Genomic DNA, 115,343 nt, shown 5'->3' with positions numbered 1-115,343 from the left:
AATAAGTAGAAATCGTATATAAGAGCTGAAGTGCAAATCGTGTCTTTTTAAACGTATAAAATTCTTTAATACGTTGATTAATAAAACGTTCAAATATTGGGTTTTCCTCTAAACAAATTGTCACAAAACAATCTGGCATAACAATCATACCTATTGGAATCGTGTCATAAATCGAATTTCCTTCTTCATCATGTCTAACTGTTGGAATATCCACGATTATTAAAGTATTACTGTCTTCCTTTTCAATACGAGAACGTTCTTCATCATCTAAAGGGTCTTTAATGAAATCTAAGTCTACATTTAAAGTTTGTACTAGATATTGAATTTCTTCTTCCGTTGGATGAAGTACATTAATCCAGCAACCCTTTTGCATTTCCTCAATCTCTTGTAGTTTTCCGTTTCGGTCTGTTAAATAAATATTTAACATACTATCACCCCGATTCTTTTTACATGTAGGAATCTACCTCTCTTACATAACAGTTTTTGAACCGCCATTCTCAGCATATGAAACATACGTTTAAATTTCAATAGAAAAATTATTTTGAAAACGTTTTTACAAGAAAAATATTTTAAACAAAGAAAAAGACAGAGCGCTCTCTGCCTTAAAAAGCTTATGTTGCCTTTATAACATATTTAGAAAGCATCCACAAGTTAAAACCAACTGAAATCGTGTAACCAGCGTATGTTGAAATAATAAAACTTACATAATCGAAATACGGAAGCAATACAATATTTAAAACTATCTTTACAATAATGCCAATCACTAACCCTAGCACCGTTTTCTGTTGCTGATTGATTCCTTGCAGCATCGCAGCTGTTACTGTAAAAAGCGAAAATAGTATACAGGCAGGAGCGTAATACTGTAAAATAATACTCCCCATCTCTGGATCATTTCCGGCACCGAATAAAAGAGTATATACTGGTTTTGCTAACATCATCATTCCAATCGCCGCTGGTACCGTAATACCTACCACTAATAGATTCGTCCTCGTAAAATGTTTGTACAGTAACTTCACATTTCCTGCTGTATAAGCTTTTGTCATCTCAGGTACGAGTGACATACTAAAAGCAGTCGCAACGGAAACTGGGATAAGTACAACCATCTGAACAAGTCCAATTATTGCATTAATCTTCTCTGCTTCTCCTTGCATATATCCCATTTGTATAAGCAATTTATTAATTGTAAATGTGTCAATCGTCTGATACAACGGAATTGCTAAACCAACCACAACAAATGGTATTGAATATGTAAAGAGCTCCTTATAGAGTGAGAAAAAAGATTTCGTTGTTTGTGGTATACTTGCCATTTCTTTTTTCTTTAAGTGCTTTCTCCTCCTTATGTAATACGCACTTAAAACAGTTAGTCCACCTATCGCTCCCATAAAAGCACCGAATGTTGAAATACCAACAGCTAGTGAGATAGAAGCTTTTAAAATATATATAACGACAAAGCTTCCTATCAAGATGGTTAATACCCGAAAAAATTGCTCTACAACTACACTTAGAGCAGAAGGCCCCATCGATTGGAACCCTTGAAAAAAGCCCCTTAATAAACTCATGACTGGTACAAGTATTAACGCAAAACTTACAATTTGAATATTAGTAGTGACCGCCGCTATACTATTCCCCGTTTGATCATTTCCATCGATTACAAGTTTAGCCAAATGCGGAGCTAGCATATACAACGTAAAACTCGAAATAATTCCCATTATAAACATAAAAACAATTCCACTTTTCAGCACTCTCTTAACCGTATGATAATCATTTAGTTGATCATATTTTGATACCATCTTTGAAACTGCAAGTGGTAGTCCCATCGTCGCAATGCTGAGCATAATTGTATATGGACGATAAGCATACGTGTATAAAACGTATCCACTCGTACCGACCATAGCTGTAAATGGTATAACATATATAAACCCTAACATTTTAGATATCATCGTTGCCATTGTTAAAAATATCGTTCCACGTATAAACGGTGACCCTTTCATCACATTCCCCCGCTACACTTTATTATTACACATTATGGACAACTCTTTTTTTTTAGAACCGAAACAAGTAAAAAAAGCCAATGAAAAATCATTGACTTTAACGCGCTGCTTTTTTCTTTTTGAAATACTTTAAACCGAAGTATAGAGCAATAAAGAGAATCGCTCCTATAATTATGTAATGTGTGTAATCAGATGCATATTCTTTAATATGTCGCCAATTTCCACCAAGCTTTTCACCTAAATATATAAATAGTATTGACCACGGAATAATCGCAACTACTGTATACAGTGTGAATAGTTTTAATGGCATCTTAGCTAATCCTGCTGGAATAGAAATTGCATGACGTACGACTGGGATAAAACGTGCCGAAAAGATTACGCCTGCTCCGTAACGCTTAAACCAATTTTCTGCTATGTCTAAATGGTGTTTATTAATAAGCAGATATTTCCCATATTTCTCTACAACTGGACGTCCTCCGTAGTATCCAAGCCAGTATAAAAAGATTTGGGCTAAAGTACCACCGATTGTTCCAGCAATAACTGCACCGACAAAGCTAATTTTACCATCTGCGACTAAAAAGCCAGCATACGAAAGTACAATTTCACTCGGGATAATTTCAATCATTAAAGCTAGCGCTACTCCAAAGTAACCTAAACTTGCAAAAAATTGCAATAACTGATCTATTATGCTTGCTAACATCTTATTTTCTATCTCCTTTTTTCTTCACATACCATCTCATTATTACATAAAGGTTGCATTCTGCCAATATCTTCATGCCGACAATATCACAGGCATACGCATTATTAATCTATTACTATTTCTTTCTGAGGTTCTTTTATGTAGGCAAACATTTGTTTAATTTGCTCTTCTGTATTTCTAGCAATCGATAAATTAGGCAATTCATTTTCACCAAAAAACTCCACATCATCTGTTTCAATACTAGTTTTCTTTTCACCACCAATAATTTTACAGCCAATAAAAATTTTATATACATGCGTTGCTGAAGGCGATGGTTGATGTTTTTCTTTATCAAATATAGCTAGTAACTTAAAATGATCTACCTCATAACCTGTCTCTTCGAAAACCTCTTTTGCTGCTACTTCTGTCGGCGTATAACCGATATCAGCCCATCCACCTGGCAATGCCCATTTCCCATCACTTTTTTCTTTCACAAATAATAACTTTTCATTTTGAAAAACGACTGCTCTTATATCGACTTTAGGTGTTTGATAGCCTGTCTCATTTGCAAATAACTTCTCTACAACTTCCCAATCTGTCTTTGTATAATGTGACATCATCGAAATGGAAATATCCCGTAATTGTTGGAAACGTTCTATATCATACACATCCTTAGAATACGTTAAACCCGCTTGAGCTATAGATTGTATTTGTTTTACCCAATCAATCCATTTTACCGTCATGTTTCCACATCTCCATCCTTTATTAAGTATATATTACGCCAATTCTACCAATACTTCTTTATTATACAAAAAAAGAGATTGATAATGTTCCAATCTCTTTCAAAATTAATCCAATTCATGTAAATGATCTTGTATATACTTTCTTCTTTTATTTATATATTCCTCAATCATATCAGCTTCTTGATCAAATATTTCTAATTTTTCTTTCATATATGGATCTTGTAGTAAATAAGGACGAATCGACTCACACAAACTTTCTACTTTCGGCATCATAAATGAAACGGTAAATTGTTCTTCTAATATTTCTTCCAAAATACCTCGGTATTGCTTTCTAAATACAGGTATATCTAACAATCTTGCACTTAACGTGTTATAACCTTGAATACGAATATATTCATGATTAAGTGGTCTCCCTTGTACATCTCGCCCCCAAGTCGCATCATAATCCCACGGTATTACTTCAAATAAATTTGTTTCATCATTATGATATAGTGCATAGTTATGAACGAAACCATCAAAGTTTTGTGTAAAAATAACGCCAGCTAACCATCGTAAATATTTATCAACATGCAAAAACTTCCCAATTTCTTTTTCATAAGATTCCCTCGACAAAGCGTTCGCTTGAAATACAAATTCACTCAGCTGTTCTTCACTATTTTCATTCGAGTATTTAAATTCATAACCCGCAAAGAGCTCGGTCTTAACATCTTTATCTCTCTCACTTATTAAAGAAAAATTCGCATCATCATCTATCGCATAATAAATAGAACCACTCGGTAATCCTCTATTTTTCAAAAAGTTTTCGTCAACTGATTCTAACTGTAAATATACACCTTGAATTTGACCATTAATTTTTATAAACACATGTTGTGATTTCGGTGAAAGTACACCAATATCATGAAAAAAGTCTAAAGATAATTTATTTCGTATGAGAGACGGATCCATAAACTCAGAATTTAAATGAATCTCTTTCGCACCTTGAAATTTTTTAGGCTTATAAAACATAACATGATAAGATTTTTTCTCAAATTCACGAATATGAGCACCACGGTATACGATATCAATATCATACTTCTTTTTTCCATAAGTTAATTTTGCTGGCACTGGACTGTCTGACCAAATGTCTTTTTTCAATTCCACTAAGTACATTGGATGAATAAAAAAATCATATGAAGGTAACATGTTTTCTCATCCCTTCTCAGTTCTCTTCATTCAATGTATGCAACTCGCCTTGTCCATACATCCGCTATCATCTATTTATATAAAATTACACTCTTGTCCTGTTCAGAAAGACGTCATATCTCATATCATGTTAAGGAAAAAGAATACCTTTTCACCTGAATACATGATAAGGAGGATTTCTATGAAACGTGATATTAGAAAAGCGGTTGAAGAAATCAAAAGTGCTGGGATGGAGGATTTCTTACACCAAGATCCAAGTACTTTTGAATGCGATGATGATTGTACTACAAAAATAGAATGTAGCGACGATTGTAAATGTCCAAGAACAAGATGTACTCGCGTGAAACATTGTACTTTCGTTACAAAATGTACGCATGTTAAAAAATGGACATTTGTTACGAAATGTACGCGTGTACGCGTTCAAAAATGGACGTTCGTTACGAAAGTAACACGTAGAAAAGAATGCGTTTTAGTTACAAAACGTACTCGTAGAAAACATTGTACTTTCGTTACAAAATGTGTACGCTTTGAAAAGAAATTTTACTGGACGAAACGATGTTACTGTAAAAAATGCGAATTCTTCCCGAATGGACACGGTGGCTCTTGCGACGATTCGTGTGATGATGGAAAGAAATGGAACGATTGCAAAGGTGGCGGACATAAATTCCCATCTTGCAAAAACAAGAAATTCGATCACTTCTGGTATAAAAAACGCAATTGCTAGTTTTTCATACAAAAAAGGCCGTTTTCACGGCCTTTTTTGTATGCTTACTGAAAATGACTTATATCTGCAAATTGCTTCACTTCACCTTTATCTTCTTCAAATTCTATAATACTCAAACTAGCACTATGCATAAATGGATCATCCCACACATTTTCTATTTCAATACCTGCAAAATGTCCTACAAGTAGCTTTGCCGCTGCCGCATGAGAAACAATTAATATACTTTCTCCTTTATGCTTTTCTAAAAGAATCTGCATCCCCTCAATTACCCTTTTATGAACAGCCTCAAAATTTTCTCCTGATGTTGACTGAAAAAGATGTGGTTCATACCAAAATAACTGTATGTCGTCTGGGTATTGCCTTTCTATATCATCAATGGTCTGTCCTTCCCATATACCCATGCTAATTTCATAGAAATGCTCATCCGCGATTATTGGTATATCACGTTCTCCCTTTATTAACTCTGCAGTATGAAGGGTTCTTTCACTCGGACTACTATAGATCGCATGAATAGATAAATCTTTCATTCGCTCTCCTAATTGCTTAGCTTGCAGTATACCATTTTCAGTTAAAGCAGAATTTTTCCGTCCTTGCATTCGCTTCGCTACATTCCATTCCGTTTCACCATGCCTTGTTACATATACCGTTGTCTTCACTTCAATTCCCCCTTACCATGTTGGCCGCAATTCCCACGGTTCTACTCGTCCTACAATCCATTCATTACATTTACTTTCAATTCCTTTTATTACCCCATCCGATATTTCTTCATGAGTAAGCCATCTTGCGTATGTATCTTCTAATATAAAACCTAAAATTATTCTATGATAGCTACGCGTACCGCCTATTTTTTGTGAGGCTATTCTCGACGCTTTATTGCCTAAAATATGAAAAACTTCGTATGTTTCAGACGACAAGTCTAATTCTCTACAAATAAGTGATAACGCATCTTTTGCACTTGAGTGTATCCATGCGACAACTAATGTTATTGGGCCATTCCGCTCAATTGTGCTTTTAATAGCTACCTTTACATCGTCATCATTATGATAATCTAACGGAAGGCATGTGATATTTTCTGGTATAGCACTCTCTCGTTTAACATTTTCTAATTTCACTTCATCTCTTCCAATAATAGAAACATGAAACTCTTGCTCACAAAGCCACATAGACACCCTCTTTAGCATTCCTGTTCCACCAATTACTAGCGCATGCAACTTCTTTTCCTCCTTAGTAAAATGTCATATGAGGTTTATCTTCCCTATAATAATTAAGTCTGTCTTGCAATGTCCCTGAATGAAATTCAAACTTATGTCCGTCTGGGTCAACAAAATAGATAGATTCACAATCCCTTACATCACGTTCTCTTCCTTTTAAAATATGAACATCATTTTCTTCTAATCGCTGCAGTAGACTTTCAAAGTCTTTCTGTTCAACAGAAAACGCAATATGTGTATAAGATTGATAAATCTCATTTCTCGGAATATGTATTTCTTCATTAAGTGCTACCCATACTCCACATATATTAAAATATGCAAGTTTTCTTCCTCTAACTAATAATTCTCCTTCCAATACTTTTTCGTAAAATTCAATAGAATCTTCTAGATTAGATACTGAAAAACAAAGATGATTGATTCCGTTTAACAACTATAATTCCTCCTATACAAATAAAAGATGAGCGAAAATTCACTCATCTTTTATTATACTATTTTTTTGTAATATATGCCCACTTATAACTGAAGTCCCCACCAAACGTATGATTCGCAATACCTTTTACGTACGGTTTCTCTAAATATGCTGTACTTTGTTGATACGTAGGAGAAATGGCAGCATCTTGACCAATTAAGATTTTTTCCGCTTCTGCAAGTGCATTCCAGCGTGCTTTATCATCTTTTAATAGTTCTCCTTTTGACTTCGCTACTAACTCATCATACTTCGGATTAGAATAATCCATTTCATTAAATGAGCTTCCAGTAACAAACATATCAATATAAGTCATTGGATCTGGATAGTCTGGACTCCATGCAGATAAAGAGAATTCATATTCAAATTTCTTTTCTAAATCTAACTTCTGTTTATATGGCTGTTGTTTTAAATTCACTTTAATACCAGGTAAATTTTTCTCTAACTCTTCTTTAATAAAGTCTCCTACTTTTTTACGACTACCGTTATCATCATTTAGTAATTCGACTGTAATTGTATCTTGGCCAAGTTCTTTCTTTGCTTCTTCCCATAACTTTTTCGCTTTTGCTGCATTATCTTTACTGTCACGGAAATTTTTATTTACAGTACGGAAATCTTTCCCATCTGGTCCTGTCGTAAATTTTTCAGGTACTAAGAAATATGCTGGCAATGATCCGTCATTTAAAATAACATTTGCAATTCCTTTTTTATCATATGCTAGGTCAATTGCTTCACGAACTTTTTGATTTTTAAACGTTGCATTTTTTTGGTTAAATCGTAAGAAATACATACGTGGATCTAACTTCGTTTTAAATTCATCTGGCTTATTCTTTTTATATTTATCAACAAATTCAGAAGTTAAAATAACACGGTCCGCTTGATCACTATCATATAAATTTACTCCTGTGCTCGTTTCCTTCACAATATTCACATTAATTTCTTCTAACTTCACAGTATCTTTATCCCAATAATTAGGGTTTTTCTTTAACTGATAACTTCGTTCATGTTTCCATTCACTCATCGTAAACGGTCCATTATATAATAATTTATCTGCTTCTAATCCGTATTTATCTCCTTGTTCTTTCACATATTTTTCATTTAAAGGGAAGAATGTTGGGAATGAAGTAAGCTCAAGGAAATATGGTGCTGGTTGTTCTAATTCTACTACTAACGTTTTATCATCCTTCGCTTTCACTCCTAATTGATCTAACGGTAACTCTCCTTTATTTACTTTCTGTGCATTTTTCACATCAAATAAAATAAATGCATACTCAGCTGCCGTTGCTTTATCTAATGTACGTTGCCATGCATATACAAAATCTTGTGCTCGAACTGGATCACCATTTGACCATTTCGCATCACGTAATTCAAATGTATATGTCTTTTTATCTTCACTAATTTTCACGTCTTTTGCCATACCTGGAGTTGGTTTATTATCCTTATCCAAGCGATATAATCCTTCCATTGCATTTACAAAGGCACGGAATGATACAGAGTCTGTTGATTTTGACGTATCCATTGAAGGAATTTCTGCTGTTTCTAGTAAGTTTAATACTTGCTTATCTGCTACCCCCTTACCTGCTTCTTTCTTCGTTGTAGATGCCTTCTCCCCATTTCCGCAACCTGCAACTAATACGCTAGTCGATAATGCAACTGCAGCAATCGTTGTTGCCTTTCTCTTCATTGTTCCTTCCCCCAATCTATATGTATAAAGTGAAACTTTAATCAGTGGGGGGTTCTTCATCCCCCACTGATTATTAGTTGAACCAATCGGGCTTTAATGGGCAGTTACCCCCCACCTAACTTCTTTGCTTTCACTGAATTTTGAGGTGGGGGTCTTACTGCCCATTAAAGCGGGATAAATGAAAGCCAGTATAATACATATTATTATACAAAAGATTCAGATTATTTCAAATATTATTTTCGTATATACAAAAAAAGAAGCGGATAGAGAGCTCTACTATCCACTTCTTTTTCTATTTCTTTTACTTGTAATCCATCCTCTATGTCAAATGGATTTTGAACTTTAAATATTTCGTCCATTATCTTTAAAAATTCTTCCTCATTTTTAGATTCGCCATTAATCATAAGTGAGTATGGTTCGATCTCACCCAATTTATAATCAACAACAAATTGGATCGTAACCTTTTTCTTCGACATATCCGGACTATCCCCTTGGAACTCTACCAATTCTAATCCTTCAGTGCCACGATAATATGCCCAACCCGGATTTCTAAAATAATTTTCAAACGATTCACCAATTGAAAAGAATGGATATTCATATAGCGAGCTTGTACGAACTTTTTGAATAATATCTCGATCAGTCGGGAAAAAGAAATGGCTGATAAAAATACTAGCAACCGCTAAAATCGTAACAATTGTTGCTCCCATTTTACTCGTTCCACCACTATCACGAATGAGGTACTTTTCAACCGATTCATCTTGAATTTCTCGTGCTTTTATTCGATATATACGCCTTTCTGCAAATTGATAATATAATCCATTCGCAAAAATCGCCATTCCAAATAAAATAAAAACGAGTAATAGAAACGTAAGAGGCACCATATTAATGATCGGCAATGCTACGTTGAAGCCCATATAATAAGAAAACGCATCACACGCTAATAATAACAATACAAATAAAGCTGCAGGTAAATAATACTTACGATATCCGAGCCAACCTACATTGAAAATAGCTGCCCAACCATTCCAGCTCCACCTAGCAATCCGCTTTTCCTCAAGCTCCCATTTCCTTTTGTAATACGGATATTGTCTCCCTACATATACTTCTAATTCCTTGTCTATTAGCGAACTTCCTTCACTCTGTTCAGTATGCAAAGTCCGCTGGCAACTTTCACAATTTAACTGATTTCCCTCGCAAAGTTGCCCACAATTTATACATTTCAAAACAATCCCTCTTCCCATCTATACGTCATTTCAAAATACCTTCGTGTTTTAATAACCACTCTTTCCTCCATAAACCGCCCGCATACCCAACAAGTTTCCCGCTCTTTCCTATTACACGATGACACGGAACGATTATTGAAATCGGATTGCGACTATTTGCTCCTCCTATGGCTCGTACAGCTTTCGTATTTCCGACTTTCTCTGCAATATCTAAATATGAAGCACTTACGCCATAAGGAATCGTATAGAGCGCATCCCATACTTTTTTTTGAAATGCTGTTCCCTCAGCAGACAACGGGACTGTGAACTCTTTTCTATTCCCCTTAAAATATTCATCTAGCTCATTTATACATTGATCTATCATTTCATTTATATGTTCTTCTTGTCTCTCATCAACAAATATAACAGACGTAATTCCTTTATCGTTCGCTGTAATTTCTAGCAAGCCTAATTCACTTTCATAATAAGCTTGGTACATATGTCATCCTCCAATTCAATTCATATTCATTATTGTAACACGAATAGACAAAATTTTTCGTATAAGCGTTTTATTCGAGAAACAAAAATGAGAATGATACAATGTAAGAAAATTCAATCTAGGAGGCTATTGGATGAATTACAAACTTTTTTCACCTTATACAATTAAGGATGTTACATTAAAAAACCGGATTGTTATGTCACCTATGTGCATGTATTCATCGGAAAACGGGGATGGCCAAGTAACGAATTTCCATCTCATTCATTATGGAACAAGAGCTGCCGGTCAAGTTGGTTTAGTTATGATTGAAGCAACAGCCGTGTTACCTGAAGGTCGAATTTCAAATAAAGACTTAGGCATTTGGGATGACAGTTTAATTGAAGGCTTACATAAAACGACAACTTTTATACACGATAATGGTGCAAAAGCTGCCATCCAACTCGCTCACGCTGGAAGAAAAGCAGAATTAGAAACAGATGCGTTAGCTCCTTCAGCCATTCCATTTAATGAAACAATGAAAATGCCAATAGAGATGAGCAAACACCAAATTAAAGATACTGTATTAGCTTTTCAGCAAGCTGCAGTACGATCCAAACAAGCTGGATTTGACGTTATTGAAATACACGGTGCTCACGGTTATCTTATTAATGAATTTCTTTCTCCACTTACCAATAAGCGGACTGATGAATATGGTGGTTCACCTGAAAACCGCTATCGTTTCTTACGCGAAATCATTGACTCCATAAATGAAGTTTGGAACGGACCGTTATTTGTCCGTATTTCAGCAAATGATTATCATCCTGACGGGTTAACAGTTCAAGATTATGTTCAGTATACGAAATGGATGAAAGAACAAGGAGTAGATTTAATCGATTGTAGCTCTGGGGCTGTTGTACCTGCACGCATCGATGTTTATCCTGGGTATCAAGTACAATATGCTAAACATATTAAAGAACATGCTAACATTGCAACTGGTGCAGTGGGATTGATTACGACTGGGGCACAAGCAGAGCAAATTTTAAATAATAACGAAGCAGATTTAATTTTTATCGGACGTGAGTTACTTCGCAATCCTTACTTCCCACGAATAGCCGCCAATGAACTTGGCTTTGAGTTAGAAGAACCCTATCAATACGAGCGAGCGCCTGGGAAAATCAGTACAAATAAATAAAACCGAGAAGCTTTTCTTCTCGGTTTTATTTATTCTATCGTTGTAATTTCATTCGAATTATAAATGTGGATACCTGATTCTTCTCGCAATGCAGTTATATACATCCCTTTTGCCACATCTTTAGCTGAAATTGGTTTATACTTTTTGAAGGCTCCTTTAAATATAAAAGGAATCATACGAGATAATTTTTCCGCCATTCGTTCACCAAAGCGAAATTCTTGTCGATTTCCTACTAATAAAGATGGCCTAAAAATGTGAATACCACCGATTACTAACTTTTGCAATTCCTCTTCCATTCTTCCTTTCACTTGTGAATAAAAGAAAAACGATTTAGGATTCGCTCCCATTGAGGACACAACAAGGAAATTTTGCACCCCTTGTTTTTCAGCTAAACAAGCCGCTCGTAACGTATATTCATAATCTACCTTTTTGAAATTAGCTTTCGTTTTTGCTTTTTTGATTGTTGTTCCTAGACAACTAAATACGTCATCTACAGCAAAGAACTCTTTATATTCCTCTAATGCCAAATAATCTACTTGCTTTTGCTGTAACTTTTCATGTTGCCATTGCATTGGTTCTCTTACAAAAATAGTAACCGAATCGTAGTAATCTGATTCAAGTAATAGACGCGTTATCTCTTGCCCAACTAAACCACTTGCACCAAGTACTAACGCTGTTCGTTTATTCATATATGCATATACCTCTTATTTTACTTTTCTCTCCTTTAGTAACATACAACTTTTAGGAGCTTCCTTCTCTCATTTTACCACAAGTAAAGCACTATGCGTACGCATAGTGCTTTACTCACTCTTTTTTCTCATCTTTCTCTCGTAATTTTGTTACGGTTGATGCATCTCCTAAATTACTTATTAATCTTCTTAAAAAAATCAAGACTACGGCTAATGGTAGTACTACCGCTAATATCAATAAAATAGCTTCCATTAAGTAACCCAAATACTCATCCCCCCTCTACACCCTCCTTTCATATATATGAACACTACGTTGTCACATATGCATGTATTCGCAAAAATAACACATCTATATTTGACAACTTTATAACAAAATCAAATCGGAATGATTATTATTTATTGCAACTTTATAAAAGATGTATTATACTAAGTTCGCAAACTAAAACGTAATTATTCCGTTTTGTATTAAAATGATATTTTTCTTCTATAATTGGGGAAAATATATCCGTAAAAAAAGAAAAGAGGAGAACTTCATGCCTAAAAGATTGACTATACTTTCATTCTTACTTATTTTCACTTTAATTTTTACTGGCTGCTCAAATACAAAAGAAGGTAATGCCAAGAAAGACGGAAAGCTAACTGTTTATACAACTATTTTTCCTCTTGCAGATTTTGCAAAAAAAATTGGTGGTGACTATGTAACTGTTGAAGCAATTTACCCACCTGGTGCAGATTCTCATACATTTGAACCAAGTCAGAAACAAACAGTACAAGTTGCAAAAGCCGATTTATTCGTTTATAACGGCGCTGAATTAGAACCATTTGCTGAAAAAATGGAAAAAACATTACAAAAAGAAAACGTTAAAATTGTAAATGCATCAAAAGGTATTGAACTGCGTACTTCTACTGAAGAAGAGCATCATGATCACGGAGACGGCCATAAAGAGGATGAACATCATCACGATAAAGACCCACACATTTGGTTAGACCCTACTCTAGCAATGAAACAAGCAGAAAAAATTAAAAATGCACTTGTAGCATTACAACCTGACCATAAACAAGAGTTCGAAAAAAACTTTGCAGCACTTCAAACAAAATTTACTGATTTAGATGATCAATTTAAATCAGCAGTTGCGAATGCAAAAACGAAAGATATTTTAGTTTCTCATGCGGCTTATGGATACTGGGAACAACGCTATGGCCTGAAACAAATTGCTATCGCCGGTATTTCAGCTTCTGATGAACCATCTCAAAAACAACTTGCTGACATTACAAAAACAGTAAAAGAACATAATCTAAAATATATTTTATTTGAAACATTTTCTACTCCAAAAGTAGCATCCGTTATTCAAAAAGAAACAGGTACAAAGATTTTACGCTTAAATCACTTAGCTACTATTTCTGAAGACGATGCGAAAAATAATAAAGATTACTTCACTTTAATGGAAGAAAACGTAAACACATTGAAAGAAGCTACTAACTAACCAACTTTTGATAAGAAGCTGAATACGACATTCAGCTTCTTTTTTATGTGTTTCTGCTTGACTTGACCAAAATAACAAGTAAAATTATCCATATTAGCTTTCAAGCTATATCAATTTAGAAGGTGAGTTGGAATTATGACTCTTCACATTTGTGAAGTAACAGAAAAAAATTGGCGTTCGGTAGCTGCTTTAAACGTCGCAAAAGACCAGCAGCAATTTATTGAAAGCAATGCGTTTTCTTTAGCAGAATCATTATATGAGGGAAACGGAACGTCAGTAGGTTTATATGATGGAGAAACACTTGTAGGATATGCAATGTATGGATGGTATTGTGAAAAACGTAAAAGCGTATGGTTAGATCGCTTTATGATTGACCAACAATATCAAGGAAAAGGATACGCAAAACGTTTCCTTCGCTTGCTCATTCAATTCTTACAAAATAAATTTGAATGTAAAACAATTTATTTAAGTTTACATCCAGATAACAAACTTGCAATGGGATTATATGAATCATTTGGATTCCGTTTAAATGGCGATATTGATGATGAAGGCCCTGTTGTAGGTGTTGTAATGGAGTTACTTTTAGATGAACATACAAGCCTGTGAAAACAGGCTTTTTTATTATCCTTCATTTTTTGCAATCTAGCATTTTTCTACAAAGTGCTTAGTTAATCCAAAAATAAGCCTGCAATATGCGCAGACTTATTTCACACACTCCTCAAAATGTGCTTGGAACCATTCTTTATTAATATCTTTTCCGATGAAAACAACTTCACTTACTCGATCTTCGCCCTCTTGCCACTCTCTATCATACGAAGCAGCAAATAACGTATGTACGCCTTGGAAAACGATACGTTTATCCACTCCATCAATCGATAAAATTCCTTTGTAGCGATATAAATATTCTCCTAGTTCTTGAACGACAGCTGACATCCACTCATTTAGTTTTTGTAAATCTAACGGACGCTCTTCGCGTAGTACAAACGATTTTACACCTTCTAAATGATTATGCTCTGTATGAGGATAAATTTGTAACGTATCTTTCGTTTTAAACGTTTGAATTTGTAGTAACGATGGAATATCCACATCACAATTAGTCGACTGAATTAACTTTGCAGTCGGGTTTATTCCTTGAAGTTCATGTAAGAGATTTTCTTTTTCACTCTCTTCAATTAAATCTAACTTATTCACTAATACAACATCAGCAAATGCAATTTGTTCTTTTGCTTCTAGCCCTTTTTCAAAATGTTTATGTATATGATAACTGTCTACTACTGTTACAACACCGTTAATTTGGTATGCAGATTGAATAACAGGATCTAAAAAGAATGTTTGAATAATAGGACCTGGATTTGCAAGACCAGTCGTTTCAATTACTAATCCATCAAAGTCCATTTTCCCTTCTGCTTTTACGTCCAGTAATTGTTTTAACGCAACGAGTAAATCCTCACGTACAGTACAGCACAAACAGCCGTTTGTCATTTCCATAATTTCTTCTTCAACATTCATAATCAACTGATTATCAATACCAATTTGCCCGATTTCATTTACGATCACCGCTAATTTCTGACCGTGATTCTCTGATAAAATACGATTTAATAATGTCGTTTTCCCTGATCCAAGAAAACCAGTTAATATTGTTACTGGAATCATGCCTTACATCTCCTTATAGCTATATGTTTCTACATTATAGCACATAGAAAAAATCGTTTTTATAGCAAAACATATTTATTGTTTGTACGCCCCTCAAACTATATAATAATATGTAGTAAGAAAGCCTTTTCAAAATAATAATCATTCATCAAGGGGGTACTTATAATGGAACGAGTTCAAATGGCCGAAACGCTAGAATTTTCTCGTATTATTCAAGGGTTTTGGCGTTTAGCAGAATGGAATATGACGAAACAAGAGTTACTTTCTTTCATTGAAGATTGTATGGATATGGGAATTACTACTTTTGATCACGCTGATATTTATGGCGGTTATACGTGTGAAGGACTGTTCGGAGAGGCATTACAACTAAAGCCTTCCTTACGCGAAAACATGCAAATCATCACAAAATCTGGAATCGCTCCCCTATCACCGAAATTTCCAGAGCGTTATGTTGCTCACTACAACACTAGTGCAGAACATATTATTCAAAGCGCAGAAGCTTCACTTAAAAATTTACATACAGATTATATTGACGTATTACTTATCCATCGTCCTGATCCTTTCATGGATCCAAATGAGGTGGCAGAAGCGTTCTCTCGCTTAAGACAAGAAGGAAAAGTTCGTCATTTTGGTGTATCTAACTTTTTACCTTCCCAATTCAATATGTTAAGTTCATACTTAGATTTCCCGCTTATTACGAACCAAATTGAAGTATCAGCTCTGCAACTTGAGCATTTTGAAAAAGGAACAATTGATTTATGTCAGGAAAAACGAATCAATCCAATGATTTGGTCACCTCTTGCTGGCGGAGAAATCTTTACTGGTCAATCAGAACGTGCTGTACGTGTACGTGAAACTGTGCAAAAAGTCGCTACTGAGCTAGGTGTTTCTAGTATCGATACGGTTATGTATGCTTGGTTACTTGCACATCCAGCTAAAATGTTGCCAATCATCGGCTCAGGTAAATTAGATCGTGTTAAAACAGCCGCTCTTGCTACAAAAGTTAACTTAGACCGTCAACAATGGTTTACAATTTTCGAAAGCTCTAACGGACATCCTGTACCATAATGCACAAAAAGAAGAGCCGTTTCTCTACAGCTCTTCTTTTTCATATGTATTTCTAGTCATCGCAAATACACACATATCCCTTAATCCATTTCCATCTACTGCAACACTAGCACTTTCTAACGTACCTTCTAATTTAAAGCCCAATTTTTCAGGGATCGCTCTACTCTTCTTATTTAAAGCATCACAACGAATTTCTACGCGGTTTGCTTTCAGTTCAGAAAAAGCATAATCTTTTATTCCCTTTGCAGCCTCGACCATATAACCCTTTCCACTAAACCTCGAATCAATCCAATACCCGATTTCAAATTGTGGTATATCCCAATTAATGCGATGCAATCCGCTAGATGCGATAAACTCGCCTGTTTCTTTCGAAAATACTAGTAACCTTAAATCCTCACGCTGTAAAAATTGAATATGTGACTTTCTAATGCTCACTTCTACTTCTTCCTCTGTTTGCTCTTTTTGTGCAAAAACCATCCATGGTTTTAATTCTTTCATAGAAGCTTGAATGGCATCGTATACAGCTTTACCATCACCCGGTTTCGGCATTCGAATCAATAGCCTTTCAGTATAAAATTCAGAAGGAAAATCGAATAATAACGGATTCACTTTCAACACTCCCTATAATTCTTTTATATATAATAATATCCATCTCAAACTATACAGTAAAGAAATTTCTGAATTTTATACATTTAATTCATTTACATCTACCGCAACACGAACGCCAGATTCAATTGCCCCTTGTATCCATCCGTGATATAACGTTGTATGGTCTCCAGCAAAGAATATTCTTCCCTCTGGTTTGACAATCGCTGGTTGCAACTCTGATTCTTGACCTGCCTGAAATAGAGCAAACCCTCCAAGTGCATATGGATCCAACGTCCAACTTTTTGATATACCAGATAAGAATTCATCATATACTTGACCACCTAATATCGTTGCTAAGTTTTGTAATGTGTAATAAATACGATCTCCCTTTGATAATCCATCCCATAACAACGCATCATATGACCACGTATAGCTTCCTAGCATCATTGCTGGTCCCTTTCCTCCAATTCCATAGCTTGGATAATAGGCGTAACGAATTGGCAAATCCGTTATAATTCTGCCACCTAATTGTCCTTGTTCTTCCCAAAATCGACTTTTAAATTGAATTCCTATTTTTGTCGCAGGCATATAATGCAATTCACGAATTGCTTTCCATTTCTCATGCGATATAGAATCAAATGGATCTACTTCTACAAACCGCATTGTTGAAAATGGAATGGTCACAATAACTAAGTCCCCTGTAATACTACTATATTCAAACGTTTCTTCGTTTCGATAGAAAGCTGTCACACCATTATCATGCTGATGTAGCTTCATTAATTTTTGATTATATATAATATCTTCCTCTAATTGTGGTAAAAAAGATTTTGGCAATCTATCATTCCCGCCTATTATTTCACAAAATCCGCTCTCCTCTTGCATAATGTATAAAAAACGTAATGTCTCAACGAATGACCTTTCTAAAAACCCTTCTAAATCCAACAAAACGCCAATCATCTCAATTGTTACTGGTGAAAAGTAAGTATTATATTGATAAGGGTGATATTTTAAAAATTGTCCTGTAGAGTATCTCCCAAAATCCTTTACTACAACATCCCAATTTTTCTCTGGGTTCTTTTTAATAAAATTTATAATAGGCTGTACCGCTAACAATAATAGCTCCTCAGACGTTTTCCCCACTTCATTCATTTCTACAGGATACTTTAATATACTTGGATCTTTTTCATATTGTTTTAATGTCGTTTTTCGGCCGTTTACGTAAATAATATCAGTCTCATTCCTATTAATAAAAGGGCTTACCTGTAGCCCAAATTTTCTTATATATGCCATCGTTAATGTATGCGAATACGGAATTCTCATTGCCCCTACATCCAAATATAAACCGGTATCTTCCATTCTAACTGTCTCTATGCGGCCACCTACCCGGTTGTTTGCCTCAAAAATCTTCACTTCATGTCCCGCAGCTTTTAATAAAGATGCCGAAACTAATCCAGCCATGCCAGCCCCTACTACAATAATTTGTTTCGGGCTCGTCGTCTCCTTTAATCCTTTATCTATAATTTTTAACGTTTCATCCATCTCCGTGTTATACATTATATCTTTCTGCACAATTCCACCCCTTACTTCATCAAATGGGCATTAGTCGTTTAGTGCATTTTATTCATAAATTTCTATAAACATAACAACAGAGCAAGTTAAATATTCACTAAAAATACATAAGAGATAGCTCTCACATCTCTTTACGCTTCGTATAATATAGCAACAGCAAATAAGGAGTGGTTGAATATGAAACCAACTTACGACTACAATGCTACAAAGAAGTATTTAGAAGAAAAGAAACAACAGCTATGCAACAAACTTAGTAATATGCATCTATCTAAAAAAGAACGTGAACAACTAAAACTTGAGATTGATAACTACGAATATATTCTAAATGTAGTCGAAATGAATCATTATGAACGAGGATTTTCACGTTAAAAGTGGATATGTAATTTATCCACTTTTTATTTTGAGCATTTCATTACGCATTTTTCGTAAGTAAATATATAATAGGATGTACATTAAGATTGAGAGGTATATTCTATGATCAAATTAAGTGTATTAGACCAATCCCCTATTTCAGATGGTAGTACGGCAGCCCAAGCTTTTTCACATACAGTTACGCTTGCGCAAGAAGTTGAAAAACTCGGATATACACGCTTTTGGGTATCAGAACATCACAATTCTGTAAGCCTTGCTGGCTCAAGTCCAGAAATACTTATTTCTCATATTGCAGCGAAAACGGAGCGGATGAGAGTCGGTTCGGGTGGTGTCATGTTGCCACACTATAGTCCGTATAAAGTTGCTGAGAATTTCCGTGTTTTAGAAGCGCTTTATCCAAATCGTATTGACCTTGGTGTCGGCAGAGCACCTGGCGGTATGCCAATTGCAACTCGCGCGCTTCAAGAAGGAAAAATGGTCTCACTTGATCAATATCCAGAGCAAATTGCAGATGTTGCAATGTACTTACATGATCAAGTACCAGAAAACCATCATTATGCAAATTTAAAGGCTACTCCTGTAATTCCCACATCTCCTGACATGTGGTTGCTTGGCTCTAGCGGAGAGAGTGCAAAGATTGCCGCACAACAAGGTGCTTCTTTTGCATTCGCACAGTTCATAAACGGATACGGTGGACCCGAGGTAATGGAGGCCTATCAAAAACAATTCCAACCTTCCTATTTAGGAGATAAACCAAAATCAATCGTCGCTATTTTTGTTATTTGCGGTGAAACAACTGAAGAGGCGGAAAAAATTGCTTCTAGTTTAGATTTATCAATCTTATTACTAGAACAAGGAAAGCGTACAACTGGTACACCTTCTATTGAAACTGCACAAAATTATTCATACAGCGCCTATGATTTATTCCGTATAAAAGAAAATCGTCAACGTATGATCGTCGGTGATCCCTCTTCTGTGAAAGAACAAATCGTAAACTTAAGCAAAGCGTACAATACTGATGAATTTATGATTGTCACAATTACTCATCGATTTGAAGATAAATTAAATTCTTATCGCTTACTAGCGAATGCTTTTCATTTATAAGGATAAAAGGGAGATACATCCATTATGATGCATCTCCCTTTCTTACTACTTATTACTTTTGTCTTCTATATATTTAATAGCTTCTTTTAATAGTTCATCAAAATCCTCAGGATAATCATGTTTTAAATTAGGTACAACTTTAAACTCATGTTCTATATTCTTATCTTTTAATACTTGTACAAATTGCTGCGTACATTCGAAACAATCTTCATCTTGATCCCCGCACACTACATATCCCTTTATATTTTTATCTTGTAGCACTTCCAACAACTCATTCCATTCATCAATCTCTGGAAGCCACGGCGCCATAAAAATAAAACCATCTACATCTATATCTTTATGTAAAATTGTATACAAAGCTACTCTGGCACCAGCAGAAAAACCACCAATTATTACACTTTCTCCCCTATGATTTTCTATAAACTTAACGTAATGCTCTTTTAATTCTTCTTTCCCTCTCTGTATATCATCCCAAACAAACCCATCTGAAAACTGAATTTGCGAAGACTGTGGTAAAGCTAACGTATAATCTTGATCCAAAACAGATTTCCAATATGGTTCTACTATTGCTATATTTTCTTGATCACCATGCATTGCAATAAATAGTTTTTCTTTTTTCTTACTGTCTATATATTTCACATCTGCTCGTTCTGTTTTCTTTGCTAACTCTTCTCTTTCTTTACATAATTGAACCATTTGATGAAACTCTTCAAATTTATGTAGTGGTTTTAAATCGTCGTCCGAAATTAAATACTCATTTCCATACCAAAAACCCTTTTCTATAATAGCTTCCTTCATTACATGCATCGCTTCTTCTTCAAGTCCTGCTGCACTCGCTAATGCATATTTAAAATTATATATTTGAGCCTCATTCCCTACTATACCTTTCGCATGCTCCATTATATAAGTGTATGCTTCCAAACTTCCTTTACTTGCATAGCAATGTAACGTTTCATTTAATAATTGAATGTAAGTCATGCTATTTTTCATACACCCATTCCCCCATATTCTTTTATAATATGTATTTCTCAAACCTTTTTACTATTTTGTAATCACTATATATAACTCACGCTAATGGTACTTAATCATTACTCCTCTTCGTCCAATAAGTTTAGTATAAAGTTGAATAAACTGAAAAATCAATATTTTTATAAACAAAAAAAGACAACAATATATTTATTGTTGTTCTCAATACATCTACCCACTCTTTTGTTTTTTTCTATCTGGTTTACTTGAAACTAAATAATGTTTTTCTGAAATATATAAGTCTCTTTTTAATATACGATCTAAGTAAGGTCCTAGTTTCATTCCGCATATGAGGCGATCTTCACTACCTTCTACAATTGGAAACATTTCTTTTTCTGTTACATACTGATCTACTGCCTTTTGTACGATATCAATTTCTTTCACTAAGTTTAAGTTTTCTTCTGTATGTTCAAATACCTCAAGCGTTTCCTTCGTAATAAGAAAATGGTTTGTTGGAAATGCAGGTAAATACGGCTTTAACAAATCATAATTCACTGTATAATCATCATTTACTAATACTGTATAAACGATATTAGCATTCTTTTCTAAAAACTTGGCCATCGCTTGTTCCAATTCATCTTTCGTAATTTCACGCTCTTCTTTTCCAGTTTTGAAAAAGCGAAACATCGCATCGCCTCCTTTTTACTATATTATAGCATAAAAGAAAACTGAAAAATCACAAAAAAGTCATTGAAAGAATTTTTCAATGACTTTTTTCTTTATATTCTTATATTTATCCCACTTTAATGGGCAGTAAGCCCCCCACTGATTAAAGTTTCACTTTATTTTAAGAACGCACTTAGCATCCATACATGTTGTTCTAATGTTGTATGAATTGCTAACAACATGTCCGCTGATGTTTCATCGCCAGCTTCACCAGCAACTTCCATGCCTTCTTTTAATTCTTGAATCAATGCAGAGTAATCATTCACTAATGTTTGCACCATTTCTTCTGCAGATTCCTTGCTTGTCCCTTCATTCACACTAGATGTTGCCAAATATTCTTTCATTGTCGCTAACGGCTTACCTTCCAATGCTAAAATACGTTCTGCTAATTCATCAATATACGTTCCAGCTTCATTGTAAAACTCTTCAAATTTCTCATGTAATGTAAAGAAGTGTGGTCCTGTCACATACCAATGATAATTATGTAGTTTCACATATAACACATTCCAGTTTGCTACCTGCTTGTTTAATACTTCAACAACATTTGTTTTCGTACTCATACAATCCACTCCTCTTATCATTTCATAATGTTTGTCTTTTAAGAACCTAGTTACATATTACCATACTTTTCCTATCCTTTCGAACGATTGGCTCATATGTAACAAAGTTTTAACACCTTTAATACTTCCCTAATATCTTTTCATTCATGTATGTTTTCTAACAGTTCATACGTCTAATTGTCCAAGCTCATACATATGCATAATAGTAAATCAAGCTCATCGTAGTAGAAAGAGGGATAACATGGACAATCAACAATGGCAAGTAGCAAAGAAAGTGGCTGCTACTTATATTGGAACAGTCGTTGGAGCTGGATTTGCTACTGGACGAGAAATTGTTGAATTTTTTACAGTGAACGGATTTTATGGAACTATTGGTATATGTGTAAGTGGATTTTTTTTTATTTGGCTTGGCACAAAGATGATGTTACTCTCCTCACAAATCGGTGCATTTTCAGCGCAAGAATTTAACAAATACTTATTTGGGGATGTATTTGGAAATGTTGTAAATACACTATTATTACTCGTATTATTTGGTGTAACGAGCGTTATGTTATCAGGCGCTGGAGCGGTATTTGAAGAGCAACTTCGTTTACCAAGACAACTCGGTATTTTCATTACAGTAATCGCCTGTCTCATTATAGGTAGTCGCGGGTTACAAGGGGTTTTTGAAGTTAATACACTTGTCGTACCTATTATGATGATTTTCATTATCGGACTTGCTATTACAACGTTTTTTCACGGTACAACTCCTATTAGCAATACTATTCCTGCAGAAAGCTGGAATATGAAGTGGATAACTAGTCCTATTACATATGTCGCCTTAAATCTTTCTCTCGCCCAAAGCGTCCTCGTCCCGTTAGCCAGTGAAGTAAAAGATCGAAAGGCCATTTTATGGGGCGGTATTTTAGGTGGGGCAGGACTTTCTTTAATATTATTATGTAGCCATTTAGCTATCTTATCAGTCGACCAATTTTATCAATATAACATTCCAATGGCTGAAGTCATAAGAAAATTCAATGCCACTTTTCACTTTTTCTTTGTTCTTATCATTTTCGGTGAAGTATTCACAACTTTAGTTGGCAATATGTTCGGAATGACAAAACAAATGCAATCCATCACTGGCTGGAAAAATAACAATATTATTTTCTTCATTTTACTAATAAGTTATTGCTTTAGTTACGTTGGTTACAGTGAATTACTCCACATTCTATATCCTATAATCGGGTGGGTCAGCATCATTTTACTTCCAATTATTGCTTTTAAACAACTTCAAAAAACATAAAAGAAGCATCCATGTTATTGGATGCTTCTTTTATATGTTCATTCACAATCATCACATACTTCCCAGTACGGCCCCATTTCGAGTGCTAAATACGGCTTTAATTGCAACCGAATCATCCGACTAGGCATACGTTCTAAAACGAATTGAATCCCTTCTTCTTCTTCGTCTAATTCAACTTTTGAAATCGCAATTCTTTGCATCGTCGAAATAGGCATTCCATCTTTATATAAAGTGATTTTCACCTCATCATATTCATTAAAATACAATTCAACACTCATTTGATTTTTCAACATTTCATTAACAATTTCATATTTATCATTTCGTTCCTGGATTATATATTTCCAGCCGCCTCTACCTTCTTCTTTCGGAGCTGCTTGAAACAATGTCATCAAATCCTCGTATAGCATAAGATAACCCCTCTCTTACTAAAAAACAATGAGTATTTTATATACCCTTTATCTCTATCACTATCCATATGTATTGTACCATATATCGCCGTTTTTACCGTATTCATTTGCTTCATAACTGCATATAAAACACCTGATTCTCTGTATTACTTTGTGGATTGTATCTTAATTCATTTCTTAATACCCTTCTAAAGCTTTCAAATCATATCAAACTTAAGGAAATGCTTTCTTTGTCCATCCTCCACTTATTATTTCCTTGCAACAACAAAAAAGAAGAGTGACTTATAACACTCTCCTTAAAAGAATTTCCCCGTAGCTGCTAATGCTAATACTAGTATTAAAATTGTAAATAATAAGGATACAATGAAACTAAAAATAGGTAATGCTTTCTTTTCATTCTTCTTAAAGAGTAACTTTAAACTAAGAAAGATGTTTACTGGTACAAATATAAAATAAAAGTATTTAACAATTTGCACCGAACTATTTGAAAGTGTTTTTAAAATAAACACTTCAATGAGAAAAACCATGAAAAACGAAATACTTAACCAAAATGAGACATAACTAAGCCAAGAATGTCTTTTGGTACCCCAGTACACTCCCATATTTATCTCCTTTATTTGTATTCTATATGATTCTTATTATACACAAAGTTAACAAATACCTCTATTTTTCGACAAATATTATATAAAATATACCTTTAAATATTATAAAAATACTCTCCATCCCCATTTACTTTTATATAATAAAAACAGGCAACTCCCAAATAGCATATTACTATTTGGGAGTTGCCTGTCCTCTGCTAAACTTTAAATCTTTCAATTAACCCTTGTAACTCTTCAGCCATTTGAGATAATGTACCCGCCGCAGAACTAATTTCCTCAATGGACGCTAATTGTTCTTCTGCTGATGCTGCAACGTTTTGAGTACTCGTCGCATTATTCTGCGCTGTCATTGCAATTTGTCCTACCGAAATAGACACTTCATTTGCACCTTTTGACATCCCGTTAGCCGTTTCAACCATCGTTTTAATTTGATCGGCAATTTCATTTGTAGATTGTAAAATCTCAGTAAAGTTTTGCTTCGTTTCATTTGCAATAACAAGTCCAGATTGAACTTCTTCATTTACATGACCCATAGACTTTACTGTCTTACTCATGTCATCTTGTATTTCACATATTAATTTACTTATTTCACTAGAAGATACGCTAGACTTCTCCGCCAATTTACGTACTTCATCTGCAACAATTGCAAATCCTCTTCCGTGCTCTCCCGCTCTTGCAGCTTCAATTGCTGCATTCAAAGCTAGAAGATTTGTTTGATCTGCAATATTTTGAATTACTTCTAATATGTCACCAATTTGCTTTGATTTATTATTTAGTAACTGAATAACCTCATCTGATTGTGAAACAGATTCTGCAATTGACTGCATTTGATTTACTGTTTTTCCGACTAGTTTCCCACCATTTTCTGCTTTTTCACGAGTATGAGCCGAAGCCGTACTAATTGATGATGAACTATTTGCTACATGCTGAATGCCTTCTGTTACATCAAATAGTAACATTGCCCCATTTTCTACACTTGTCGTTTGCGTTGTTGCCCCGCTTGATATTTCGTCCATTGCCATCGTAATTTGCTCAGTCGCTTCACTCGCCTGTCTTACACTTGCTGTTAGCTCTTCTGATGCTGCTGCAACATGTCCAGCCGAAGTATTAATTCTTCCGATTAATGTTCGCAATGCATCTGTCATCTCATTAAATCCTTTTGCAAGTTGACCGATTTCATCATTAGAATGAATATCAATTGTTTGCGTTAAATCTCCCTCACTTATTTCTTTAGAAGTGACAACTAATCTTTTTAAGGGCTTTGTTATAGAAAGTGTCACAAAATAAATAAGTGCCCCACCTATAACTAATGAAATGAACATAACAATTAACATATTATAAAATACAGGCTGCGCAGCTTCAATTACTTCATTTGAGTACATAGTCCCGCCAATCTTCCAACCTGTTTTTACATTTGTAGCAAATACCATTTGTTTTTCACTACCGTCATACGTATAAGAAAAAGCCCCATGATTATCTTCATAAATTTTCTTTGCCCAAGAATCGGCTGCTTTTTCTCCTGATTTTTCTTGAGGGTGTGCAATTATTTTTTGTTTCCCATCTAAGATGAAAGCATATCCCTTTTTACCAATATTAATTAACTTCGTTGTTTTTAATAAATTATCTAAACTTAAATCTACCGCTACAACACCGTTTTTATCTTCTGCTTGTTTTGCAATCGTTACGACAATATGTCCATTTCCTTTTGCCTTATACGGCTCAGTAATTACAATACCACCTTGTTTTGCTACTGCATCTTTATACCAAGAACGTTCTGTTGGATCGTAGTCTGCTGCCATTTGTATATTTGGTTCTTGTACAAATTTTTTATCGTTTCCAGCAACATATACTTGTTCAACATCTTTATTCAAATTGATATATTGTGATAATATTTTTCTTAATTCCTCTTGATTATCCCCTTGATACATATTCCCTTGAATCACCCGTGCAAAATTATTTACATCATTAAATTTCGCCTCAATCATTTGATTGATTAAATTATCTAATATTTTTATATTGTCGTGAGCACTGCTCGTAATTTGTGATTCAAAATTCTTTTTAGCTGTTTGATAAGACATGCCTCCTATAATAGAGACAGCCGCAATTAAAATAACAAAAAATGAAATTAATAGTTTTTTTGCTACTTTCATATCACGAAACCAATTTAATAGTCTACCCATTACAAACCTCCTGCTTTTCAATTTTAAAAGTTAAATCTAACGAATTATAAATATTTCCCATTCCCTAATTATTATTTTCATAACCTATTATGATGAATACTTTGTAAAGTTTAAACAATTAATTTCCCTTTGTCCATATATATGAATAATATTATTATAAAATTTACAAATGCAAAAAGCCAAAGGGAACCACCCTTTGACTTTTCACATTTTTTTATGCTGTTTAGAAATCTTTTTCCACTTATCACGCTCTGCCCTTGCAAGAATAGCATCTTGTTTTCTAATGAAATACGCTAGTTCTCTTTGTAATTTTTTATAGCTTTGCAAACGATTTATCGTCATAATCCCGTTATCAATTGCACTATGCACTGCGCACCCTGGCTCATTTTCATGCTTACAGTCCCTAAAACGGCACGTTTTTGCTAGTTCTTCAATATCAGAAAATGTTGTTTGAATTGCATCGCTTCCTTCCCAAAGCTGTAGCTCCCTCATACCAGGAGTATCAATAACTAAACTACCACTCGGTAATCGGAACAATTCACGATGAGTTGTCGTATGCCTCCCTTTACTATCTTCCTCACGAATATCACCCGTTTTTGCTACTTCAATTCCTATAAGTGCATTTAACAAAGTGGATTTTCCAACCCCAGATGATCCGACTAGAGCAATTGTTTTTCCTGAAGAAACAAATTGCTGCAACGATTCAATACCAGTATGTTCTAAACTATCAACAACGAAGATCGGAACACCAATTGCCACAGCTTCTGTTTCAACGATTTTCTGTTCCACGTCCTCACATAAGCTACTCTTTGTTAAAACAATAACAGGCATTGCACCACTTTCATACGCTAATAGTAAATAGCGCTCTATTCTTCTTACGTTAAAATCATGGTTAAGTGCATTCACTAAAAATAGATAATCTACATTTGCTGCTATTACCTGCTCTTCCGTTCGAGTACCGGCCTCTTGTCTAGAAAAAGAGCTTCTTCTCGGAAAAATACGATGAATAATTGCTTTCTTTTCATTCTCTATTTTCTTTATATATACCCAATCACCAACCGCTGGATAATCACCCTTCGTTACTGCTTCATGCCGAAACTTACCAGACAGCTCTGCCATATATTCACCATCATTACAAATAATTCGATATATATGCTTATGCTCGAGTAAAATACGCCCTACTTCAAAGTTCTCTACAGCTTGTTCCTCAAAAAAAGAATCCCAGCCGAACGATTCTAAAATATTTTGGTTCAAATTGATATCCTCCCTAGTGTAAGCTAAGCGGAAGGATCGCGCGCTAACTTATACAGTCTCGCCCTTTCCATCCACCTTTGTATTTGGTTTATTATTCATATAAGTTATGTTCGCCATAATACATCACCCCGTTCTCATTTTAATTACTCTCATTATATGGAATATCCATACAAAAAGCTACCTTATTTAACTTAATTTTCGAATAATTTATTTTTTATCATTCTAATTTGCCCACGGTGACTCATCTCATCTTCTAGCACGTGAAACCACAAATAGTACTGGTTATGCGCTACACCGTTAAGCCACTTTCTTTCTGACATGAGCCATTCATCACCTTGTTCACCCAAATACTTCAGTGATTCTTCTCGAACACTTTGTAGAAGTTGGACATAATATTTTATTTCATGACCACGAATCGTTTTCCCCGATTCTCCTAAATAGAGTGCGTCTTTCCATATTTCTAATTCTTCCTTTGTAAAGTCACGCTCTTGAAATGAAATAAGCTGATGTGCTTTTTCAATAGCTGCTATATGCTTTAGTAACGCTCCAATGGAATTCCCTCCACTCGGTATCATTAAATCTAATTGCTCAACCGATAGATTTTTTATTTCCAGGAATGTTACAACCCTTGTATGCTCCAGCATGCTGACTAATTCCCCTATATTTTTTGTATAACCATCCACACTTCTTATTCGGTAATCTATATTCATATCACGCACCCCTTTTTACATTCATATTAAGGAATAACTGCTTCATATAATAGACTCATATATATCAGATTTTTCCGATACAATTAAATTGAATATAGAAAAAAACCAAACAAACTTTCTCAATATGCTTCTATGAAATATTAAAAGGAATCAATATAAAATAATCGAATCTTATTCACTAAAAGGAGTGGATTCGATGGAAATGTATCAATGGCTAACTGCTGTTCTCGTTGGTGGCATTACCGGTTTCGTTTCCCATCTAATCAATAACCAAGGTAAGTTATTGCTTCCACGCCGTTTGAAAACTTTTTTTCACTTTGGGTTTTTGACTGATATTTTCACTGGTAGTCTAGCTGCACTTCTTGGACTCGTTTTATTCGATGTCACCTTAATAAAAGAAATTATTAAAGTATCCATTGTGACTGCTATTTCCGGTCAGACTTTCTTACTACACCAAGCGCTCGGTGGTGAGCAGGCTAAAAATAAACAAATTGGGAAAGCTGATGAGAAGATTCAAGAAATTGACAAATTATTACGACGTTAGTCTGTACTTTCTTTAAAAATTATTGCTATAATAAACAATAAATATTTTCTATTGCGTCGTTTGTCAGAAGAAAGGGTGTTTCGTATGACAAAAAAGAAAATAGAAGATTTCTTAACAAACACTGAAAAAGAGGAACTGCTAGAAAACTATAAATGTTTACGAGAAGCCCGCACAAAAAGCGAAGCTAACTATTTTGGTGAAGCAGTAAACCATCTATTAAATAAAGCAAAACAACGAATTATTAAAGATGCAGGCATACATGATGAAAATGCAGCAACTGTTCAATCAAAAAGAAAAGCACTGTTTTAGTTCATTAGCTAAAACAGTGCTTTTATTATGTTATTTTTCACATTACTTTCACATCTATTTCACAATTATAAGTAGTCCTATATGTTATACTCAGTATATCCTTTTCCAAGGAACTATATGCCGATATATTAATCCCTATCTCTATAGGGATTTTTATTTTTGGGCTCTTTTTTTATTTGTAAAGACTTTATGACGCAATTCCTGTTTCACTATTTTCAGTAAGCTTTTCACTTTTTCTAAACAGAAATAAAGCTATAATATATAATAACGCAGTAAAACTACCTACAAATATAAAATTGTGAGATGCTGCAAATAACATTCCTGCCATTGCCGCTCCAATCATTTGACCAATATACATAGAAGCATTCGCTAGAGCGGCTCCTGTTCCTCTTGCTATACTAGACATGTTTTGTAAATGCCTCATCATTAATACAAACAAAATTCCTGTCATAAAAAATAAAACAAAAAATAATAACTCCACAAATATAATGTTATTTACATGAGGAAGTAATACATATAGCACTGCTGTAAATATAATTCCACCATAGAAAGAAAGGTTATAACCAATTTTATTTACGATTCTAGGACCAAAAATATTACCAGTTAAATTTCCTAATCCTAATACGAGCATAGCTGTTCCTATTTCATGAATTCGCAAGCCAAATTGAATAGACAGCCACACACCGAAAAATGAAAATGCAGCAAAATTACCAGTTTGAAAAACAAAATATGCAAAATAAGAAAGTGAAATTTTTGAATCTGTAAGTAATTGTTTATAGCGCTCTAAGATGTTTGTTTTACTTTCACCTATATGAACCGGTTGTATTTCTGGTAATGCTACATAAATAAGAATGACAAGTAATCCTGATAATATACCGATGACGAAGAATGGTGTTGTATAGTGTATCATTGCCAAATACGATCCAACTGGCAACCCTAAAATTTGAGAGATTGATAACCCTGCTGTTGCAATTCCAAACGCCTTTACAATTTGTTCCTTCTCTATAAGAAGCGGAATAGATGCCCACACTTGTGGAGATACAAAAGCTGCACTCACACCTGCTAAAAATCTAAATGTTAACATCCATAGAAAACTCGGTGCCATCCCACATAAAAACGTACTTAACGCAAAAAAACTCATTCCTATTACCATCACTTTTTTTCTATTTAATCCATCTGATATAGGACCAGCGATAAGTGCAAATACAGCGTATCCTAAAGCATATGAACTTACCATCCACCCTGACAACTCAGTTGAAATATGATACACCTGTTGTAAAGTTGGTAAAAGTGGTGAAATTAAGAAAGTATCTGTACCGATCATAAACATGATTGTAAAGAATACAGCTAGTACTCTTTTCATTTAAATCTTCTCCTTTTATATAAAGTGAAACTTTAATCAGCCCTCACCAATCGGGCTTTTATGGGCAGTTGATCCCCCCACCTACCTTCTTTACTTTCGCTGAATTTTGAGATGGGGGTCTTACTGCCCATTAAAGCGGGATAAAAAGAGGAAACTATCCCCCTTTCAATTAATCTTCTAAAATAGATTCAATCTCTTTCATGACTTTTTCATTCAATGAAACTTCCACCGCTCTTACACTTTCTCTTATTTGCTCCGCTCGTTTCCCACCAGGAATAACAGTATCAATTCCTTTTTGGTTTAATAACCACGCTAAAGCTAAATGCGATAATTCGAGATCCTTTTCTTTAGCTAAGTCTTTTAATTTTTCAACTTTCTTAAAGTTACTCTTATATGTATTCTCTTCAAATAGATTTACACTTTGACGCCAATCTCCTTTATTCAATTTGAAATCTTCTGTATATTTACCACCTAGTATCCCAAAAGCAAGAGGCCCGTAAGGAATAAATGAAATACCTGATTCTATACAATATGGCAAAAGTTCTTCCCTAGCAGTACGATCTAACATATTATACGGTGATTGTACAACATCTATGTGTCCGTGCTGATTCGCTTCTTTTAATTGCTCTACGTTTACGTTAGATATTCCAATTGAACGAATTTTCCCTTCTTCTTTTAGGCGAGTAAGTTCTCCAATTGAATCTATGTAACTTGTTTCTGGGTTTGTAAAATGTAAATAATATAAATCAATATAATCAGTTTGTAATCTTCTTAAGCTATTGTCTACAGCATTTCTTAAATAGCTCGGTTCATTATTCATATAAACCTCTCCATTTAATAACGGTTGTATTCCACCTTTGGTAGCAAGTACAACTTCATGGCGTTTTCCTTTCAATACTTCTCCCACCAATTCCTCTGATCTACCGAAACCGTATGAATCTGCCGAATCAAAAAATGTAATCCCTTGCCCGATAGCTTCTTCTATTAATCGTTTTCCTTCTTCCTCATTCACATCAGCATATAAATTATGTCCCCCTACAGCGTTTGTTCCTAACCCCAATTTTGAAATATGTAGTCCTGCCTTTTGCAATTTTGTATACTTCATTTTTTCTCCCCCTATATTTCTATTGTTCGAATATATTCGAACAATAGAAATATACCACTTTATATGTTATAGTGCAAATATATTAACTTATACAAGCAGGTGAAAAAATGCGTACTCTCTATCATCCAAATCGAGAAGAAATTCAATTCTCTTCTGTTCTATATGCACTTAGCGATCAAATTCGTTTACAAATTGTAACTATGCTACTAGAAAAAAACGAACAATCTTGTGGCGCGTTAAACATTCCAATCGCGAAATCAACTTTATCACACCATTTCAAAGTTTTACGTGAATCCGGTGTTATGTATACACGCCTTGAAGGAACTCAACGTTTCATTTCAATTCGTGAAGATGACTTAAATGCTAGATTCCCCGGTTTATTAGATGTCGTATTACATGCGACAGAGCCATACTAAAAAACATCTCATAAAAATATGAGATGTTTTTTAGTAATTGTTATTCTTTCAATAAATCTAATAAACCATTCCCTTCAGATGTACGTTCATATCCTAAAGGTACAGTTCTTTTAATAAGTTGTGCATATATTTCTGGTTCTGATAACTTTCTACCATATTCCCTTTCACACTGCTTTATGAGCAATGCCAGTGCTCCAGCGACATGCGGTGTCGCCATAGAAGTACCACTTAATACCGCATATTTCCCTTCAGGATACGTAGATAATATTTCATCGCCTGGCGCCACTAAATCAATTTCTTGATTTGAATTACTAAAACATGCGATTTTCCGATCTAAATTGACAGCGCCGACTTCAATTACTTCTGAGTATGCACCTGGGAAATCTAGTTCCTCCGTGTTATCATTACAATCTCCATTATTCCCAGCAGCACATACGACGAGAACATCTTGCTTTACCGCATTTTGAATTGCTTCATGTAATTCCGGAACGTCTTGCGGGCCACCAAGTGACATGGAAATGACTCTAACTCTTTCTTTATTAGGCCCTCTCCAATTTACAGCATAATGAATCGCCTCAATAATTTGCTCATAACTTCCAGAACCATCCCCTGCTAAAACCTTTAACACTAGCATTTTAGCAAGTGGTGCCACTCCTAAAACACCGATTCCATTTTCAGTCGCTGCAATTGTCCCCGCTACATGAGTACCGTGTCCGTTATTATCAAGATAAATATTTGGATCTCCTTCGTAATCTTTCGTGAAATTTCTTCCGCCGATAATACGATCCTTTAAATCTATATGATTCGTATCACACCCTGTATCTAATACGGCAACGACAATATCTTTTCCTTTCGCACTCTTCTCCCATACTTGCGGAGCATGAATGAGTTGTACACCTGGCGGAATTTCATTTACTTGTTCAACCACCTTATCTACTGTAAAAGGAATCAATTGTATACCTTTTTGTTTATTCGCTGTACTACTATTCATCGTAATCCCTCCTGAAAATATATTATTTTCATTTCAGACCACTTTTGAAAACACTTACATGTAACATTCGTTTTATGTGTTTCGTTTTCCTTCCTTAAAAATGTTTCTCAATAAGGCTTACGAATTTTATACTACTCTTTTATCCCGCTTTAATGGGCAGCCCGATTGGTAAGGGCTGATTAAAGTTTCACTTTATTTATCTCGTAATTTTTAGAAACGAAAAATTACGAGATAAATAAAAGGACCAATTGAATGGTCCTTTTATAGTTTTTAAAGAATGATATGGAATTTTAAAAATAATTTGAATTAAGACTAAACCTCACTCTTGTTTAAAAACTTTTCTATTTCTTTTATTAAATATTTCGCTCCATCTATACTAACAGTAATGTTTCCATTTGCTAATGATATGTTTTGATTTGAAACATCACCTGTTATTTGACAAGCATTGTAAGGTTGATATTTTTGTAAAATGACTTTGTCTTCTTCTACGAAAATTTCAAGCGGTGATTTAATTTGTATTCCCAATACATCACGTAATTCTTTAGGAATTACAATTCGTCCTAATTCGTCTACTTTTCGAATAACTCCTGTTGCTTTCATATTACTTCCTCCCTTACTTTTTATTAATTTTTTCACCTCGCTTTTTCCATTTTATCATTTTTTGGTAATACCTGCCTCTTTTTAGAAAATTTTGTACTCAAGTTAAAAAAACACATTTAACGAATACGTAATCTCTCTTTCAATTGTTTTAAATAACGAGATCGAATCAGTAAAAAATATACAACTTGAATTCCTATGAAAATACTTAATACAATCGCATTTTCTTTAAATAGTGAGTACTCAAACATCTGTCCGAGTGCAGTTAACGCTACTGCCCCATGTAATGTTGCAACACCTATTGGAACGAAGAATAAAAGTCCCAATCGAATTGTAACTACTTTCGATAATTCTCCACTTGTTAAGCCTACTTTTCGAATCATTTCAAACAAACGAGTATCATCCTCCAAGTCAGAAAACAAACGGAAATAAAGGAAGCTTCCTGCACATACGAAAAATACAATACCAATAAAGAAACCTACAAATAGAATTGGTCCTGCAATTTGTAAACTTTGGTTTTGTTCGTACTCTTCTGCACTAAACGTTGTATGTTCTTCATAAGGCTTCATCTGATGCGTTAGTTCTTTACCAACCTCAACTTCATCTTTCGTTCCTTCTGTTTTGTACACATAATCTTTTTCCTCTTTAAATCCATCTTGTAATGCATCATATTGATTTTTAGAGATTACATAAACGTTACCTCTTAATATTTTACTTAATGAAGAAGTATTAACTTTTTTCACATATAAAGGTTCACTCAAATGTGGTAAAGTAATTTCTTTTCTTTCCTTCATCGGTGGTCCTGGTATATCGACTGACAAAAATAAAACTTCTTTTGGGGATACCGCATGAAAGGGTTCTCCTGTTAACTTCGCATATTCCTTATAGTCTGATTCCTTTATAAAGGTGGCGCTTTTTAACGACTGCTCTTCCGTTTTCTTCGTTGAAATATTAGTTTTTGAAGCTGCTATACTATGTTTCTTTAATCCTTCGTCAATCATTTTCAAATGCTGTGATTCATTACTATTTCCTTGCTTAGAATGATAGTGAAACGCAATTGGTCTCTCCATAATCGCCTTTGTCATTGATGTAAAGCCAACTAATGTACCTATTGCTGAAAATGCTACAGTTGAAATTATGGTTACAATAAAGAACATTCTTGCGTTATCTCTCATACGGTAAGCTAAATCTGACAACGTAATAATATTTGTCTGTGTCCAATAGAAACGTTTACTTTTTTTACATAGTCTAATAATAAAGACACTCAACTGCTTATACAGCAAATACGTACCAATAATGACTACCGTTGTAACAGGAATCATCATGATAAATACCATTGCACCGTGTGACATAAGCGCTCCTGCATATCCCGCACTAAGCAATATGACTGCTAATATAGAAGAAAAAATGGATGCTCTCGGTTCCGGCTTCGCTTCTGCTGATCCTCTAAACAATTTCATAATTTTATTCTTCCGGATCATTCCTGCACTAAACAATGAAATAATCATAAATAATACGAAAAACATAATACTCGTTACAACAATGGCTTTCATTGGAATGTAATAAGGTAAGGAAATATCTAACTTTAATATCATGGGAGCTACAAACATTAATACTCCAGAAAATAACATTCCTGCTAGAATTCCAAAAATAATTGCCCCTATCCCAATCATAATATTTTCAAAAAAGATCAGACGCTTTAATTGATATTTCGTCATACCTAACATCATTAAAATTCCTAATTCACGCTTTCTCGTTTTTAAAAACATTCCCATCGAATATAAAATAAAGAAAAATGTAAATAAGTAAATAATGGACTGCGCAAACGACATACTTACGAACACGTATTGTCCCAATTCTCCAGCACTTAACGCCGGATGAAACGCAAAAAATGAATAAACAAAAAAAGCCATAATAGCAAATGCACTACTTAAAAAATATGCTGAGTATGTTCGTCTATTTCGCGTTACATTTCGGTATGCGAGTTCTCTAATGTTCATATTCCTTCTCCGCCCTTCTACTAGCTATGTTCTTATATTAGTAAAATGCGGAAATAGCTTCCATCGATTCAAATGACAAAAACCTTACATTATTGAAAGGTTTCAAAAAAATTGCTTAAACGATGCAGTTTCATTATAATGACTACATTCATATTCATACACACATCCTATTGTATATTCGTTAATTTTGCGAAATAATAAAGGATAGAAGTATGTACCAATATACATATAAACTTATTTACCGCTTTAATATGAATAGGAGGAAAACATAATGACATTGCAAGAACAGATTATGAAAGCATTACACGTTCAACCTGTAATTGATCCGAAAGCAGAAATCCGTAAACGTGTTGATTTCTTAAAAGATTATGTAAAAAAAACAGGTGCGAAAGGATTTGTACTTGGAATTAGTGGCGGACAAGACTCTACATTAGCGGGACGTTTAGCCCAGCTTGCAGTTGAAGAAATTCGTAATGAAGGTGGTAACGCAACGTTTATCGCCGTGCGCCTTCCCTATAAAGTGCAAAAAGACGAAGATGATGCGCAATTAGCATTACAATTTATTCAAGCTGATCAATCTGTTGCATTTGATATCGCTTCAACAGTTGATGCTTTCTCAAATCAATACGAAAACTTATTAGGTGAATCATTAACAGATTTCAATAAAGGTAACGTGAAAGCACGTATCCGCATGGTTACACAATATGCAATCGGTGGACAAAACAGCCTTCTTGTTATCGGAACAGATCACGCTGCAGAAGCTGTAACGGGATTCTTTACAAAATTCGGAGATGGTGGTGCAGATTTATTACCATTAACAGGATTAACGAAGCGCCAAGGACGTGCTTTACTACAAGAATTAGGTGCAGACGAGCGACTTTATTTAAAAATGCCAACAGCTGATTTATTGGATGAAAAACCTGGTCAAGCTGATGAAACAGAGTTAGGTATTACATACGATCAACTTGATGACTATTTAGAAGGTAAAGCAGTTCCAACTGACGTTGCAGAAAAAATTGAAAAACGTTACACAGTGAGCGAACATAAGAGACAAGTTCCAGCATCTATGTTTGATGATTGGTGGAAGTAAGTAAAACATAAAAAAGAAGCTAATCTCATTTAGCTTCTTTTTTATATGTTAACGATATACCCCTACTCTTTTCTCCAATACATCCTGCAAGCAATCTTCATGTTGTTTACAAAATAAAGGCGGCATTTTATCTAACGGGAAAAACTGCAAATCCAATGTTTCATCACCGTCTGTTCTTTTCTCTCCTCCAACAATTGAGCATGAAAAGACTATCACAATTGACTGTGCCTTGTCTCCATTTGGATATGATTGAAAATATTTTGTATACACTCCAATAAGCTCATTTATTTCTACATCATACCCGGTTTCTTCTTTTATTTCTCGAATTGCAGTTTCTGTAGCCGATTCTCCAATTTCCATTGCCCCGCCAGGAAAGCCCCAGGCATTAAAGTCTCCTCTTTTTTGCAGTAATACTTCTCCTTCTTTATTAAATACACAACCACCGGCAAAGTTTAAGAAAACATAATCATGTCCTACTTTTTCACGTAATTCTTTTATATAATTGGCCATTCTCTTTCCCCTTTTCATACTTCTTTTATCACTATTTCTTATCTTTTTCAAGCAATTCAATAATTCGATCTAGCTTCTGGTTCATATTAATCGCGTGGTGTTTCTTTGCAGCACTGCTTTGTAATACTCTTCTAATAAACAAAGTAAATGATATGAAAAACAAAACGATAAGTCCGATTACTAAACAAGTATATATCAATGTAAATATATTACTTTCGAAGAAGTTCATTCAGCATTCACATCCTCTCCTCGTTATTTTATCACATAATTCCCAATATTTTAAAGTGATAAACAAATGTAAAAAGAGCACCTTTTTACAGATGCTCTTTTTCATTACTTAATACGTAAATGTAATTGTCGCTAATGAATAATCTGCCATCGCACTATAAGGTGCTACTTGATAAGATACACGCTTTGCACCTTTTGGCCAATTTATTTCATTTAACACTTTCTTTATATCTTGCATTGTTCCATCCATAGACTGCTTATATCGTACTTCTACCTTTTCTGGCTTAGAAGCAAATTGTTGCTGTAATTTCTTCTTAAACTCACTATAATTCTCTGCTCCGTATTGTGTAGACATATATTTTAAATTTGTTTCTTTTAACATTTGTTCATAAGCCGCAGTCTTTGAACTACCCGCTTTTATTTTGTTTGTTAATTCATTAAAATAACTTGTAGATGCTGCAGGATATTTACTACGATCCCAGTCGTGATCTTTACTTAATTGCTCATCAGACATATTAAAATATGAATATGTTACGCGCCCAGCTTTATCCGGTACCGGATCATCGAATGTAGTATCAAGGTGGTACCATTTGTTTTCAATGTTCACTAAATTCCATGCGTGAGCTTGTCCATTTCCTGTACCTGTTACAATATGGTTTTGGATACCCGCTTCTTTTAGTAATTCATATGTTAATAACGTATATCCTTGGCAAACGGCAGAACGATTCGCTAACGCTTCATATGCTGTATATGCTCCATAAGACGTATCATACGATACATGTTTTACAACGTAATCATGAATAGCTTTTACTTTCTCATGCTCATCCATTCCTGGTTTTACAATCGAGCCTATAATCGCTTTCGCCTGGGATTTTACATATTGTGTTTGCTCTTTTGATTCACGGTACTTAACTTGCAGTGTAAACGTATAGTTTCCTGGTAACCCTTTAATAGAATATTTAGTAGACGCTACATTATATTTTACATACTCATCTGCATCTACAACTTTATTAAACTCGCCGTACAATTGGTCCATCACATTTCTAGCATTTCTATCTTTCGTTTTATATGTGATTGTAATATTTTCTTCTCGATTATCAACCTGTTTTTTTAATTCTTTTCTAAAATCATTTAACAACTTTGCATCTGATTGTGATGTCGCTACAGTTGAATTCGTAGCTGCATAAGATACAGATGAAGCCTGTAAGCCTCCCATTACTATCGTTGAACAAAGTGCAGCAGCTGTCACATACTTACTTGTCTTTCCCATCATGTCACTCCTTACATTCTATAACTATACGAAAAAGTATCGTATAGTTTCAGAGTATACAATACTTTTTCGTATAGGTCATATGAGATTATGCATATTTAACATTGTAAAAAGGCTGTTCTTTTTATAAGAACAACCTTCTTCCTTAGCAGGTTTGTAATACACAACATGCATTTTCAAAACGTCGATTTTTCAAGTCTTCATTTCCAATGCAGAAATAAAGCATCCCTAAATCTCCCCACATCATATTACAATTTTTAGTATCTGAGTCAATTTGGAATAAAAGCGTCATTTGCTGCGGGTCTATTTCCATATACTGTCCAGTTTCGTACAATACCTCATCTTGTACAGAAAATGGCTCACCAAATATTTGATGGTTATCGTAGTTATCTGGGATTAGCTCTTCAAGTAATTGTAAGAAACGATCTGAATCCTTCTCATCTTCAATGAAAAGCTCTGGCAATTTATATGTCAGTTCAAAAGTAGTTGCACACTGGTTATAATCCGTTTGCAATTCATCCGCTCTCCGTAATTGCTCAACAGGAACATCATAATAAAGTACACGTCCCGCTTCGGTTGGATTCACATCTTCTTCAAAGTAATTTTCAACGCTAAAGAAATATAACATCCCTGTCTTAGGAAGATTATGATCTATACCAACATTTTGTAAATCCTTTAAATTAAATTGTGCAATAAACTGTAACGGATTTCCTTTATGCGTTGGATATTCAAATGTAAATGGCAAGTCAGGAACCCCTCCCATTTTCGAACTACCTATCGCTACTGTTTCCTCCTGCTTTGGCACAACTTTTATACAAGGAAATACAGTATTCATAAGTTCCTCTTTTAAATGCGTCAGCCCATATTTATCAATTAATACTTCAATTTGTTTATTCATACATTCTCCTTATATTTACATACTTATTTGTATCATCGCACAAAAATTATACTCCATTCTTTATAAAAACAACAAGCCTCCGAAAAAACGGGCTCTTCCTTCATACGCGAACAAGTTTAAAAAAGCATAGTATACATTGTTCCTACAAACACGATAGTTCATTATTTCTTCCAGTACATTTTCCCCTCGTTCATTTTTATTTTTAATATAAGGAGGAATTCCACATGGGTTACGGATATAGTTGCGGCGGCTACGGTTACGGCGGTTACGGCGGTAGTTGTGGTGGATGTGGTTATGGAGGTTTCGCTTTATTAATCGTTTTATTCATCCTTCTAATCATCATCGGAGCTAGCTGTTGGGGCGGCTTTGTAGGCTGCTAGTAAATTTAAAAACTATTGTAAAAAAGCACGTACAATACGTGCTTTTTTGCCATTTTCAAATTTTTCATGTGAAAGGAAGTATGCTTTATGAAGATTGATGGTGTTTTTGAAGGAGGCGGTGTACGCGGAATTGCGCATGTAGGGGCAATTTGCGCGTTAGCTGAAAAAGGCTATGAATGGGAACGTGTAGCTGGAACATCAGCTGGTTCGATTATCGCTGCGCTCCTAGCAGCAGGATACTCTTGCTCAGAGCTAAAAACGATTATAACAAATATTGATTATAATAAATTTACGAAGAAAACCTTTATTGACAGAATCCCATTTATCGGAAAAGGATTAAGCGCATGGACTACTCTTGGTATTTACTCTAATATTTTTATAGAAGAATGGATTGAAGAATTACTTCGAAAAAAAGGAGTTCATTTATTTACAGATTTACCTGATTTAAATAAGCTTAAAATTATCGCTTCTGATATAAGTAATGGTAAAATGGTTATCTTTCCCGATGATTTACCAAACTACGGATTTTTAAATTATCGCTTCTCTATTGCTAAAGCTGTACGAATGAGTAGTACAATCCCCTTCTTTTTTGAACCGGTGAAATGGAGAACCCCAAAATGGAAGCAGCCTTGTTATATGGTTGATGGAGGAATTTTAAGCAATTATCCAATTTGGATTTTCGACTCCCCTACCTCTCCCCGCTGGCCGACTTTTGGGTTTCATTTCGTAAAAGATGAGATTCAAGCTGACCCAGCCCACTACAACGAGCCGATCTCCATGTTCAAAGGACTTTTTAAAACAATGATGCAAGCCCATGATTTACGTCATTTAGACAAGGAATCAAAAGCAAGAACAATTACAATCCCAACAGGGTCCATTACTAGTACAAACTTTGAGTTAACAATGGAAGAAAAAGAGTGGCTATACAATTCTGGTTATAACGCCGCAAATAAGTTTTTACAATCGTGGAACTTCAGACAATATATTGATAACTATAGAAACGGAAAACAGGATCGAAAATCAAATCGTTATTTCCGTCAACTTGACTCATAATATTATTATCTTTTATACGAGAACACGTAACGCTTTCAAAAAAATAAGCCTAGTAATAATATATTACTAAGCTTATTTACTTTCTGCATCATTATTATACGTTGTTTAAGGATAAGTTAACTCTTCTGCTTCCTCTGCAGTAATAACGGTGTATCGATTTCCCGTTCGTAATCCTAACAATTCTGCTTTTTCAATTGCTTCCTGCTTCGTCTCCGCATAAGCAGCTAAATATTTTTCTCCATTGATAATTTGGCAAATTACATATTGTTTCATTACTTTCTCCTCTTACTTTTTCATTAGTTGTGCAAGTTTTTTTATACCTATTTCAATTTCTTCTAACGTTGCGTATGAATATGATAAACGCAAAAATTGATTTGCACTTCTATCATACAAAGTACCTGGATTTAATAAAACCTTTTCTTTCAAGGCTTTGTCAAATAAGCTACGATTTGAAACGGGGATATTCATATGTAACCAAATATAAAAACCACCTGCTGGTTCATACCAAGTTGCTATATCATGGCAATATTTCTCTAACATTTGTAACATAAAATCTCTGCGTTTTTTCAACTTAGTTCTTACAAACTTTAAATGTTCATCATACAATCCATTTGTAAACCATTCCGCTGCAATTTGCTGGGATATAGAACTCGATCCATAATCTGTTTGCATTTTTATGTCTGCCAATCTTTGAATAACAGGCTCAGACCCAACAATCCATCCAATTCTTAATCCCGGACTAATAACTTTAGACATACTTCCAATATGTAGTACGATTCCATTTTTATCATGTGCTTTTAAAGGTTTCGAAATAGGAGCATCAAACCATAAGTCTTGATACACTGCGTCCTCTATAATAGGCAATCCAATCTCATTGCATATCTCCATCACTTCTGTCCGCTTCTTCGTATCCATGCTAAAATTAGTTGGATTATGAAAAGAAGGGATTGTATATAAAATAGAAGCATTAAATTGCTTCTTATATTTCGCAATATATGACACATCTAGCCCACTCTCATCCAATGGCATTCCAATTAAACGTATTCCTGCTGATTGAAAAACATTGAGAGAGTATAAATATGATGGTTTTTCTAATAAAATTGACGCTCCTTTCGGAAGAAGCCCAATAGAAATAAGTTGAAGCGCTTGAATTGCTCCTGAAACAATTAATATAGAGTCAGGAGATACATATATACCCTGTCCTTTTAAATAATCTGCAATCTTCTTCCTTAAAGAAAGATTTCCTTTCGGCTCTTCATAGCCAAGTATCATCTTGGCTCCTAAAAGCTTATTCATAATATCTTTCATCTTTTTTTCAGGTAAAAGACTTGGCGCGAGCTCACCTGTTCCTAAACGAATTACATGCGGATCAAATTCAGCTTGATTTATTTCTTGAATAGCAGGCAGATTCGGATAATGAAGTCCTGTTTCTACATAAGACTGCCAATTAGGCGGGGGTGCGTATGTGGAAGCATTCACATTATTATTTACAACAATTGTTCCTTTCCTGCCATTCCCTTCAATGTACCCCTTTGCAACTAGTTCATCGAAAGCCATTACAATTGTGCTTCGATTCACACCAAATGTATATGCCAATTCTCTTTGTGAAGGTAATTTCGTTCCAACAGTCCATTCTCCATTAACGATTCTTTCTTTTATATACATTTCTATTTGTTTATATAGAGGCGTCGCTAGAGACATATTCGGTTTCCAAACGATTCTTCCCATCATATCACCTTACATTCTTTTTGGTTGGTAACCTCCCCAACCATATGGATGGATACAAATTTTCATTTCTTCTATACAATATACACTATCATAACGAATTAAAATAGGAGGTAATATGATGAGTGAAGCAATTATTCATGGTATCATTCTTGCATTTGGCCTTATCATTCCATTAGGTGTTCAAAATGTTTTCGTCTTTAACCAAGGTGCGAGCCAACCGAATATTTGGAGAGCAGCCCCTGTCGTATTAACTGCCTCTATATGTGATACGTTACTCATATTGATAGCGGTACAAGGTGTTTCCCTTGTACTCCTTACTTTTTCTTGGCTAACTAACTCGTTATATATAATTGGATTTTTCTTTCTCCTATACATGGGCTTTGTTATTTGGAGAAGTAACCCTTCCAACGATGTAAAACAAGAAAAAAGCATGCCCTTAAAAAAGCAAATCCTTTTCGCCGCATCGGTTTCGTTATTAAATCCACATGCAATTTTAGATACAATCGGTGTAATTGGAACCAATTCTATTCAATACATAGGAAATGAAAAATGGGCTTTCACACTTGCAACTATTATCGTTTCTTGGATTTGGTTTATAAGTTTAGCTTTAGCGGGGAAATTTCTAAAAAGGCTAGACTCGACCGGAAAGACAATCGTATTATTAAATAAATTTTCTGGTCTCATCATATGGAGTGTCGCACTTTATATGTTAAAACAAGTTATTTATTCCTAATGAACGAAAGAGAATTGCATGTTACTGAAAACATCATGCAATTCTCTTACAAATTATGAAGTAGGTTCTGGTTTCTTTTTTACGTTCTTTGTATCTTTTGCTGGTTTAATCCAAATGATTGCTATAGCAGCACCGATCCCAGCGAAAATACTTGTTAAATAAAACACTTCATGGTCAGCACCTTTCATGAAAAAAGAGTATAGAGGTGGTCCAGCTGCTACACCGATAAATCGCATAGAACTATAAAATGACGTAACCGTCCCCCTTTGCTCCTTTTCAATTCCTTGTGTAATGAGAGCATCTAAACATGGGAGTGCCATACCAATTCCTACCCCCATAATAACGAGACAAAGAAGTAGTAAATAAATTCCTTTTATAAATAAAGGAATGATGACTGATGCAGCAGCCATTAAAAAACCAATGTAAATACACTTCTTCATCACATTTTGGTTGTCTCCAATTTTTTTGCCAGCCATATATGAACTAAGTGACAGTACAAGTAACGGGATTGCAAGTACACACCCTTTCCAAATACCATGAATGTCATACTTTGATTCCAGTATAGTTGACAAATAAAAGAGAATTCCGAATAAAATAAGCATAATAATTGCACCTAATACAAAAATGGCAATTAACCATCTTCCTTTTTCTCGAAACGTAGCAAGAATTGATTTTATAAACTCTTTAAGCGGTGGTACTTCTCCTTCTTGTTTCTTTGCCTTTACTAGAACAAGTAATAAAACAATTGATACTACGCATAAAACTGGAATCGCCCAAAACGGTAGGAACCATACAATGGCAGCAAGAGCAGACCCTAAAATAGGGCTCAACACTTTCCCAAATGTATTGGATGTTTCGATGATTCCTAAACCTGTACTAACTTGTTTTTCATCTTTGTATAAATCACCAACACACGGTATAACAACTGGCATTGCACCAGCAGCACCAATGCCTTGAATCGCTCTACCAATCAATATCCAAGTGTAGGGATTATCAACTTTCCAAGATACCCAACCAGTTATCGCTCCTCCTATAGCCGCAATCAGCAAACTCGGAACCATTACCATCTTTCGTCCCCATCTATCTGATAAATAACCAGCAATCGGTATAAGTAGAATGGCTACGATAGAGTAAATTGTAATAATCATGGATACTTGAAATGATGAAATATGTAATTTCTTTTCAATAGTCGGCAGAATTGGGATGAGCATTGAATTCCCTAATGTCATAACAAGTGGAACTGATGCAAGCGCAATTAAACAACAGTTTTCTTTTTTTAACATGTTGGCTTCGAAACCTTTCATCATATATTTCTTACCATATAATAGCCCTGCTGGAACGTAACTTTTCATTCCACCAGGGCTATTACATTTTTACTACTTCCCATTCACAACAAAAGAAATTGGGGAAAATATAGTATTATTCCTATTCTTTGAATCCAGTTCACAATATATCCATACCAATTAATTGAAAAAAAAAGAAAGGAAGAATCCTTCCTTTCTCCTATAACCTTCTACAATTAGCGAGTATATCCGCCACCAAGTTGTTGTTCTGCCATCGCTACAAGGCGTTTTGTAATTTCACCGCCTACAGAACCGTTTGCACGTGAAGAAGTATCAGCGCCAAGTTGTACACCAAACTCTTGTGCAATTTCATATTTCATTTGATCTAAAGCCGCTTGTGCTCCATGTGATGCTAATTGATTAGAATTCCGATTTCTAGCCATTACCAATCACCTCCTTATTTATATATAAATTGTGTTAAATTTTAATTTAAATACATGGTAATTTTTGGTTATTTGTATTTTAAAAAAAGAGTCTCTACAATGAGAGACTCTTACATCATTTTATACTAAGAAGTTACTACTTCTAAATTTCTATTTGTTAGTACTTTCATTTCTTCTTTTCATATATCTTTCACATTATGTCCAAACCATTCGAGTGAAACAAAAGAGGTAAACTTTAATTGGTATACCTCTCTCAAACATACACTTTACATAATAATATTATTAATATCTTTCCAACAATACGCTGTTTCTTCCACCTGTAATCTCTCTAAAAATTTTGTATCAATTTTTTCTGGATTAAATTTTTCATAAAACGTTTTAGAAGGGTTATTCGTAACAACCCATACTAAAAGTGATTGCATATCATTTTTTATACATTCAGATAGTAAAGCTTGAAATAACTTTTGTCCTATTTTCATTCCTTGATACTCTTGTAAAAGGTAGATCGCATATAATTCTCCATCACAATTATATGCACCACTTCTTTCAACTCCCCCATCGATGAATCCAACTATTTCTCCATTTAACGTCTCTGCTACAAATCTAAATTGATGATTACATTCTTTTTGAAAAATATTTTCCCATTGTTTTTCCCGTTGCTCATATGTTATATTTTCTAAAATCTCGTTAGGGAATATGCCTTTATATGTCGTTTTCCAACTATCAGCGTGGACCTTTGCTATACCTGGTATATCATCTTTTATCGCTCTTCTAATATGTATTTCCATCATTTCTCCCCCCTTGTTATTCACCATTATATCAATTTATTTCCTAAAAAATCCAAATTAAAAAAGAGTAAATTCACTTCACTCTTTTTTAGCACCATTATCTACTTTCCACTTCAACTGAAACTACTCGATCAATCTCTTTTAGGGAACTATATAACTCCGTCGTATACAAGTCTTCTGGAGCTAAAATAACCATCTCTAATTGCTGAAATGCCCCACTATCTATATCTTTAATCTTCACGCGTTTTACATGCATTCCTAAATTTTTAATCTGCTTAAATATACCATCTAACTCATGATGCTCTTTTACAGTAATTTTAATAGACAAGTCCTTTTGTCTTAATGAATACGGTCCTGCAATTTTCACAAGTTGCGGAAGTACATTAATTGCTAAAATGATTAAAATCATAGCAACCGTCGCTTGCAAATAAAATCCTGCTCCAATCGCAATACCTAAAGCTGAAGCAGCCCACACCATAGAAGCTGTCGTTAATCCCGAAATAACATCATTACTTCTTCGTAAAATAACACCTGCTCCAAGAAAACCAATCCCGCTCACAATTTGAGCAGCTAAACGCATTGGATCCATATTGGTATGCCCTGGAACAGAATATACATGTACAGATTCAATTGAAACCATCGTAATTAAACAACTTGCTACAGAAATAACCATACTTGTTTTCACGCCAAGCGGTTTATTCTTTAGCTGCCTATCTATCCCGATGAATAATCCTAAAAAGAGTGCTAAACCTAATTTGAGTAAAAATTCATATGACATATTTCTAGTCTCCTTACTTAACAATGTTTCCCTTAGAATAATTCACTATAACTCTTTTATGATATCAATTCCAGTCTTTTCTATTCATTTAACGTAAAAAACCGAAAAAACATTTGTGACGATGTTTCCCCGGCTTTTTATTACGTTTAAGATTCTTCTTTATTTCTGATCTTTAATCTTAATCTCTGCATCTTTGTAGAATGCTAATTTACTGTCATTATACTCTTTTGTAAAATTGTTAAATTGCTCTTTTGATTTTTGTGCTTCCACAGTTAATTCATTAACAGCTTTAACTTTTTCACCAATCTCTTTTAATTTCGTTTCTTTTACTTTTAATTTTTCATACAGTTCTTTTTCAGTCGCCAACGCCTTCGTATAATTTTCATTCATCTTTTGGAATGCATCATAACGGTTTTTATACGACTCTTCTACTGCTTTCGCTTGTTTTTGTAACTTTTTATCTTCAAGCTTCTCTATATTTCCTTGAACAGATTTTGTTTCTTTCTGAGCTTTTTCTAGCATTTCTTTCTCATTTTTCAATGCTTTTTCACGATCATCTACATTTGCAGTAGCTTGCTCTATTTTCTTCATAACAGCGTCATTATGATCTTTACCTTCTTGTAAAATTTGAGAATATAGTTCTTGGCCTTCCTTCTCTAACTTCTCTAATTTTTTCGCTTCATCAACTAATGATTTTTCTTGCTTCGCCGCTGTTTCAAAAGCTGTATATAAGTTTTCTTCTGGTTTTTCACCGAAACAACCTGTTAATAGTCCTACTGATAGTGCTCCAACTACTGCTACTTTTCCATACTTCAACGTTCATTCCTCCATTACATACGGTTATCATGCCAGAAATTCACTGGGAAGTGACTCTCTTCATGATAAGCTTCAAACTCATAACCCTTTTCTTTTAACCCTTTTAAAATTGCTGGCACAGCAGCAACTGATTGTGGATGAATGTCATGCATTAAAATGACTTCTTGTGGTTTTGTTGCATTTGTTAATACATTTTGAGCAATTTGTGCTGCAGCTGCATCAACTTGCATTTTGTTATATTTCCAGTCTAATGAATCAATTGTCCAATCCCACACTTTAAAGCCGCCTTCTACCACTTTATTTCGAAGACTTTCATTTAATCCAGGCATTGAACCGTATGGTGGACGTGTTAATTTAGGTGATTTCCCAATAATATTAGCGATTAAACTTTGATCTTCTTTCATCTCATTTACATACTCGCCATTTTTATATAACTTTGCAAAATTATGCGTCATACTATGCATTCCTACATAATGACCCTCTGCATTTTCACGTTTCACTAAATCTGGAAACTCTTTTACATTCGCTCCAATTAAAAAGAATGTCGCCTTCGCATCATGTTGTTTTAACGTATTTAATAATTCAGCCGTATATTTCCCTGGGCCATCATCAAATGTAAGATAAGCAACTTTTCTTTCCTTGCCATTAAAACGACTTGGTGCCGTTTTATTCATTTCTACTTTTGGTTGTTCACTTGCGAGTTGTACTACATTTTCTTGTTTTGCAACAGCCTTTGCTGGTGAAGTAATGGATTGAAACATGAAATACCCAATAGCTACTGCTGCAATCGCTATTAAAACGAATACTACTCGTTTAATTTTAAAAGCTTTTTCCATTCTATCGAATTCCTCTCCCTATTAATCTTATATATAAATCACCCAATATAATTATACATCTATTTATTTTATTACACTATATAAAACAAACTGTATATGTATTATAATGGGAGTTTTATCAAAATGGTCGTTCCTATTCCTTCTTTACTTATAATATTTATTGTACCTCCATGAAGCTCCACCATCTTTTTAACGATAGCTAAACCAAGACCCGCACCTGTAGCATGATTATTAATCTGGTAAAATGACTATTCTATATATGGTAAATGCTCTTTAGCAATTCCAATCCCTTCGTCCTTCACCTTTATCACTGCTTGTCCTTCATTTTTAGTCGCTTCAATATATACTTTACCATTTTTATGTGAATATTTAATGGCATTTTGAACAATATTCAAGAAAATTTGCTTTAACCTATTTCGATCTCCTATCAATTCAATTCGTTCTATAGTTTTGATGAATTGCATTTGCTTCTCTTCAGCATTAGGAGTTAATTGCCAAATCGTCTCCTCTAGTATATCGTATAATTGCACCTTTTGTTTATATAAATTGAAATGATTTAAGTATAAAAAATCATTACAGAAAAATTGCTAATCCATCTCGATAAAAAAAGATTGGCAAAGGCCAATCTTTTTTTATTATTCATTTCGAACTGGCTTTGGTGCTACACCTAAATGTTCATTTAATTTTTTCGAAATATCTTTTACATTTTTTTCATTTGGAATGTAATAATAAATACCTCCGATACGTTTATCCGTACCTTCCACTTGCATTTTTTCCATTTCCAAATTAGATCCTGCCATATTTTTCGTAATAGCAAGCATATCATCAAAAGTTAAGTTCGTTTTCATATTTTTATCAACCGCATCAAGTAAAGAGCCCATTTTGCTGATAGATTGAACAGACATCGCTTTTTTAGCAATTGCTTCAATTACAAGTTGTTGTCTTTGACCACGCATTGCATCACTGTCAATTTTACGCGTTCTTGCAAGCGCAAGTGCTTGTTCTCCATTTAAATGTTGATACCCTTTTTCTAAATGGATCATACCAGCTTGGTCTTTACTATCTTGTTCTGTGAAAGTAACTGGTACATCAATATCAATACCACCAAGTGAATCGACAATTTGTACAAATGATTCAAAATTAAACTTCACATAATAATCAACAGGAACATTTAAAAATCTTTCCACTGTATCGCGTGTACTTTCAACACCACCAAATACGTGTGCATGTGTAATTTTATCTAATTTCTTTCTAGATGGAATATATACACGTGAATCACGCGGAATACTTACTAATTTAACTGATTTATCATCTTTATTAATTGTTGCTAATAAGAGTGCATCTGTACGAACAGCTTCTCCGTATTGACTTTTTCTCATTTCACTACCATCAACACCCATGATTAGAATTGAAATGTTATCCTTTAAAGGTTCAACTTCTTTATCACGCTTCGATGATTTATCAATTTGTGCATATGCATCACTTACTACTGCTTTTGCTTTATTATATATTAACGATCCATATCCTACTCCACCAAAAATAAGTAGGAAAAACGGAATTAAAATGAACCATTTTATTGACTTTCTTTTAGAACGTTTTTTACTGCTTCTCGTATTTTGTTCTAATTCAGAGCTCATATCCATTCGCCTCTCTTTCTCTTTCCCAATTATAATGCAAGTCTATTAACCTTCATATTGAATTTCCTTTCAATTACCTTACAATTTTGTAATGTTACTGCGCAAATTCAATATGTACTCCATTTCACATTATACTCTCGTGCTTATTTTTGGCAAGTCACTATTTTTCAACTTCAAATATTTAACATTTCGCATTTCGCATTTTCCAAAATTACCGATTTATAAATTCATTCATTTCGAATCGTTCAATTCCCCCATAAAGTGAAACTTTAATCAGTGGGGGTTTTCTTCATCCCCCACTGATTATTAGCCCTCACCAATCGGACTTTAATGGGCAGCAAGAATAAAGAACAAAATTAGTAATACAATCCGTATGAATATAGTAATGTACATTTCATATTATTTTTTCTCCAACGGTGTATACATTGTTTTCTTCCCATGATTATTAATGAAAGCTGATTTTGCTTTTATTTTCGTCCTTTGTATTTCTATCTCTTCATTTGAGAAATTCACAATAATTTCAATATTTTTTCCATACGAAGCTGATTGTACTAACTTATCTTCTGACAAATATGCAAAGTCCGTCATTTCTTCTTTTACTGCCTTTTCATGAACTTCATTCCAAACTTTCAGGTGCTGCGTAATTTCTTGTTTATGCTTATTCCACTCTACTTCATCTAAATGGTACAACGGAGGAACGTTATACAATAATTCGTATAGCATACGGTTTCCGACCTCATCTTTTACTTTCAAGCTTCCCCATTCCCAGTGATGCGTTGTTATTATAGAATCATTGTATACTAATTTATATAACGGTACTGAATATACAGGATTTAAATACACTTGTTTATACTCTTCTTTTAACGGTACTTGTTTTGCATATTTTTCTGGAACATTTTGATTCGGTGACCAATATCCGCCTACATAATACGGACTTGTTTTGTTTTTCCTCATATCTTCATCGTCCCATTTAATTACAGGCGTTTCAATACCATGAGCAAATGCTATCGTACTACTAGCAAAATCATTTCCGCCTTCAGAACCAACGACCATACCCTTTTCTTGCGCAATGTAGTCCATTCGTTTTAAACGTGCTTTTAAATCTTGCTCTTGTGTCGTTATATGTTTCGCTGAATAGTCATCGTAAATTTCACCTGTCGCATCACAATCAATAAACCATGAATTATATTTAGGACCATTTTGTAATATATCATTCATGCGTTCTTTTACACTAGGCAGAGATAAAGTTGGATTTAATTTTCGCCCTCTCCCTAAAAACCCCTGCACCTTTTCTCCATTTTTCTTCGTTACAGTAGCCTCTTCGTATAATGATGGGTCATTAAAGGATGCTGTGTTCCAATTTTTATCACTTTTTTCGTGAATGGAATGATATGAGTCATACGGACCAACTAAATACCCCATTTCCTTAGCTTTTGTCACGAAATTAGGTTGCATAAATCCTTGTTCCCAGTTCGGCAGACCAATCCACGCTTTTTCTATTCCTGCCTCTTTCATTTCCTTTAGTATGTCCGTTCCATCTGCATTACCCCATTTACTTACCTCTTCAACCGCATCACCAAGTAGCGACTTTAATAAATGCTTATTTAAACTATACAATTCTGTATTCGTTAAGTGACCTACACCTTTCTTTAATAGCACACTAGCTTCCTGATTAACGTTTTGAAAAATATCATCTTTATAAAATTCTTTCATAGATAACACTTCGTTTATATAACGTAAAATAACATTTTTTTGATACTTATCAATGAAATCTTGTTTACTTACTTGATCTAATACTTTCAATTCCCCAGACTCCGAACTATTCTTTTGGATAAGTTCTTTTATATGGCTAAATACAGGACTATTTATTTGCTCTCTTATCTTCGGCCAATTTACATTACTGTCAGACAAACCATTTTGATTCCAAAAATAAAAATGAGCCGCACCGTAAAGCTTTTCTATCTCTTTATTTTTTCTAGCCTTTTCTTTTAATGTTTTAAATTCACCTTTTCCAGCAATATTATCCTTATACAGTTTAGCAATACTGACTGCATCATTATTTGTCACATATAATTGAAATCCATATGTTTTACTTTTATTTATACGCGGGAATTCATGTGTAAAATCAAATCCTATTTTCGGATCCGAATGAAATTTTAATTCATTATTAAACATATTGTTCGCAATATATACAATCGAATATTTAGAACCATTTAACGCGAAAAACTTCATAGAAAATGATTCAGCAAATGAATATGCATCATCCTTTAAAAACTTCTTCCAATTTTCATCATTACTCGGAATTTGCTTCCCTTCCCATAACGGAAGTGTATAATTTTCAGCTTGTACTTTCGGCCAAGTAAAGCTTTCTGCACCAGTCGATTCTACTTCAATATTTAAGTGATCTTTTTTCTTCTCTAGACTCACTTTTACTTTTTGATCTGGATATTCCCAAGATGTACGTTCCTTATCTTTTTTTACATTCGACACCTTCATTTTCGGCAAGGGCTGTGACGCCTGTTCCTTTACACCATCATGTTCTACAGTTAACGTGAAAGTCTCTGGATTGACATCATAAGTAAATTCTTTATACGTTGCTTTCTTTATTTTAGACTCTTGAACAGTATTGCTACCTTTTACATCACACCCGACTAAAGTCGAAAATGACATCGTTGTAAGAAGACATATCGCTATCATTTTTTTCATCTTCTGCACCTCCACCACCGAATATACAGGGGCTTTGTTACAGGAATGTGGCAAAAAAATAGAACTAGCATAAACTAGCTCTATTTGCGTATTAAAAATAAAGTGAAACTTTAATCAGTGGGGGTTTTGTTCATCCCCCACTGATGATTAGCCCTCACCAATCGGACGTTTACGGACAGTTAATCTCCCACCTAACTTCTTTGCTCCAACTGAATTTTGAGATGGGAGTTTTACTGTCCATTAACGCGGAATAAAGGCAAATCATTCTAAGTTGTAACACTTATTTCTTAACTAAAGAAATAAGTGTATATAATATAGCCTAAAGCTAGCACTAAAATTACTAGCGCTGTACCTTTCCAATTCATACCACCTGCCATATCAACTGGACTACCTGTTTCAGCTCTGTTTAATCCATCCTTTAAAGAACCTGTAGGATTATTTTTCAATTCACTTTGCCTTATACGTTCTCTTTTTTCTTCTGGTGACTCTTGCTTCATAGGATCACCTCCAAATGAATACACACTTTACTAAATTATACATGATTACTTTTCTTTTATATGCCAACTGAAAAGCTATTTACAACAAAAAAAGCTAGCAATGCTAGCTTTTTTATAGTTCTATACGTTCTTCTTTATTTACAGTAATTCCTGTATGATCGATTTCTAGCTCACACACTTTCATAGACGTAAATACTCTCGCTAATTGCTCAGCAATTTCTTGACGTTTCTCATAAGGCGTTAATATAAAAATAGATGGTCCTGCACCGCTAAGCGCTGTACCGTATGCACCGAATTCTTTTGCACATTTACGAATAGATGGTAATAACGGTACAAGCTCTAAACGATACGGCTCGTGAAAATGATCCCTTTCCATCATTTCGCCTACAACTCCCCATTTCTTTTGACATAAAGCAGCTACTAATACATTACTTATTGCACTAGCCTTAACAGCTTCATGAAAAGGGAATACATCTGGTAATACAGATCGACTTTCATCTGTATTTAGCTCTTCATTTGGAATAAGAGAAATGACGCCCAATTCCTTACTTTCAATTCTTACAACCGAAACATTCTTTCCATCAAGTGCTCCGATTACAGTTCCTCCTAATATAGAAGCAGCAACATTATCAGGATGACCTTCAAAATTTGTAGCAATTTGAACTTTTTGATCAGTCGTTAAGTTCAAATTACCTAGTTGATTCGCAAGCTCTATCCCAGCTACAATTGCTGATGCACTACTTCCTAGTCCTCTTGTTAATGGGATATTACTAGTAACTTCTATTATATAAGGTGATAAAGAAGGACTCACTTTACATGCCGTACTAACGATTAAATTTTTATCGTCTGTCGGAATCGACTCATCAAAAGAATGGATCACTTGCCATTTATTAGATTTCTCTTTTACTACTACATGCAAATACAATGACAAAGCTATTCCTACTGAATCGAATCCAGGTCCAACATTCGCTGTACTAGCAGGAACACGAATACTTAATGGTATCACGACATAATCACCCCTTTAATATGCTCTTTAATTTGTTCTATATTATTTGAAACACTTGCAATATCTAATGTATTAGAAGAAATTGCGATATCAGGATCTTTCAAGCCGTTTCCAGTTAAAACTGCAACAACTGTTTCTCCTTTTTTGATTTTTCCAGATTGAACATGTTTCATTACGCCAGCTAATGAAGCATTCGATCCTGGCTCAGCGAAAACCCCTTCCGATTTTGCTAATAATCTATACGCATGTAAAATTTCTTCATCTGATACCATATCTATTTCACCGTGAGACTGCTCAGCAGCCTCTACTGCATATGACCAACTTGCTGGGTTACCGATGCGTATCGCTGTTGCAATTGTTTCTGGCTCGTCAATTACATGCCCTTTTACAATAGCAGCTGCTCCTTCCGCTTCAAATCCATGAATTCTTGGCTTCTTATATCCTTTTTCTTTCTCATATTCACAGAAACCCTTCCAGTACGCTGTAATATTTCCGGCATTCCCAACAGGAATCGCTAAAACATCTGGTGCACTTTGCAATTGGTCACAAATTTCAAATGCTGCTGTTTTTTGCCCTTCAATTCGATAAGGATTTACCGAGTTAACTAATGTGATTGGCTCTTCTGCAGCAATATTTCTTACAGCCTTTAGTGCATCATCAAAATTTCCTTCTATTGAAATAATTTCAGCACCATAGGCAACTGCTTGCGCTAATTTCCCATGTGCAATTTTCCCTTCTGGGATTACGATAATACATTTCATTCCAAGACGTGCCGCGTATGCTGCGGCCGATGCTGATGTATTACCTGTTGACGCACAAATAATGGCCTCTGAACCTTCTTCTTTCGCCTTCGCAACTGCCATTACCATACCACGATCTTTAAAAGAACCTGTCGGATTCGCTCCTTCATACTTACCGTATAACTGAATTCCTAATTGTTTTGATATATTTAATAACGAGATAAGCGGTGTATTCCCTTCCATTAAGCTCACATCAGGTGTATTTTCATTTACTGGTAAATAAGAAGCATACTGTTTTAATAATCCTTTATACATATTGTTTTTCCTCCTCAATAATGTAGTAACTGTTTATTTCACTTGCGACATCTTCTATCGCTCCTAAAACTCGTTCGAATTGATATTTTGAAGTTTGATGTGTTACAACAACGACTTCTGCAAGTTCACGATTTAAAGGTAATTGAATCACTTCTTTTAAACTTACGGAATAATTAACGAAACATTCTGTTATTTTTTGCAACATCCCTGGTTCGTCTCGTAATGAAATACGCAAGAAATATTTCGAAACGACTTCTTCATCTCCCTGTAATTCGTACGGCTCTGGTTCTTTTAACGCACTTTTATTTTTCTGAACTTGATTCATATTTTTAACGATTGAAATAATATCACTTACTACAGCAGAACCAGTCGGTAACTTCCCAGCTCCAGGTCCGTAAAACATTACTTCCCCTACTGCTTGACCGTGAACATATACTGCATTAAATTCATTATTTACATTCGATAATGGATGATGACTAGGTAAAAGAGTCGGTTCTACACTTAAATGAATGGCTGATCCTTGTTTCTCTGCTTTACCAATTAATTTCATTGTAAACCCTAACTTTTCAGCCATTTGTAAATCTTCTTTTTCGACCTTTCGAATCCCTCTTACTTGTACATCATCTAAAGAAACATTCATCGAAAAACCTAAGTTTGCAAGAATCGCTACCTTTCTCGCCGCATCTAGCCCATCTACATCCGCTGTCGGATCTGATTCTGCAAAACCTAATTTTTGTGCTTCCTGTAAAGCTTCTTCATACGACCATCCATTTTGACTCATCTTTGTTAACATGTAATTTGTTGTACCATTTACAATTCCCATTATTTTTTCAATTTGATCTGATGCTAATCCGTCTGTTAACCCTCTTAACACCGGAATACCGCCCGCTACACTTGCCTCATAACATAAATCACAATCATTATCGTTCGCCAGCTGGAGAAGCTCTGCACCGTATACAGCCATTAAATCTTTATTTGCTGTCACGACATGTTTCTTATTTCGTAAAGCTTTAACAATATGCTGCTTCGCTTCTTCAATTCCGCCCATTACCTCTACTACAATATCAATATTTGAATCATTTAGAACTTCATCGACATGACTTGTTACTACGATTCCATCAATACAAACATCACGTTCTTTTTCTAAATCACGTACAGCAACTGTCTTCACTTTCACTTCATACCCTGTATCAAGCGCAATTTTTTTACAATGTTCTTTCAAAATATGGACAACACCACTTCCGACCGTACCTAATCCTAACACCCCTACATTAACAACATTATTCATCTTCTAATCTCCTCCTACAATTTTATTTTTTATCTTTATCAATCACCTTACTCTGCTTTTCAATCATGCAGGTGGTGGTTATTTCCGTACGTACAAATCGTTTCATGTTACAGCACCTCCTTTCAAAGTAATAAAAAAACACACTCATCCCTAGGAAAGGGACGAATGTGTTTTCGTGGTTCCACCCTTGTTCCAATCTAGAAATATTTCTCTCTAGATTGCTCAAGTTCAGATAACGGCTGATTCCGTCAATAATTACTAGATTACTCGTTCACTATTGAAGTTCAAAGGTGGTAAAATCATTTCTCGTGTTAGGAAGCTCACACCCTTGACTTCCCTCTCTGTAAACCGTAAAAATGATTTCATGTCCTTATCGTTACTTTTCGTTCATGTTTATTTGTTAACTCATTATACTCGCATAAAAAACAAAATCAATACTATTTTTTAATTATTTTTAATTTTCAATCTCTAAAACTATAAAAAAACACACTCATCCCTAGGAAAGGGACGAATGTGTTTTCGTGGTTCCACCCTTGTTCCAATCTAGACGTATTTCTCTCTAGATTGCTCAAGTTCAGATAACGGCTGATTCCGTCAATAATTACTAGATTACTCGTTCACTATTGAAGTTCAAAGGTGGTAAAATCATTTCTCGTGTTAGGAAGCTCACACCCTTGACTTCCCTCTCTGCAAACCGTAAAAATGATTCCGTGTCCTTATCGTTACTTTTTCGTTCATGTCTATTTGTTAACTTATTATAGTTATCAACTTTTTAAAAAGCAAGCCTATTTTTACTAACAATTTTCAAAATCATTTTTTATTATATTTCACAATAACATTTTACAATTACCACTCGATTTACCTATTTTGTAGTTTCTCCTTCTTATAAATCGACGGTTTATATATAAATATCCCATTCTAAATTATGTACATATTCACCTTACAAAACTATATAAATAAAATTTTTCAATACAATCTTTTCGTATAACTTTCTTCTAAAGAACGTGCAACATCCTCTTCAGAAGTATTTACTTTCGCGTGCTCCAGCAACATTTTCGCTGCTGATGGTAACTCTTCTTTATGTAACCAAGATTCTGGATCCCACATTTTCGAACGAATAAAAGCTTTTGCACAATGAATGTAGCATTCCTCTATTTCAACAACAATCCCAAGTAGCGGAATGCATCCATTTGCCTGCATTTCTTGCAAAATTTCTTCGTCGTTTGTTATATACGCTCGGCCATTTATTCTGAGTGTCTCCCCAAGGCCTGGAATAAAAAAGAGTAATCCTACACGTGGATTTGAAATAATATTCAAAATGGAGTCTATACGGCGGTTGCCTGGTCTTTCTGGGATGATGATTTTATTATGGTTTAATACGTAAACAAATCCAGGTGCATCTCCTCTCGGTGAAGCATCACACTCTCCTAATTTATTTGCTGTAGATAATACTAGAAAAGGAGATTTGGATAGAAAATCTATACAATGGTGGTCTAGTGATGAAATAACTTTCTTTAACGCTCTCTCACTTGGTTGTCCCAATATTTTCCGTAATTCTTCCTCTGTTGAAATAATCGATTTTATTTCCGTCCTCTCTATACCCACTTATACCCTCTCCTTTTTTCTTTATTTCCCCAAAATTCATTACAAATATTGTATAATAAAATTTGCAGAAAGGGGAATTTAAATGACAGAGTGGTTAACAATATTTGATACTGAAAAAAATATACTTGGGAAGAAATTACGTGATGAAGTGCATCGTGACGGTGATTGGCACGAAACATTTCATTGTTGGTTTGTAGAGAAAGATGAGGAAGATATGTTTTTATATTTCCAATTACGCTCTAAAAATAAAAAAGAAGCTCCGAACATTTGGGATATTACTTCCGCTGGACATATTATGCATGATGAAGATGTACAAAGTGGTGGTCTTCGTGAAATTGAAGAAGAATTAGGGCTTTCTTTTCAAACGACTGATTTAGCATATAAGGGCATCTTTACAATAGATTATGAAATTTCAAATCTTACAGATCGCGAGTTTTGTCATATTTATTTCCACAATGTCATTAACCCACTTCCATTCGCACCGGGTCAAGAAGTAGACGATGTGATGAAAATACATGCAACCTCTTTTCTACAGCTATTAAAAAGAGAGATTTCATCTTTTACCGCTACTTCTGTTTTGAGCAATAAACCGCTAACGATAACTTTTGATGATATTTATCCATATGATTTTGCATACTATGAATTTGTTATTGAACAAGGAAAAGACTTACTAGAAAATAATAGTCTATAAATAAACTAGGACTCCTAGCATCATACTGCAAGGAGTCCTAGTTTTTCATTATTGTTCAAGTATTTTCAATCTACTCTCTACTTGTATAAATAAACGAATGATTAATAACAGCATAATCACCATAATCGCTATCATTGTATGTGGATATCTAAACAGTATACTAATCACACTTCCAATGAACATCATAATGAATCCGTTTTGCTTCATCACTTCCGCACTATACCTATTACCTGCATCCCATAATTCTTTATTTTTCATAGATTGTTTCGTACGATAACCATATGCCGCATTAATATCGGTCGGTGGATTTTTTTGAAGGACAATTGCCGCAAGTATAAATATAATACCTATTAAAATACTCATTCCTATGTTTATTAGTGCATACATCAATTATATCCCCTCCTAACCTACAGCTTTATTATACGACACAATCCTGTTTTTTCCAATTACGCAACACATTCACTTTCGCTCTTTCGATGTTTGGAACATGCTTGGCAGCGTTACAAAACGTGCCCCTTTCGTTTTTAACTGTGGAATCATTTTGTCCAGCGCCTCTACTGATCCTTGCAGGCGTCCACCTGGAGTTGAATGTTGAAGTATGATACTACCAGGAAATGAGTTCCCTAACACATTATTTGTAATCGTATCAGCACTTACACCTTTCCAATCAACTGTATCCACACTCCACTGTACAATCATAAAGTTTTGCTCAGTTGCCCACTTCAATTGATCTTCAAGTATTTCACCATACGGTGGACGTACAAATTTAGGAGCATAGCCGACTAAACGTTTTAATATTTCTTCCGTTTTTATAATTTGATTACGGTACTCGACCTCATTTACTTTCGCTAAATTTGGATGACTATACGTATGATTGCCAATTACATGCCCTTCATTCGCAATACGCTTTACGACATTCGGAAACTTTTCTGCATTTTCACCAAGTAAGAAAAAAGTAGCTTTTACATTATGTTGTTTTAACTTATCTAATATTTTCGGCGTAAATTCTAAATCCGGTCCATCATCAAATGTAAGTGCGACTTCCGCTTTATTGTACGGTCCTGAAAATGCGTACGCATATTTTTCGACCCATGAAAATGGTGTCCACGATCCACGTTCATCTGCTTTCATTTGTACTTCATAGCTTTGAGGGGTATATGTGTATGGCAATGTGCTTATATAATTTCCGTAATAAAATAAGTTATATGGCATATAGGTATACGGAACATCTCGTTCTAGTCCCCATTGATATGGAGCAAACATTTGTGGCGAATAAAAACAATACATAATAAAAACCTCCCTAAAATTTCATATGTGATTCATCTGCACTTTGTTAGAGAAATTCCTATTCATAAACAAAAATAAGACTGTCCGTAATTAGGACAGTCTTACTACTTACTATTGTTAATAAATTGATGTGCTATCTTTTGGCAAAGCTTTCACATGTTTTAAATAACTCGTCACTCTGTCATCATCACCTTGCGGGTACTGATATCCATAAGCGCTAGCAATTTCATTCGCCACTTCCCTAAATAAATCACCCATGACAAAGAATGATTCCCATATGTTTTCATATTCTGCATTAGAAAATGTCTTTTTAAATTGCTCCCACATATCTCCTTCGAAATATTGCTCAAAATGCTTTCCAAACTTCCCTGCATTAACTGTAAAGTCTGTTTTCATACCAATATGCCATTCTAGCATTACGATGAACATATCTCGTACTGGTCCTTCAAGCATTCCTTTCGCATAAGAAAGCTCTTCTCTCCATAATCCTTTTGCCACATTCGTACTACACCACCAAAATTCATTACAGCAACCTAAAAACTCTTTTTCTGTAGGCTTTTTTATTAAGTAATCTTTATCGCTTGCTGGCGGGAATTCTTCCATACAATTATCTTTATCGAGAAGTAATTTACTTAAGCTATCTTGTCCAACGAACTTTTTTATTAAATCAACCGGAACTAATGTTAAATCAATCCGATTTCCATCCATGAACTGCATTAAATACGGAAACTTCCCGTCTCCATCTGGTGGAACTAATGACATTTCTTCTGGCATTTGTACAATCATTATTTCTCCAAACCTATGAATCCAATTATGATTAGACGTAAAAGAGCGTATATCTTTTACAACATATATAATATCGTAGTCTTGAAAACAATCTCTTTTCACATTTGGATTTACACGCGATCCATTCATGATGACAGCTCGAATTCTTTCATCCTCTTTTGCTGTATTTATAATTAAGTCCAGCATTTCTTTTTCAGTTCTCATCTATTCCTAACCTCCAATTTTTAATATAAACTTATATTTTGAAGTATGTTGGAGGTCCACGAGCTAACTGCGTTGTATACGATACATGTTATAACTTTTCAAACATCTTTTTCATTCTATTTATCTCCTTTCGTTATTCTTTTACAACTGCCATTATAAATCCATCGTACCCTTTACTTCCGACTGTTTGAAGCGCTATAGCACTTACACGTGGCTCAGCAGCATTAGCTCATAGAAGCGACGTATCCCTTGTACGCGAGGGTCATTACTCGTATTGTCAATCACTTCTCCTTCACGTACTACGTTATCCCCAATAATTACAGTACCAGGGCGTGATAGTTTCAGTGCCCATTCAAAATAAGCAGGGTTATTTTGTTTATCAGCGTCTATAAAGATAAAATCAAATGGTTCATACTTCTCATTTTCTATTTGTTGTAAAGAATCTAAAGCTAATCCTGTTCGCACTTCAACTCTATCATTCAAATTAGCGCGTTCAATATTGCTACGCGCAATGTCAGTATGCTTTTCTACTATCCACTTTTGATTATACCGAAAATTCTGTCTCATATGCAAAAAATAAAGAAGGGACATCTACTTCATTACAAAATAGATATCCCTTCTTTTGTTTATACATGTATCCCTTACGGATTAGTAGACCAAAGTCCTGCTGATTTAATAAATGTACGTTTATTTAATTTCAGCTGCGCTACGATAAACTCTGCAATATCTTCTGCTTGCATTACTTTATCCGGATTTCCGTCAGTTAATCCTAAATCAACAGCCATGTCTGTTGCTACTGTACTTGGAGTTAAAGCTGTTACACGAATGTTATGTTTGCGAACTTCCATCGCTAACGATTCTGTTAAGCCAAGAACACCAAATTTAGAAGCACTATATGCACTTGTTACAGGTGCACCTTTTTGTCCTGCTGTAGATGAAATATTAATAATATCACCAGATTGTTGTTCAATCATGCTTGGTAAAGCTGCGCGAGTTGCATAGTATACACCCATTAAGTTTACTTGAATGATTTTTTCCCAATCAGCAACGTCTAATTCTAAAAACTTACCGAATTTAGAAATACCAGCGTTATTAATTAAAATATCGATAGATCCTAAACCGTTTTTTAACGTTTCAATTGCAGTAGTTACCTCTTCATATGAAGAAACATCAGCAGTCGCAATAACAGCTTTTACGCCTTCTGCTTCTACTTCTTTCGCTACAGCTTTTAAGTTTTCTTCTGAACGAGCTAAAAGACCGACATTTACGCCTTCTTTCGCTAATGCGATCGCTACAGCGCGACCAATCCCTCTACCTGCTCCTGTAATTAAAGCATTTTTGCCTTGTAATAATTCTGCCAAGTATAACACTCCTTAATCATCTCAGTTATGTACTATATTAAAATTGTATCTATGTTTATGTAAAAAGGCAATGATGCACTTTCATGTGCGTAGGTTACTTGTAGGTAACTATAGAAATTTTTTATTTATAATTCTTATGGATTTGCCATAATTCATGTAAAATAAAAATAAATTCTACATAGGAGAGTATATGTGTATGACAAGAAAAAAATGGTTCTTGCTACTAACTGCAGTCGGACTATGTATCATATTTTTTGCTATATACTTTATCAATTTAGCCAAGAAGACTCCTGCCTCAAGGAGCGTGAAGGGTGTAGCCCAGCGAGTAGGTGGGAGATGAATTGGCTTCGAACAAGAGATGGCAGGAAGTCATCTTAATTGTTCGACATATGTAAAGTATTACCGGATAATTTGTCATAATCACTTAACTAACTATCGAATGTATGTTTGATATATAATGGAAATATATCGAAATGGGGGTGAAATGAAGGATGATCAATAAAGCGTATAAATTTCGTATCTATCCAAATAAAGCACAAGCGATCCTGATCAATAAAACGATTGGTTGTTCTCGTTTTGTATTCAATCACTTCCTATCTCTATGGGATAATGCATACAAAGAAACAGGAAAAGGTTTGACATATGGGACATGCTCTGCCAAACTTCCTGCCATGAAGAAAGAGTTTGTTTGGCTAAAAGAAGTGGATAGTATTGCTATTCAATCGTCTGTTCGCAACCTTGTGGATGCTTATACACGCTTTTTTAAAAAACAAAACAGTGCCCCGCGTTTCAAATCTAAAAAGAACAACGTACAATCTTATACCACAAAACAAACAAATGAAAACATTGCTGTTGTCGGAAACAAAATGAAATTGCCGAAACTAGGTCTTGTTCGATTTGCCAAAAGTCGTGAAGTAAAGGGACGTATTTTAAATGCTACGGTTAGACGGAACCCTTCTGGCAGATACTTTGTGTCATTGTTAGTTGAAACAGAAGTGCAAGAACTTCCGAAAACACATTCTTATATTGGAATGGATGTAGGATTAAAAGATTTCGCCATTTTGTCAGATGGAACAACTTATAAAAACCCTAAATTTTTTCGCTCATTGGAAGAGAAGTTGGCAAAAGCACAGCGTGTTCTTTCTAGAAGAATGCAAGGATCTTCTCGCTGGAATAAACAACGAGTAAGGGTAGCTAGAATTCATGAATACATAGCTAATGCTAGAAAAGATTACTTGGACAAAATCTCAACTGAAATCATCAAAAACCACGATGTTATCGGTATAGAAGATTTGCAAGTATCGAATATGTTAAAAAATCATAAGTTAGCAAAAGCGATTAGTGAAGTATCTTGGTCACAATTTAGAACGTTGCTAGAATACAAGGCAAAATGGTATGGAAAACAAGTCATTCTGGTATCCAAAACATTTGCTTCAAGCCAATTATGTTCTTGTTGTGGGTATCAAAATAAAGACGTTAAGAATCTAAATCTTCGTGAATGGGATTGTCCTGAGTGCAATAGTCATCACGACAGAGATATTAACGCAAGTATCAATCTTAAAAATGAAGCTTTAAGGCTTCTAACCGTAGGAACTACGGGGATAGCCTAATGAATTAGAAGCCATTAGGCTTCTGTACTTAGGAGTCTCCCACTTCAAACAGTCCGTAAGGACGTTAAGTGGTGAGTAGTTCAAATTTGGTAATCCACTAAACTATAAATTTATAGAAAAAGATACCAGTGATTACCTTCATACTATAAAAGGTTATAAACAAGAAGATATACAAAGTATCACCGGAAAATATACTCCCCTTTATAATATCGGCTATTATGCAACAGTAGTATATAAAGACGAACCTTATTTTACATACTCTTATACATACGATAATAATAAAAAAATAATACAAGACAACGGCATTTTAGGAAGACATACTGAATCATTTGAGCATCTCAATTTAAACTGGTCACTGCTCGATCAACTAATACAAGCGATTCATACAAACTTACAAGAAAGAGGTTTAAGTGAAAAAAGGGATTATTCTATACGACACGTTCATTTCATTGATATAGATGATGATAAAAACGGTGCAGAAGCATACGTTGACTTTAAGAAAGATGAAAAATCAGATTATTCATACCGTATGAATAATGAAGGAAAAGCTTATCAATATAGTTGCAGTAATGGGAAATGTATTTTTAAAGAAAAATAGCGTTAGAAGGTTCCCCTTCTAACACTATTCCTCTTCATAATTCGGAATACGTACAATAAATTCCGTACCACTCCCTTCCTCACTCTCAACTTTTATTTCTCCTCGATGAAGATCGAGTACTTTTTTCACAATCGCTAAACCTAAGCCACTTCCTCCATAAACACGATTTCGTGAAGAATCCGCTTTATAAAAGCGCTCAAAAATATGTTGCTTCTGTTCTTTTGATATACCAATTCCTGAATCGCGAATACGTACTTCCACTACTTTCTCATATTCTTTTAACTGAATTGTAATCGTGCCACCATTTGGCGTAAATTTAATACTATTATGAATTAAATTTATCCAAACTTGACTCATACTTTCTTGGTCAGCAGTAATGTGCACTTTCTCTAAATTAAGTTCCAATTCAATTTCTTTTTCAGCCCAGAGCGGTTCACTATTTAACACAATTTGCTTTAACTGTTGATCTAATCGATAAGTCGCTCTTTCTGGTGTATATTCTTCCGACTCTAAAAGGGTAAGCTTCAGTAAATTTTGACTTAGTTTAGATAATCTCGTCGTTTCCGTTTCAATAATGGTAAGGTAATGCTCTCTCTTTTCCTCGGAAAGATTGTTATCTTGTAGCGCTCTAGCAAATCCTTTTATAGAAGTTAATGGTGACTGTATTTCATGAGAAACATTCGATACAAATTCCTGGCGCATTTTCTCCATCGCATTTAGTTCATCTGTCATATCATTTATACTTTTTACGAGCACACCAATTTCTCCATCATATTTCTCTTCATTTCGTATTTTTACGGAGAAGTCCCCTTTTGCAATTTTTTGTATCGGTTCAATAATAGTCCAAATCATCGCCTCTCGCTTCGGTCTCATTAATACCCCAATCAATACCCAAATAAGAACAATAAATACAAAGCCGACCATATCACTAATTAAAAAAGTAACAAAAGGTGATACTTGTATTTCAAGAGCATTTATTACACTTGATGATACATAAAAGGCTATAGACCAAATTATTGTGAGAAAAGAAAAGAGAGCTAGTACCGCTCCAATTATTTTCAATATCTTCACCTTATTCATTCGCTCTCTTCTTCTCATTTACTTACCTCTAAGCGATATCCTAAGCCTCTTATCGTTTTAATACTAAATTTCGACTTCTCTTCTTGGAACTTCTCACGTAACCGATTTATATGAACGTCTAGTGTACGCTCATTCCCTTCAAAATCATATCCCCATACATCTTCAATTAATTGCTCTCTCGAACAAGTCCTTCCCGCTTTAGAACCTAAAGTAAAGAGCAATTCGAATTCTTTTAGTGGTAACGTAACCGTTTGTTCTCCGGTTATAACTTCAAATGTTTTACGGTTTAACAGTACATTTCCAACTTGAATTGATTGCGACACAGTAATTTGATAACGTTTCAATAACGCCTTTACCCTCACTACTAGTTCTATCGGATCAAATGGTTTTACAAGATAATCATCCGTACCAAGATGAAACCCTTTTACTTTTTGAGATGTTTCTCCTTTAGCAGTTAGCATCAAAATAGGGATATCATAGTATTTTCTTAATTCAAAACATACATCAAATCCATCCATATTCGGCATCATGATATCAAGAATAACCATATCAACTTTCACTTCATTTATTTTTTGAAGTGCATCTAGACCATCAATTGCTTCATATGTTTGAAATCCTTCCCGCTCTAAAAATACAGAAACAAGTTCTCTAATATGTGGATCGTCATCTACTATTAAAATTTTTGGTAGCAAAGAAAACCTCTCCTTTCTACGTAGCATCTTTTATATAACTTGTAAAAATGAATCATCAGCGGAGTATAAGCCCCACTGATGATTCATTTTATAATACGCCCTCTTTAATTTTCAATTGTTGCGTTGCAAATTCACGATACATGTCATGTGTGCGTAACAATTCATCATGTGTACCGCTTCCTGTAAGATTCCCTTTTTCTATAAAAATAATTTTATCTGCATCTACTACAGTAGAAAGTCTATGTGCAATAACTAACGTTGTTCTGCCTTTCATTAAGTTATTTAATGCCTTTTGAACGACAGACTCTGATTTACTATCTAAACTAGAAGTTGCTTCATCTAACATAAGAATTTGTGGATTTCGAAGTAACGCTCGGGCAATGGCAATTCGCTGTCTTTGTCCTCCAGAAAGTTTCACACCACGTTCTCCAACTTCTGTTGCATATCCATTTGGCAAATCATGAATAAATGCATCAACGTATGCCATCGCCGCTACTTTTTCAATTTCTTCATCTGTCACTTCTCCCTCAACGCCGTAACAAATGTTATCCCGAATCGTTCCATCAATTAACGGACTATCTTGTGAAACGTAACCAATTTGACGTCGCCATGATTGTAATGAATAGTTCGTAATTGCATCTTTCCCTAATTTAATAGCACCGCTAGTTGGCTCATAAAAACGTTCTAATAGTGAAAATAATGTCGTTTTCCCGCTACCACTTGGCCCTACGATCGCTGTTACTTTTCCTGATTCAATTGTGAAATCAATATTCTTTAACACTTGCTCTTCTTCGTTATACTCGAAATATACATTTTCAAGAACAATTGGTTGCTTAGCATTTGTGACTTTCACACCAGTTTCATGGTCTTCTACTTCATATTCTAAAATAGTATTAATTCTTTCCGTTGCACCAATTGCCTTTTGGAATTGTGTAAAGAACATAGATAATTGACTCATCGGCATTATAATTTGAACTAAATATAAAATAAACGCTACTAATTCCCCAGTTGTTAATGCACCGCTAGAAACTCGCATCCCGCCATATCCTACGATAATAACAAGTAATGCCATTAAAACAAACGACATAACTGGTGAAATTAACGCTTGCACTTTTCCCTCTTTCAAACCAAATTGCAATAACTTCTCGATACCTTTATTTCCAGTTTCATATTCTCTTTTTTCTGTGTTCGAAGATTTCACTAAACGAATTTCTGATAATACTTGCGTTAGCACACTTGTAAAAGAAGCTGTTTCATCTTGAAGCGCTTTTGAAATCTTATACATTTTTCGTCCTAGTGGAACTAAGATCAGTACTGATAATGGAATAACCGTTAAAAGTAAAAGTGTCATTTTCCAATCTAAAACAAATAATACGATTAATGATCCGACAATTGAAATACCGCCTGTTAATAAATTTGACAAATGCTCAGAAATTAATGTCTTCACAACACCTGTATCATTTGTCATTCGGCTAATTGTATCGCCTGTTCTATTTTGATCATAATAAGATACTGGCAATATAAGTACCTTTTTCCACAAACGTTCTCTCAGTCCGGCTACAATCTTCTGCCCGATATAATTTAGTAAATATATAGATAATCCTGCAGCTATAGTTTGCATAATAAAGAATGCAACTAGCCCAACAATTTGTCCTGTACTAATTGACGAAAGTGAAAAATTATCTACTAATCCTTTTGTTAACATCGGAATAAATAAACTCGCTCCCGTAGAAAGCAAACTCATGAATAACGCAAAAACAAGAATCCCTTTCGAAGGATTTGTATCTTGAATAAGGCGTAAAAACTGCCTCCAACTCCCTTTTTTCTTTATTTCATTTCTAACTTCCATTTCTGTCATCTCCTCGTGTTAAACAAAACTGTTCTTTCTAAAAATAGAATACAATACAAATGTAAACTGAATGTAAACACACTTTTTCTGTTTTTACAAAATATACATAAAAACTCATCTTTACAACAGATATAAACATCTGATATTATTACCTGGTATTTAATATTGTTCTATGTGAATGATAGATAACCAATTTACAATACTATATAAATCTCCAGTTATTGAAAGGAGTATCCTTTTTGCAAACAAATATACATTCTAAAAAGGAAACAATTATTTTTATTCATGGTTTAGTCGGCAATCGTCGTGCTTTCAAAAAAGAGCATAAACGATTTTCCGCCTCTTACAACATTATTACTTATGACTTATTAGGTCACGGCGATGATAAAGGAGAAGCTATCGAATTTTCATTACAGCGTCTCGTTGATCAATTATTGAATTTATACGAAAAAGAAGGCATTCAAAAGGCTCACATTTGCGCTTTAAGCTACGGCTGTTATATCTCTACCATTTTTGCACAAATGCATCCAGAAAAAGTTTTGAGCATTTGTCATATTGGTGGACATTATAATAACCCTTCCCTTTTATATAACGTATTTCAAAAGTTTTGGGAGAAGCGAGGAGACGATTACTCTAAATGGCTCTCTCAATACGCAAATACCATTTTTCCAAGTGGCATACTAAAGGCAAATCCGTTCGCAGTCATTTCAAGAAATATTTATTATCGGTTCGGATTGCAATTACATTCATCAATTATTGCTCAATCATTACGTCACCGGTTAGAATTCGATTTAAAATCTAAATTAAAATCACTTCCCCACCCTATTCTATGGGTAATGGGCGAACATGATCATCTCTATAAATCTTGTCTTTTTGATTTAAAGTCCATTCTTCCTAACGTTTTATATAAAGAAATACCGTTAGCAGGACATGCAGCAAACTTATTCCGCCCCAACTACTTTCATGATCTATACGCTCGATTTTTAAACGGGAAGTTACAGTAAAAACTATTACCTTCCAATTTATTAAACTATAAAAAGGCTTCCCAAGTTTCCCTGGAAAGCCTTTTCTCTATACGAAAAGTATATAATCTACTTTTTCTTAGTATGCTTTTGTGTAACCTAATAGGTGCTTGCTCCAGTAAGAGTTACTTACAGAACTAATACGTACACCAGTTGCATCAGTTTCTGCACTAATGAACTGACCGTTTCCTAAGTAAACACCCATGTGAGAAGGACCTGATTTATAAGTGTTTTGGAAGTATACTAAATCACCTGGTTGTGGATTGCTAGTTTTTGTTTTAGAGCTCCAGTATCCAGCAACTGTTTGACGAGCGCCTTTATGACCAGTTTGATTTAATACGTAGTGAATGAATCCACTGCAATCAAAACCAGCAGGTGTTGTACCAGCTGTTCTGTATGGTGAACCATTTAATGATCTAGCGAATCCAGCGATTGAAGATGTATCTCCACCAGTTGTTGGCTTTTGTACGTCTTTACCTGGTTGTTGAACGTTATTTGTAACGTTATTGTTATTTGTAACGTTGTTTACTCCACCTTTTACAAACTTAACGAAGTCTGCACTTACGTAACCTGTGCGGCCGTTATGGTTAATTTTGTACCAACCATTTTCAGCGCCAGTAACGTTTAATACTGTACCGTTTGTTACACCACCGATTACAGCGTTGTATGTAGCTGGGCCTGTACGTACTTTTAAAGCACCAGTGTTAACAACATAAGAACCACCAGTTTGAACTGTAGTAGTATTGTTGTTTGTAGTTGGTTGTTGTGTTTGGTTAGATACAGCAGAACCACCTTTTGTTACGAAGTCTTTGCTTACGTATCCAGTTCCACCATTGAAGTTGATTTTAAACCAATCTTGTACTTCACCAACAACTTGTACTGTTTTACCTTTATTTACAGAGCCTAATACTGTATGAGATGTACTTGGGCCTGTACGTACGTTAAGTGAAGAAACGTTTACTGTGTAAGTACCAGTTCCTTGTTGAACAGTAGTTCCTGTTTTACCACCAGTCGTTACGAAGTCACCACTTACATAACCAGTTTGACCGTTTACAGTTACTTTGAACCAACCGTTTTCTTGTCCAATTACTTGTAGTACTTGACCTTGTTTTACTTTAGAAATAACACTATGTCCTGTACCAGCACCTGAACGAACATTTAATACATCAGCAGTTACTGTGTATTTTAAGTCAGATTTTGTTTCTACAGTTTTTGTTTCAGTTACAGTCGTTTGTGTTTGAGTTTGTCCATTAATTTCTTTTAGCGCTTCGTTTGAAACTTGTGCATGAGCAGAATCCATACCTGGAACTGCAACACCTGCTACTGAAGCTGCTGCTAAACCTGCAATTACTTTTTTCATAAGTTGTCTTTACTTCCTTTCCCTACTATCCTCTTTAAAAAAACTTATAAACTTAATACTTTACAATATTATCAAAGTAAAATATTCATTAAGTTCCATTTTTTAACAAGAGTTTTATTTTTCACACAGAGTTCATTTTAAACGAGCGAAGTGAAATCCGTGTGAACTTCATGTGAACTTTACCATTAAACTTACTGTTTTTGCAATGCTTTTTTCATATTTCTTATGTATTTCATTGAAAATTCGACATACCATTCATTATCTTAGTATATATTTTTCTATCCACTCGAAAAATTCTATTCATCTAACACAATGCAAAGAATGTATTTCTTAGTATAGTTCCTCCCATGAAGTATACTCTTATCATGACAAAAAACACTTTTTTTATCAATAGTATAATATTTTTAGAAAACTATTTTTGATACTATCTATCACTTTTAAAAGATTTGACGATTTGTAAGATTTAACTTCAAAAATTCTGTTCTAATTTGACGAAAGTACACATTCCGCTACCCATTTTTAACTGTCTATGGAATTTATAGGGTATTTATATTATCATATATATATAGTAGCGTTTTAAGCTATACACATTTTATTTACCCTACACGGAAAGCAATTGAATTTTAAGATGAGCGTTTTATTGCTTGCAAATAGTGGAATCAAAAGGGAGGTATATTTATGAAAAACATAATAGATGATCCTATAAATAAAAATATAGAACTGTACTATGCTTTTTTTCAATTCGTTTCAATTATTACCTTACAAAAAATATCAACTATTGAAACACGTAAAAACGAATTAAAAAATCAGATGAAAAATTCCTATCAAAAAAATCCTTACTACTTATAAAAAGGTGAACAGGTTGTATCCCTGTTCACCTTTTTATAAGTAGCAAAACCCCGATTGGTTCAAATAATAATTAGTGGGGGATAAACAATTCCCCCACTCGTTCCTACATTATTTATAAATCTTCACACGGTTTTCTAAAGGCTGGTATTCTTTTTCACCAGCATGTACTACCGGTTTACCAAATGGCATTTGCGCAATAAGCTTCCAATTTTCTGGAACCCCCCATTCTTTTCTCACTTCTTCATCAATTAACGGATTGTAATGTTGCAATGTAGCACCAAACCCTTCAATTTCCAAAGCTGTCCAAATTGCAAATTGTAACATTCCAGAGGATTGCTGAGACCAAATTGGAAAGTTCTCTTTGTATAATGCAAATTTTTCTTGCAGTTCTTCCACCACTTCACTATCTTCGAAGTATAAAACTGTTCCATAACCACTTTTAAATGCATTCATTTTTTCTTCCGTAGAAGCGAAGTTATTTTCAGGTACAATTTTTCGTAACGTTTCTTTCGTAATATCCCATAACTTATCGTGTTGTTCTCCAAGCAAGACGACAACGCGAGCACTCTGAGAGTTAAAAGCTGAAGGTGTATGTTTTACAGCATGATAAATCACTTCTTGAATTTTTTCATCAGAAACTACTTGTTCTTTACTAATTGCGTAAATAGATCTTCTGTCTTCAATCGCTGAGTAAAAATCTTTTACCATCATAATTCCCTCCAATTTTCATTTGAGGCTTTTTCCTATGTACACATCATATGCCCCTCAAAACTTATCATTAATAAGTTTCTAACTTTATAATATAAACAAACAATAATAAACTCAAATAATAACACTCACATTTTTTACCTTTTTACTTTATTAGTGCTAAAAAATAAAAGGCAATTTGTTGTTACCGATAGTACGTAACAACAAATTGCCTTTCTTATATGATGATCCAACTCAGTATTTCACTTAATTAACTAAGCCAAATGCATAAGACATTAGCTTATTCGTCTCTGTAAAACGCTTTGTTTTACCTTTTGTTCCCATAACAACTGTAATAATACGAGTATCACCTTGTTTTGCTGTACCCGTAAAACAATACCCTGCGCTATCTGTAAATCCTGTTTTTAATCCGTCTATTCCTTCTATATATAAAGCTTTATTATTTTTGTTTAACATATCATTTGTACTTATAACATTAATATTATTAAATGCTAACTGACTTTGACGTAAGTGAGTCACTTCTAATATTTCTGGGTAATCTTTTATAAGATGATACGCCAAGTTTGCTACATCACCAGCCGTCATTTTTGTTTCACTTCCATCTGGCTCTTGTAATCCAGAAGCATTTGCAAATTTAGCATGTTCCGACATTTTTAACTGTTTCGCTTTTGCATTCATAAGCTGAACGAAATCTTTCTCCGATTTTGCCATATGTTCTGCTAAAGCCACAGCTGAATTATTAGCTGACTCAATCATTAATGCATGATATAAATCTTTAACAGTTAATGTGTCATTAACTTGTACTGGGATTCTCGCTCCCTCTGTTTGTGCCGCTTTCGCACTCATTTTCACCGGATCTTCCCAGCGAACTTTCCCATTATGTACATTTTCTAATAGAAGATATGCTGTCATCATCTTAGACATACTTGCTGGCGCAAAAGCCTCATTTTCATTATGTTGATAAATAATATCTCCATTACTCGCATCAATAATCATAGCTGCTTTTGCATCAATTTCCGGTGGTATGTACTTTGGTGGGACTACTTTTTCAACTAATTCTGTTTTAGGTAGTTCTGCCACTTGTAAAGGTTGTCCCTCTATACTTGTTGCACTCTTTTGAGTTCCTTGGAATAAGAACCAACATATCCCTAAAACAATGACTAATAGGACTGTCAGCCTTCCCCATTTTAACCGCTTCATTTCAAAACTCCTTTAACAAACCTTTTATACACTCACATTTAACCATAACAACTTTCCCTTTATATCGTCAAGGTAAAAAGCATATTTATTCATCTACAGTAATTATTATTTCAATGCATGTATGTTACAATAACAATACTGAAATATAAGAATATTCAATGATAAATCCTTATGAATAAAACTATTAATAGAAAGGATTCATACAAATGCCACTTCCAAAATCATTAAAATACGGAGACACAATTGGGATTTACTCACCTTCTTCTCCAGTAACCTACACTTCTCCTAAAAGATTTGAACGAGCGAAATCTTACTTACAACAGAAAGGATTTCATATATTAGAAGGTTCACTAACAGGTCGATATGATTATTATCGTTCGGGTAGTATACAAGAGCGTGCTGAGGAACTAAATGCTTTAATAAGAAATCCTAATGTTTCTTGTATCATGTCAACAATTGGTGGCATGAATTCAAATTCCTTATTACCTTATATTGATTATGATGCTTTTCTAAATAACCCTAAAATAATGATTGGGTATTCAGATGCAACTGCTTTATTACTAGGAATTTACACCAAAACAGGAATCCCTACATTTTATGGACCAGCTCTCGTCCCTTCTTTTGGCGAATTTGAACCTTTTGTTGATTGCACATACAAATATTTTGCCGAAACTTTACTACATGATCATTCTCTTCCTTATCATATAAAACAACCATTATTTTGGTCAGATGAATTTATTAATTGGGAAGAAAAGACGAAGGAGAAAGAACTTCGACCAAACGATTGGATTTCAGTAATTGACGGAAAAGCTACTGGACGTATTATTGGCGGGAATTTAAACACGATTCAAGGAATTTGGGGTAGCCCTTATATGCCACATATTCAAGAGGGTGACATTCTCTTTATTGAGGACAGTTCAAAAGATTCAGCTACTATTGAAAGAAGCTTTTCATTCCTTAAAATTAACGGTGTATTCGATAAAATTTCAGGTATCATTCTTGGAAAACATGAGCAATTTGATCATTGTGGTACAAATCGAAAACCTTTTGAAATACTATTAGAAGTACTTCAAAATCAAAGAATTCCTTTTCTAGCAGACTTCGATTGTTGCCATACACATCCAATGATTACCATACCTATTGGTGTTCAAGTAGAGTTGGATGCAACAAATAAAACGATACATATTATAGAATCTTGGAAAAAATGAATACATGGCTTTTATTGTTTTACAATAAAAGCCATGTTACTATATAATTTGGAATGTGAAAGATTAAACTAAATACGTTTCAATATCTATCATTAGAAAAATTAGGTATAAATATATATTTATATGCAAAAGAGAGTGAATAAATGAAACCAACTATTAAAAATTACTTATTTTTACATGTAGCTTTTTTGATATATTCTATCATTATGGTTTACATGAAATGGGCGGCTAAATTTCCCATTGCTTCCATCTCATTTTTTATTGCTTATTTCGGACTAGTTATACTTTTATTTGGATATGCAATTTTATGGCAACAAGTAATTAAACATTTCGAAATATCAAAAGCATATTCACATCGCGGGATTATTATACTATGGTCAATGCTTTGGTCAGTATTTCTATTTGGAGATACGATTCAGTGGAATCATTTACTTGGTGCAGCTATTATTATCGTCGGAATTGTGGTGGTGACAAAAGATGAATAGTTATATGTTATTATTTATTTTCGGGATAATTTTAGCTAATTACTCACAAATATTATTAAAAAAAGCTACTTTGCAACAATACGATTCTAGAATAAAAGAATATGTGAATCCTTATGTTATTATTGGCTACTCTTTATTTGTAATTAACGCTGGATTAAATGTTATCGCCATGAAGGGAATGGCATTAAAACAAGCATCAGCATTAGAATCCTTAAGTTATATCATCATATTAATTTTTGGTTGGTATTTCCTAGGGGAAAAAATAACGAAACGTAAACTCATCGGCAACATGATTATTATCGTTGGTGTAATCGTTTATTGTATCCAATAGTAAAAGGCTCCGTTTGTGATAAACGGAGCCTTTTACTATTGACCTAAATTTTGCACCTTATCTTTCAAATCTCGAACTTGATCTACCGTCTGCATAAGCTCAGAGTTTTTAAACTCTTCTACATTCACTTTCCCTTCTTCTATCTTTGTCATCGCCGTATCAATTAACATATTTAACTTTTCGTTATATCCGACGATTTGCTGATGAAGATCCTTTGCTACATCAGGCGGTGTTAATTCATTAAAAACGGGTATATCTTGTTTAATTTCACTAAGCTTCGCTTCTAATTCTTTTCGAGCTTCACTATCATTAACAGCCTTTTCAGCTAATGCTGGTGCATCATTTGCAAATGCACTTATTTCATTTACATAATCTGTCGCTTTTTGAGCATAATCTATGGAGTTCTTTCCTTGTTCAACGAGTGAACATCCCATCAAACCAATTGTAACTATAAATACTAATAAAATTGATTTTACTTTCATTTTAGGCTCCCTTCGTCTTTATAATTGTCTGTAAGTTTCTCTATCCTAACTTCTAGCTACATTACTTATAACCTTTTTTCAAATAGCTATTTACCCTCTTACATGCCCGATTACCGTTACAACATCTACTTCTATATGTACGCTAATAATATCTTCAATTATATCCGTATATCCTTGTCCTATAGCTGTTCCATAGTGTAATGTAAGCCCCTTCTTTTCATACACTGACTTTGGTACTGAAAAAATAAATCTCCTCAAATTTCTTTCATCAGCCGGTTCCATAATTAAAACAATCCCATCCTCATCAAACATATACGCTCGCCCTCCAACTTTACATTCACTATGGCTCAGTATTGCCTTGGTCAGCAAAATTTAAAACATAATACGTTTATATACACACTCTGCTGCACTATAAAAATAAAAACATTCCTTCTTTTTGTTAAGAATGAATGTTTTTTAAAAAATCAATTTCTAACTCTAACATCTTTCTTTGACGAGGTTTTATTTTTCTTACGGGAACTCCAGCATAAATATACCAATCTTCTAAACTCTTTTTCACCATACTCATCGCACCTACTGCCGTGCCTTCTCCTATAGTTACATTTGGAAAAAGAATAGAATTAGCACCAATAATCGCATGTTTTTTTAAAATAACTTTTTCTGTTTTCACATTCCTATATTGATTCGGGACGGTTGGCCCCATTAATGTATTCCCACTGAAATCATCTAGTACTGCATATACTAAGGTTTTAGCTGAGATATTTGCAAAGTCATGCATTTCAATTCCAACTTCCCCTCCATATAACGCTGTATACGCTGATATATGCGAATAACTTCCAATTGTGATTTTGCCACTTAAAATGCAAAAATCATCAATTCTTACATGATTACCAACTAATATAACACCTGGATTATATATACTTGCTTTTTTACTAATCAATACATTTTTCCCAACAGATAAAAATCCAATTTTCTTTAGCTCTTCTTGACTATAAAAACTATTCATCTGCCGACACCACCCTTCTGTCCTAAACAGATTACAATTTGTTCTACTATTTCTTTCGTCATTCCTTCCCATAAAGGCAAACTTACTATTCGTTTTGCTATTTTATTCGTTCTTGTTAAATCTGTAGACTTATAGTTTCTAAAAAGAACTTGTTGGTGGCAAGAGGGCGAAAAGTATAATCTAGCTTCTATTTTCTGTTTTTTCAGTTCTTCTATTACTTGTTTGTTGCGAACTTCTTCCGGACAAAGAATAGGCATAAATTGCTGAATAACTGCTTCTGTCTTTTGGAGTTGCCACCCTTTTTTCATTAACCCATTACTTTGTAACAATTGTTTATACCATTCAGAAATACGGGTGCGTTCTTTTAATTTGTCATCCCATTTTTTCATAGTTGCAATCCCAATCGCGGCTGCGTATTCAGACATTTTACAATTAAACCCCATCATCGTACATTCACGATTTGTATCAAATCCGAAATTCCCCATTCTTTTAATACGTTGTATATCTTCTTCATTTTTACTATATATGAGCCCTCCTTCACCAATTCCGAAAGGCTTTGTTGCATGAAAGCTATATATGATCATTCCACTAAAATCTTGACCGTAATGCATCCCTCCATTCATTAATCCAAATCCCGGTGCCGCATCTACGACAACCGGAACACCTTTTTTCTCTAATTCTTCATATTCTTCTAAGTTCATCCATGAGCCAAAAGTTGCGTACGGGACAACAATCGCAACCTCTTCTTTTAATTCTTCAATCTTATCCCAGAGTACTGTTTTATCCATATACCAATCATCTATTGAAATATCAATAAAATAAGGTTCCAACCCACACCAAATAGCCGCTAATGGAGTTGCAGGGAATGTAAAACTAGGCATGAGGGCATACTTTCCTTTTTTTCTTTTCTTAAGTTGAATGGCCGCCATTAACCCTAACGTTGCGTTTGCTACTGTTGTAACAGCTCCCCTGTTCTGAAAAAATCCCGACATAATTGTTTGTTCAAAACGTTGATTTATAGGTCCATAATTCGTATATATGTGCGATGCATCAATTTCCTTCAATTCATCTAAATACTCAATTACTGGTACAGTTGAAGCACGTAAAAAAGGAATATTCTCCATATCTATTTATTCCTTCCTATCATTTTCGGACAATATAGAGCATATCTGTTTCAGATAATCCAAATTTCCTCGCACTTTTCATTCCTTGTCTTTCAGCTATGTTATATAATTCCACCTTAAATCCTGCATTCGTTAATCGTTGAATGAATCCCGATTGATTATAAATTCTCACATGATCTTCTTGACCAAAAGCTAATTTTCTCAATTGTGGTGTTACAATTAATTTATTCTCTATAATAGAATCTACATTCATTACGATTGGTACTTGAATAATTCCCCATCCATTTGGTTTTAAAACCCTATATAACTCTCGCATTGCTTTATCATCGTCAAGAACGTGTTCTAATACATGGCTACACAAAATTACATCAAACGTATTACTATCATATGTAATACTTGTAACATCAATTTCCTTCATTAATGGATCCTTTGGTTCTATATCCCCACATACATACGTAATATTTTTATACTCGTTAAACCAATCCCTTAAATTCGCTTCAGGTGCAATATGAAGCATAGTATATTTTCTACTTAACAAGTCCGTTTCCGTTTCAATGTACGCACGATACAATCTTTCACGATCCATTGAACTACAAACTGGACATATCCCTGTATCTTTATTCCACATCTCAAATTTATATTTCGGAAAATCATAATCTGCTGGCCAAGGTAAAAATTTTTCAAATTGTTGATTGCAATATTGACAATAACAAGGTTCTTTCTCAAACATATGAGCAACTAGCTTGTTTAATCCTTTTTTAATCTTTTCATTATAAATTTGATCTAGTTCTCCATTTTTTACTGCATCCTTAACTATAAATCCCGCATTTTCTAAACAATAAGATAGGCTCTCCTTATAATCCCTCTCAGAACTTAAAAACCCACTATTATATGCATCTATAATTAATTCAATCCACTCTTCAATTGTCATTAAAATAAAATGCATTTGTTTTTGATTTTGTCCACTATGTTGTCTAAAATAACTAAGAGGCTCTTTTATATAAACTACTTTCCCTTTCCTCATCATATCTAACCAAGTTGCAATGTCATTAATAGCAGAATAAGCCTTCCCTTTAAAATACCCAAACTTCCCTTCAAACAAGTTCCGATTAAACAGAACAGTTGTCGGCTCACCCACTATATTTTTTAAATTTTTCAATATGTAATTCCCTAATTCTTTTCCTTCAAAAAGTGTAGTTTCTTTCGCAATTTTCATATTCAAAGTTGAAGGTGGTAATATCTCACCGTTCTCATCAATCAGTTCACGATAAGACGTCACAAATGAAATATTTTCTAACTTCAAAAAGTATTTCATCATTCTCTCGATCTTTTCATGATGAAATAAGTCATCATCTAATAAAAAGTTTATATAATCCCCGTTCGCAAGTTCTATACACTTATTAAAGTTTTCAGCAACTAACGGAGTTTCATTTTTAACATATGTAATACACTCATATTCACGTAAATACGGTTGAATCATAGCATTGACTTCATTATTTGTACTGTCGTCAGAAATAATAATTTCAATATTTTCATATGTTTGATTCAGAGCGCTGTTAAGCGCCAATTCCAAGTAATACGGCCTATTGTACGCAGGAATAAGTATACTTACTTTCGGTAAAGGCGAATTATTATTTATATGTTGTTTTTTCTTTTCTATGTTTATTTTCTTTTCTTTAATTTTTTGATAATAGTCTAATGTATATAATATTGATGGTGGAACTATCCTTCTTGCATAATCTAGAAAATTAGTTATCGCTTTATCTAACTCTGTTTCGTTAGATAAGAAACCATATTTTTCTCCTACTAAAATACTATGTGAAAAATCTTCTAATCCATCCATCATTTTATTAGATTCATTTAACTGTTGATCTGGATGTAATCGAAAGTAACTCAGTGTCTCTGCTATATATACTGCTTTTCCTTTACTTAATAAAGATAACCATGAAGCTATATCTACGTTACAAAGATACCTCCTCTTATCAAAAATCCCATACGGTTCTTGTAAATCATTTTTACGAAATAAAACTGTTGTCGGTTCTCCAATATAATTTTTTTGATCGACAATTACCCTATTTGCTAATTCTGTTCCCTCTATAATCGTATCCTCTTTAAATAAACGGACAGTTGAATAAATATGTCGTAGTTCTTTCCCTTTTTCATCAATTACTTGACGATGGGATGTTACAAGCTTAATTTCATTAGCTAGATCATTGAAAAAATACTTCATCATTTTTTCAATTTTATCCACATGAAAGATATCATCGTCCATTAAAAAATTTATATACTCACCGCTCGCTTCATTAAATAACATTAGAGCATTTTCAAACTGCCCGAGAGTTGACCTGTTTTTTATATAAGTAATATTTGAATGATCACATAAGTATTTTTGTAACACCTTTTCTGTTTCATCATTCGTACTATCATCTCCAACTATAATTTCTATATTAGGGTACGTTTGTTCCAACACACTACATAACGCCTCTTCAAAGTAGCGTGGACGATTATATGTAGGAATTAATACACTTACCAACGGAAGTTGATCTACCACCTCTTCATTTCTTTCAATACGAGTTCTCATTTTACTCTCTCACCTCTTCGCATATTATTTATATACGCGACACAAAAATCACATTATTGTAAACGAATGGAGCCTATATACTTTTATGCAGACATGAAACGAAATATCATACTTTTCGTTCCTGAATAAACATATTTAATAACACGGACATTTTATTTGCACCTTTTTTATTCATATGATCACTATCATAAAAATCATCATCGCAAAATAATGGCGAATCAAATAAATCTATAATTTGAAAAGAATATTGAGATTGAAAATCTTTTATAACGTTATAAAAATCTTCTTTTAATTTCTTACTACTACAATTGAAATAATGTGAAGTAACAGGAAATACAACAATTAGTGGTTTTATATCATGTTTTAACAATAGTTCTAAATATTTTTTGAAAATCGTTTTATTTTCAACTAAAGTATGAGGATATGACAATTTAGCATGTGAAGCTGCTCTTATTTTCCCGTGTTCTTCAAAAGGAATGTGAGGAGGAGTGGTATTCCATTCAGCGTGTATCCAGGGCAGTATCAATGATTCATCTTTTAGTTCATCTAATAAAATATACTCAAAATGCATGTTAAAAATAGAAAAAAGCGGTTTCGGCGTATCTAGGTGTGAGAACCCATCAGTGGGTAGATGAGAATGAACGACAGTATGATGACCGTCCTGAAACAATGGATAATATACTTTGTGAATTCTATATGATTCAGATGATAACGACATGTCGAAATAAAACGAGAAATAAGCTATTCCTATTAAACAATATTGAAAGGAATGATTGTTTGATAGAAGTTGTGATGCTATTAAATAATCATAGTATAAATCTTGCGATGGAAGTGTTAGTTTTATTGACTTTTTTGAGAGGAGCTCCGTACTTATGCCACAATGCGGATAAGATAAGCCCGTCGCAAATAATTCATACGTCGGATCACCCTTTGCTTTTTTCATAGAAATGTATAAAGACATAAGATCCGGATTTATTTGATAGATAGAAATTAATTTATTCCTCCATTCATACATGTATTTTGTTAAATTAATAATTTTTGTACTTTGCACGCCCCTATTTATCAATTCATTTGTAATTTTTTCTGCATCCATTCTCCAAATGACTATATATTGAAAAGAATTTTCTATTTGAACAATAGCTGACACGTCTACAAGATGAACGATTGTTTTACATTTATTTTTGTCTAATGTATTTTGAATCTTCTCCTTTGATAATTCATCACTTAAAACAATAATTTTATACTGCTCCTTCACGTATATCCCCTCCATTATATGTATAATATGAAATTCATTTTTCATTCGTAACGATCATATACATTTGCCATCCATCAAAAAAAGAATAGAATATTTATTTCAAAACAAAAAATAGCTCCACCATTAGGCGTAGCTATTTTTCCATTACATACTTAATAAAGTGAAGCTTTAATCAGTGGGGGGGTTCTTCATCCCCCACTGATTATTAGTTGAACCAATCGGACTTTTATGGGCAGTTGATCCCCCACCTAACTTCTTTGCTTTCACTGCATTTTAAGGTGGGGGTCTTACTGCCCATTAAAGTCGGATAAAATTATATTCCTTTGTCTAACTCATAAAGCATACGATACTTCTCATTTTCTTTCAGAAGTTGTTCATGACTACCTTGCATCACAATTTGACCACGATCAAGGAATATTACTTCATCAACATGCTCCATTCCTACAAGATGGTGCGTAATCCAAATTACTGTCTTTTCTTCCGTTGCAGAAAACATCGTTTCTATTAAAGATAATTCTGTCTTTGGATCTAAGCCGATTGTAGGTTCATCTAGTACAATGATTGGTGCTTCTTGCATTAGCGTTCTTGCAAAAGCAACCCGTTGTCTTTCCCCACCAGAAAATCTTTTTCCCATCTCATGCATTTTTGTTTGTAATCCATCTGGAAGAGAAACAATATGAGAAGCTAATTGTGCTTTCTCTAAAGCTTTCCATATCTCTTCATCTGTTGCCTCTGGTTTGCCGATTCGCACATTATTTCCAATTGTCGTATCGAATAAATGCGGCTTTTGATTCAATACAGAAATATATTTTGATAAAAGATTCGTGTGAGCATGTTCACTATTCAATAAAACTTCACCATGTAACGGGCTTAGCGCACCTGTTAACAATTTTAACAAAGTAGATTTTCCGGTTCCGCTTCTTCCTAAAATGGCAATTTTCTTTCCTGCTTTTATTTGTAATGATACGTCTTTCAATATCATTTCATTACTATGTGGGTAACTATACGATACATGATTTAATTCAATGTCTATATGTTTAGATGCAATATAATCTTTATCTACATGTAATTCCTTTTCATCCTGTAAAACACCATTACCTTCTACTTGATTGAGACGATGGGCAGATTCTACATATGATGGAATTCGATCGATAGCATCTGACAGAGGAATTAACGCGTTTGTGACAGATAACGTCATTAAGACGAAAGCCGCAATAACGGTAGGAGCAATCTGTTCACTCGCAGCCTCATTTCCAGTCCATATAATCATTGAAATAACTACAATACCCACTACTAATTGAATAATACTGTCCCGAATATGATTCCAACGCTTCATTCTTTTTTCCGTTTTTAACAACTGATCATTTCGCTCTACATACTTATCAATGAATTCATCTTTTCTACCACTTGCTTGCCAATCAGATAATCCAAAAACAGCATCTGTTAGTTGTTGATACAAACGATTTCTTCCTTGTTTTAAAGTAACATGATGTCGCTTCATTAAAAGTAACGATACAAATGGAAGCAGAAAAACGATAATAGCTAGCATACCCCCTGCAATAAGTGCAAACACTACGTCAAATGTACCGATAACAAGTACGAATATGCTATATACAACTAATGCTAATATGCTAGGAAATATTGTACGTAAATATAGGTTTTGTAAATGCTCTATATCTTCAGATAATACGCCTAACATATCGCCCGTTTGAAATCGTGAACGGAAAAATAACGCCTGTGGTTCTACTATCCCATATAGTTTCGTTCTCATCTTTTCTAATATGCGTAATACAACATCGTGTCCAACTAAACGCTCTACATAATGAAATACCGCTTGTCCTATACTAAACGCACGTGTTGCAACGATAGGAACATATACAGCCATTACATTTTCTGGTCTAAGAGCAGATTTAGAGATTAAATAACCTGAAATGAAAAGTAGCATCGCACCTGAACTAACTCCAAGAAGACCAAGGAAAATAGTTACAGTCATTCTACCTTTATTTTGCTGTATATACGGTTTAATCCAGTTACTCATCTCTATCCCCTCTCTTTCCTGTGAACATGTAATGCCTCATTCTTTACAAGTTCTTCATACGTTCCACTTTCTATCATTTTCCCTTTATTTAAAATAAGAATATGATCCATTTGTTTCATCCAGTGAAGACGATGTGTTGCAAGAAATACTAACTTACCTTCAAACAGACGTAACATCGCTTGCTTTATTTCAAATTCAGTTTCAATATCAAGATGTGCCGTAGGCTCGTCTAATAAAATAATTGGCTTTTTGCTTAAAAGGGCTCGCGCCATTGCGACACGTTGTTCTTGTCCGCCACTCAGCATACGCCCACCTTCTCCAATTCTTTCATACATTCCATTTGGAAGCGATGTAACAAGTGAACGAAGACCGACTTCATTCATAACTCTTTCCACTTCTTCATCAGTTGTATTTGTTTCATAGAAACAAATGTTATCTTTTAATGAAAGCGGAAAAATATAAGGTTGCTGTGGAATATAAGCAATATTCTTTTGCCACTCTTCACGAGTAGATCCATCAATTTCCACACCATTTACAATCATCTTTCCAGCTGAAGGAGTTAAAAATCCTGCTAATACGTCGATTAACGTTGATTTCCCTGCCCCACTTTCACCAATTACACCTATGGCGCCAGTGCCTTTCCAAGTAAAGTCCATTCCCTCTAATATAGCTTTTTCAGATTCATTACTATTTACTTTTACATCATGTAATTTCAAGCTACTAGTTGAATTCCATATTAAGTCTACATTAGATTCTTTCTTTCCTATTTCTTTTTGTTGCTGTAAAATCTCTTCTATTTGCTCCATTGCCAATTGTCCATCTAATGTAGCATGATAATTCGCTCCAACTTGTTTAATCGGTAAGAAGTATTCCGGAGCTAAAATTAAAATCGTAAGGGCCGGCAATAGGACAATCGTCCCGTCTATTAAACGTATCCCTAATCCGACTGCCACAAATGCGATTGATAAACTCGTAAAGAAATCTAATGCAAAAGAAGAAAGAAAAGCAACTCGCAAAGTACGCATCGTTGCTTTTCTATATCTTTTACTTACTTTTTCAATCTTTCCTTCGTGCTGTTCACTTTTACCTAAATACTTTAATGTTTCTAACCCTTTTAACGTATCTACAAAATGATTAGAAAGTACACGATATGTCTCATACTGACTATCCGCCATTTTCTGCGCTGCTAATCCTAGTAGGATCATAAAAATAATTACGATAGGAATCGTTACAACTAAAATGATTCCAGACTCAATATCTAGTGTAAAAACATATAGTACAATTAGTCCTGGTACGATACTACTTCTAATCATTTTAGGAATTGTTAATTCAATATATGTTTTAAATTTCTCAATACCCTCTATCGATAAGGTAACCAGATGACCTGTTCCAACAGTTTGAACATATCGTGGACCTAATGTGAAATACGCCTCTATTAATTGTTTTCTCAGTAGCGATCCTGTTTTTTCAGCGAAACGTTCCACTAATATTTGTGACATTCGAACTAGCAAGTGACGTACTGCAAACGTGATTCCGAAATAAACTGTTTCATTTAACACAGATTGCACTGCTTCTCCCTGAAATAAAAACGTAATAGCTCGCGCTAAAAACACCGTTTGTGCAATAATACTAAAAGCTTCTAACATGCTAATGATTGTTAACACTACATATAAAACTCGGCTACCAGGATACGACGGAAGTCCTCTTTTTCTTTTCATTAGTACTCCAAATCTTTATCTGACTTAACAGGTTGTCTAAACACATAGAAACTCCATATTTGACTTCCCAAAACAAATGGCAATATAGCAATTGAAAAATACGTCATCAGTTTTAGTGCATAATCTCCCGATGCTGCATTATAAATTGTCAAATCGTATATTGACCCTAACGAGCTAATTAAGACACGTGGGAACATGCCAGCAAACACACTCGCACTTAGTAAAATGATTGTTAAACTTGTCATAAAGAAAGCCCAACCATCTCTTCTTCTTTTATTTAATAATGTTGACGCACATAACGCTACAAAAGCTCCGATTGGAACCATAATCCACTCTGTACCATGACCAGTGAAAATATCTGTTTTCCATAATCCTACACCGGCAAAAATAAGAAGTGCTATAATTGCGAGTGGTGCAATTTTCAACGCGGCAATACGTGCACGTTCTCTTAACTTACCTGTTGTACGTATAGTAAGGAATTGCAATCCATGAACAATACATAACAGAAGGAACATAACTCCTCCAAGTAATGCAAATGGATGAAGTAATTGTAAGAATCCACCTACAGCATTTTTCGTCTCATCAATTGGAATACCTACCATAAAGTTAGCAATGGCAACTCCCCAAAGGATAGGCGGTAGTAAACTTCCTAAAAACATACCCCAATCCCAAAAGCCTTTCCATTTATGATTATCTATTTTCGCACGGAATTTAAAGGAAACACCTCTAATAATTAAAGCAAGAAGCATAAATACAAACGGAATGTAAAACCCACTAAATAAAGTTGCATACCAATGCGGGAATGCCGCAAACATAGCGCCACCTGCACAAACAAGCCATACTTCATTCGCGTGCCAAAATGGACCAATTGTATTTAAATATATTCTTTTCTCTAAATCGTTTTCCCCCAAAAACCTTGAAACTATACCTACACCGAAATCGAAACCTTCAAGTACAAAGAAGCCAACGAATAAAACTGCAATAATAATAAACCACAACTCATTAAGAGATAACATACTCATCCTCCTTATCAAATGGATCATGGCTTTGAGAATCCTGTTTCGCTTTCTTATTCTCATGTCCTTTAATAATACGAACGAATAAGTAAACTGTAATTCCACCTATAATTAAATATAATGATGTGAACGAAACTAAAGAGAATAGCACTTCTCCGAACGTAACATTTGGAGAGACAGCATCTTCCGTTTTCATAACACCGAAAACTACCCAAGGTTGACGTCCCATTTCAGTCATAATCCATCCTACTGTATTACCGATAAACGGTAGTGAAATTGCATACACCATTAATTTTAAATACCAAGTTTTTTCAGCTAAACGATCTTTTCTTGATAAGAACCATCCGTACGCTCCTAGAAGAAGCATAAATGTTCCACTCATTACCATCGCTCTAAAGCTCCAGAACATCGTGTGTACTGGTGGAATATAATCTCCAGGCCCATATTTTTCTTCATATTGCTTTTGAATTTGATTCATCCCTTCTACTTGGCCGCTAAATTTATCATATGATAATAGACTTAGCATATACGGGATTTGAATTTCAAACGAATTTTCTTTCTTCTCCGCATCAATTTTCGCAAATACTGTAAATGGCGCTGGATCTTCGCTCGTATTCCATAACGCTTCAGCTGCTGCCATTTTCATTGGGTGTGTCTTAATTAATTGTTGTGCTTGCGCATGACCGAAGAATAATACTAGCGCGGTTGTAAGTGTTCCAACAATGATAGAAATGCGGAATGATTTTTTAAACACTTCAGTTTCTTGTGCTTTCGTTATTTTCCATGCACTCACACCGGCAATAAAGAATGCACCGGTTGCAATTGCCGCTGTAATGGTATGCGGGAATTGTACCCATAATTGTGGATTTTGAATAATTGCTAAGAAATCATTCATTTGTGCACGTCCATCTGCTGCCATTTCATATCCTACTGGCGATTGCATAAATGCACTTGCAGTTAAAATCCAAAATGCTGATAACATTGTTCCAATTGAAAGGAGCCAAATACATAAAAGATGAATGCGCTTCGGTAATTTATCCTCACCGAATACCCATAAACCTAAAAATGTAGACTCAATGAAAAATGCTAATAAACCTTCAATCGCAAGTGATGGACCAAACACATCGCCTACGAAACGTGAATAGGTTGACCAGTTCATGCCAAACTGGAATTCTTGTAGAATACCAGTTACTACACCTACTGCAAAGTTAACAAGGAATATTTGCGTCCAAAACTTTGTCATCTTCTTATAAATTTCTTGTCCCTTTACCACATATAACGTTTGCATTAACGCAATGATAAAAGCTAAACCAATAGACAGCGGAACAAAAAAGTAATGGAAAATCGTTGTTGATGCGAATTGTATTCGTGCCAATTCGAGCGTTTCCATACTACAATCACTTCCTTCATAGTTTTTATAATAAAAGTTAATTGAGCAATCTTATCAAACTCAATTATTAAGAAATACGAAAAGACAAAAACATTTTGTATGTATTGTCGAAAAATATGAAGTTTCAGTTTTTCAAACTATTGTAATGCTATTTTTTACCTTTTCACTATTTCTGTAGTGTTTTATTCGTTAATCGAATTGTATAATATACCTGCATAGTAAATTCAGCTGATTTTTGACGTATTATTGACATCATTTTGTCTGAAATATGTCTTTTGGTATTTTTTTGAATTATATTTTCCTCATCGATAAAATGTGTTTTTTTAATATGAGACTTATCTTTGCATCAATAAAATAATCGTTTTTCTCTTTATACACTTGACTTTTCTACGAAAAAATGTCCTATTAACCAATGGATAAATTCGTTATTTTTTTGTCAAGAGAAAAATGTATTTCTAAAATTCAAACACGAAACAATGTTATTCAAAAATAGAAAATACACTCCCTCTTTCTAGACTAAAAATTCATTTTATTGTCATTTTTCTAAACTAAATTCATACATAAAAAAATACCGAGAATCGATTAGACTCTCGGTATTTTTTAAGTTATTTTGCTGTATGTTTTCTAATAGCCGGTAAAATTTCAGTAGCAATTAATTCGATGTTTTTCTCAATTTTATCAAATGGTACACCACCAAAATCAATTTCTGCCATAAAACGTTGTTGCCCAAACAATTCATATTGGTAAAGCATTTTTTCGATAATTTGTTGCGGGCTACCAACCATTAACGCGTCACGGTAATCTATTGCATTTGTAAATTGTTGTTTCGGATACCCACCACCGCGTAGCGTAAGCATACCAGCATTAATGTGAGGATAGTATTCACTAAGTGCATCTTGTGAATTTTTTGCTGTGTAAAATAAACTCGTTGTTGCAACTGGCAAACTCGCTGGATTAAATCCACTTTGCGCAGCCGCCTCACGGTAAGCATCTACTGATCCTTTAAAGTTAATAGCTGGGCCACCTAGTGTTGTTATCATCATTGGTACACCTGCACGTCCTGCTTTAATCGCACTAGCTGGTGGGCCACCAACTGCACGCCAAATTGGTAAGTTATTATTTTTAGCTCTTGGAATAACCGATGCATGCGCAAGCGGTGCCCTGAACTGTCCATTCCATGTTACATGTTCCTCTTTATTAATTTTTAATAAAAGATCCATCTTCTCTTCAAATAACTCTTCATAATCATTCACATCATAACCAAGTAAACTATATCCCCCAATACGAGACCCACGACCAGCCACAATTTCTGCACGTCCATTAGAAATCAAATCAAGTGTAGCAAAGTCCTCGTATACTCGTACCGGATCAGATGTACTTATTATCGTTGCTGAACTTGCAATTTTTATATTTTTCGTAGCTTGCGCAATCGCTCCTAAAATAACTGTATGAGCTTGCGTTGTAAAGTGCGTTTGATGACTTTCACCGACAGCAAATACATCAAGTCCAGCTTCATCCGCTAACTTTGCTGTTTTAATTAATTCATGAATTCTTTGTTCAGCACTAATTTTCTCTCCGTTATGTGGATTTAAAACATGATCCCCAATTGAATATAATCCAAACTCCATTCCTTTACTTGTATTCATACGGTATTTTTCCATCATTGCTCTCTCCTTTGATGAGGTGTTATTATTTTCTCTTTTAAAAACATTTGTAAGTCAAATGTTTTTCCCTATTGCTTACACCATCACTTGATTAGTCAATTGATAGTGTAAAAAAAATTACTCTTGCGGTAATTCTTTTTTTTCACTATGCTTATGAACTTTCGTCATTAGCTCGTATAACATTTTCTGCTCTTCTTCATTTAATACATCATCAAAAAACGATGATTGAAATGCAAGCTGCTCTGGCAGTGCTCTCTCTAAGGCCGCTTCCCCTTGCTCTGTCAGACTAATTGTTTTCGTTTTCCAATCTTGTTTTCGTACAATATATCCTTCTTTTTCAAGACGTGTTAACATTCGAGAAATACCGCCTTGTGTAACAGTTACCTTTTCAGCTAACTCCATTTGTGTTAGTGGTTGATACGTACGTATTTGCAAAAGCACATCAAATTGAGCAGTCGTTAAATCAAAGCGTTTTAAAAACTCATTTGACATCTGATTACTTTGGTTCGTAAATCGTATTAAACGTAACCATATTAATGATCCTATTGTATTATCACGCATGTTTGATCACTTCCTATCGTGAATCTTACTATCACTTTACTACGCAAGTGATAAAAAAGCAAGAGAAACCGTGAAAAATATCTCATTAAAGTATTGCATACATAACGATAAGAAAGAATTCATGTTTAAACGAATTCTTTCTTATCGTTATTCTTAACTTTCCATTTCATTCATTACTATATGTAAAGTTCCCGCTGCTTTGGGCCAACCAACATAAAAAGCCATATGTGTTATTAATGCAACCAACTCATTCTCCATAATCGCATTTTGTTTAGCTAGCTTCAGATGAAATGGTAATTGTTCTGTATTACCAAGACTGATTAGTGCTGACACAGTACATAAACTTCTTTCTCGTAATGTTAAAGTGTCATCTCGCCACACTTCCCCGAACAGTATCTCTTCACTATAATGTGCAAATACAGGTGCCATTTCTCTCATTTTCTCTTGAATACAATATTCAATGGATTCATTCATCATTTCACTCCCCCTTCACTTTTACCAATTGTGCCATTCCTTGACCAAATGACCAATTTTCTGCAGATGTCTCATTTACCGTAATAAAAATATTTGCACTTTTTATACTAGAACATTCAGAAACCTTCGAGGATATCGACTGATATAGATCACTTTTCTGTTTTATCGTTCTTCCCGGTCCACATGTGATAGAAACATACATCATATTCTCTGTTCTCTTTTCTCCTCTTTCTAATAAATAATATGGATTATATAAAAAGTGATTTTGTTGATAGGGTAAAAACATTTGAAAGAAATCATTTTCAGGGATGTTAAAATGTTCAATTAATGAAAGATGAATACATTCACCTATCTTTTTAATTTCTTCTTTATTTAATTTATTTTCATGATAATAAACGTTCACAAAGGGCATACATTGTCATTCCTTTTTCTTAATTTAACTTCAACAAGTTTTCATCGTGAAATGTGCAAAATCTCATATACTGTAACACCTTTATTCGCTGTAATATCAGGCTTCTCTTCATAAAAATTAAACTGGCTATATCCCCATTTATCTGGATTATATACTATTACATTTCCTAAACAATTTTCTACCTTTTGATCCACAATGATAGATTGAATCCCACTCAATGATTCACTTGGAGAAATACTTCCTTCATATTCCACAACATATCTACATTTCTTAAAATCACCCTTTACATTAACAACTAATGGAACACCTATATTTATTTGTTGCCATCCAAAAGATTGTAAAATATTATCGTAATACCCTTCAAAGATAAATTTGTTCATTCCTTCATGACCATTCCAAATATATAAAGGTGCATAACAGTTATAGAAATTTCCGTCCTTATCTGCCTCAGTAATTAAATAAGCTTTAAAATTCAGGTCTTGAAAACCATCCGTTTTATACCCATTATCCTTTACCCTTTTCTTAATAATCTCCATATCATAATCTTTCGGCAAAATGACCTTATATTGCATTCCAATCATGTTTATCACTCACTTTCCATCTTATATACACAATGATAAACCGATGATTGACTAACGTAAAATAGGTATAAATTATGTTTGGTATCATTTATAATGATATCGTATAAGGGGCTGTGATAAATGGAAATAAATGATCTTATTATATTCAAAACTGTGGCTAGCGAAGGCTCTATTAGTAAAGCTGCGAAAGAGTTAGGGTATGTTCAACCGAACATAACTGAGCGAATTAAAAAATTAGAACAAGAGTTAGAAACTCCTTTACTACATAGAGATAACAAAGGCGTTTCTTTATTACCTTCTGGTGACATTTTATTAGACTACACAAATCAAATATTAACGCTAGTAGAAGAAGCAAAAGATAAAATTAAAACGAGTGGGTCTTCTTATATAATCGCAACGTCACAATCTATTTTGACTAATTATGTAAGCAAGCGCATTAAAGAAAATTTTAGGAGTTATCAAATATATGTAGAAAATAGTAGTCATTTGCAAAAATTACTGCAGCAACAAAAAGTTGATATGGTCATTACTTATGAGGATTACCCAGACATATCGTTTAAAAAAGTATTTTCCACTTCAATTTCTATCGGCTTATTAAAACCGAAAGAAAAGTGTACCATTGAATTTTCAAAGGAACTCTTCTTCGTTAGTAATGACAAAAAGTGCCCTTTTAGGAATAAGACGATACAATTTCTAAAAGAAAATAATTTATCTCAGCGCCAACTTCAACAATTAGATTCTTATTCGCTTATAGAAGAGTTTATTCAGGACGGAAAAGGAATAGCCTTTTTACCAATTAAAAATGATAAATTAGTACCAATTGAAGATGTTCCAATTGAGAAATTAGCTGTTCATTTCTTTACGAATCAAAATTCTTTCAAACAAATCCCTGATGAACTATTTGATTAATATAATAGCTATAAACGAACTAAATTTACATACAGCAATAAAAATCCCTCCTTTCCGAATCTAAAAGAGGGATTTTCATATTCTATACAATTGATTTTTCACACATTTTGCTCCACTTCTGCACTTTTCTCCTTCTTATTCCGTTTCATATTCTTCAGTCCCTTAACCGTGCCAACTAATCCTTTCGGGAAAACTAGCAATACGATAATGTACAATACACCAAGAATAATCGTCCATCGTTCAAAGATTGGATACTCTGTAGCTAGTTCTGATAAATAATATTTTAGGGATTCAATAATTCCAGCTCCTGCAATGGCTCCTATTAACGTTCCAACGCCTCCAATCATAGTCATCAATAATGCATTTAATGTCATTTCAATTGAAAATACAGTTGTATTAACAAAACGTAAAGTGATAACAAATAAACCACCGCTAATTGCAGCTACTACTCCTGCAACAATGCTAGCAATAATTTTATAATGAAGAACTTTATATCCTAGTGCTTCAACACGTTGCTCATTTTGTGAAATTGCCTTTAATACTTTTCCAATAGAAGATTTGGTGAAAAGACGTAACAGAACAAAAATGATAAGTAAACATATAAGTGTTACATAATAAAACGTAAAACGATCACGGAATACTTCTGGTACACCAAATGTAAAACCATCTCCTCCGTGAGTGAGCCCACGCCATTTTTCAGCAAGTACGAAAAACAACTGTGAAATAGCAAGTGTTAACATCGCATAAAAATGACTTTTCAGCCGTAAAGAAAGCAAACCAATTATATAACTAACAATGGCTGAAATGATAATTGCAGCTACTATCCCTATTAAAAAGTTCGTTATGGATACTCCTTGTCGATCAAATAAAAGTGCTACGCCATATGCTCCGATTCCAAAGAACATACAATGGCCGAACGATACAATTCCGGTATATCCAAGCAATACATCAAAACTCATTGCAAAAATAGCAAAGATGAAGATTTGAGTGAACAAAATTAACAAGCTCCGTGAATCATTTACGAATGGAAATACACTTAAACAAATGAGCATACATACTCCGAAGTATACTTTAATTCGATTTGATGTGCTGTTCACCATTTCACCCCTTTTCACCAACAAGTCCATTTGGCTTCACGATTAAGAAAAATAGTAACATTAACATATTGATTGCAAGTGATAAATCCGGTATAAAATACGCTGTAAAAGCACCAGCTAATCCGACAATTAAAGAAGCGATGGCTGAACCTTGTACGCTTCCTAGCCCTCCAATGATTACTACTATGAAAGCTAAAATCGCATACTGCATACCCATCTCAGCGAAAATAACGCCTGAGTATGGTGCTAATAAGAAGCCACCTAAGGCAGCCATCCCTGCTCCTAATAAAAAGACGAAAGAAAATATCGCTTTTACGTTAATACCGAGCGCTTGAACCATCTCTTTATCCATTACACCTGCGCGTATCATAAGACCTATCTTTGTTTTTTTGAGCAATAATAGTAAGGCGATGTATATGATAATCCCAATTATAATAACGAACAGACGATATTTAATTAAGATAACGCCTCCGAATGTAAAACTTCCTTGTAGCCATAATGGTAATTTTGCACCAATTGGATTAGGGCCCCAAAATACTTTAATGCATTCACTTAGTACAAGCATTCCTCCAAGTGTCACAAGAAGCTGGCGAACATGATTTCCATACACCGGTCTAATAAGGAATCTTTCTAAAACGAAGCCAAGAAACATCCCCATAGCTATTGCTCCAATTAAAGCTAACACATAACTCCCTGTCATATTAAATAGCCAAACACCTGTAAATGCTCCCCACGCAAATAAACCACCATGTGCGAAGTTTAGAACACTCATTAAACCGAAAATAAGTGAAAGACCTGATGCTAATAAAAAAATGAGCATCCCTGTTGAAATCCCATTTACAAATAAATTGATTAACACATCCATCCTTCTCACCCCGGATTCATGTTAAGAGATTCCTAAATATTTGTGACACATTTCCTTATCCTCTTTTAATTCATGCATAAAACCGTTATGAACAATTTTTCCGTTATCCATAATATAAAAATAATCACCAATTTGACTAGCCATCATAAAATTTTGTTCAACGAGTAAAACTGTTGTTTTCTCCTTCATTTTCAAAATAGCTATCATTAATTTTTCTATCATAATAGGAGACAAGCCTTTACTCGGCTCATCAATAAGTAATAAACCATCACTATTAATAAATGCTCTTGAAATTGCTAACATTTGCTTTTGTCCCCCGCTTAAGAGTCCACTTTTTTTGTGCCAAAATTGCTTTAAATCTGGAAATAGTTCAAGCATCCATTCTATTTTTTCTTCCGCTTCTTCGCCCTTACCTCTAGCAAGAGCGAATGTTTCTTCTACTGTCAGATCGTGAAAAATACCTTGATTTTCTGGTACATACCCTATCCCTTTCCTTGAAATTAAATGTGTAGATAATCCATTTACTTGTGTACGATCATAATAAATTTCACCATGTGCGATATGGTGAAACCCCATAACCGAACGTAACGTCGTAGTCTTCCCTGCCCCATTTCTTCCAAACAGTACAGTAATCGTTCCTTTCTCAACAGTAAGAGATACCCCTTGTAAAATATGAAACTGATCTAAATACGTCTCTATATTATTCACTTGTAATAGTGCCACTATATAATCCCCCTAAATAAGCACTTTGTACACGCTCATCTTTCATAATTTCTTCGGGTAAACCTTCAGCCAATAACTCTCCATGAAATAAAACGATTAGATGGTCTGACAAACCTAGTACCATATCCATTTTGTGTTCAATAAGTACAATTGTACTATCTGGATGTTTCTTAATATTTTCAATCACTTGTAATATAGCTGGGACTTCCTCAACCGAAATACCTGCCGTCGGCTCATCAAGTAATAACACATCCGTTTTTAAAGCTAATAACATCGCAAGTTCTAGCTTTCTTTTCTCTCCATGTGCCAAATCTTTTGCTAATACATTCTCTTTCTCCTGAAGTAATACTGTTTTTAAGAAACGTCTCGCCTCTCCAACTTGTTGCTTTAATTTTGCTGGACTCGGGAAAAAACTATAGTAATCTTGTACGAATGATTGAACACTTAAACGGACATTTTCAAGTACCGTTAATTCTGGGAATATGTTTGTAAGCTGAAAAGAGCGACCGATTCCTAAGCGTGTTCGATCTGAAATCGATAGTTTTGTAATATCTTGCCCTTTAAAATACACTTCACCTGTTGTGGGTGAAATCTGTCCACTTAGTAAATTAAATAATGTTGTCTTACCCGCACCATTTGGCCCGATAATAGAAATGAGTTTTCCTTTTTGTACAGTTAAATTTACATCTTTAATAACATGATGCTCGCCAAAAGATACACTAAGATTTTTCGTTTCTAGCAAATGTGTCATGAAATCCCCCCTTTAAAGCTTTCAGTATGAAAAAAATACGTACAAAGAGGGGATCCCCTCTTTATACAAAAGCAACAGAAAATTCAGTCTATTTATTCTGAACTGGTGGCTCTGTTTCTTTCATCGTTAATTCTCGCTCTAATACTGGCACTGGATAGTCAACACCATCTTGCTTTTTCAACGTGATAGAATAAAGCGTCTGCATCGCTTGGTGATCCTTTTCTCTAAACTTCATCTTTCCTTTCGGTGTATCAAATTCCATTCCTTCCATTTTCTTAATTAATGTATCTACATCTGTATCACCTTTTGTTTTCTTTAACGCTTCTACAATAGAAATTGCCGCTGACATTCCCCCTGCTGTAAATAAATCTGGCACCGCACCATTAAATCGTTTTTTATGTTCTTCTACTAACCAATCATTCACCTTATTTTTCGGGAGTGTATGATAATATACCGAAAACCCTTGCATTCCTACTAACGCATCCATCGTTTTTAATGCCGGAATATCTGGTGCACCAGTAGAAATTTTAATACCTTGCGCTTCCACATTCATATCTTTCAACTGTTTCCAAGGTGAATTTGCCCCTGCCCAAACAATAAATAAATAATCTGGTTTTGAGCTAATGATATTTTGAATATTTGCAGTGAAGTCAGTCGAATTTGTATCAGCATATTGCTCGTTCACAATATTTGCACCTAATTTCTTCGCTCCAGCTTTAAATGCAGCAATCCCTTCACGGCCAAATGCATTATCCGGGGCAAATGTCGCAATCTTTACATCTTTTTTTGCAATTGCAGCTGCTCCTGCAATTGCATCTTGCGAAGAGCTTCTTCCTGTTCTAAAAACATACTTATTCCAATTCTTTCCGGTAATACTATCAGCAACTGCCGGTTCTACGACCATTATTTTTTCATATTCTTCAGCTAATGGTAAAACTGCTAATGTATCACTTGAGCTAGACGATCCGACTAAAAAATCGACTTTCTCTTCTTCTAATAACTTCGTAGCTTTTTTAACGGCTACCTCTGCTTTTGTTTCCGTATCTTCTACAACAAACTTAATCTTCTTCCCTTCCACTTTCCCAGTTCCACCGGTTGCATAGTCTAATCCTAATTCAAATCCGTTCACTGTTTGTTTTCCATATGATTCTAATGGACCTGTTAATGAAGCAAGAACCCCTACTTTAATCGTCTTTTCATCTTCTGTACTTGCCTTCTTTCCTGAACAAGCTGCCGTTATGAATAACGATCCTAAAACACAACCAGTAGCCATCATTCTTAGCCATTTACGTTTTTTCATCGACATTGTGATCCTCCCCATATTTTACTTTCTGATAGAATCAAACACGCCAAAGTCCCCTGTCCGTAATCATGACTAACTATAAGATAGGTAATGGAAAACTCTTGTAGTATCCTCTACATTCGGCACAAATCTATAATCACCTTCCTATTTAATGGAAACGGACATACAATCAATATATATTCTACTTTCCAATTGAAAATACTGTTTCGTTGCAGTATTAATCATGAAAAAAGCTACAATAATTAACTTAAGTTCTTAAGTCAATTATTGCAGCCTATGTAAAAAACACTTAATTATTTTCCACTTCCTCTAACCCTTCAGCCAATTGCTTCTTATCTAGCCCTTCCCCTATTACTACTAAGTTCGTTGGGAAACCGAAGTCTTGTTCCAGTAAAGTCGGTACTCCGAACGAGTATTGGAATAAGTGAGGATATTTGTCCCCATGAAATTTCACAAAACCTTTTACGCGATAAATACTATCTGGTAAATTTGAAAGCCATTCGTATAATTTATCTTGATCAATCGATTTCGTAAATTGATACGTCATCGTTTGTATATGTAAATGCTGTTTTACATGTAGTGTCTCATGTTCCGCGTTATTCGTAAATTCAGCTTCTTCTATGTCTTCTAAAGATATATTACAATATTTTGTTTCAAACAATTTCGCATGATTATTTATCACTTTCACTTCTTCTATTACTTTGTTCTTATCCGCACCTGTTAGTAAATCTGATTTATTAATTAAAATGTGACTACCAAACTTCAGTTGCTCATGCAATAATTGCTGAACGTTTGCACTTAATACACTTCGATTTAACCATCTTACTGCATCTAAAACGACTACAATGGATTTCACTTCTAAGAAAGGTGCTAAAATTGGTGATACACATGCATCTAACACTTCAATTGGATGCGCAACACCTGTCGTTTCTATATAAATGACATCTGGTCTTTCTTGCTGATATAACGAATGCAACTGTATTTCAAGCTCTTCTTTTAACGTACAACAAATACATCCTTTCAGAAGTTCCCTTAAAACATTCTCTTTTCCAATAATATCGGTATCTACCGAGTATTCACCAATTTCATTCATCAATACTGCAACTTTTCTATTCTTCTTTTTCTCCGCTAACAATAAATTTTGTAATAGCGTTGATTTTCCACTACCTAAAAAGCCACCTAATATATGAATTTCTACTTTATTCATTTGATCGACCATCCATTTCTTTATTTCAAACGTATTCAAAGCGTAATAATTACGATTTATATTTATTATTTTATTAAAAGAGTCGTGATTTGTAAATATATCTTCACTGTTCGTTTACTTCATACGCAACTCTAATTCCAGACTCTATTGCTCCTTGCATCCATCCATGTGTTAATGTCGTATGCTCTCCTGCAAAATGTACTTTCCCAGATGGTGGTGTAATATACGGAAATAACTCGAGCTCTTGGCCCGGTTCGAACGCTGTAAATGCGCCGCAAGAATACGGATTTTGACTCCAGCTAAAAGAGGTTCCAGTGACAAACTCACTATAGACGATGTCACCGTATATTTCCGCTAAATTTTTTAATGCGTAACGAATACGATCTCTTTGCGAGAGACTATCCCATGTTAATGCCTCATCTGCCCACGTATAACTTGCTATAACGATAGCTGGTCCTGGAGTATGAATGCCATAGCTCGGATAGTATGTAAAACGTATAGGTAAATCTGTAATAGATTTACCACCACACTGTCCCGCTTTCTCCCAAAATCTACTTTTAAACTCTATCGCAATTTTCGTTGCAGCAATATAATTTAATTCACGAATTGCTCTTCTTTTAAAATAAGAGAATAAATAATATGGCCGAACTTCTACAAATCGTAACGCTGAAAATGGAATTGTAATAATAGCAAAATCACTTGTTATTGTAAATTGCTCTAACGTTTGTTCATGATTTCCTTGTAACATTACTTTATTATCTTCTTGTATGATTTTATCAACCTTATACGGCATTAAAATATGTTCTCTTAATTGTGGTAAGAATGCATTCGATAACTTATCCATTCCACCAGTTATTTCATAATATTTCGTTGTTGAAGTAAAGAAAATCATTTCACGTAATACTTCAATTAAGGACATTCCCATATAAGCTTCCATATCAAGAAGTACCCCAATCATATCTATTGCACCATCTGAATAATACTCCATTAAAAATGAACCAAGCGAATACGTTTTATACTTTTTTTCAACGATAAGCCAATTTTTATCAGGATCCTTCTTAATGTAATTTAGTATTGGTTCTAATACTTCAATCATTAGCTCTTCTGCCGTTTTTCCTCTTTCCTTATCCAAAACCGGATATTCAAGTACACTTGGATCATTTTCAAACACATTCAATCTTGTTTGAATGTTATTCGTGTAAATGATATCTGCAAAAGTTTTATTTATAAAAAGGTTTAAAGGTAGTTTAAATTTATGAATATACGCTAAGGTTAACTTATGGGTATCAGGGATTCTCATCGGTCCAGCATTAAAATATAAACCCACACTAAATGGTTCCCGAATTGTATACACCCTGCCACCTATTCTGTTATTTGCTTCTATAATCGTTACTTCATGCCCAGCCTCTTTTAATAAAGAACCTGCAACTAATCCAGAAATCCCTGCACCGGCAATCGTAATTCTTTTTGGGTTATTCTTTTTAACAAGCCCTGCATGAATAATATGAAGCATTTCTTCCATTGCTAATGGGTTTCCCATGCCATTTCCCCTTTTACAAAGGATTTTACTGAATTATATTCGGTTCACTTACTTCCTATGTTTCATGCAAAGAATTGCACGGATACATTTTCAATTACTTGAATATCTTTTATAAAATGTAATAAACTAGATATGACTCTATAGAAGTAAGACGTATTATCTTACATAATAAAATCAATGAAATTGCGAGGAATTTTGAAATGAAAAAAGGGATTAACCGTGTTGTATTAGTAGGAACAGGAGCAGTGGGATGTAGTTATGCTTACTGCATGATTAACCAAGCTGTGGCTGAAGAATTTGTTTTAGTTGATGTAAACGAGGCAAAAGCTGAAGGAGAAGCAATGGATTTAAGTCATGCAGTTCCATTTGCTCCAGCACCAACTAGAGTATGGAAAGGTAGCTATGAAGATTGTAAAGATGCTGACCTTGTAGTCATTACGGCTGGATTACCACAAAAGCCAGGTGAAACACGTTTAGATTTAGTTGAGAAAAACGCTAAAATCTTTAAACAAATCGTTCGCAGTATTATGGATAGCGGGTTTGATGGCATCTTCTTAATCGCGACAAATCCTGTAGATATTTTAACTTACGTAACTTGGAAAGAATCTGGTTTACCGAAAGAACGTGTAATCGGTTCTGGTACAACGCTTGATTCTGCTCGTTTCCGCTATATGTTAGGTGAGTACTTCGATATTGGCCCACACAACATTCACGCCTATATTATCGGAGAACATGGCGATACTGAACTTCCAGTTTGGAGCCACGTTTCCGTTGGTATCCAAAAACTACAGACACTGCTTGAAAAAGACAACACGTATAATCAAGAAGATTTAGACAAAATTTTCATAAACGTTCGTGATGCAGCTTACCATATTATCGAGCGAAAAGGTGCAACTTACTACGGTATCGGTATGTCACTTCTACGTGTTACTAAAGCGATTTTAAATGATGAAAATAGTGTATTAACTGTATCAGCTTACTTAGAAGGTCAATACGGTCAAAAAGATGTGTATATCGGTGTACCTGCTGTTTTAAATCGCGGCGGTGTTCGTGAAATTTTAGAAGTAGAATTAAGTGAAGACGAAGAATTAAAATTCGATCACTCTGTTCAAGTGTTGAAAGAAACAATGGCTCCGGTTCTTTAATTAAGATAAAAAGCAATCCAATTTATTTTGGATTGCTTTTTGCTTTATTTTCTATTTTTTAGCCAATTCCTCATTATTTACATCAAGTACATCTAATAAAAAGATGAAGATCGGTATCCCGATAATAAGTCCCCATATTCCAAGGAAATGTTCTGAAAAGATGAGAATCATAAATGTATAAAAGATTGGTAAATTCGTTTTCGCAGACATAAACTTCGGGTTTAAGAAATAACTTTCAAGAGCATGGATTACTGTAATGAAAATAAGTATGTATACCACGTACATAACTCCGCCTACGTTATATGCAATAATACAAAGTGGAAACAAGGAAATAATTACCCCCGCAACAGGAATTAATCCAAGTAAAAAAATCATAACAGCTAATACGAGAAGCTGCGGAAATCCTAAAACAATTAATGCAATGACAGTAAGAATACAATTTACAACCGCAATCAAAAACTGCGCTTCAATTACTTTACCGAACGATCTTGCAAACCTTTCGCCAAAATATGCAATCTCCTCATAAAAAATCTTTAGCTTACTCTCTTTAAATTTAGAAGTAAATGTAATAATACGCTCTTTTTCTAATAAGAAAAATAAGCTTAATATGAGAGACAATAATATTTGTAAACTTACCTTCCCTATATTTGCTATCGATTGATAGATGACATCTACACCTTGTTCTATATACTTTGATACTTCCATTCCGTTAATTGTCGAAAGTGCATATCTAATGATTTCATTATCAGGCGGGTTTTGAAAAAACAATTTAAATTGATAAATCAATTGCGAAATTTGTATCGTTAACACAGGTAAATATTTATACAACGTCGTGCCAATAAAGGAAACTAATATGATATACAAACAGGCAATAACAATTTTCCGGTTCACTTTCAATTTCTTTGAAATAAAACGTTGAAATCGATCCATTAAAAATGTCAGTATAAACGTAATTAATATTAAATTGATCATACTTTTTAATCCATATAATACTAACGCTACTATTATTAAAACGAGAAACCGTTGAAACCCTCTACTTCGAAAGAAATTTTTCACTTCATTCATTAAAATTTAACCTCCCCCTTCAATGGATGGAAATTGAATATATTACATTTTATGAACTTCTATAGACAATCTTTCTTACTAATTAGGAAGAATCCTTTTTTTCTTTTTATATTGTTAAATTCTATTTATATTAGCCTACTTACTTCAGTTGAGCTCTTTTTTTCGTTTAACCTTTTACAATTTAGGTGATTTTCTATTTCTAGACTGCTGCTCATACGCATATCCAATATTGAACAGTTCCTTCTCACCGAATTGCTTCCCGACAAACACTGCACCTACTGGCTCTCCATTGTTATCATATCCTGCTGGCACCGCTAATTCTGGATAGCCAGCTACAGCGGATAGAAGAACTTCATCGTTATTAATCATAACTAGAGCATCCAAACCTTTTTCTACTAAATATCTATCTAGCTCTTTTCTTGCATTTTCTTGACTCGTTTGCACTACTTTTTCAAACTCATCTTTCGTTATAGCAGATTTTTCAGATCCCTCAATTAATGTTTGTCCATATTTTATTCGTCTATTACTATCCTTTTTATTAAACGCTATAATCTCTTCTAACGATTTTACCGGTACATTTTTTTGCTTTGAAAGAAAATCGTTAACATTATGTTTGAATTCATATTCTAATGTTTGTAGATTATCTACACCCTCAGCGTTTAACTGAATATCATCGGTCAATATTGCACCTGCATCTTGAAGGTCTTTTCTTATCTTTTGCGCTACTTCTTTTCTATTGTCATCTTGTCGATCTATTGAAAATAGTACTCCTACTTTTTTCCCTTTCAAACCGTCTATTGATAAGTCTTTCGTATAATCCATTCTTTCTTTATCTTTCATTTTTTCTGTCATTGCATCTTTTTCATCATAACTTACCATTATGTTAAATAACGTTGCAGCATCCTTTACCGTTCTTGCCATCGGTCCTGCTGTATCAAGTGTTTCAGCTAATGGAATAATGCCTGATCTACTCACCATACCTAGTGATGGACGTAACCCAACTACTGATTGCTGCGCCGCTGGTGCAACAATCGATCCTGTCGTTTCTGTTCCGACTGCAAGCGGTGCAAAATCTGCTGCAACTACTGTAGCAGATCCAGAGCTTGATCCTGATGTATCAAACGTAATCGGACCATACGGATTCAAATTTTGTCCTTTTTTCCCGCTATATCCGCTAGGCATTGTAAAGGATAAATAATTTGCCCACTCAGACATATTCGCTTTTCCTAAAACAAAAGCACCTTCTTCTTTCAACTTTTTCACAATCGTCGCATCCTCATCTGCAATCCAATCTTTTAACACATACGTTCCTGCACTAGTCGGCATCACTTTTTCCGTCTGTACATTATCTTTTACAATGACAGGAATACCATATAAATTCGATTTTTTATTTCTACCTCGCTCTTGATCTAACTTTCTTGCTTCCTCCATCGCATTAGGGTTTATCTCTGTAACAGCATTTAATGTTATTCCATTTTGATCATGTTCTTGTATTCTAAAAAGATAAATACTCGTTAATTCTTCATATGACAACTTTCCATCATCAATCATTTTTTGAAGCTCATCTATAGTCGCATTTACGACTTCTTTTTCTTTTATCTTTACATTTTCTATGTTAATTCCTTTTAACTGGTTATGTATCGGTTTTAACACTCTATCTTTATCATATACGATACGCTCAGGTTCCTTTGGAAAATAATTTTTATATACGTAATATCCGCCAGCACACGCTAATAAGACAATGCCTCCAGCGATAGACAGCGTTACCTTTACCCATTTCTTCATGTTGCTTCCTCCACTCTATAAGATGCTTAGCTATAAGAAAAAGAGAGTTACCTTTTACTTAACTCTCTCCAATCAAAATGCTAAATGAAAAAATGAAAGATTTCAATCTAATTACTTCTTTTTTTGCATTTGCTTTGCTAACATTTCTTTTACTTGATTATACGTTAACCCTGAATTTTTATTTAAACGCTTTACTTCCTCAACATCAGTACCTACTACTGTATATTTTTTCTTATCATTCATTTGTCTAATTCCTTTCTCAACGGATTATTTCTTATATTTCTTCCCTAAATGCATATAAATTAACATCACTACAAAAAAAGAAGCTGTTTTTAAGCACAGCTTCCTTCTCGTTATATATTGGATTTCTTAATAAAATTTCACTACATCTTCAGTAGGCAAGAACGTTCTTTCTGCTGGTTGTTCGTTTGGTTCACCAAATGGCATTTGTCCTACTAAGCTCCACTCAGCTGGAATGTTCCAAGTTTCTTTCACTTCAGCATCTACGATTGGATTGTAATGTTGTAATGAAGCTCCAATTCCTTCAGCTGATAATAACATCCACACAGTATGTTGTAACATCGCATTTCCTTGATGAGACCAGAATGGGAACTGATCTTTATATAATGGTGCATTTTCTTGCATTTTTTCTACAGTTGCTTGATCTTCAAAGAATAGTACAGTCCCTACACCTGCATGAAAACCTTTTAGTCTTTCTACAGTTGCTTCAAAGTTTTCTGCTGGTACGTGGGCTCTTAGTGTTTCTTTCACAATATCCCAAAACTTTTCATGCTCTCCATCCATTAATACAACCATACGACCACTTTGCATATTGAAAGATGTTGGTGCATGTAAAGCTGTTTTTAACACTTCTTCAATTCTTTCTTTCGTAATTGCATCGTTTTTTGTTACTTTACGAATCGAACGGCGGTTCACGATTGCTTCTTTTAAGTTTGTTGTAGTTGCTGACATTTTAATTCCTCCAAATGTTTGTTTTATAATTTATTTTGTTATTTCATAACAAGCGAATTAGCAATATCCATCGGTATTACATTGCATACCTTCAAATGAATTTGTTTTATCCTTTTCAATTTCTTTATCAATGACCCTTTCTAGTGTTTCTTTACTAGCAAGCCCTTGAATGACTTCATCTCCAATCATGACAGTTGGAACAGCCATAATATTCGCTTCCTCATATGCGTGCTGAATTGCTTCTTGATGCTTTTCTTTATATTTACGAGTTACTAAAGCATCTTTAAATTCGGCTTCAGGAAGACCTACTTCTACCGCTAATTTTGTTAACACATCAATATCTTCAATGTTTTGCTCTTCTTGGAAAAACGCTGTGAATACGCGGTGATGATACTCATTACCTAGTCCACGTTCTTTCGCAAATTGACATCCTTCAAAAGCTAAATGTGTATATGGATGTGGTGAAACACGTGGCAAACGCATTTCAACTCCTAACTTCTTCGCTGTCGGAAGAATGAAAGCATCCCATGAACCTAATTTTTCTGGCTCATTCCATGGATCTATTTTTGAATATGGACTTGGACGTAATTCAAATGGCATCCATTCAATCTCTACATCTTTCTCTTTCGCTACCTCATCTAATGGACCTTTTGCTAAAAAACAAAACGGACATATAAAATCTGAGTATACTTTCATTTTTACAGTCATAACTTTTACACCTTCCCTTTAGTTGTAATCACATTAGTTACATTAATGATAAAAAAAATATAAATATGATTTAAGCATGCATTTTTTCTTGCAACGATTCAAACAATTGACCCATCGTAATATTTCTCAAAACTTCTTCCAGCGCGGATTGCGCTTGAATCAAAATGACTTCTAATACAGCTTGAATATTTGCTCCAATTGGACAATCTGGATTCGGTTTCTCGTGAATATGAAATAGCTTATCTTCTTCAACTACGTTCACTGCATGATACACATCTAACAATGTGATTTCATGTAAATCCTTTAGTAATCCCGCGCCACCCGGTCCACGATTTACGTAAACAAAGCCAGCTTGTTTCAAATACGACATAATTTTACGAATGACTACTGGATTTGTATTGACACTCTCAGCCATATAGTCTGAAGTACAAAGTGAAGATGGATTGTTTTTCAAAATAGATAAAATATGAACAGCTATGGAAAAGCGGCTACTAATTTTCATCGTGATCACCACCTCGATGTAATCATTATAGTTACAACTAAAAGATAAGTCAATCCTTTTCATAGATTTTTTATAAACAAATTAAAAAGTGCCCCATTATGATATATGAGACACCTCTTTTTACTCTGCAAACAGCACTTGAAATTCCTCAATAAATAGCTGCACAGCGATTGAAGAATCCTTTAATGAAGGAACAGCTAAAGCAATTTCTCTCCATACTTGTGGTTCCAATTCTCTCGTTTGCACATTCCGTGGTAAATTCGTTAAAGATAATTCGGCTAATATTGCAATACCTAACCCTTCTTGAATCATGTTTAAAGCTGTAGTAACGGTTGATATTACATACTCAGCCCGAAGTGATACGTTGGCTTGTTTAAACATATCAATAATGGGTGGTTCGTATCCGCCCTTACATAATATGATCGGTTCATTCTCTAAATCACTAATTGCAATAGAGTCCTTCTTACAAAGAGGATGATCCTCTCTTAAGATAACAACCATTTTCCCCTTCGTTAATGGGACAATCTCCATCTCTTTATTAGGCAAAATAACAATTCCTATATCAATAACCCTCGATACTAACCAATCTTCAACTTCTTGAATCGTTCCTTCACAAAGAACAACTTCTAAGTTCGGATACTTCTCCTTAAAATGATTTATCATTTTGGGTAAGAAATGTGCAGAAGCACTCGGAAAACTCCCAATTCGAATCGTCCCAACTTCGTGCCCTTTCTCCATCGCAACTTCTTGTTCAATCTTCTCTACACCGTTCAAAATCTCTCTAATATGTACAAGAATTCTGTTTCCTACATCCGTAACGATTAGCCCTTTTCGTTTATCACGTATAAGAATCGTAACTCCTAACTCTGACTCAATACTTGAAATCGCATGACTTACCGCTGGCTGCGTCATATTTAACACACGAGCAGCCTTCGTAAAACTACTTAACTCAACAGTTTTTATTAATACTTGCAGTTGTGTAATGGTCATAACTAATCACTTATACTCCTATAAAAAAGATTCATTTTATTTATTACAGTCGATATCATATCATAGTGAAATGAATAACAACAAGGAGGTCTTACCGTGACACAGCTTTCTCGAACTAAGACGGCCATCATCCTTACCTTTCTCGTTTTCATGTGGGGAATCAATTGGCCTTTATCTAAATTCGCCCTGCATTATACACCACCCGTTTTATTTGCAGGCGTTCGAACTTTAATTGGAGGATTCATTTTACTCCTGTTCGCATTACCAAAATACAAAGAGTTACACTTAAAAGAAACTTGGCATTTATACGTTATTTCTTCTTTACTTAACATCATTATATTTTACGGATTACAAACTGTCGGCCTTCAATATATGCCTGCTGGGTTATTTTCCGCCATCGTATTTCTACAACCTGTTTTACTCGGAATTTTCTCATGGATTTGGCTTGAAGAATCTATGTACGGGTTAAAAATTTTCGGGCTTATTCTCGGATTTATTGGCGTAGGTGTGATTAGCTCTAGTAGTTTAACTGGACATGTTTCTATTATCGGCATCCTTCTCGCGTTAGGATGCGCGATTGGCTGGGCACTTGGCACAGTATTTATTAAGAAGACTGGGCACCGTGTTAATGCTATTTGGATGGTAACACTGCAGCTTATTATTGGCGGATTCTGCTTAATTGGATTTGGATCAGAGTTTGAAAGCTGGTCTAATATCGCTTGGAGTATATCATTTGTTAGCGTACTACTCTTTATTTCATTCTTTGTTATTGCAATGGGATGGCTTGCATACTTTACTCTTGTTGGAGCTGGTGAAGCAAGTAAAGTTGGCGCTTATACATTCCTTATTCCTCTAATTGCGATTATTGTAAGTTCAATTTTCTTACATGAGGCCATTACAATTAGTTTATTCATCGGACTATTATTTATTGTTGTGAGTATTTGTTTTGTAAATATAAAGCCGAAAACACTTGCTGTAGGGCAGCGGGTTGAAGTGAAATAAACAGACATAAGAAAAAGCCTACTGTTTGTAGGCTTTTTCTTATGTTACTTTTTACGACGTACTACAAAAACACACGTACCTACCCACGATACAATCGCCAAAATAGATAAAACGATCGCTATTACTTGCATATGACTAGTGCCTTCATTCTTTTCTACACTAGACACTTCACCATGTTCTCCTGTTAATGAAGTACCTTTTGCAATTGTAGTAAGTGAATGCGGTTTTTCAGCTTTTTCATCGCCTGTCCATTCAACAATTTCTCCGTCTTTATATTGTTGATATGCATCCCAAGCTATTTTTTGTTCTTTATCTGGATTTTTAGCGACGAAAGTGAATCGCTGGAATTGGCCAGGTAAAATCCCTTCTCCTGTCGCTTCCCATATTACAGTTTTAACTTTTCCAGCTGTATCTTTTTGCTCTTGCACTTTCCATCCTGGCACTGGTTCATATTGTTGGAATTCCACTCCAGACGGGATTTTCAGAGTAACCTTTGTCGTTGCTATATTCTTTTCAACTGGCACCTTTATCGTATACGTCTCCCAAGAGTTTACATCAGAAGTTGCTGGTTGTACCGTCACATGAGCACTAACCGGTAATGAAAAAATCCCCATTGCAATTATTGTTGCGATCATTGTTGTTCCTAATTTTTTTATACGTTTCATTTTCTATTTACTCCTTTTCATCTAAAACGGCTCTTTATCTGCCACCTACAATAAATTTATAATCTGTATCAAAGCTATCAAGAGATTTTGTTAATCCGTGCACTTGTATATTCCAGTTTCCTGTCATGTTAATATACATACCTTCCGCTTCATACTCTCCTGGTGAAACGGCTGAAACTTTAAATGAACCTTTGCCCATATTCATATCTAATGATTGCGTAGTTAAAATAATTTGCTCCATATTAGTAACAGGTTGTCCGTTCTCATCCTTTAAAGTAATATGGAATGTATTTTGTCCTACTTTATTAGGACTTACATTTAGCGTAAGTTCATATCCATTATCTAATTGCTTACTCTCTGTAAAAGGTCCAGTAGGAGGCATCGGTGGTGTTTGTACGTTAGTCATAAATGCTACGATTACGAAAACGATAATTCCAATGATAAACTCTACTTTCACTGTAGCGCCTAATCCTTTCTCCGCTCTCATTTTCCCTTTCACATAATGAACAATTCCCAATATCCCCATGAAAATGAATAAAAGTATCTTCACTACTAGGGCCAATCCATACTTCGTATCGAATAACGAGTGGATTGTTGGTATAAAGAATGTACTGTTAAAAAGACCTGTTATTAAAATCACGATGACAGCACCTGTTGCCCAAGGTGAAAAACGCTTAATCATATCCCAATACATACTCCACTTATCATCCTCTTTACGTAAAAGAAGTACAATGGATGATAGACCGCCAATCCATAATGAAGCTGCGAATAAATGTAGAAAGTCCATTACAACAGCAATCTCTTTAAACTTTAAACCAAATGCATGACTATTAAATGCTTTCATAACAAGTAAACCAATAAATAATAATATTGGAATGCTCCATACTTTAAACGACGAAAACTTCTCACGCTTCACAGCAAAATACGTAACAATTATAAGCGTACTAATGAGTGCTATTTGAGTGATCCATACATAACCAAAAACAGAAAGCTGCAATGTTTCTTTTAATAGTATAGAATCGAATGCTTCTAGCCATGAAACATCAGCATTTATTTTCGCTTGCAGTGGTAGGTTGAATAACAAACTAATAAATATCCCGAATAAGGAAATCCATATTATGTTCTTACTCCTTGATTGAACCGAGGCTGCATTCCCTTTATACATAATAAGATTAAAGAATAGCACTCCTATAAATAGCGAGAAACTCGTATATAAAATTCCACGTTCCATAATCATATCAATTTGCGGGGCATACCCCATCTCTTCTACTTGTACATCGTCCGCTCCCACTTCCGCTAATCCAATACGGAACGGAATAACTCCTTGAATGGGATGTCCATCAGCTGAAATTACTTTCCATTGAATAAAGTAGAAACCGTTTTTGAGATTCTCTTTTAATCCGGCTTCTAATAACTTTTTATTTTTTTTATCAATATGAGCATCTTTTAAATCGACCCTTTTACCTGATGTATCTCTCACGTACAATGTATTAAAACTTGAAATTTGTATGTCCTCATCGAATTCAATTTTCACAACAGGTGGTGCTTTTTTCAACGTTTCATTTTCCGTAGGGTTTGATTTCACAACGTATGCATGAGCAGATGCGCTTTTTGGCATGAATATAATAAGCACGCACGCAAGTAATAGCCATGCCCCTAACCTTCTCATTACTTTCACAATCATTTCACTTCTTTCTTCCTCATCACTCTATTTTCATTACTTTAACTTCCCAAGTCTGAGTCTCAGGCGAAATATTAACCTGATTAAATATAAACTTCTATACAATATAACTCTTTATTTCTCTCTCGCCTTTAAACTTCTAATACAATAGTAACTACCTTCATAGATACAACTTACATTTTTAAAGTCGATTGTTATTATATCATAAAATATATTTACGTAAGTTTTCGAAATAGAAAAGTTATCGTGAATCATTTGTGAAGAAAATGTGAAATACATAAAGTGAAACTTTAATCATCCTCACCAATCGGCTTTTACGGGCAGTAATAGCGGGATAAATAAAAAGGTATTACGACGTTATTACGTAATACCTTTTCCACAATAATCATTTTCTCTATATGCACTTGGTTAAAATCAATTAATCTTCTACCTTGTTTATTCATTCGAAATGTGTGCTCTAACGTTTGAATACCTTGTGTTTTTTATTTGGTATGCTTCAACATAACCTTTCACTCTTTTTAAATTTCATTTTCTTTTTTAGGATTAACGCTAATTATTTCCAATAAATCTTTTACCCTCTTATCATATGTATGTTCAATTAGGGGTCTTCTAAATCCTTCCATCGCAATTTTCTTTCTTTGTGCTGGATTTGCTAAATATCTTTCTGCTTTCTCTATAAAATCAACCGATGAAGTAAATGTCTCAATTTGTATCCCTGGAATATAGCACTTTTCCAAGTCCGAACGAATATCCGTCATTTGAAAAGCACCTGTACTAGCTATTTCGAATGTACGATTATTAATGGAACAAGCATTTATTTTTACTCTATTTATATTAAACGTTACATCCTCTATCGATCGATGTATATTCATGTTAATTTTACTTTTTTTGTAATATTCCATACTATTTTTATAAACTAAAAATGGTAAAAGTTTAATTTTATCCTTCAATAACTCATAAGTTTTTAGTCTATCCCAATTACATCCTATAATTAGAGTATTTTTAGTCGCTAAATACTCTGCAATTGAATCAACAAACTCAAGCCGATTATCAAAAGCTGTGCTTATGAAACTGATATCAAATAAGTATTCCTCTTCCGTAAGTATCGGCGTATATATAGGAGGTTCTGCCGCTAAAGGCAAGTAATACACATTATCACAGCCTAAATCTTTATAAAAATCAATACACCCTGTATCTTGTGTAAAAACATAATCATAATCAAGCGCTAAATTTTTCGTCACATCTGTAAAGTAAGGATTATCTGTAAGCCAAAGTGCAGTCTTAAAGTTATATTGTTTTAATTCTAGAATCCCTTTACTTATCCCTTCTTCAAAACCGTGAAAGACAATGATAAGAGCTGGTTTTATCTTCAAAGCTGTTTTCACCATGTTTTCGTATGTTACCATCGTTACATTACCAACTGCCTTTTTCAAACTTTTAAATATAGACTCCTCTAGCACTGGAAAATATACAGTAACACTAGATTTTACAAATAATACGTTAAAATTTTCTGCACTATATGAAATCGTCACAAATAGCCACACTCCAATACATGACATTAACTATTTATATGATATGTATTGCCTAAAAATATATAGTTGGCTACAAATTAGTCTCCCCTTTAACATATTGCTGTGAAAGAGAAGCATAATCAGCTCATTTTACATCTTTATATAAGATATGATTTTCTTATAAAATGTATAACTTATTTGTCACTTTACACAAATACATAAATAAAAAAGAAAAGACACCCTAAGGTGCCTTCCTACGACTTGAACCATCTTAATTTTAATAATATGTATTGAACTCCCATCCAAATATTATTTTACCACTTTTAGTTATATTGTTCATTGGGGGATATCGCCACATGCCCATCAACTTAGGAAAACAAATTCACCCCAAAACGAAAAAATGAGCTTAATTCTCATATATAACTGTCGAGAAATAAATTTTTTATTTTAGTGGTTCTTCAAAATATTAGCTTAATGATGATGTAGTGCTATCCCATATTGTAACAAAAATGATATTAAGAGGTTTATCTAATTAAAAATCCCACCTGTAACGGACTTTTGATGAGGTTGCTTAAATTTTTTCTAATAGTTGCTCGATTTTTTCAGCATTAATAGACCAGTTTAAATCTTTTTTAATCAAACCATCTTTTTTAAGCTGACTCAGAATAGCACTGGTCGTTTCTCTTGTGGAACCAATCATGTTTGCAATATCAGCATGTGTCAATTTCATATTGATGGTTTGCCATTCGTTTATTCTTCTTCCAGTTTTTTCACTTAACTTCAATAATAAGTATATTAGACGGTATTTAACATCACTAAGAGCAATTTTCTCGCTTAAGCTATAAACTTCTTTTAAACGGTTGGAAAGTATATTTATAAATTTCAATGCAATTTTTGGGTTCCTTTCAATAAATCCCTCAAAATCATTCCTTTCAATCATACATAAATAAGTATCTGTCATTGCTTCAGCATAAACCTGGTCATCTGTTAAAGATAGGGTAGATGTTTCTCCAAAAATATTACCACTTGTTAAAATATCAACAGTAAACTGTTTTCCATGATGATTCATACGAAATAAGCGTACTTGACCTTTCTTTAAAAAAAATAATGCTTCAATTGGCTTATCTGGAGATAATATAATCGTTCCTTTTTTAACAGGTTTCATCTCACTTAATTCTTCAACGGCCTTAAGATCGTCCATTGGTAATTCTTCCAATAGACTAATTTGTGAAAGAAGTAATAATTTATCCACTTGAAATCATTCCTTTCACTATTTTTGTTTTCATTATACCGTTCTTTGTGATTTTTACTGTAATCTAAATTACTGCATAAAAGTAATTAATTAGTATAGTACCAAGTAGGAGGTGGTTTTGTGGAACCAGTTTTATATACAATGGATGGGTGCTTAAGCTGTTTTAAAGCAAAACAACATCTAATTCAAAGTAATATTTATTTTATAGAAAAAACTATTTAATGATCTAAATGCTGCATTAGAAATAAGGGGTTTAACTAGGAGAAATTAATGCCCCCGTATTTGTAGATGGAACGGTCATTTTAAAGGGACGTGAAATTTTAAGAGTTAAAAAAAATAGGGGTAATCCAAATGAATGAAAAAACATACATATTTTTGAGAAATGATTAATTACTATAAAAAATAAGTCGAGTTATAGGGAAATTTTCGTTTATATATAATTGCTAGTCGTCCGTTAATTAATCCCACGTTCAACAACAAGCTATCTAATAAGATACTCCAATTTTTATCAACTCTAATAAAATATAAATCATGTACTTATAGTACATGATTTATATTTTAAATTAGCACAGTAATAAGAACTAGCATGTGTATTTTCGTTGTAAAATATTGAATAGTTACCTTTTAAGATGTTTTTTTGAACAGATCTTAAACGCAATTGCAACTATTATAGAGAAAAATAAATGAGTTCCTAAGCTCATTAATTGCTGAGGAGCAAAAGCATTTAAATGGTTTGTTCCCATCCCCATCATTATAGGCATGATAACAAGAGAACCCACTATCCAAATTCCAACCCCAAAAACAATTGTGAGAACAATACGATTTTTAATAACGAATGTAAACAATCCGAATGTAATGCCGAAAATAATACTTATCATCATATGAATAATCCAGCCACTAAGTAAGCTGCTACTTCCCATCATCCCTGCAATCATGGCTATCTTACCCATCATTTGCATGATTATTCCAAAGATAATTCCACCAATGATGCCACCTATAATTCCAGTTTTAATTGTTTTATTAACCGAAAATTGCACGTATATCACTCCTTTTTTGTTTTCATTGTTATCGTAACAGAGTGAAAAAAACAATTCTGTAATGTAAATTACAAAAATCAGAATTAGGCAATTTCCCACCCTCTATTGAATTCAAATTAATTGTTAGTTAAGTTTAAAAATTAACTGGCTATTAAAAAATCATTAAAAAGAGCAAGCATATGAACTGCACCCCAATTGTTAGACACAGTCTAACAATTGGAGGTGCAGTTTTTCTATGGCTAAATTTACAGCTGATGAAAAAATACAAATCGTTTTACGTTATTTAAACGG

At 34.3% G+C, this 115,343-nt stretch carries 116 protein-coding genes, 5 pseudogenes and 2 other annotated features (1 of these 123 running past the window's edge); of the genes and pseudogenes, 27 read left to right on the top strand and 94 right to left on the bottom strand.

Annotated features, from left to right (window positions below; genetic code table 11):
- From ACTFRN_RS12635 to cotH, 5 genes are all read right to left on the bottom strand, one after another.
- On the bottom strand, nucleotides 1-427 hold the beginning of the coding sequence (locus ACTFRN_RS12635) for a magnesium transporter CorA family protein (RefSeq protein WP_000932390.1). Its footprint begins 515 nt before the window's first position; the window shows 427 of its 942 coding nt (coding positions 1-427); it begins with the start codon at nucleotides 425-427; its stop codon lies off the left edge, out of view.
- Nucleotides 428-611: 184 nt separating this feature from the next.
- Nucleotides 612-1,991 (bottom strand): putative polysaccharide biosynthesis protein, encoded by a 1,380-nt coding sequence (locus ACTFRN_RS12630; RefSeq protein ID WP_014893811.1) that lies wholly within the window; start codon nucleotides 1,989-1,991, stop codon nucleotides 612-614.
- Nucleotides 1,992-2,088: 97 nt separating this feature from the next.
- Entirely contained in the window at nucleotides 2,089-2,691 is a 603-nt protein-coding gene (locus ACTFRN_RS12625; protein ID WP_000881205.1) for a DedA family protein, read from the bottom strand.
- Between the two features lie 104 nt (nucleotides 2,692-2,795).
- The gene (locus ACTFRN_RS12620) at nucleotides 2,796-3,413 is read right to left on the bottom strand and encodes an NUDIX hydrolase N-terminal domain-containing protein (protein WP_000216910.1); all 618 of its coding nucleotides are present in this window, start codon (nucleotides 3,411-3,413) and stop codon (nucleotides 2,796-2,798) included.
- 105 nt (nucleotides 3,414-3,518) lie between these two features.
- Nucleotides 3,519-4,595, bottom strand: a complete 1,077-nt coding sequence (cotH, locus tag ACTFRN_RS12615) for a spore coat protein CotH (protein WP_074567839.1) — start codon at nucleotides 4,593-4,595, stop codon at nucleotides 3,519-3,521.
- A gap of 181 nt (nucleotides 4,596-4,776) precedes the next feature.
- Here cotH and exsB point away from each other — a divergent pair, with 181 nt between their 5' ends.
- The gene (gene exsB, locus ACTFRN_RS12610; RefSeq protein ID WP_000817487.1) at nucleotides 4,777-5,319 is read left to right on the top strand and encodes an exosporium protein ExsB; all 543 of its coding nucleotides are present in this window, start codon (nucleotides 4,777-4,779) and stop codon (nucleotides 5,317-5,319) included.
- A gap of 44 nt (nucleotides 5,320-5,363) precedes the next feature.
- On the opposite strand, the gene ACTFRN_RS12605 is transcribed toward exsB, so the two are convergent.
- The 6 genes from ACTFRN_RS12605 to ACTFRN_RS12580 all read right to left on the bottom strand — a co-directional run bounded on the left by ACTFRN_RS12605 (nucleotide 5,364) and on the right by ACTFRN_RS12580 (nucleotide 10,381).
- Nucleotides 5,364-5,975 (bottom strand): phosphoserine phosphatase 1, encoded by a 612-nt coding sequence (locus tag ACTFRN_RS12605; protein WP_000859178.1) that lies wholly within the window; start codon nucleotides 5,973-5,975, stop codon nucleotides 5,364-5,366.
- A gap of 12 nt (nucleotides 5,976-5,987) precedes the next feature.
- Complete coding sequence (locus tag ACTFRN_RS12600) at nucleotides 5,988-6,530, bottom strand: short-chain dehydrogenase (RefSeq protein ID WP_074567838.1); 543 nt, start codon at nucleotides 6,528-6,530, stop codon at nucleotides 5,988-5,990.
- A gap of 13 nt (nucleotides 6,531-6,543) precedes the next feature.
- Nucleotides 6,544-6,960, bottom strand: a complete 417-nt coding sequence (gene fosB / locus ACTFRN_RS12595; protein WP_000931692.1) for a FosBx1 family fosfomycin resistance bacillithiol transferase — start codon at nucleotides 6,958-6,960, stop codon at nucleotides 6,544-6,546.
- 58 nt (nucleotides 6,961-7,018) lie between these two features.
- Nucleotides 7,019-8,680, bottom strand: coding sequence for a peptide ABC transporter substrate-binding protein (locus ACTFRN_RS12590; protein WP_000823005.1), 1,662 nt, complete (start codon nucleotides 8,678-8,680; stop codon nucleotides 7,019-7,021).
- A 233-nt stretch (nucleotides 8,681-8,913) separates the two neighbouring features.
- A complete protein-coding gene (locus ACTFRN_RS12585) occupies nucleotides 8,914-9,903 on the bottom strand; it encodes a DUF2628 domain-containing protein (RefSeq protein ID WP_014893812.1) in 990 nt (329 codons plus the stop codon).
- A gap of 25 nt (nucleotides 9,904-9,928) precedes the next feature.
- Nucleotides 9,929-10,381 carry a methylated-DNA--[protein]-cysteine S-methyltransferase gene (locus tag ACTFRN_RS12580; protein WP_000283887.1) on the bottom strand — a complete coding sequence of 151 codons (453 nt, stop codon included), beginning with the start codon at nucleotides 10,379-10,381 and terminating at the stop codon, nucleotides 9,929-9,931.
- A gap of 133 nt (nucleotides 10,382-10,514) precedes the next feature.
- Between ACTFRN_RS12580 and namA the strand changes: the two genes are divergently transcribed.
- Nucleotides 10,515-11,552, top strand: coding sequence for an NADPH dehydrogenase NamA (namA, locus tag ACTFRN_RS12575; RefSeq protein ID WP_001107020.1), 1,038 nt, complete (start codon nucleotides 10,515-10,517; stop codon nucleotides 11,550-11,552).
- Nucleotides 11,553-11,581: 29 nt separating this feature from the next.
- On the opposite strand, the gene ACTFRN_RS12570 is transcribed toward namA, so the two are convergent.
- Together ACTFRN_RS12570 and ACTFRN_RS12565 are read right to left on the bottom strand one after the other, a co-directional pair.
- Nucleotides 11,582-12,241 carry an oxidoreductase gene (locus ACTFRN_RS12570; RefSeq protein WP_001042754.1) on the bottom strand — a complete coding sequence of 220 codons (660 nt, stop codon included), beginning with the start codon at nucleotides 12,239-12,241 and terminating at the stop codon, nucleotides 11,582-11,584.
- Nucleotides 12,242-12,356: 115 nt separating this feature from the next.
- The gene (locus tag ACTFRN_RS12565; RefSeq protein WP_000540927.1) at nucleotides 12,357-12,506 is read right to left on the bottom strand and encodes a hypothetical protein; all 150 of its coding nucleotides are present in this window, start codon (nucleotides 12,504-12,506) and stop codon (nucleotides 12,357-12,359) included.
- 268 nt (nucleotides 12,507-12,774) lie between these two features.
- On the opposite strand from ACTFRN_RS12565, the gene ACTFRN_RS12560 reads away from it, so the two are divergent.
- Both ACTFRN_RS12560 and ACTFRN_RS12555 read left to right on the top strand, forming a co-directional pair.
- Nucleotides 12,775-13,725 carry a metal ABC transporter substrate-binding protein gene (locus tag ACTFRN_RS12560; RefSeq protein WP_001126184.1) on the top strand — a complete coding sequence of 317 codons (951 nt, stop codon included), beginning with the start codon at nucleotides 12,775-12,777 and terminating at the stop codon, nucleotides 13,723-13,725.
- Nucleotides 13,726-13,860: 135 nt separating this feature from the next.
- On the top strand, nucleotides 13,861-14,331 hold the full coding sequence (locus ACTFRN_RS12555) for a GNAT family N-acetyltransferase (RefSeq protein WP_000172424.1): 471 nt from the start codon (nucleotides 13,861-13,863) through the stop codon (nucleotides 14,329-14,331).
- Between the two features lie 96 nt (nucleotides 14,332-14,427).
- Here the strand turns inward: ACTFRN_RS12555 and ACTFRN_RS12550 are convergent, their stop codons facing one another.
- Nucleotides 14,428-15,378, bottom strand: a complete 951-nt coding sequence (locus ACTFRN_RS12550) for a CobW family GTP-binding protein (RefSeq protein ID WP_000613439.1) — start codon at nucleotides 15,376-15,378, stop codon at nucleotides 14,428-14,430.
- Nucleotides 15,379-15,543: 165 nt separating this feature from the next.
- Between ACTFRN_RS12550 and ACTFRN_RS12545 the strand changes: the two genes are divergently transcribed.
- The gene (locus tag ACTFRN_RS12545; protein ID WP_074567837.1) at nucleotides 15,544-16,446 is read left to right on the top strand and encodes an aldo/keto reductase; all 903 of its coding nucleotides are present in this window, start codon (nucleotides 15,544-15,546) and stop codon (nucleotides 16,444-16,446) included.
- A gap of 24 nt (nucleotides 16,447-16,470) precedes the next feature.
- On the opposite strand, the gene ACTFRN_RS12540 is transcribed toward ACTFRN_RS12545, so the two are convergent.
- Nucleotides 16,471-17,055 (bottom strand): GNAT family N-acetyltransferase, encoded by a 585-nt coding sequence (locus ACTFRN_RS12540; protein ID WP_001068760.1) that lies wholly within the window; start codon nucleotides 17,053-17,055, stop codon nucleotides 16,471-16,473.
- Between the two features lie 75 nt (nucleotides 17,056-17,130).
- Entirely contained in the window at nucleotides 17,131-18,603 is a 1,473-nt protein-coding gene (locus ACTFRN_RS12535) for a flavin monoamine oxidase family protein (RefSeq protein ID WP_001168131.1), read from the bottom strand.
- A 177-nt stretch (nucleotides 18,604-18,780) separates the two neighbouring features.
- On the opposite strand from ACTFRN_RS12535, the gene ACTFRN_RS12530 reads away from it, so the two are divergent.
- Entirely contained in the window at nucleotides 18,781-18,972 is a 192-nt protein-coding gene (locus tag ACTFRN_RS12530; protein ID WP_000805517.1) for a DUF3896 domain-containing protein, read from the top strand.
- Nucleotides 18,973-19,077: 105 nt separating this feature from the next.
- Nucleotides 19,078-20,079, top strand: coding sequence for an LLM class flavin-dependent oxidoreductase (locus ACTFRN_RS12525; protein ID WP_000594053.1), 1,002 nt, complete (start codon nucleotides 19,078-19,080; stop codon nucleotides 20,077-20,079).
- Between the two features lie 45 nt (nucleotides 20,080-20,124).
- Here the strand turns inward: ACTFRN_RS12525 and ACTFRN_RS12520 are convergent, their stop codons facing one another.
- The 3 genes from ACTFRN_RS12520 to ACTFRN_RS12510 all read right to left on the bottom strand — a co-directional run bounded on the left by ACTFRN_RS12520 (nucleotide 20,125) and on the right by ACTFRN_RS12510 (nucleotide 22,331).
- Nucleotides 20,125-21,069, bottom strand: a complete 945-nt coding sequence (locus tag ACTFRN_RS12520; RefSeq protein ID WP_000798305.1) for an alpha/beta hydrolase — start codon at nucleotides 21,067-21,069, stop codon at nucleotides 20,125-20,127.
- A gap of 207 nt (nucleotides 21,070-21,276) precedes the next feature.
- Nucleotides 21,277-21,732 carry a DUF3939 domain-containing protein gene (locus ACTFRN_RS12515; protein ID WP_000488187.1) on the bottom strand — a complete coding sequence of 152 codons (456 nt, stop codon included), beginning with the start codon at nucleotides 21,730-21,732 and terminating at the stop codon, nucleotides 21,277-21,279.
- 155 nt (nucleotides 21,733-21,887) lie between these two features.
- Nucleotides 21,888-22,331: a Dps family protein gene (locus ACTFRN_RS12510; protein WP_000105198.1), complete on the bottom strand. Its 444-nt coding sequence runs from the start codon at nucleotides 22,329-22,331 to the stop codon at nucleotides 21,888-21,890.
- A 241-nt stretch (nucleotides 22,332-22,572) separates the two neighbouring features.
- Between ACTFRN_RS12510 and ACTFRN_RS12505 the strand changes: the two genes are divergently transcribed.
- Nucleotides 22,573-23,613 carry a YkvI family membrane protein gene (locus ACTFRN_RS12505; RefSeq protein WP_074567836.1) on the top strand — a complete coding sequence of 347 codons (1,041 nt, stop codon included), beginning with the start codon at nucleotides 22,573-22,575 and terminating at the stop codon, nucleotides 23,611-23,613.
- 38 nt (nucleotides 23,614-23,651) lie between these two features.
- Here the strand turns inward: ACTFRN_RS12505 and ACTFRN_RS12500 are convergent, their stop codons facing one another.
- The 5 genes from ACTFRN_RS12500 to ACTFRN_RS12480 form a co-directional block, all read right to left on the bottom strand.
- The gene (locus ACTFRN_RS12500) at nucleotides 23,652-24,020 is read right to left on the bottom strand and encodes a DUF3979 family protein (RefSeq protein WP_000965086.1); all 369 of its coding nucleotides are present in this window, start codon (nucleotides 24,018-24,020) and stop codon (nucleotides 23,652-23,654) included.
- Nucleotides 24,021-24,316: 296 nt separating this feature from the next.
- Complete coding sequence (locus tag ACTFRN_RS12495; RefSeq protein WP_000539578.1) at nucleotides 24,317-24,622, bottom strand: hypothetical protein; 306 nt, start codon at nucleotides 24,620-24,622, stop codon at nucleotides 24,317-24,319.
- Between the two features lie 197 nt (nucleotides 24,623-24,819).
- Nucleotides 24,820-26,802 (bottom strand): HAMP domain-containing methyl-accepting chemotaxis protein, encoded by a 1,983-nt coding sequence (locus ACTFRN_RS12490; RefSeq protein WP_000533117.1) that lies wholly within the window; start codon nucleotides 26,800-26,802, stop codon nucleotides 24,820-24,822.
- Between the two features lie 204 nt (nucleotides 26,803-27,006).
- Nucleotides 27,007-28,056, bottom strand: a complete 1,050-nt coding sequence (gene rsgA, locus ACTFRN_RS12485) for a ribosome small subunit-dependent GTPase A (RefSeq protein WP_001073055.1) — start codon at nucleotides 28,054-28,056, stop codon at nucleotides 27,007-27,009.
- Nucleotides 28,057-28,247: 191 nt separating this feature from the next.
- Nucleotides 28,248-28,766, bottom strand: a complete 519-nt coding sequence (locus ACTFRN_RS12480; protein WP_074567835.1) for a DinB family protein — start codon at nucleotides 28,764-28,766, stop codon at nucleotides 28,248-28,250.
- Nucleotides 28,767-28,962: 196 nt separating this feature from the next.
- On the opposite strand from ACTFRN_RS12480, the gene ACTFRN_RS12475 reads away from it, so the two are divergent.
- Nucleotides 28,963-29,310, top strand: coding sequence for a DUF4257 domain-containing protein (locus ACTFRN_RS12475; RefSeq protein WP_000426318.1), 348 nt, complete (start codon nucleotides 28,963-28,965; stop codon nucleotides 29,308-29,310).
- A gap of 84 nt (nucleotides 29,311-29,394) precedes the next feature.
- A complete protein-coding gene (locus ACTFRN_RS12470) occupies nucleotides 29,395-29,619 on the top strand; it encodes a hypothetical protein (protein ID WP_000162606.1) in 225 nt (74 codons plus the stop codon).
- Between the two features lie 187 nt (nucleotides 29,620-29,806).
- Here the strand turns inward: ACTFRN_RS12470 and ACTFRN_RS12465 are convergent, their stop codons facing one another.
- Nucleotides 29,807-30,982 (bottom strand): MFS transporter, encoded by a 1,176-nt coding sequence (locus ACTFRN_RS12465; RefSeq protein ID WP_000832304.1) that lies wholly within the window; start codon nucleotides 30,980-30,982, stop codon nucleotides 29,807-29,809.
- 169 nt (nucleotides 30,983-31,151) lie between these two features.
- Nucleotides 31,152-32,087, bottom strand: coding sequence for an aldo/keto reductase (locus ACTFRN_RS12460; RefSeq protein ID WP_074567834.1), 936 nt, complete (start codon nucleotides 32,085-32,087; stop codon nucleotides 31,152-31,154).
- Between the two features lie 107 nt (nucleotides 32,088-32,194).
- Here ACTFRN_RS12460 and ACTFRN_RS12455 point away from each other — a divergent pair, with 107 nt between their 5' ends.
- Complete coding sequence (locus ACTFRN_RS12455; protein WP_001259918.1) at nucleotides 32,195-32,503, top strand: ArsR/SmtB family transcription factor; 309 nt, start codon at nucleotides 32,195-32,197, stop codon at nucleotides 32,501-32,503.
- Between the two features lie 40 nt (nucleotides 32,504-32,543).
- Here the strand turns inward: ACTFRN_RS12455 and ACTFRN_RS12450 are convergent, their stop codons facing one another.
- The 3 genes from ACTFRN_RS12450 to ACTFRN_RS12440 form a co-directional block, all read right to left on the bottom strand.
- Entirely contained in the window at nucleotides 32,544-33,494 is a 951-nt protein-coding gene (locus tag ACTFRN_RS12450; RefSeq protein WP_001089044.1) for a serine protease, read from the bottom strand.
- 312 nt (nucleotides 33,495-33,806) lie between these two features.
- Nucleotides 33,807-34,094, bottom strand: a complete 288-nt coding sequence (locus ACTFRN_RS12445; RefSeq protein WP_000648331.1) for an AbrB/MazE/SpoVT family DNA-binding domain-containing protein — start codon at nucleotides 34,092-34,094, stop codon at nucleotides 33,807-33,809.
- Nucleotides 34,095-34,210: 116 nt separating this feature from the next.
- Entirely contained in the window at nucleotides 34,211-36,091 is a 1,881-nt protein-coding gene (locus ACTFRN_RS12440) for an FtsX-like permease family protein (RefSeq protein WP_074567833.1), read from the bottom strand.
- Between the two features lie 271 nt (nucleotides 36,092-36,362).
- Here ACTFRN_RS12440 and nadE point away from each other — a divergent pair, with 271 nt between their 5' ends.
- Complete coding sequence (gene nadE / locus ACTFRN_RS12435; RefSeq protein ID WP_000174882.1) at nucleotides 36,363-37,181, top strand: ammonia-dependent NAD(+) synthetase; 819 nt, start codon at nucleotides 36,363-36,365, stop codon at nucleotides 37,179-37,181.
- A 48-nt stretch (nucleotides 37,182-37,229) separates the two neighbouring features.
- Here the strand turns inward: nadE and ACTFRN_RS12430 are convergent, their stop codons facing one another.
- The 4 genes from ACTFRN_RS12430 to ACTFRN_RS12415 all read right to left on the bottom strand — a co-directional run bounded on the left by ACTFRN_RS12430 (nucleotide 37,230) and on the right by ACTFRN_RS12415 (nucleotide 40,087).
- Nucleotides 37,230-37,691 carry an NUDIX hydrolase gene (locus ACTFRN_RS12430; RefSeq protein WP_074567832.1) on the bottom strand — a complete coding sequence of 154 codons (462 nt, stop codon included), beginning with the start codon at nucleotides 37,689-37,691 and terminating at the stop codon, nucleotides 37,230-37,232.
- 31 nt (nucleotides 37,692-37,722) lie between these two features.
- Nucleotides 37,723-37,920 (bottom strand): DUF4083 domain-containing protein, encoded by a 198-nt coding sequence (locus ACTFRN_RS12425; RefSeq protein WP_014893815.1) that lies wholly within the window; start codon nucleotides 37,918-37,920, stop codon nucleotides 37,723-37,725.
- 108 nt (nucleotides 37,921-38,028) lie between these two features.
- Nucleotides 38,029-39,189 carry a transglutaminase domain-containing protein gene (locus tag ACTFRN_RS12420; protein WP_000520871.1) on the bottom strand — a complete coding sequence of 387 codons (1,161 nt, stop codon included), beginning with the start codon at nucleotides 39,187-39,189 and terminating at the stop codon, nucleotides 38,029-38,031.
- Nucleotides 39,190-39,334: 145 nt separating this feature from the next.
- Nucleotides 39,335-40,087, bottom strand: a complete 753-nt coding sequence (locus tag ACTFRN_RS12415) for a YwqG family protein (RefSeq protein WP_074567831.1) — start codon at nucleotides 40,085-40,087, stop codon at nucleotides 39,335-39,337.
- Nucleotides 40,088-40,311: 224 nt separating this feature from the next.
- Between ACTFRN_RS12415 and ACTFRN_RS12410 the strand changes: the two genes are divergently transcribed.
- Both ACTFRN_RS12410 and ACTFRN_RS12405 read left to right on the top strand, forming a co-directional pair.
- Nucleotides 40,312-40,467, top strand: coding sequence for a YjcZ family sporulation protein (locus ACTFRN_RS12410; protein ID WP_000540426.1), 156 nt, complete (start codon nucleotides 40,312-40,314; stop codon nucleotides 40,465-40,467).
- An 87-nt stretch (nucleotides 40,468-40,554) separates the two neighbouring features.
- Nucleotides 40,555-41,520 (top strand): patatin-like phospholipase family protein, encoded by a 966-nt coding sequence (locus ACTFRN_RS12405; RefSeq protein WP_074567830.1) that lies wholly within the window; start codon nucleotides 40,555-40,557, stop codon nucleotides 41,518-41,520.
- Between the two features lie 105 nt (nucleotides 41,521-41,625).
- On the opposite strand, the gene ACTFRN_RS12400 is transcribed toward ACTFRN_RS12405, so the two are convergent.
- Both ACTFRN_RS12400 and ACTFRN_RS12395 read right to left on the bottom strand, forming a co-directional pair.
- Nucleotides 41,626-41,793 carry a DUF3933 family protein gene (locus ACTFRN_RS12400; RefSeq protein ID WP_014893816.1) on the bottom strand — a complete coding sequence of 56 codons (168 nt, stop codon included), beginning with the start codon at nucleotides 41,791-41,793 and terminating at the stop codon, nucleotides 41,626-41,628.
- 12 nt (nucleotides 41,794-41,805) lie between these two features.
- Nucleotides 41,806-43,248 carry an aminotransferase-like domain-containing protein gene (locus tag ACTFRN_RS12395; RefSeq protein WP_074567829.1) on the bottom strand — a complete coding sequence of 481 codons (1,443 nt, stop codon included), beginning with the start codon at nucleotides 43,246-43,248 and terminating at the stop codon, nucleotides 41,806-41,808.
- Between the two features lie 118 nt (nucleotides 43,249-43,366).
- Between ACTFRN_RS12395 and ACTFRN_RS12390 the strand changes: the two genes are divergently transcribed.
- Entirely contained in the window at nucleotides 43,367-43,981 is a 615-nt protein-coding gene (locus ACTFRN_RS12390) for a LysE/ArgO family amino acid transporter (protein ID WP_001287294.1), read from the top strand.
- 53 nt (nucleotides 43,982-44,034) lie between these two features.
- On the opposite strand, the gene ACTFRN_RS12385 is transcribed toward ACTFRN_RS12390, so the two are convergent.
- From ACTFRN_RS12385 to ACTFRN_RS12320, 14 genes and pseudogenes are all read right to left on the bottom strand, one after another.
- The gene (locus ACTFRN_RS12385) at nucleotides 44,035-45,264 is read right to left on the bottom strand and encodes an MFS transporter (RefSeq protein WP_124878404.1); all 1,230 of its coding nucleotides are present in this window, start codon (nucleotides 45,262-45,264) and stop codon (nucleotides 44,035-44,037) included.
- A 236-nt stretch (nucleotides 45,265-45,500) separates the two neighbouring features.
- A complete protein-coding gene (locus ACTFRN_RS12380; RefSeq protein ID WP_000113545.1) occupies nucleotides 45,501-45,707 on the bottom strand; it encodes an alpha/beta-type small acid-soluble spore protein in 207 nt (68 codons plus the stop codon).
- Nucleotides 45,708-45,973: 266 nt separating this feature from the next.
- Entirely contained in the window at nucleotides 45,974-46,498 is a 525-nt protein-coding gene (locus tag ACTFRN_RS12375; protein ID WP_014893817.1) for a GNAT family N-acetyltransferase, read from the bottom strand.
- A gap of 94 nt (nucleotides 46,499-46,592) precedes the next feature.
- Nucleotides 46,593-47,273, bottom strand: a complete 681-nt coding sequence (locus ACTFRN_RS12370) for an MgtC/SapB family protein (protein ID WP_000119508.1) — start codon at nucleotides 47,271-47,273, stop codon at nucleotides 46,593-46,595.
- A 159-nt stretch (nucleotides 47,274-47,432) separates the two neighbouring features.
- Nucleotides 47,433-48,089 carry a YkyA family protein gene (locus ACTFRN_RS12365; RefSeq protein WP_000873548.1) on the bottom strand — a complete coding sequence of 219 codons (657 nt, stop codon included), beginning with the start codon at nucleotides 48,087-48,089 and terminating at the stop codon, nucleotides 47,433-47,435.
- A 14-nt stretch (nucleotides 48,090-48,103) separates the two neighbouring features.
- Nucleotides 48,104-48,925, bottom strand: a complete 822-nt coding sequence (locus tag ACTFRN_RS12360) for a peptidoglycan-N-acetylglucosamine deacetylase (RefSeq protein WP_000409387.1) — start codon at nucleotides 48,923-48,925, stop codon at nucleotides 48,104-48,106.
- A gap of 101 nt (nucleotides 48,926-49,026) precedes the next feature.
- A pseudogene (locus ACTFRN_RS12355) lies at nucleotides 49,027-49,491 on the bottom strand (sensor histidine kinase); the annotation flags it as partial.
- A gap of 69 nt (nucleotides 49,492-49,560) precedes the next feature.
- Nucleotides 49,561-50,562, bottom strand: coding sequence for an LCP family protein (locus ACTFRN_RS12350; RefSeq protein WP_011040234.1), 1,002 nt, complete (start codon nucleotides 50,560-50,562; stop codon nucleotides 49,561-49,563).
- 399 nt (nucleotides 50,563-50,961) lie between these two features.
- A complete protein-coding gene (locus ACTFRN_RS12345) occupies nucleotides 50,962-53,268 on the bottom strand; it encodes a glycoside hydrolase (RefSeq protein ID WP_088106648.1) in 2,307 nt (768 codons plus the stop codon).
- A 287-nt stretch (nucleotides 53,269-53,555) separates the two neighbouring features.
- Nucleotides 53,556-53,765 carry a DUF6366 family protein gene (locus tag ACTFRN_RS12340; RefSeq protein WP_000808278.1) on the bottom strand — a complete coding sequence of 70 codons (210 nt, stop codon included), beginning with the start codon at nucleotides 53,763-53,765 and terminating at the stop codon, nucleotides 53,556-53,558.
- Between the two features lie 112 nt (nucleotides 53,766-53,877).
- Complete coding sequence (thrB, locus tag ACTFRN_RS12335) at nucleotides 53,878-54,771, bottom strand: homoserine kinase (RefSeq protein ID WP_074567826.1); 894 nt, start codon at nucleotides 54,769-54,771, stop codon at nucleotides 53,878-53,880.
- Entirely contained in the window at nucleotides 54,768-55,826 is a 1,059-nt protein-coding gene (gene thrC, locus ACTFRN_RS12330) for a threonine synthase (RefSeq protein ID WP_088106647.1), read from the bottom strand. Before thrC ends, thrB begins: the two co-directional genes overlap by 4 nt.
- A complete protein-coding gene (locus ACTFRN_RS12325) occupies nucleotides 55,819-57,114 on the bottom strand; it encodes a homoserine dehydrogenase (RefSeq protein ID WP_001067136.1) in 1,296 nt (431 codons plus the stop codon). The genes thrC and ACTFRN_RS12325 overlap by 8 nt, the downstream gene beginning before the upstream one ends.
- Nucleotides 57,115-57,268: 154 nt before the next feature.
- Nucleotides 57,269-57,500: a binding site (T-box leader), on the bottom strand.
- A 114-nt stretch (nucleotides 57,501-57,614) separates the two neighbouring features.
- Nucleotides 57,615-57,846, bottom strand: a binding site (T-box leader).
- Between the two features lie 234 nt (nucleotides 57,847-58,080).
- Nucleotides 58,081-58,719: a pyridoxamine 5'-phosphate oxidase family protein gene (locus ACTFRN_RS12320; RefSeq protein ID WP_074567824.1), complete on the bottom strand. Its 639-nt coding sequence runs from the start codon at nucleotides 58,717-58,719 to the stop codon at nucleotides 58,081-58,083.
- Between the two features lie 82 nt (nucleotides 58,720-58,801).
- Between ACTFRN_RS12320 and ACTFRN_RS12315 the strand changes: the two genes are divergently transcribed.
- Entirely contained in the window at nucleotides 58,802-59,410 is a 609-nt protein-coding gene (locus tag ACTFRN_RS12315) for an NUDIX hydrolase (RefSeq protein ID WP_074567823.1), read from the top strand.
- 48 nt (nucleotides 59,411-59,458) lie between these two features.
- Here the strand turns inward: ACTFRN_RS12315 and ACTFRN_RS12310 are convergent, their stop codons facing one another.
- The 5 genes and pseudogenes from ACTFRN_RS12310 to ACTFRN_RS12290 form a co-directional block, all read right to left on the bottom strand.
- Nucleotides 59,459-59,797 carry an SdpI family protein gene (locus ACTFRN_RS12310; RefSeq protein WP_014893821.1) on the bottom strand — a complete coding sequence of 113 codons (339 nt, stop codon included), beginning with the start codon at nucleotides 59,795-59,797 and terminating at the stop codon, nucleotides 59,459-59,461.
- 72 nt (nucleotides 59,798-59,869) lie between these two features.
- Nucleotides 59,870-60,697, bottom strand: coding sequence for a peptidoglycan-N-acetylglucosamine deacetylase (locus ACTFRN_RS12305; protein WP_049112601.1), 828 nt, complete (start codon nucleotides 60,695-60,697; stop codon nucleotides 59,870-59,872).
- 117 nt (nucleotides 60,698-60,814) lie between these two features.
- The gene (locus ACTFRN_RS12300; RefSeq protein ID WP_001258521.1) at nucleotides 60,815-61,687 is read right to left on the bottom strand and encodes an aminoglycoside 6-adenylyltransferase; all 873 of its coding nucleotides are present in this window, start codon (nucleotides 61,685-61,687) and stop codon (nucleotides 60,815-60,817) included.
- 133 nt (nucleotides 61,688-61,820) lie between these two features.
- Nucleotides 61,821-62,215: pseudogene (locus tag ACTFRN_RS12295) on the bottom strand (O-methyltransferase); the annotation flags it as partial.
- 113 nt (nucleotides 62,216-62,328) lie between these two features.
- Nucleotides 62,329-63,048 carry a 3-ketoacyl-ACP reductase gene (locus ACTFRN_RS12290; RefSeq protein ID WP_000818985.1) on the bottom strand — a complete coding sequence of 240 codons (720 nt, stop codon included), beginning with the start codon at nucleotides 63,046-63,048 and terminating at the stop codon, nucleotides 62,329-62,331.
- A gap of 190 nt (nucleotides 63,049-63,238) precedes the next feature.
- On the opposite strand from ACTFRN_RS12290, the pseudogene ACTFRN_RS12285 reads away from it, so the two are divergent.
- From ACTFRN_RS12285 to ACTFRN_RS12275, 3 genes and pseudogenes are all read left to right on the top strand, one after another.
- A pseudogene (locus ACTFRN_RS12285) lies at nucleotides 63,239-63,319 on the top strand (DUF3139 domain-containing protein); the annotation flags it as partial.
- Between the two features lie 220 nt (nucleotides 63,320-63,539).
- Entirely contained in the window at nucleotides 63,540-64,658 is a 1,119-nt protein-coding gene (tnpB, locus tag ACTFRN_RS12280; protein WP_000608416.1) for an IS200/IS605 family element RNA-guided endonuclease TnpB, read from the top strand.
- 79 nt (nucleotides 64,659-64,737) lie between these two features.
- Nucleotides 64,738-65,256: pseudogene (locus tag ACTFRN_RS12275) on the top strand (DUF3139 domain-containing protein); the annotation flags it as partial.
- A 24-nt stretch (nucleotides 65,257-65,280) separates the two neighbouring features.
- Here ACTFRN_RS12275 and hitS read toward each other — a convergent pair.
- The 3 genes from hitS to ACTFRN_RS12260 all read right to left on the bottom strand — a co-directional run bounded on the left by hitS (nucleotide 65,281) and on the right by ACTFRN_RS12260 (nucleotide 68,877).
- Nucleotides 65,281-66,354 carry an envelope stress sensor histidine kinase HitS gene (gene hitS, locus ACTFRN_RS12270; protein WP_001254315.1) on the bottom strand — a complete coding sequence of 358 codons (1,074 nt, stop codon included), beginning with the start codon at nucleotides 66,352-66,354 and terminating at the stop codon, nucleotides 65,281-65,283.
- The gene (gene hitR, locus ACTFRN_RS12265) at nucleotides 66,351-67,028 is read right to left on the bottom strand and encodes an envelope stress response regulator transcription factor HitR (RefSeq protein ID WP_000937028.1); all 678 of its coding nucleotides are present in this window, start codon (nucleotides 67,026-67,028) and stop codon (nucleotides 66,351-66,353) included. The genes hitS and hitR overlap by 4 nt, the downstream gene beginning before the upstream one ends.
- A gap of 88 nt (nucleotides 67,029-67,116) precedes the next feature.
- Entirely contained in the window at nucleotides 67,117-68,877 is a 1,761-nt protein-coding gene (locus tag ACTFRN_RS12260) for an ABC transporter ATP-binding protein (RefSeq protein WP_000453870.1), read from the bottom strand.
- Nucleotides 68,878-69,116: 239 nt separating this feature from the next.
- Between ACTFRN_RS12260 and ACTFRN_RS12255 the strand changes: the two genes are divergently transcribed.
- Nucleotides 69,117-69,881, top strand: a complete 765-nt coding sequence (locus ACTFRN_RS12255; protein WP_001194311.1) for an alpha/beta fold hydrolase — start codon at nucleotides 69,117-69,119, stop codon at nucleotides 69,879-69,881.
- 97 nt (nucleotides 69,882-69,978) lie between these two features.
- Here ACTFRN_RS12255 and entFM read toward each other — a convergent pair whose 3' ends face one another.
- Nucleotides 69,979-71,259, bottom strand: coding sequence for an enterotoxin EntFM (gene entFM / locus ACTFRN_RS12250; protein WP_000755519.1), 1,281 nt, complete (start codon nucleotides 71,257-71,259; stop codon nucleotides 69,979-69,981).
- Between the two features lie 678 nt (nucleotides 71,260-71,937).
- On the opposite strand from entFM, the gene ACTFRN_RS12245 reads away from it, so the two are divergent.
- Nucleotides 71,938-72,108, top strand: coding sequence for a hypothetical protein (locus ACTFRN_RS12245; protein ID WP_011040231.1), 171 nt, complete (start codon nucleotides 71,938-71,940; stop codon nucleotides 72,106-72,108).
- Between the two features lie 108 nt (nucleotides 72,109-72,216).
- Here ACTFRN_RS12245 and ACTFRN_RS12240 read toward each other — a convergent pair whose 3' ends face one another.
- Nucleotides 72,217-72,819, bottom strand: a complete 603-nt coding sequence (locus ACTFRN_RS12240; RefSeq protein ID WP_170932393.1) for a nitroreductase family protein — start codon at nucleotides 72,817-72,819, stop codon at nucleotides 72,217-72,219.
- 243 nt (nucleotides 72,820-73,062) lie between these two features.
- The gene (locus ACTFRN_RS12235) at nucleotides 73,063-74,016 is read right to left on the bottom strand and encodes a D-alanyl-D-alanine carboxypeptidase family protein (protein ID WP_000825884.1); all 954 of its coding nucleotides are present in this window, start codon (nucleotides 74,014-74,016) and stop codon (nucleotides 73,063-73,065) included.
- A 206-nt stretch (nucleotides 74,017-74,222) separates the two neighbouring features.
- Here ACTFRN_RS12235 and ACTFRN_RS12230 point away from each other — a divergent pair, with 206 nt between their 5' ends.
- From ACTFRN_RS12230 to ACTFRN_RS12220, 3 genes are all read left to right on the top strand, one after another.
- Nucleotides 74,223-75,224 (top strand): S66 family peptidase, encoded by a 1,002-nt coding sequence (locus ACTFRN_RS12230; protein ID WP_001130818.1) that lies wholly within the window; start codon nucleotides 74,223-74,225, stop codon nucleotides 75,222-75,224.
- A 143-nt stretch (nucleotides 75,225-75,367) separates the two neighbouring features.
- Nucleotides 75,368-75,709 carry an EamA family transporter gene (locus ACTFRN_RS12225; RefSeq protein ID WP_000805122.1) on the top strand — a complete coding sequence of 114 codons (342 nt, stop codon included), beginning with the start codon at nucleotides 75,368-75,370 and terminating at the stop codon, nucleotides 75,707-75,709.
- Nucleotides 75,702-76,040 (top strand): EamA family transporter, encoded by a 339-nt coding sequence (locus ACTFRN_RS12220; RefSeq protein WP_001089868.1) that lies wholly within the window; start codon nucleotides 75,702-75,704, stop codon nucleotides 76,038-76,040. The genes ACTFRN_RS12225 and ACTFRN_RS12220 overlap by 8 nt, the downstream gene beginning before the upstream one ends.
- A 35-nt stretch (nucleotides 76,041-76,075) precedes the next feature.
- On the opposite strand, the gene ACTFRN_RS12215 is transcribed toward ACTFRN_RS12220, so the two are convergent.
- The 15 genes and pseudogenes from ACTFRN_RS12215 to ACTFRN_RS12145 form a co-directional block, all read right to left on the bottom strand.
- Nucleotides 76,076-76,522 carry a DUF6376 family protein gene (locus tag ACTFRN_RS12215; RefSeq protein ID WP_014893825.1) on the bottom strand — a complete coding sequence of 149 codons (447 nt, stop codon included), beginning with the start codon at nucleotides 76,520-76,522 and terminating at the stop codon, nucleotides 76,076-76,078.
- Nucleotides 76,523-76,612: 90 nt separating this feature from the next.
- On the bottom strand, nucleotides 76,613-76,834 hold the full coding sequence (locus ACTFRN_RS12210) for a hypothetical protein (protein ID WP_000459104.1): 222 nt from the start codon (nucleotides 76,832-76,834) through the stop codon (nucleotides 76,613-76,615).
- 127 nt (nucleotides 76,835-76,961) lie between these two features.
- Nucleotides 76,962-77,528, bottom strand: a complete 567-nt coding sequence (locus ACTFRN_RS12205; protein WP_001084174.1) for an acyltransferase — start codon at nucleotides 77,526-77,528, stop codon at nucleotides 76,962-76,964.
- Nucleotides 77,521-78,652 (bottom strand): annotated as a pseudogene (locus ACTFRN_RS12200) (aminotransferase class I/II-fold pyridoxal phosphate-dependent enzyme). Before ACTFRN_RS12200 ends, ACTFRN_RS12205 begins: the two are co-directional and overlap by 8 nt.
- Before the next feature lie 19 nt (nucleotides 78,653-78,671).
- Nucleotides 78,672-81,233: a glycosyltransferase gene (locus ACTFRN_RS12195; protein ID WP_001260400.1), complete on the bottom strand. Its 2,562-nt coding sequence runs from the start codon at nucleotides 81,231-81,233 to the stop codon at nucleotides 78,672-78,674.
- Nucleotides 81,234-81,339: 106 nt separating this feature from the next.
- A complete protein-coding gene (locus tag ACTFRN_RS12190; RefSeq protein ID WP_014893827.1) occupies nucleotides 81,340-82,488 on the bottom strand; it encodes a hypothetical protein in 1,149 nt (382 codons plus the stop codon).
- A 313-nt stretch (nucleotides 82,489-82,801) separates the two neighbouring features.
- Entirely contained in the window at nucleotides 82,802-84,526 is a 1,725-nt protein-coding gene (gene cydC, locus ACTFRN_RS12185) for a thiol reductant ABC exporter subunit CydC (protein ID WP_000073482.1), read from the bottom strand.
- Nucleotides 84,527-84,528: 2 nt separating this feature from the next.
- The gene (gene cydD / locus ACTFRN_RS12180) at nucleotides 84,529-86,244 is read right to left on the bottom strand and encodes a thiol reductant ABC exporter subunit CydD (protein WP_000824087.1); all 1,716 of its coding nucleotides are present in this window, start codon (nucleotides 86,242-86,244) and stop codon (nucleotides 84,529-84,531) included.
- Nucleotides 86,244-87,260, bottom strand: coding sequence for a cytochrome d ubiquinol oxidase subunit II (gene cydB, locus ACTFRN_RS12175; protein ID WP_000950072.1), 1,017 nt, complete (start codon nucleotides 87,258-87,260; stop codon nucleotides 86,244-86,246). Before cydB ends, cydD begins: the two co-directional genes overlap by 1 nt.
- Nucleotides 87,247-88,650 carry a cytochrome ubiquinol oxidase subunit I gene (gene cydA / locus ACTFRN_RS12170; RefSeq protein ID WP_000448882.1) on the bottom strand — a complete coding sequence of 468 codons (1,404 nt, stop codon included), beginning with the start codon at nucleotides 88,648-88,650 and terminating at the stop codon, nucleotides 87,247-87,249. The genes cydB and cydA overlap by 14 nt, the downstream gene beginning before the upstream one ends.
- Before the next feature lie 605 nt (nucleotides 88,651-89,255).
- On the bottom strand, nucleotides 89,256-90,311 hold the full coding sequence (locus ACTFRN_RS12165; RefSeq protein ID WP_000417590.1) for an LLM class flavin-dependent oxidoreductase: 1,056 nt from the start codon (nucleotides 90,309-90,311) through the stop codon (nucleotides 89,256-89,258).
- Nucleotides 90,312-90,431: 120 nt separating this feature from the next.
- Nucleotides 90,432-90,875: a MarR family winged helix-turn-helix transcriptional regulator gene (locus tag ACTFRN_RS12160; protein WP_001205526.1), complete on the bottom strand. Its 444-nt coding sequence runs from the start codon at nucleotides 90,873-90,875 to the stop codon at nucleotides 90,432-90,434.
- A gap of 153 nt (nucleotides 90,876-91,028) precedes the next feature.
- Complete coding sequence (locus tag ACTFRN_RS12155; RefSeq protein ID WP_074615116.1) at nucleotides 91,029-91,352, bottom strand: carboxymuconolactone decarboxylase family protein; 324 nt, start codon at nucleotides 91,350-91,352, stop codon at nucleotides 91,029-91,031.
- Nucleotide 91,353: 1 nt separating this feature from the next.
- Nucleotides 91,354-91,761, bottom strand: a complete 408-nt coding sequence (locus ACTFRN_RS12150) for a tautomerase family protein (protein WP_014893828.1) — start codon at nucleotides 91,759-91,761, stop codon at nucleotides 91,354-91,356.
- 41 nt (nucleotides 91,762-91,802) lie between these two features.
- Complete coding sequence (locus tag ACTFRN_RS12145; protein WP_074568291.1) at nucleotides 91,803-92,342, bottom strand: DUF4865 family protein; 540 nt, start codon at nucleotides 92,340-92,342, stop codon at nucleotides 91,803-91,805.
- 120 nt (nucleotides 92,343-92,462) lie between these two features.
- Here ACTFRN_RS12145 and ACTFRN_RS12140 point away from each other — a divergent pair, with 120 nt between their 5' ends.
- Nucleotides 92,463-93,251, top strand: a complete 789-nt coding sequence (locus ACTFRN_RS12140; RefSeq protein WP_049110646.1) for a LysR family transcriptional regulator — start codon at nucleotides 92,463-92,465, stop codon at nucleotides 93,249-93,251.
- Nucleotides 93,252-93,349: 98 nt separating this feature from the next.
- Here the strand turns inward: ACTFRN_RS12140 and ACTFRN_RS12135 are convergent, their stop codons facing one another.
- From ACTFRN_RS12135 to ACTFRN_RS12105, 7 genes are all read right to left on the bottom strand, one after another.
- A complete protein-coding gene (locus ACTFRN_RS12135) occupies nucleotides 93,350-94,303 on the bottom strand; it encodes a branched-chain amino acid ABC transporter permease (RefSeq protein WP_049110655.1) in 954 nt (317 codons plus the stop codon).
- 49 nt (nucleotides 94,304-94,352) lie between these two features.
- Nucleotides 94,353-95,213, bottom strand: coding sequence for a branched-chain amino acid ABC transporter permease (locus ACTFRN_RS12130; RefSeq protein WP_000382799.1), 861 nt, complete (start codon nucleotides 95,211-95,213; stop codon nucleotides 94,353-94,355).
- Nucleotides 95,214-95,234: 21 nt separating this feature from the next.
- Nucleotides 95,235-95,936, bottom strand: a complete 702-nt coding sequence (locus ACTFRN_RS12125; protein WP_001196704.1) for a branched-chain amino acid ABC transporter ATP-binding protein — start codon at nucleotides 95,934-95,936, stop codon at nucleotides 95,235-95,237.
- Nucleotides 95,914-96,687, bottom strand: a complete 774-nt coding sequence (locus ACTFRN_RS12120) for an ABC transporter ATP-binding protein (protein WP_049110645.1) — start codon at nucleotides 96,685-96,687, stop codon at nucleotides 95,914-95,916. The genes ACTFRN_RS12125 and ACTFRN_RS12120 overlap by 23 nt, the downstream gene beginning before the upstream one ends.
- 88 nt (nucleotides 96,688-96,775) lie before the next feature.
- A complete protein-coding gene (locus ACTFRN_RS12115) occupies nucleotides 96,776-97,993 on the bottom strand; it encodes a substrate-binding domain-containing protein (protein ID WP_000062013.1) in 1,218 nt (405 codons plus the stop codon).
- Nucleotides 97,994-98,279: 286 nt separating this feature from the next.
- Complete coding sequence (locus tag ACTFRN_RS12110; RefSeq protein ID WP_049110644.1) at nucleotides 98,280-99,197, bottom strand: CobW family GTP-binding protein; 918 nt, start codon at nucleotides 99,195-99,197, stop codon at nucleotides 98,280-98,282.
- Between the two features lie 103 nt (nucleotides 99,198-99,300).
- Nucleotides 99,301-100,737, bottom strand: coding sequence for a flavin monoamine oxidase family protein (locus ACTFRN_RS12105; RefSeq protein WP_088106645.1), 1,437 nt, complete (start codon nucleotides 100,735-100,737; stop codon nucleotides 99,301-99,303).
- A gap of 200 nt (nucleotides 100,738-100,937) precedes the next feature.
- On the opposite strand from ACTFRN_RS12105, the gene ACTFRN_RS12100 reads away from it, so the two are divergent.
- Nucleotides 100,938-101,882, top strand: coding sequence for an L-lactate dehydrogenase (locus ACTFRN_RS12100; RefSeq protein WP_000715321.1), 945 nt, complete (start codon nucleotides 100,938-100,940; stop codon nucleotides 101,880-101,882).
- 51 nt (nucleotides 101,883-101,933) lie between these two features.
- Here ACTFRN_RS12100 and ACTFRN_RS12095 read toward each other — a convergent pair whose 3' ends face one another.
- The 7 genes from ACTFRN_RS12095 to ACTFRN_RS12065 all read right to left on the bottom strand — a co-directional run bounded on the left by ACTFRN_RS12095 (nucleotide 101,934) and on the right by ACTFRN_RS12065 (nucleotide 107,904).
- On the bottom strand, nucleotides 101,934-102,947 hold the full coding sequence (locus ACTFRN_RS12095; protein ID WP_049122624.1) for an AI-2E family transporter: 1,014 nt from the start codon (nucleotides 102,945-102,947) through the stop codon (nucleotides 101,934-101,936).
- 174 nt (nucleotides 102,948-103,121) lie between these two features.
- Nucleotides 103,122-104,732, bottom strand: coding sequence for an amidase family protein (locus ACTFRN_RS12090; RefSeq protein WP_074568295.1), 1,611 nt, complete (start codon nucleotides 104,730-104,732; stop codon nucleotides 103,122-103,124).
- A 111-nt stretch (nucleotides 104,733-104,843) separates the two neighbouring features.
- On the bottom strand, nucleotides 104,844-104,975 hold the full coding sequence (locus ACTFRN_RS12085; protein WP_014893830.1) for a hypothetical protein: 132 nt from the start codon (nucleotides 104,973-104,975) through the stop codon (nucleotides 104,844-104,846).
- Between the two features lie 126 nt (nucleotides 104,976-105,101).
- Nucleotides 105,102-105,704, bottom strand: coding sequence for a nitroreductase family protein (locus tag ACTFRN_RS12080; RefSeq protein ID WP_014893831.1), 603 nt, complete (start codon nucleotides 105,702-105,704; stop codon nucleotides 105,102-105,104).
- Between the two features lie 57 nt (nucleotides 105,705-105,761).
- Nucleotides 105,762-106,412 (bottom strand): DsbA family oxidoreductase, encoded by a 651-nt coding sequence (locus ACTFRN_RS12075; RefSeq protein ID WP_074568296.1) that lies wholly within the window; start codon nucleotides 106,410-106,412, stop codon nucleotides 105,762-105,764.
- A 70-nt stretch (nucleotides 106,413-106,482) separates the two neighbouring features.
- A complete protein-coding gene (locus ACTFRN_RS12070; protein ID WP_000704072.1) occupies nucleotides 106,483-106,914 on the bottom strand; it encodes an Rrf2 family transcriptional regulator in 432 nt (143 codons plus the stop codon).
- 120 nt (nucleotides 106,915-107,034) lie between these two features.
- Nucleotides 107,035-107,904 (bottom strand): LysR family transcriptional regulator, encoded by an 870-nt coding sequence (locus ACTFRN_RS12065; RefSeq protein WP_074568298.1) that lies wholly within the window; start codon nucleotides 107,902-107,904, stop codon nucleotides 107,035-107,037.
- A gap of 96 nt (nucleotides 107,905-108,000) precedes the next feature.
- Here ACTFRN_RS12065 and ACTFRN_RS12060 point away from each other — a divergent pair, with 96 nt between their 5' ends.
- Nucleotides 108,001-108,906, top strand: coding sequence for a DMT family transporter (locus ACTFRN_RS12060; protein WP_000192800.1), 906 nt, complete (start codon nucleotides 108,001-108,003; stop codon nucleotides 108,904-108,906).
- A gap of 44 nt (nucleotides 108,907-108,950) precedes the next feature.
- Here ACTFRN_RS12060 and ACTFRN_RS12055 read toward each other — a convergent pair whose 3' ends face one another.
- The 5 genes from ACTFRN_RS12055 to ACTFRN_RS12035 form a co-directional block, all read right to left on the bottom strand.
- Entirely contained in the window at nucleotides 108,951-109,571 is a 621-nt protein-coding gene (locus ACTFRN_RS12055) for a YcnI family copper-binding membrane protein (protein ID WP_074568299.1), read from the bottom strand.
- A gap of 34 nt (nucleotides 109,572-109,605) precedes the next feature.
- Nucleotides 109,606-111,255 carry a copper resistance CopC/CopD family protein gene (locus tag ACTFRN_RS12050; protein ID WP_000636163.1) on the bottom strand — a complete coding sequence of 550 codons (1,650 nt, stop codon included), beginning with the start codon at nucleotides 111,253-111,255 and terminating at the stop codon, nucleotides 109,606-109,608.
- Nucleotides 111,256-111,770: 515 nt separating this feature from the next.
- Complete coding sequence (locus ACTFRN_RS12045; RefSeq protein WP_088106644.1) at nucleotides 111,771-112,784, bottom strand: CgeB family protein; 1,014 nt, start codon at nucleotides 112,782-112,784, stop codon at nucleotides 111,771-111,773.
- A gap of 550 nt (nucleotides 112,785-113,334) precedes the next feature.
- Nucleotides 113,335-114,015, bottom strand: a complete 681-nt coding sequence (locus ACTFRN_RS12040; protein ID WP_014893836.1) for a Crp/Fnr family transcriptional regulator — start codon at nucleotides 114,013-114,015, stop codon at nucleotides 113,335-113,337.
- 617 nt (nucleotides 114,016-114,632) lie between these two features.
- On the bottom strand, nucleotides 114,633-115,052 hold the full coding sequence (locus ACTFRN_RS12035) for a hypothetical protein (protein WP_080494720.1): 420 nt from the start codon (nucleotides 115,050-115,052) through the stop codon (nucleotides 114,633-114,635).
- Nucleotides 115,053-115,343: the final 291 nt, after the last annotated feature.

Source organism: Bacillus cereus group sp. MYBK245-2 (assembly GCF_051916145.1).
GTDB classification, from domain to species: Bacteria; Bacillota; Bacilli; order Bacillales; family Bacillaceae_G; genus Bacillus_A; species Bacillus_A pacificus.
Note: the sequence above shows the minus strand (reverse complement) of the source record. Positions and strands in the feature narration are given on the sequence as shown.

What these genes read in the sequence shown, in the direction of transcription:
- ACTFRN_RS12630 (WP_014893811.1), bottom strand. Translation starts at nt 1,991, where the DNA reads ATGAAAGGGTCACCGTTTATACGTGGAACGATATTTTTAACAATGGCA.
- ACTFRN_RS12625 (WP_000881205.1), bottom strand. Translation starts at nt 2,691, where the DNA reads ATGTTAGCAAGCATAATAGATCAGTTATTGCAATTTTTTGCAAGTTTA.
- ACTFRN_RS12620 (WP_000216910.1), bottom strand. Translation starts at nt 3,413, where the DNA reads ATGACGGTAAAATGGATTGATTGGGTAAAACAAATACAATCTATAGCT.
- cotH (WP_074567839.1), bottom strand. Translation starts at nt 4,595, where the DNA reads ATGTTACCTTCATATGATTTTTTTATTCATCCAATGTACTTAGTGGAA.
- exsB (WP_000817487.1), top strand. Translation starts at nt 4,777, where the DNA reads ATGAAACGTGATATTAGAAAAGCGGTTGAAGAAATCAAAAGTGCTGGG.
- ACTFRN_RS12590 (WP_000823005.1), bottom strand. Translation starts at nt 8,680, where the DNA reads ATGAAGAGAAAGGCAACAACGATTGCTGCAGTTGCATTATCGACTAGC.
- ACTFRN_RS12580 (WP_000283887.1), bottom strand. Translation starts at nt 10,381, where the DNA reads ATGTACCAAGCTTATTATGAAAGTGAATTAGGCTTGCTAGAAATTACA.
- namA (WP_001107020.1), top strand. Translation starts at nt 10,515, where the DNA reads ATGAATTACAAACTTTTTTCACCTTATACAATTAAGGATGTTACATTA.
- ACTFRN_RS12570 (WP_001042754.1), bottom strand. Translation starts at nt 12,241, where the DNA reads ATGAATAAACGAACAGCGTTAGTACTTGGTGCAAGTGGTTTAGTTGGG.
- ACTFRN_RS12560 (WP_001126184.1), top strand. Translation starts at nt 12,775, where the DNA reads ATGCCTAAAAGATTGACTATACTTTCATTCTTACTTATTTTCACTTTA.
- ACTFRN_RS12555 (WP_000172424.1), top strand. Translation starts at nt 13,861, where the DNA reads ATGACTCTTCACATTTGTGAAGTAACAGAAAAAAATTGGCGTTCGGTA.
- ACTFRN_RS12550 (WP_000613439.1), bottom strand. Translation starts at nt 15,378, where the DNA reads ATGATTCCAGTAACAATATTAACTGGTTTTCTTGGATCAGGGAAAACG.
- ACTFRN_RS12545 (WP_074567837.1), top strand. Translation starts at nt 15,544, where the DNA reads ATGGAACGAGTTCAAATGGCCGAAACGCTAGAATTTTCTCGTATTATT.
- ACTFRN_RS12530 (WP_000805517.1), top strand. Translation starts at nt 18,781, where the DNA reads ATGAAACCAACTTACGACTACAATGCTACAAAGAAGTATTTAGAAGAA.
- ACTFRN_RS12525 (WP_000594053.1), top strand. Translation starts at nt 19,078, where the DNA reads ATGATCAAATTAAGTGTATTAGACCAATCCCCTATTTCAGATGGTAGT.
- ACTFRN_RS12520 (WP_000798305.1), bottom strand. Translation starts at nt 21,069, where the DNA reads ATGAAAAATAGCATGACTTACATTCAATTATTAAATGAAACGTTACAT.
- ACTFRN_RS12515 (WP_000488187.1), bottom strand. Translation starts at nt 21,732, where the DNA reads ATGTTTCGCTTTTTCAAAACTGGAAAAGAAGAGCGTGAAATTACGAAA.
- ACTFRN_RS12510 (WP_000105198.1), bottom strand. Translation starts at nt 22,331, where the DNA reads ATGAGTACGAAAACAAATGTTGTTGAAGTATTAAACAAGCAGGTAGCA.
- ACTFRN_RS12505 (WP_074567836.1), top strand. Translation starts at nt 22,573, where the DNA reads ATGGACAATCAACAATGGCAAGTAGCAAAGAAAGTGGCTGCTACTTAT.
- ACTFRN_RS12500 (WP_000965086.1), bottom strand. Translation starts at nt 24,020, where the DNA reads ATGCTATACGAGGATTTGATGACATTGTTTCAAGCAGCTCCGAAAGAA.
- ACTFRN_RS12495 (WP_000539578.1), bottom strand. Translation starts at nt 24,622, where the DNA reads ATGGGAGTGTACTGGGGTACCAAAAGACATTCTTGGCTTAGTTATGTC.
- ACTFRN_RS12490 (WP_000533117.1), bottom strand. Translation starts at nt 26,802, where the DNA reads ATGGGTAGACTATTAAATTGGTTTCGTGATATGAAAGTAGCAAAAAAA.
- ACTFRN_RS12480 (WP_074567835.1), bottom strand. Translation starts at nt 28,766, where the DNA reads ATGAATATAGATTACCGAATAAGAAGTGTGGATGGTTATACAAAAAAT.
- ACTFRN_RS12475 (WP_000426318.1), top strand. Translation starts at nt 28,963, where the DNA reads ATGGAAATGTATCAATGGCTAACTGCTGTTCTCGTTGGTGGCATTACC.
- ACTFRN_RS12470 (WP_000162606.1), top strand. Translation starts at nt 29,395, where the DNA reads ATGACAAAAAAGAAAATAGAAGATTTCTTAACAAACACTGAAAAAGAG.
- ACTFRN_RS12465 (WP_000832304.1), bottom strand. Translation starts at nt 30,982, where the DNA reads ATGAAAAGAGTACTAGCTGTATTCTTTACAATCATGTTTATGATCGGT.
- ACTFRN_RS12460 (WP_074567834.1), bottom strand. Translation starts at nt 32,087, where the DNA reads ATGAAGTATACAAAATTGCAAAAGGCAGGACTACATATTTCAAAATTG.
- ACTFRN_RS12455 (WP_001259918.1), top strand. Translation starts at nt 32,195, where the DNA reads ATGCGTACTCTCTATCATCCAAATCGAGAAGAAATTCAATTCTCTTCT.
- ACTFRN_RS12450 (WP_001089044.1), bottom strand. Translation starts at nt 33,494, where the DNA reads ATGAATAGTAGTACAGCGAATAAACAAAAAGGTATACAATTGATTCCT.
- ACTFRN_RS12445 (WP_000648331.1), bottom strand. Translation starts at nt 34,094, where the DNA reads ATGAAAGCAACAGGAGTTATTCGAAAAGTAGACGAATTAGGACGAATT.
- ACTFRN_RS12440 (WP_074567833.1), bottom strand. Translation starts at nt 36,091, where the DNA reads ATGAACATTAGAGAACTCGCATACCGAAATGTAACGCGAAATAGACGA.
- nadE (WP_000174882.1), top strand. Translation starts at nt 36,363, where the DNA reads ATGACATTGCAAGAACAGATTATGAAAGCATTACACGTTCAACCTGTA.
- ACTFRN_RS12430 (WP_074567832.1), bottom strand. Translation starts at nt 37,691, where the DNA reads ATGGCCAATTATATAAAAGAATTACGTGAAAAAGTAGGACATGATTAT.
- ACTFRN_RS12425 (WP_014893815.1), bottom strand. Translation starts at nt 37,920, where the DNA reads ATGAACTTCTTCGAAAGTAATATATTTACATTGATATATACTTGTTTA.
- ACTFRN_RS12420 (WP_000520871.1), bottom strand. Translation starts at nt 39,189, where the DNA reads ATGGGAAAGACAAGTAAGTATGTGACAGCTGCTGCACTTTGTTCAACG.
- ACTFRN_RS12415 (WP_074567831.1), bottom strand. Translation starts at nt 40,087, where the DNA reads ATGAATAAACAAATTGAAGTATTAATTGATAAATATGGGCTGACGCAT.
- ACTFRN_RS12410 (WP_000540426.1), top strand. Translation starts at nt 40,312, where the DNA reads ATGGGTTACGGATATAGTTGCGGCGGCTACGGTTACGGCGGTTACGGC.
- ACTFRN_RS12405 (WP_074567830.1), top strand. Translation starts at nt 40,555, where the DNA reads ATGAAGATTGATGGTGTTTTTGAAGGAGGCGGTGTACGCGGAATTGCG.
- ACTFRN_RS12400 (WP_014893816.1), bottom strand. Translation starts at nt 41,793, where the DNA reads ATGAAACAATATGTAATTTGCCAAATTATCAATGGAGAAAAATATTTA.
- ACTFRN_RS12395 (WP_074567829.1), bottom strand. Translation starts at nt 43,248, where the DNA reads ATGGGAAGAATCGTTTGGAAACCGAATATGTCTCTAGCGACGCCTCTA.
- ACTFRN_RS12390 (WP_001287294.1), top strand. Translation starts at nt 43,367, where the DNA reads ATGAGTGAAGCAATTATTCATGGTATCATTCTTGCATTTGGCCTTATC.
- ACTFRN_RS12385 (WP_124878404.1), bottom strand. Translation starts at nt 45,264, where the DNA reads ATGTTAAAAAAAGAAAACTGTTGTTTAATTGCGCTTGCATCAGTTCCA.
- ACTFRN_RS12380 (WP_000113545.1), bottom strand. Translation starts at nt 45,707, where the DNA reads ATGGCTAGAAATCGGAATTCTAATCAATTAGCATCACATGGAGCACAA.
- ACTFRN_RS12375 (WP_014893817.1), bottom strand. Translation starts at nt 46,498, where the DNA reads ATGATGGAAATACATATTAGAAGAGCGATAAAAGATGATATACCAGGT.
- ACTFRN_RS12370 (WP_000119508.1), bottom strand. Translation starts at nt 47,273, where the DNA reads ATGTCATATGAATTTTTACTCAAATTAGGTTTAGCACTCTTTTTAGGA.
- ACTFRN_RS12360 (WP_000409387.1), bottom strand. Translation starts at nt 48,925, where the DNA reads ATGGAAAAAGCTTTTAAAATTAAACGAGTAGTATTCGTTTTAATAGCG.
- ACTFRN_RS12350 (WP_011040234.1), bottom strand. Translation starts at nt 50,562, where the DNA reads ATGAGCTCTGAATTAGAACAAAATACGAGAAGCAGTAAAAAACGTTCT.
- ACTFRN_RS12345 (WP_088106648.1), bottom strand. Translation starts at nt 53,268, where the DNA reads ATGAAAAAAATGATAGCGATATGTCTTCTTACAACGATGTCATTTTCG.
- ACTFRN_RS12340 (WP_000808278.1), bottom strand. Translation starts at nt 53,765, where the DNA reads ATGAAGCAAGAGTCACCAGAAGAAAAAAGAGAACGTATAAGGCAAAGT.
- thrC (WP_088106647.1), bottom strand. Translation starts at nt 55,826, where the DNA reads ATGTATAAAGGATTATTAAAACAGTATGCTTCTTATTTACCAGTAAAT.
- ACTFRN_RS12325 (WP_001067136.1), bottom strand. Translation starts at nt 57,114, where the DNA reads ATGAATAATGTTGTTAATGTAGGGGTGTTAGGATTAGGTACGGTCGGA.
- ACTFRN_RS12315 (WP_074567823.1), top strand. Translation starts at nt 58,802, where the DNA reads ATGACAGAGTGGTTAACAATATTTGATACTGAAAAAAATATACTTGGG.
- ACTFRN_RS12310 (WP_014893821.1), bottom strand. Translation starts at nt 59,797, where the DNA reads ATGTATGCACTAATAAACATAGGAATGAGTATTTTAATAGGTATTATA.
- ACTFRN_RS12305 (WP_049112601.1), bottom strand. Translation starts at nt 60,697, where the DNA reads ATGTATTGTTTTTATTCGCCACAAATGTTTGCTCCATATCAATGGGGA.
- ACTFRN_RS12300 (WP_001258521.1), bottom strand. Translation starts at nt 61,687, where the DNA reads ATGAGAACTGAAAAAGAAATGCTGGACTTAATTATAAATACAGCAAAA.
- tnpB (WP_000608416.1), top strand. Translation starts at nt 63,540, where the DNA reads ATGATCAATAAAGCGTATAAATTTCGTATCTATCCAAATAAAGCACAA.
- hitS (WP_001254315.1), bottom strand. Translation starts at nt 66,354, where the DNA reads ATGAGAAGAAGAGAGCGAATGAATAAGGTGAAGATATTGAAAATAATT.
- ACTFRN_RS12260 (WP_000453870.1), bottom strand. Translation starts at nt 68,877, where the DNA reads ATGGAAGTTAGAAATGAAATAAAGAAAAAAGGGAGTTGGAGGCAGTTT.
- entFM (WP_000755519.1), bottom strand. Translation starts at nt 71,259, where the DNA reads ATGAAAAAAGTAATTGCAGGTTTAGCAGCAGCTTCAGTAGCAGGTGTT.
- ACTFRN_RS12245 (WP_011040231.1), top strand. Translation starts at nt 71,938, where the DNA reads ATGAAAAACATAATAGATGATCCTATAAATAAAAATATAGAACTGTAC.
- ACTFRN_RS12240 (WP_170932393.1), bottom strand. Translation starts at nt 72,819, where the DNA reads ATGATGGTAAAAGATTTTTACTCAGCGATTGAAGACAGAAGATCTATT.
- ACTFRN_RS12235 (WP_000825884.1), bottom strand. Translation starts at nt 74,016, where the DNA reads ATGAAGCGGTTAAAATGGGGAAGGCTGACAGTCCTATTAGTCATTGTT.
- ACTFRN_RS12230 (WP_001130818.1), top strand. Translation starts at nt 74,223, where the DNA reads ATGCCACTTCCAAAATCATTAAAATACGGAGACACAATTGGGATTTAC.
- ACTFRN_RS12225 (WP_000805122.1), top strand. Translation starts at nt 75,368, where the DNA reads ATGAAACCAACTATTAAAAATTACTTATTTTTACATGTAGCTTTTTTG.
- ACTFRN_RS12220 (WP_001089868.1), top strand. Translation starts at nt 75,702, where the DNA reads ATGAATAGTTATATGTTATTATTTATTTTCGGGATAATTTTAGCTAAT.
- ACTFRN_RS12215 (WP_014893825.1), bottom strand. Translation starts at nt 76,522, where the DNA reads ATGAAAGTAAAATCAATTTTATTAGTATTTATAGTTACAATTGGTTTG.
- ACTFRN_RS12210 (WP_000459104.1), bottom strand. Translation starts at nt 76,834, where the DNA reads ATGTTTGATGAGGATGGGATTGTTTTAATTATGGAACCGGCTGATGAA.
- ACTFRN_RS12205 (WP_001084174.1), bottom strand. Translation starts at nt 77,528, where the DNA reads ATGAATAGTTTTTATAGTCAAGAAGAGCTAAAGAAAATTGGATTTTTA.
- ACTFRN_RS12195 (WP_001260400.1), bottom strand. Translation starts at nt 81,233, where the DNA reads ATGAGAACTCGTATTGAAAGAAATGAAGAGGTGGTAGATCAACTTCCG.
- cydC (WP_000073482.1), bottom strand. Translation starts at nt 84,526, where the DNA reads ATGAGTAACTGGATTAAACCGTATATACAGCAAAATAAAGGTAGAATG.
- cydD (WP_000824087.1), bottom strand. Translation starts at nt 86,244, where the DNA reads ATGAAAAGAAAAAGAGGACTTCCGTCGTATCCTGGTAGCCGAGTTTTA.
- cydB (WP_000950072.1), bottom strand. Translation starts at nt 87,260, where the DNA reads ATGTTATCTCTTAATGAGTTGTGGTTTATTATTATTGCAGTTTTATTC.
- cydA (WP_000448882.1), bottom strand. Translation starts at nt 88,650, where the DNA reads ATGGAAACGCTCGAATTGGCACGAATACAATTCGCATCAACAACGATT.
- ACTFRN_RS12165 (WP_000417590.1), bottom strand. Translation starts at nt 90,311, where the DNA reads ATGGAAAAATACCGTATGAATACAAGTAAAGGAATGGAGTTTGGATTA.
- ACTFRN_RS12160 (WP_001205526.1), bottom strand. Translation starts at nt 90,875, where the DNA reads ATGCGTGATAATACAATAGGATCATTAATATGGTTACGTTTAATACGA.
- ACTFRN_RS12155 (WP_074615116.1), bottom strand. Translation starts at nt 91,352, where the DNA reads ATGATGAATGAATCCATTGAATATTGTATTCAAGAGAAAATGAGAGAA.
- ACTFRN_RS12150 (WP_014893828.1), bottom strand. Translation starts at nt 91,761, where the DNA reads ATGCCCTTTGTGAACGTTTATTATCATGAAAATAAATTAAATAAAGAA.
- ACTFRN_RS12145 (WP_074568291.1), bottom strand. Translation starts at nt 92,342, where the DNA reads ATGATTGGAATGCAATATAAGGTCATTTTGCCGAAAGATTATGATATG.
- ACTFRN_RS12140 (WP_049110646.1), top strand. Translation starts at nt 92,463, where the DNA reads ATGGAAATAAATGATCTTATTATATTCAAAACTGTGGCTAGCGAAGGC.
- ACTFRN_RS12135 (WP_049110655.1), bottom strand. Translation starts at nt 94,303, where the DNA reads ATGCTCATTTGTTTAAGTGTATTTCCATTCGTAAATGATTCACGGAGC.
- ACTFRN_RS12130 (WP_000382799.1), bottom strand. Translation starts at nt 95,213, where the DNA reads ATGGATGTGTTAATCAATTTATTTGTAAATGGGATTTCAACAGGGATG.
- ACTFRN_RS12120 (WP_049110645.1), bottom strand. Translation starts at nt 96,687, where the DNA reads ATGACACATTTGCTAGAAACGAAAAATCTTAGTGTATCTTTTGGCGAG.
- ACTFRN_RS12115 (WP_000062013.1), bottom strand. Translation starts at nt 97,993, where the DNA reads ATGTCGATGAAAAAACGTAAATGGCTAAGAATGATGGCTACTGGTTGT.
- ACTFRN_RS12110 (WP_049110644.1), bottom strand. Translation starts at nt 99,197, where the DNA reads ATGAATAAAGTAGAAATTCATATATTAGGTGGCTTTTTAGGTAGTGGA.
- ACTFRN_RS12105 (WP_088106645.1), bottom strand. Translation starts at nt 100,737, where the DNA reads ATGGGAAACCCATTAGCAATGGAAGAAATGCTTCATATTATTCATGCA.
- ACTFRN_RS12100 (WP_000715321.1), top strand. Translation starts at nt 100,938, where the DNA reads ATGAAAAAAGGGATTAACCGTGTTGTATTAGTAGGAACAGGAGCAGTG.
- ACTFRN_RS12095 (WP_049122624.1), bottom strand. Translation starts at nt 102,947, where the DNA reads ATGAATGAAGTGAAAAATTTCTTTCGAAGTAGAGGGTTTCAACGGTTT.
- ACTFRN_RS12090 (WP_074568295.1), bottom strand. Translation starts at nt 104,732, where the DNA reads ATGAAGAAATGGGTAAAGGTAACGCTGTCTATCGCTGGAGGCATTGTC.
- ACTFRN_RS12085 (WP_014893830.1), bottom strand. Translation starts at nt 104,975, where the DNA reads ATGAATGATAAGAAAAAATATACAGTAGTAGGTACTGATGTTGAGGAA.
- ACTFRN_RS12080 (WP_014893831.1), bottom strand. Translation starts at nt 105,704, where the DNA reads ATGTCAGCAACTACAACAAACTTAAAAGAAGCAATCGTGAACCGCCGT.
- ACTFRN_RS12075 (WP_074568296.1), bottom strand. Translation starts at nt 106,412, where the DNA reads ATGACTGTAAAAATGAAAGTATACTCAGATTTTATATGTCCGTTTTGT.
- ACTFRN_RS12070 (WP_000704072.1), bottom strand. Translation starts at nt 106,914, where the DNA reads ATGAAAATTAGTAGCCGCTTTTCCATAGCTGTTCATATTTTATCTATT.
- ACTFRN_RS12065 (WP_074568298.1), bottom strand. Translation starts at nt 107,904, where the DNA reads ATGACCATTACACAACTGCAAGTATTAATAAAAACTGTTGAGTTAAGT.
- ACTFRN_RS12055 (WP_074568299.1), bottom strand. Translation starts at nt 109,571, where the DNA reads ATGAAACGTATAAAAAAATTAGGAACAACAATGATCGCAACAATAATT.
- ACTFRN_RS12050 (WP_000636163.1), bottom strand. Translation starts at nt 111,255, where the DNA reads ATGATTGTGAAAGTAATGAGAAGGTTAGGGGCATGGCTATTACTTGCG.